General features: G+C 58.5%; 115 protein-coding genes, 3 tRNA genes, 2 pseudogenes and 1 riboswitch (2 of these 121 only partly in view). Of the genes and pseudogenes, 71 read left to right on the forward strand and 49 right to left on the reverse strand.

The genetic code is table 11. The features are described from left to right. Both ACIOWL_RS06225 and ACIOWL_RS06230 read left to right on the forward strand, forming a co-directional pair. Window positions 1-70: the 3' end of an MFS transporter gene (locus tag ACIOWL_RS06225; RefSeq protein WP_400382750.1), read on the forward strand. The gene continues 1118 nt to the left of window position 1, outside the view; 70 of the gene's 1188 nt are visible here — the last part of the coding sequence; its start codon lies beyond the left edge, outside the window; it ends in the stop codon at window positions 68-70. A 46-nt stretch (window positions 71-116) separates the two neighbouring features. Beyond that, on the forward strand, window positions 117-947 hold the full coding sequence (locus tag ACIOWL_RS06230; RefSeq protein WP_400382751.1) for an aldo/keto reductase: 831 nt from the start codon (window positions 117-119) through the stop codon (window positions 945-947). A 63-nt stretch (window positions 948-1010) separates the two neighbouring features. On the opposite strand, the gene ACIOWL_RS06235 is transcribed toward ACIOWL_RS06230, so the two are convergent. After that, on the reverse strand, window positions 1011-1619 hold the full coding sequence (locus ACIOWL_RS06235; protein WP_400382753.1) for a GNAT family N-acetyltransferase: 609 nt from the start codon (window positions 1617-1619) through the stop codon (window positions 1011-1013). 92 nt (window positions 1620-1711) lie between these two features. Further along, on the reverse strand, window positions 1712-2899 hold the full coding sequence (locus ACIOWL_RS06240; protein ID WP_400382755.1) for an MFS transporter: 1188 nt from the start codon (window positions 2897-2899) through the stop codon (window positions 1712-1714). 86 nt (window positions 2900-2985) lie between these two features. Here ACIOWL_RS06240 and ACIOWL_RS06245 point away from each other — a divergent pair, with 86 nt between their 5' ends. After that, window positions 2986-3462: a GNAT family N-acetyltransferase gene (locus ACIOWL_RS06245; RefSeq protein WP_400382757.1), complete on the forward strand. Its 477-nt coding sequence runs from the start codon at window positions 2986-2988 to the stop codon at window positions 3460-3462. 13 nt (window positions 3463-3475) lie between these two features. On the opposite strand, the gene ACIOWL_RS06250 is transcribed toward ACIOWL_RS06245, so the two are convergent. Together ACIOWL_RS06250 and ACIOWL_RS06255 are read right to left on the reverse strand one after the other, a co-directional pair. Continuing rightward, on the reverse strand, window positions 3476-4663 hold the full coding sequence (locus ACIOWL_RS06250) for an SH3 domain-containing protein (protein WP_400382759.1): 1188 nt from the start codon (window positions 4661-4663) through the stop codon (window positions 3476-3478). 203 nt (window positions 4664-4866) lie between these two features. Then, entirely contained in the window at window positions 4867-5772 is a 906-nt protein-coding gene (locus ACIOWL_RS06255) for a LysR family transcriptional regulator (RefSeq protein ID WP_400382761.1), read from the reverse strand. 134 nt (window positions 5773-5906) lie between these two features. On the opposite strand from ACIOWL_RS06255, the gene tdh reads away from it, so the two are divergent. Then, window positions 5907-6959, forward strand: a complete 1053-nt coding sequence (gene tdh / locus ACIOWL_RS06260) for an L-threonine 3-dehydrogenase (protein ID WP_400382764.1) — start codon at window positions 5907-5909, stop codon at window positions 6957-6959. Between the two features lie 32 nt (window positions 6960-6991). Beyond that, window positions 6992-8191, forward strand: a complete 1200-nt coding sequence (locus ACIOWL_RS06265; protein ID WP_400382767.1) for a glycine C-acetyltransferase — start codon at window positions 6992-6994, stop codon at window positions 8189-8191. Between the two features lie 85 nt (window positions 8192-8276). Here ACIOWL_RS06265 and ACIOWL_RS06270 read toward each other — a convergent pair whose 3' ends face one another. After that, entirely contained in the window at window positions 8277-8888 is a 612-nt protein-coding gene (locus ACIOWL_RS06270; RefSeq protein ID WP_400382769.1) for a HutD family protein, read from the reverse strand. 28 nt (window positions 8889-8916) lie between these two features. Between ACIOWL_RS06270 and ACIOWL_RS06275 the strand changes: the two genes are divergently transcribed. From ACIOWL_RS06275 to ACIOWL_RS06285, 3 genes are all read left to right on the forward strand, one after another. Continuing rightward, window positions 8917-9339: a hypothetical protein gene (locus tag ACIOWL_RS06275; RefSeq protein WP_400382771.1), complete on the forward strand. Its 423-nt coding sequence runs from the start codon at window positions 8917-8919 to the stop codon at window positions 9337-9339. 334 nt (window positions 9340-9673) lie between these two features. After that, window positions 9674-10114 (forward strand): IS630 family transposase, encoded by a 441-nt coding sequence (locus ACIOWL_RS06280; RefSeq protein ID WP_400382773.1) that lies wholly within the window; start codon window positions 9674-9676, stop codon window positions 10112-10114. Window positions 10115-10181: 67 nt separating this feature from the next. Next, complete coding sequence (locus tag ACIOWL_RS06285; RefSeq protein ID WP_400382775.1) at window positions 10182-11570, forward strand: IS256 family transposase; 1389 nt, start codon at window positions 10182-10184, stop codon at window positions 11568-11570. Window positions 11571-11633: 63 nt separating this feature from the next. On the opposite strand, the gene ACIOWL_RS06290 is transcribed toward ACIOWL_RS06285, so the two are convergent. Next, window positions 11634-12263: a LysE family translocator gene (locus ACIOWL_RS06290; protein WP_400382776.1), complete on the reverse strand. Its 630-nt coding sequence runs from the start codon at window positions 12261-12263 to the stop codon at window positions 11634-11636. Window positions 12264-12371: 108 nt separating this feature from the next. Here ACIOWL_RS06290 and ACIOWL_RS06295 point away from each other — a divergent pair, with 108 nt between their 5' ends. Together ACIOWL_RS06295 and ACIOWL_RS06300 are read left to right on the forward strand one after the other, a co-directional pair. Continuing rightward, the gene (locus ACIOWL_RS06295) at window positions 12372-12821 is read left to right on the forward strand and encodes an Lrp/AsnC family transcriptional regulator (RefSeq protein WP_400382778.1); all 450 of its coding nucleotides are present in this window, start codon (window positions 12372-12374) and stop codon (window positions 12819-12821) included. Between the two features lie 62 nt (window positions 12822-12883). Then, window positions 12884-13588 (forward strand): RraA family protein, encoded by a 705-nt coding sequence (locus ACIOWL_RS06300; RefSeq protein WP_400382781.1) that lies wholly within the window; start codon window positions 12884-12886, stop codon window positions 13586-13588. Between the two features lie 332 nt (window positions 13589-13920). On the opposite strand, the gene ACIOWL_RS06305 is transcribed toward ACIOWL_RS06300, so the two are convergent. Then, window positions 13921-14760 (reverse strand): lysostaphin resistance A-like protein, encoded by an 840-nt coding sequence (locus tag ACIOWL_RS06305; protein WP_400382783.1) that lies wholly within the window; start codon window positions 14758-14760, stop codon window positions 13921-13923. A 294-nt stretch (window positions 14761-15054) separates the two neighbouring features. Here ACIOWL_RS06305 and ACIOWL_RS06310 point away from each other — a divergent pair, with 294 nt between their 5' ends. Next, window positions 15055-15534, forward strand: a complete 480-nt coding sequence (locus ACIOWL_RS06310; RefSeq protein ID WP_400382785.1) for a helicase associated domain-containing protein — start codon at window positions 15055-15057, stop codon at window positions 15532-15534. Window positions 15535-15708: 174 nt separating this feature from the next. On the opposite strand, the gene ACIOWL_RS06315 is transcribed toward ACIOWL_RS06310, so the two are convergent. The 5 genes and pseudogenes from ACIOWL_RS06315 to ACIOWL_RS06335 form a co-directional block, all read right to left on the reverse strand. Then, entirely contained in the window at window positions 15709-16218 is a 510-nt protein-coding gene (locus tag ACIOWL_RS06315; RefSeq protein ID WP_400382787.1) for a transposase, read from the reverse strand. A 59-nt stretch (window positions 16219-16277) separates the two neighbouring features. After that, window positions 16278-16910: a transposase gene (locus tag ACIOWL_RS06320; RefSeq protein ID WP_400382789.1), complete on the reverse strand. Its 633-nt coding sequence runs from the start codon at window positions 16908-16910 to the stop codon at window positions 16278-16280. Between the two features lie 445 nt (window positions 16911-17355). Further along, window positions 17356-17598: a hypothetical protein gene (locus ACIOWL_RS06325; RefSeq protein WP_400382792.1), complete on the reverse strand. Its 243-nt coding sequence runs from the start codon at window positions 17596-17598 to the stop codon at window positions 17356-17358. A 159-nt stretch (window positions 17599-17757) separates the two neighbouring features. Next, a pseudogene (locus ACIOWL_RS06330) lies at window positions 17758-17859 on the reverse strand (DUF1016 domain-containing protein); the annotation flags it as partial. Between the two features lie 15 nt (window positions 17860-17874). Then, window positions 17875-18042, reverse strand: a complete 168-nt coding sequence (locus tag ACIOWL_RS06335; protein ID WP_400382794.1) for a hypothetical protein — start codon at window positions 18040-18042, stop codon at window positions 17875-17877. 149 nt (window positions 18043-18191) lie between these two features. Between ACIOWL_RS06335 and ACIOWL_RS06340 the strand changes: the two genes are divergently transcribed. From ACIOWL_RS06340 to ACIOWL_RS06385, 10 genes are all read left to right on the forward strand, one after another. Then, the gene (locus ACIOWL_RS06340; protein WP_400382796.1) at window positions 18192-19031 is read left to right on the forward strand and encodes an IclR family transcriptional regulator; all 840 of its coding nucleotides are present in this window, start codon (window positions 18192-18194) and stop codon (window positions 19029-19031) included. 176 nt (window positions 19032-19207) lie between these two features. Further along, window positions 19208-20887, forward strand: a complete 1680-nt coding sequence (hutU, locus tag ACIOWL_RS06345) for a urocanate hydratase (protein WP_400382799.1) — start codon at window positions 19208-19210, stop codon at window positions 20885-20887. Window positions 20888-20891: 4 nt separating this feature from the next. Beyond that, window positions 20892-22241 (forward strand): YjiH family protein, encoded by a 1350-nt coding sequence (locus tag ACIOWL_RS06350; RefSeq protein ID WP_400382802.1) that lies wholly within the window; start codon window positions 20892-20894, stop codon window positions 22239-22241. A 4-nt stretch (window positions 22242-22245) separates the two neighbouring features. Continuing rightward, complete coding sequence (locus tag ACIOWL_RS06355) at window positions 22246-23529, forward strand: allantoate amidohydrolase (RefSeq protein ID WP_400382804.1); 1284 nt, start codon at window positions 22246-22248, stop codon at window positions 23527-23529. Then, window positions 23526-24773: a formimidoylglutamate deiminase gene (locus tag ACIOWL_RS06360; RefSeq protein ID WP_400382806.1), complete on the forward strand. Its 1248-nt coding sequence runs from the start codon at window positions 23526-23528 to the stop codon at window positions 24771-24773. Before ACIOWL_RS06355 ends, ACIOWL_RS06360 begins: the two co-directional genes overlap by 4 nt. After that, window positions 24770-25981, forward strand: coding sequence for an imidazolonepropionase (hutI, locus tag ACIOWL_RS06365; RefSeq protein WP_400382808.1), 1212 nt, complete (start codon window positions 24770-24772; stop codon window positions 25979-25981). The genes ACIOWL_RS06360 and hutI overlap by 4 nt, the downstream gene beginning before the upstream one ends. 33 nt (window positions 25982-26014) lie before the next feature. After that, entirely contained in the window at window positions 26015-26512 is a 498-nt protein-coding gene (gene tpx / locus ACIOWL_RS06370) for a thiol peroxidase (protein WP_400382810.1), read from the forward strand. Between the two features lie 429 nt (window positions 26513-26941). Further along, the gene (locus ACIOWL_RS06375; protein WP_400382812.1) at window positions 26942-27880 is read left to right on the forward strand and encodes an ROK family protein; all 939 of its coding nucleotides are present in this window, start codon (window positions 26942-26944) and stop codon (window positions 27878-27880) included. A 175-nt stretch (window positions 27881-28055) separates the two neighbouring features. Continuing rightward, window positions 28056-28778 carry a copper homeostasis protein CutC gene (locus ACIOWL_RS06380; RefSeq protein WP_400382813.1) on the forward strand — a complete coding sequence of 241 codons (723 nt, stop codon included), beginning with the start codon at window positions 28056-28058 and terminating at the stop codon, window positions 28776-28778. After that, window positions 28775-29554: a DeoR/GlpR family DNA-binding transcription regulator gene (locus tag ACIOWL_RS06385; RefSeq protein ID WP_400382815.1), complete on the forward strand. Its 780-nt coding sequence runs from the start codon at window positions 28775-28777 to the stop codon at window positions 29552-29554. The genes ACIOWL_RS06380 and ACIOWL_RS06385 overlap by 4 nt, the downstream gene beginning before the upstream one ends. 21 nt (window positions 29555-29575) lie before the next feature. On the opposite strand, the gene ACIOWL_RS06390 is transcribed toward ACIOWL_RS06385, so the two are convergent. Then, window positions 29576-30415, reverse strand: coding sequence for an aminoglycoside phosphotransferase family protein (locus ACIOWL_RS06390; RefSeq protein ID WP_400382817.1), 840 nt, complete (start codon window positions 30413-30415; stop codon window positions 29576-29578). A 90-nt stretch (window positions 30416-30505) separates the two neighbouring features. On the opposite strand from ACIOWL_RS06390, the gene ACIOWL_RS06395 reads away from it, so the two are divergent. From ACIOWL_RS06395 to ACIOWL_RS06405, 3 genes are all read left to right on the forward strand, one after another. Further along, window positions 30506-31288: a CPBP family intramembrane glutamic endopeptidase gene (locus tag ACIOWL_RS06395; protein ID WP_400382819.1), complete on the forward strand. Its 783-nt coding sequence runs from the start codon at window positions 30506-30508 to the stop codon at window positions 31286-31288. 20 nt (window positions 31289-31308) lie between these two features. Continuing rightward, window positions 31309-31722: a GNAT family acetyltransferase gene (locus ACIOWL_RS06400; RefSeq protein ID WP_400382820.1), complete on the forward strand. Its 414-nt coding sequence runs from the start codon at window positions 31309-31311 to the stop codon at window positions 31720-31722. A 132-nt stretch (window positions 31723-31854) separates the two neighbouring features. Then, on the forward strand, window positions 31855-33159 hold the full coding sequence (locus tag ACIOWL_RS06405) for a hypothetical protein (protein WP_400382822.1): 1305 nt from the start codon (window positions 31855-31857) through the stop codon (window positions 33157-33159). A 91-nt stretch (window positions 33160-33250) separates the two neighbouring features. On the opposite strand, the gene ACIOWL_RS06410 is transcribed toward ACIOWL_RS06405, so the two are convergent. Then, on the reverse strand, window positions 33251-33895 hold the full coding sequence (locus tag ACIOWL_RS06410) for a VOC family protein (protein ID WP_400382823.1): 645 nt from the start codon (window positions 33893-33895) through the stop codon (window positions 33251-33253). Between the two features lie 173 nt (window positions 33896-34068). Continuing rightward, window positions 34069-34187, forward strand: a riboswitch (SAM riboswitch). 86 nt (window positions 34188-34273) lie between these two features. On the opposite strand from ACIOWL_RS06410, the gene ACIOWL_RS06415 reads away from it, so the two are divergent. Further along, window positions 34274-35617, forward strand: coding sequence for a bifunctional o-acetylhomoserine/o-acetylserine sulfhydrylase (locus tag ACIOWL_RS06415; protein WP_400382825.1), 1344 nt, complete (start codon window positions 34274-34276; stop codon window positions 35615-35617). A 2-nt stretch (window positions 35618-35619) separates the two neighbouring features. Continuing rightward, window positions 35620-36768 (forward strand): homoserine O-acetyltransferase, encoded by a 1149-nt coding sequence (locus ACIOWL_RS06420; protein WP_400382827.1) that lies wholly within the window; start codon window positions 35620-35622, stop codon window positions 36766-36768. A 63-nt stretch (window positions 36769-36831) separates the two neighbouring features. On the opposite strand, the gene ACIOWL_RS06425 is transcribed toward ACIOWL_RS06420, so the two are convergent. Then, the gene (locus ACIOWL_RS06425; protein ID WP_400383255.1) at window positions 36832-37683 is read right to left on the reverse strand and encodes an SGNH/GDSL hydrolase family protein; all 852 of its coding nucleotides are present in this window, start codon (window positions 37681-37683) and stop codon (window positions 36832-36834) included. A 430-nt stretch (window positions 37684-38113) separates the two neighbouring features. On the opposite strand from ACIOWL_RS06425, the gene ACIOWL_RS06430 reads away from it, so the two are divergent. Continuing rightward, window positions 38114-38767, forward strand: coding sequence for an alpha/beta hydrolase (locus ACIOWL_RS06430; RefSeq protein WP_400382829.1), 654 nt, complete (start codon window positions 38114-38116; stop codon window positions 38765-38767). Between the two features lie 28 nt (window positions 38768-38795). Here the strand turns inward: ACIOWL_RS06430 and ACIOWL_RS06435 are convergent, their stop codons facing one another. Both ACIOWL_RS06435 and ACIOWL_RS06440 read right to left on the reverse strand, forming a co-directional pair. Continuing rightward, entirely contained in the window at window positions 38796-39308 is a 513-nt protein-coding gene (locus tag ACIOWL_RS06435) for a hypothetical protein (RefSeq protein WP_400382831.1), read from the reverse strand. A gap of 483 nt (window positions 39309-39791) precedes the next feature. Next, window positions 39792-40022, reverse strand: coding sequence for an RNA-binding S4 domain-containing protein (locus ACIOWL_RS06440; protein WP_400382833.1), 231 nt, complete (start codon window positions 40020-40022; stop codon window positions 39792-39794). Window positions 40023-40203: 181 nt separating this feature from the next. Between ACIOWL_RS06440 and ACIOWL_RS06445 the strand changes: the two genes are divergently transcribed. The 4 genes from ACIOWL_RS06445 to chrA all read left to right on the forward strand — a co-directional run bounded on the left by ACIOWL_RS06445 (window position 40204) and on the right by chrA (window position 44918). Further along, window positions 40204-41589 (forward strand): glycine--tRNA ligase, encoded by a 1386-nt coding sequence (locus ACIOWL_RS06445; RefSeq protein WP_400382835.1) that lies wholly within the window; start codon window positions 40204-40206, stop codon window positions 41587-41589. Window positions 41590-41596: 7 nt separating this feature from the next. After that, window positions 41597-42526, forward strand: a complete 930-nt coding sequence (locus ACIOWL_RS06450) for a GNAT family N-acetyltransferase (protein ID WP_400382837.1) — start codon at window positions 41597-41599, stop codon at window positions 42524-42526. A gap of 97 nt (window positions 42527-42623) precedes the next feature. Then, window positions 42624-43631 (forward strand): DMT family transporter, encoded by a 1008-nt coding sequence (locus tag ACIOWL_RS06455; RefSeq protein WP_400382839.1) that lies wholly within the window; start codon window positions 42624-42626, stop codon window positions 43629-43631. Between the two features lie 63 nt (window positions 43632-43694). Beyond that, on the forward strand, window positions 43695-44918 hold the full coding sequence (gene chrA / locus ACIOWL_RS06460) for a chromate efflux transporter (protein WP_400382841.1): 1224 nt from the start codon (window positions 43695-43697) through the stop codon (window positions 44916-44918). On the opposite strand, the gene ACIOWL_RS06465 is transcribed toward chrA, so the two are convergent. The 5 genes from ACIOWL_RS06465 to ACIOWL_RS06485 all read right to left on the reverse strand — a co-directional run bounded on the left by ACIOWL_RS06465 (window position 44872) and on the right by ACIOWL_RS06485 (window position 48569). Continuing rightward, window positions 44872-45462 (reverse strand): RDD family protein, encoded by a 591-nt coding sequence (locus tag ACIOWL_RS06465; RefSeq protein WP_400382843.1) that lies wholly within the window; start codon window positions 45460-45462, stop codon window positions 44872-44874. The genes chrA and ACIOWL_RS06465 overlap by 47 nt on opposite strands. A gap of 47 nt (window positions 45463-45509) precedes the next feature. Next, window positions 45510-45794 (reverse strand): putative quinol monooxygenase, encoded by a 285-nt coding sequence (locus ACIOWL_RS06470; RefSeq protein WP_400382845.1) that lies wholly within the window; start codon window positions 45792-45794, stop codon window positions 45510-45512. Between the two features lie 74 nt (window positions 45795-45868). Then, window positions 45869-46336 carry a GNAT family N-acetyltransferase gene (locus ACIOWL_RS06475; RefSeq protein ID WP_400382846.1) on the reverse strand — a complete coding sequence of 156 codons (468 nt, stop codon included), beginning with the start codon at window positions 46334-46336 and terminating at the stop codon, window positions 45869-45871. Window positions 46337-46455: 119 nt separating this feature from the next. Continuing rightward, the gene (locus tag ACIOWL_RS06480; RefSeq protein WP_400382848.1) at window positions 46456-48105 is read right to left on the reverse strand and encodes a DUF5671 domain-containing protein; all 1650 of its coding nucleotides are present in this window, start codon (window positions 48103-48105) and stop codon (window positions 46456-46458) included. Window positions 48106-48107: 2 nt separating this feature from the next. Further along, window positions 48108-48569 carry a hypothetical protein gene (locus tag ACIOWL_RS06485; protein ID WP_400382849.1) on the reverse strand — a complete coding sequence of 154 codons (462 nt, stop codon included), beginning with the start codon at window positions 48567-48569 and terminating at the stop codon, window positions 48108-48110. A gap of 85 nt (window positions 48570-48654) precedes the next feature. On the opposite strand from ACIOWL_RS06485, the gene dusB reads away from it, so the two are divergent. The 4 genes from dusB (at window position 48655) to ACIOWL_RS06505 (ending at window position 53213) form a co-directional block, all read left to right on the forward strand. Continuing rightward, window positions 48655-49857, forward strand: a complete 1203-nt coding sequence (gene dusB, locus ACIOWL_RS06490) for a tRNA dihydrouridine synthase DusB (protein ID WP_400382850.1) — start codon at window positions 48655-48657, stop codon at window positions 49855-49857. Between the two features lie 65 nt (window positions 49858-49922). Continuing rightward, window positions 49923-51206 carry a deoxyguanosinetriphosphate triphosphohydrolase gene (locus tag ACIOWL_RS06495; protein ID WP_400382852.1) on the forward strand — a complete coding sequence of 428 codons (1284 nt, stop codon included), beginning with the start codon at window positions 49923-49925 and terminating at the stop codon, window positions 51204-51206. Window positions 51207-51215: 9 nt separating this feature from the next. Continuing rightward, window positions 51216-53087 carry a DNA primase gene (gene dnaG, locus ACIOWL_RS06500; protein ID WP_400382854.1) on the forward strand — a complete coding sequence of 624 codons (1872 nt, stop codon included), beginning with the start codon at window positions 51216-51218 and terminating at the stop codon, window positions 53085-53087. 53 nt (window positions 53088-53140) lie between these two features. After that, window positions 53141-53213: transfer RNA gene (locus tag ACIOWL_RS06505), tRNA-Asn, on the forward strand. Here the strand turns inward: ACIOWL_RS06505 and ACIOWL_RS06510 are convergent. Further along, the gene (locus tag ACIOWL_RS06510) at window positions 53195-53533 is read right to left on the reverse strand and encodes a hypothetical protein (RefSeq protein WP_400382856.1); all 339 of its coding nucleotides are present in this window, start codon (window positions 53531-53533) and stop codon (window positions 53195-53197) included. The two genes, ACIOWL_RS06505 and ACIOWL_RS06510, sit on opposite strands and share 19 nt — an antisense overlap. Before the next feature lie 1182 nt (window positions 53534-54715). Between ACIOWL_RS06510 and ACIOWL_RS06515 the strand changes: the two genes are divergently transcribed. Both ACIOWL_RS06515 and ACIOWL_RS06520 read left to right on the forward strand, forming a co-directional pair. Then, entirely contained in the window at window positions 54716-55873 is a 1158-nt protein-coding gene (locus ACIOWL_RS06515) for a hypothetical protein (protein WP_400382858.1), read from the forward strand. Window positions 55874-55882: 9 nt separating this feature from the next. Continuing rightward, on the forward strand, window positions 55883-56368 hold the full coding sequence (locus tag ACIOWL_RS06520) for a hypothetical protein (RefSeq protein WP_400382860.1): 486 nt from the start codon (window positions 55883-55885) through the stop codon (window positions 56366-56368). A gap of 118 nt (window positions 56369-56486) precedes the next feature. On the opposite strand, the gene ACIOWL_RS06525 is transcribed toward ACIOWL_RS06520, so the two are convergent. From ACIOWL_RS06525 to ACIOWL_RS06540, 4 genes and pseudogenes are all read right to left on the reverse strand, one after another. After that, on the reverse strand, window positions 56487-57560 hold the full coding sequence (locus ACIOWL_RS06525) for an IS630 family transposase (RefSeq protein WP_400382862.1): 1074 nt from the start codon (window positions 57558-57560) through the stop codon (window positions 56487-56489). Between the two features lie 158 nt (window positions 57561-57718). Then, window positions 57719-58423 (reverse strand): annotated as a pseudogene (glpX, locus tag ACIOWL_RS06530) (class II fructose-bisphosphatase); the annotation flags it as partial. A gap of 96 nt (window positions 58424-58519) precedes the next feature. Next, window positions 58520-59797 carry a Na+/H+ antiporter NhaA gene (gene nhaA / locus ACIOWL_RS06535; protein WP_400382864.1) on the reverse strand — a complete coding sequence of 426 codons (1278 nt, stop codon included), beginning with the start codon at window positions 59795-59797 and terminating at the stop codon, window positions 58520-58522. Window positions 59798-59892: 95 nt separating this feature from the next. Then, window positions 59893-60054: a hypothetical protein gene (locus ACIOWL_RS06540; protein ID WP_400382866.1), complete on the reverse strand. Its 162-nt coding sequence runs from the start codon at window positions 60052-60054 to the stop codon at window positions 59893-59895. Window positions 60055-60336: 282 nt separating this feature from the next. Between ACIOWL_RS06540 and ACIOWL_RS06545 the strand changes: the two genes are divergently transcribed. Further along, window positions 60337-61428, forward strand: coding sequence for a DUF4190 domain-containing protein (locus ACIOWL_RS06545; RefSeq protein WP_400382868.1), 1092 nt, complete (start codon window positions 60337-60339; stop codon window positions 61426-61428). A gap of 76 nt (window positions 61429-61504) precedes the next feature. Here the strand turns inward: ACIOWL_RS06545 and ACIOWL_RS06550 are convergent, their stop codons facing one another. The 4 genes from ACIOWL_RS06550 to ACIOWL_RS06565 are packed head-to-tail and all read right to left on the reverse strand — an operon-like array spanning window position 61505 to window position 63752. Then, complete coding sequence (locus ACIOWL_RS06550; protein ID WP_400382870.1) at window positions 61505-62272, reverse strand: ABC transporter permease; 768 nt, start codon at window positions 62270-62272, stop codon at window positions 61505-61507. Beyond that, on the reverse strand, window positions 62269-63039 hold the full coding sequence (locus ACIOWL_RS06555) for an ABC transporter ATP-binding protein (RefSeq protein WP_400382872.1): 771 nt from the start codon (window positions 63037-63039) through the stop codon (window positions 62269-62271). The genes ACIOWL_RS06550 and ACIOWL_RS06555 overlap by 4 nt, the downstream gene beginning before the upstream one ends. A 2-nt stretch (window positions 63040-63041) precedes the next feature. Further along, the gene (locus ACIOWL_RS06560) at window positions 63042-63413 is read right to left on the reverse strand and encodes a DUF1048 domain-containing protein (protein WP_400382874.1); all 372 of its coding nucleotides are present in this window, start codon (window positions 63411-63413) and stop codon (window positions 63042-63044) included. A 3-nt stretch (window positions 63414-63416) separates the two neighbouring features. Beyond that, window positions 63417-63752 (reverse strand): PadR family transcriptional regulator, encoded by a 336-nt coding sequence (locus ACIOWL_RS06565; protein ID WP_400382876.1) that lies wholly within the window; start codon window positions 63750-63752, stop codon window positions 63417-63419. 177 nt (window positions 63753-63929) lie between these two features. On the opposite strand from ACIOWL_RS06565, the gene ACIOWL_RS06570 reads away from it, so the two are divergent. From ACIOWL_RS06570 to ACIOWL_RS06600, 7 genes are all read left to right on the forward strand, one after another. Then, a complete protein-coding gene (locus ACIOWL_RS06570) occupies window positions 63930-64571 on the forward strand; it encodes a maleylpyruvate isomerase family mycothiol-dependent enzyme (RefSeq protein ID WP_400382878.1) in 642 nt (213 codons plus the stop codon). Window positions 64572-64881: 310 nt separating this feature from the next. Further along, the gene (locus tag ACIOWL_RS06575) at window positions 64882-65991 is read left to right on the forward strand and encodes a glycosyltransferase family 4 protein (protein WP_400382880.1); all 1110 of its coding nucleotides are present in this window, start codon (window positions 64882-64884) and stop codon (window positions 65989-65991) included. Between the two features lie 102 nt (window positions 65992-66093). After that, window positions 66094-66166, forward strand: a tRNA-Asn gene (locus ACIOWL_RS06580). A 271-nt stretch (window positions 66167-66437) separates the two neighbouring features. After that, a complete protein-coding gene (locus ACIOWL_RS06585; RefSeq protein ID WP_400382882.1) occupies window positions 66438-67280 on the forward strand; it encodes a phage holin family protein in 843 nt (280 codons plus the stop codon). A 72-nt stretch (window positions 67281-67352) separates the two neighbouring features. Beyond that, entirely contained in the window at window positions 67353-68270 is a 918-nt protein-coding gene (locus ACIOWL_RS06590) for a DMT family transporter (RefSeq protein ID WP_400382884.1), read from the forward strand. A gap of 53 nt (window positions 68271-68323) precedes the next feature. After that, window positions 68324-69511, forward strand: coding sequence for a glycosyltransferase (locus tag ACIOWL_RS06595; RefSeq protein ID WP_400382886.1), 1188 nt, complete (start codon window positions 68324-68326; stop codon window positions 69509-69511). Between the two features lie 99 nt (window positions 69512-69610). Then, window positions 69611-69687: transfer RNA gene (locus tag ACIOWL_RS06600), tRNA-Ile, on the forward strand. Window positions 69688-69785: 98 nt separating this feature from the next. Here the strand turns inward: ACIOWL_RS06600 and ACIOWL_RS06605 are convergent. From ACIOWL_RS06605 to ACIOWL_RS06625, 5 genes are all read right to left on the reverse strand, one after another. Continuing rightward, window positions 69786-71114: a tyrosine-type recombinase/integrase gene (locus ACIOWL_RS06605; protein WP_400382888.1), complete on the reverse strand. Its 1329-nt coding sequence runs from the start codon at window positions 71112-71114 to the stop codon at window positions 69786-69788. Window positions 71115-71191: 77 nt separating this feature from the next. Continuing rightward, on the reverse strand, window positions 71192-71593 hold the full coding sequence (locus ACIOWL_RS06610; RefSeq protein ID WP_400382890.1) for an ImmA/IrrE family metallo-endopeptidase: 402 nt from the start codon (window positions 71591-71593) through the stop codon (window positions 71192-71194). Between the two features lie 72 nt (window positions 71594-71665). After that, window positions 71666-72412, reverse strand: coding sequence for a hypothetical protein (locus tag ACIOWL_RS06615; RefSeq protein WP_400382892.1), 747 nt, complete (start codon window positions 72410-72412; stop codon window positions 71666-71668). Between the two features lie 27 nt (window positions 72413-72439). Next, entirely contained in the window at window positions 72440-73186 is a 747-nt protein-coding gene (locus ACIOWL_RS06620) for a HipA family kinase (protein WP_400382893.1), read from the reverse strand. Next, entirely contained in the window at window positions 73186-73860 is a 675-nt protein-coding gene (locus ACIOWL_RS06625) for a hypothetical protein (RefSeq protein WP_400382895.1), read from the reverse strand. The genes ACIOWL_RS06620 and ACIOWL_RS06625 overlap by 1 nt, the downstream gene beginning before the upstream one ends. Before the next feature lie 226 nt (window positions 73861-74086). On the opposite strand from ACIOWL_RS06625, the gene ACIOWL_RS06630 reads away from it, so the two are divergent. From ACIOWL_RS06630 to ACIOWL_RS06640, 3 genes are all read left to right on the forward strand, one after another. Continuing rightward, a complete protein-coding gene (locus ACIOWL_RS06630; protein ID WP_400382897.1) occupies window positions 74087-74362 on the forward strand; it encodes a helix-turn-helix transcriptional regulator in 276 nt (91 codons plus the stop codon). Window positions 74363-74549: 187 nt separating this feature from the next. After that, window positions 74550-74780 (forward strand): hypothetical protein, encoded by a 231-nt coding sequence (locus ACIOWL_RS06635; RefSeq protein WP_400382898.1) that lies wholly within the window; start codon window positions 74550-74552, stop codon window positions 74778-74780. 114 nt (window positions 74781-74894) lie between these two features. Further along, entirely contained in the window at window positions 74895-75203 is a 309-nt protein-coding gene (locus ACIOWL_RS06640) for a hypothetical protein (RefSeq protein WP_400382899.1), read from the forward strand. Between the two features lie 87 nt (window positions 75204-75290). Here the strand turns inward: ACIOWL_RS06640 and ACIOWL_RS06645 are convergent, their stop codons facing one another. Further along, window positions 75291-76172: an HNH endonuclease signature motif containing protein gene (locus ACIOWL_RS06645; protein ID WP_400382901.1), complete on the reverse strand. Its 882-nt coding sequence runs from the start codon at window positions 76170-76172 to the stop codon at window positions 75291-75293. Between the two features lie 42 nt (window positions 76173-76214). Here ACIOWL_RS06645 and ACIOWL_RS06650 point away from each other — a divergent pair, with 42 nt between their 5' ends. Further along, the gene (locus tag ACIOWL_RS06650; protein ID WP_400382903.1) at window positions 76215-76631 is read left to right on the forward strand and encodes a M15 family metallopeptidase; all 417 of its coding nucleotides are present in this window, start codon (window positions 76215-76217) and stop codon (window positions 76629-76631) included. Between the two features lie 175 nt (window positions 76632-76806). Here the strand turns inward: ACIOWL_RS06650 and ACIOWL_RS06655 are convergent, their stop codons facing one another. The 3 genes from ACIOWL_RS06655 to ACIOWL_RS06665 form a co-directional block, all read right to left on the reverse strand. Beyond that, window positions 76807-77472 carry a DUF6338 family protein gene (locus tag ACIOWL_RS06655; RefSeq protein WP_400382905.1) on the reverse strand — a complete coding sequence of 222 codons (666 nt, stop codon included), beginning with the start codon at window positions 77470-77472 and terminating at the stop codon, window positions 76807-76809. Window positions 77473-77701: 229 nt separating this feature from the next. Continuing rightward, complete coding sequence (locus tag ACIOWL_RS06660; protein WP_400382907.1) at window positions 77702-78097, reverse strand: hypothetical protein; 396 nt, start codon at window positions 78095-78097, stop codon at window positions 77702-77704. Window positions 78098-78254: 157 nt separating this feature from the next. After that, window positions 78255-78869: a TIGR02391 family protein gene (locus ACIOWL_RS06665; protein ID WP_400382909.1), complete on the reverse strand. Its 615-nt coding sequence runs from the start codon at window positions 78867-78869 to the stop codon at window positions 78255-78257. A gap of 439 nt (window positions 78870-79308) precedes the next feature. Between ACIOWL_RS06665 and ACIOWL_RS06670 the strand changes: the two genes are divergently transcribed. Then, window positions 79309-79509, forward strand: coding sequence for a hypothetical protein (locus ACIOWL_RS06670; RefSeq protein ID WP_400382910.1), 201 nt, complete (start codon window positions 79309-79311; stop codon window positions 79507-79509). A gap of 469 nt (window positions 79510-79978) precedes the next feature. Here the strand turns inward: ACIOWL_RS06670 and ACIOWL_RS06675 are convergent, their stop codons facing one another. Then, entirely contained in the window at window positions 79979-80506 is a 528-nt protein-coding gene (locus tag ACIOWL_RS06675; RefSeq protein WP_400382912.1) for a M23 family metallopeptidase, read from the reverse strand. 393 nt (window positions 80507-80899) lie between these two features. Between ACIOWL_RS06675 and rpsB the strand changes: the two genes are divergently transcribed. The 6 genes from rpsB (at window position 80900) to ACIOWL_RS06705 (ending at window position 86251) form a co-directional block, all read left to right on the forward strand. Beyond that, window positions 80900-81718, forward strand: coding sequence for a 30S ribosomal protein S2 (rpsB, locus tag ACIOWL_RS06680; protein ID WP_400382914.1), 819 nt, complete (start codon window positions 80900-80902; stop codon window positions 81716-81718). 139 nt (window positions 81719-81857) lie between these two features. Next, a complete protein-coding gene (gene tsf / locus ACIOWL_RS06685; protein WP_400382916.1) occupies window positions 81858-82694 on the forward strand; it encodes a translation elongation factor Ts in 837 nt (278 codons plus the stop codon). 193 nt (window positions 82695-82887) lie between these two features. After that, window positions 82888-83610: a UMP kinase gene (gene pyrH / locus ACIOWL_RS06690; protein ID WP_400382917.1), complete on the forward strand. Its 723-nt coding sequence runs from the start codon at window positions 82888-82890 to the stop codon at window positions 83608-83610. Between the two features lie 76 nt (window positions 83611-83686). Then, window positions 83687-84244: a ribosome recycling factor gene (frr, locus tag ACIOWL_RS06695; RefSeq protein ID WP_400382919.1), complete on the forward strand. Its 558-nt coding sequence runs from the start codon at window positions 83687-83689 to the stop codon at window positions 84242-84244. A 50-nt stretch (window positions 84245-84294) separates the two neighbouring features. Further along, a complete protein-coding gene (locus ACIOWL_RS06700) occupies window positions 84295-85524 on the forward strand; it encodes a phosphatidate cytidylyltransferase (RefSeq protein WP_400382921.1) in 1230 nt (409 codons plus the stop codon). Between the two features lie 154 nt (window positions 85525-85678). Beyond that, window positions 85679-86251: a DivIVA domain-containing protein gene (locus tag ACIOWL_RS06705; protein WP_400382923.1), complete on the forward strand. Its 573-nt coding sequence runs from the start codon at window positions 85679-85681 to the stop codon at window positions 86249-86251. Window positions 86252-86317: 66 nt separating this feature from the next. On the opposite strand, the gene ACIOWL_RS06710 is transcribed toward ACIOWL_RS06705, so the two are convergent. Beyond that, entirely contained in the window at window positions 86318-87190 is an 873-nt protein-coding gene (locus ACIOWL_RS06710; protein ID WP_400382925.1) for an EamA family transporter, read from the reverse strand. Between the two features lie 68 nt (window positions 87191-87258). On the opposite strand from ACIOWL_RS06710, the gene ACIOWL_RS06715 reads away from it, so the two are divergent. Continuing rightward, window positions 87259-88158 (forward strand): LysR family transcriptional regulator, encoded by a 900-nt coding sequence (locus ACIOWL_RS06715; protein ID WP_400382927.1) that lies wholly within the window; start codon window positions 87259-87261, stop codon window positions 88156-88158. Here the strand turns inward: ACIOWL_RS06715 and ACIOWL_RS06720 are convergent. From ACIOWL_RS06720 to ACIOWL_RS06735, 4 genes are read right to left on the reverse strand one after another with little or no spacing between them, the layout of a single operon-like run. Then, window positions 88155-89630: a cation acetate symporter gene (locus ACIOWL_RS06720; protein WP_400382929.1), complete on the reverse strand. Its 1476-nt coding sequence runs from the start codon at window positions 89628-89630 to the stop codon at window positions 88155-88157. The genes ACIOWL_RS06715 and ACIOWL_RS06720 overlap by 4 nt on opposite strands. Beyond that, on the reverse strand, window positions 89623-90018 hold the full coding sequence (locus tag ACIOWL_RS06725; protein ID WP_400382931.1) for a hypothetical protein: 396 nt from the start codon (window positions 90016-90018) through the stop codon (window positions 89623-89625). The genes ACIOWL_RS06720 and ACIOWL_RS06725 overlap by 8 nt, the downstream gene beginning before the upstream one ends. A 15-nt stretch (window positions 90019-90033) precedes the next feature. After that, complete coding sequence (locus ACIOWL_RS06730) at window positions 90034-90750, reverse strand: LytR/AlgR family response regulator transcription factor (protein WP_400382933.1); 717 nt, start codon at window positions 90748-90750, stop codon at window positions 90034-90036. Between the two features lie 46 nt (window positions 90751-90796). Next, window positions 90797-91981, reverse strand: a complete 1185-nt coding sequence (locus ACIOWL_RS06735) for a sensor histidine kinase (RefSeq protein ID WP_400382934.1) — start codon at window positions 91979-91981, stop codon at window positions 90797-90799. 210 nt (window positions 91982-92191) lie between these two features. Here ACIOWL_RS06735 and ACIOWL_RS06740 point away from each other — a divergent pair, with 210 nt between their 5' ends. After that, window positions 92192-92539 carry a DUF485 domain-containing protein gene (locus ACIOWL_RS06740; protein WP_400382936.1) on the forward strand — a complete coding sequence of 116 codons (348 nt, stop codon included), beginning with the start codon at window positions 92192-92194 and terminating at the stop codon, window positions 92537-92539. 14 nt (window positions 92540-92553) lie between these two features. Beyond that, window positions 92554-94158, forward strand: a complete 1605-nt coding sequence (locus ACIOWL_RS06745) for a cation acetate symporter (protein WP_400383257.1) — start codon at window positions 92554-92556, stop codon at window positions 94156-94158. A gap of 73 nt (window positions 94159-94231) precedes the next feature. Here ACIOWL_RS06745 and ACIOWL_RS06750 read toward each other — a convergent pair whose 3' ends face one another. Then, complete coding sequence (locus ACIOWL_RS06750; RefSeq protein WP_400382938.1) at window positions 94232-94702, reverse strand: Lrp/AsnC family transcriptional regulator; 471 nt, start codon at window positions 94700-94702, stop codon at window positions 94232-94234. A gap of 150 nt (window positions 94703-94852) precedes the next feature. Between ACIOWL_RS06750 and pdhA the strand changes: the two genes are divergently transcribed. From pdhA to ACIOWL_RS06805, 11 genes are all read left to right on the forward strand, one after another. Next, the gene (gene pdhA, locus ACIOWL_RS06755) at window positions 94853-95971 is read left to right on the forward strand and encodes a pyruvate dehydrogenase (acetyl-transferring) E1 component subunit alpha (protein ID WP_400383259.1); all 1119 of its coding nucleotides are present in this window, start codon (window positions 94853-94855) and stop codon (window positions 95969-95971) included. Then, window positions 95971-96972 carry an alpha-ketoacid dehydrogenase subunit beta gene (locus tag ACIOWL_RS06760; protein ID WP_400382940.1) on the forward strand — a complete coding sequence of 334 codons (1002 nt, stop codon included), beginning with the start codon at window positions 95971-95973 and terminating at the stop codon, window positions 96970-96972. Before pdhA ends, ACIOWL_RS06760 begins: the two co-directional genes overlap by 1 nt. Beyond that, window positions 96972-98249 (forward strand): dihydrolipoamide acetyltransferase family protein, encoded by a 1278-nt coding sequence (locus ACIOWL_RS06765; protein ID WP_400382942.1) that lies wholly within the window; start codon window positions 96972-96974, stop codon window positions 98247-98249. Before ACIOWL_RS06760 ends, ACIOWL_RS06765 begins: the two co-directional genes overlap by 1 nt. Before the next feature lie 198 nt (window positions 98250-98447). Then, window positions 98448-100091, forward strand: coding sequence for an ABC transporter substrate-binding protein (locus ACIOWL_RS06770; protein WP_400383261.1), 1644 nt, complete (start codon window positions 98448-98450; stop codon window positions 100089-100091). 190 nt (window positions 100092-100281) lie between these two features. After that, complete coding sequence (locus tag ACIOWL_RS06775; protein WP_400382944.1) at window positions 100282-101208, forward strand: ABC transporter permease; 927 nt, start codon at window positions 100282-100284, stop codon at window positions 101206-101208. Then, the gene (locus ACIOWL_RS06780) at window positions 101201-102211 is read left to right on the forward strand and encodes an ABC transporter permease (protein ID WP_400382946.1); all 1011 of its coding nucleotides are present in this window, start codon (window positions 101201-101203) and stop codon (window positions 102209-102211) included. The genes ACIOWL_RS06775 and ACIOWL_RS06780 overlap by 8 nt, the downstream gene beginning before the upstream one ends. A 3-nt stretch (window positions 102212-102214) precedes the next feature. After that, window positions 102215-103858 carry an ABC transporter ATP-binding protein gene (locus ACIOWL_RS06785; RefSeq protein WP_400382947.1) on the forward strand — a complete coding sequence of 548 codons (1644 nt, stop codon included), beginning with the start codon at window positions 102215-102217 and terminating at the stop codon, window positions 103856-103858. Window positions 103859-104292: 434 nt separating this feature from the next. Beyond that, window positions 104293-106095 (forward strand): ABC transporter family substrate-binding protein, encoded by a 1803-nt coding sequence (locus ACIOWL_RS06790; protein ID WP_400382949.1) that lies wholly within the window; start codon window positions 104293-104295, stop codon window positions 106093-106095. A gap of 137 nt (window positions 106096-106232) precedes the next feature. Beyond that, on the forward strand, window positions 106233-107750 hold the full coding sequence (locus ACIOWL_RS06795; protein WP_400382951.1) for an ABC transporter permease: 1518 nt from the start codon (window positions 106233-106235) through the stop codon (window positions 107748-107750). A 17-nt stretch (window positions 107751-107767) separates the two neighbouring features. Then, complete coding sequence (locus ACIOWL_RS06800; protein ID WP_400382953.1) at window positions 107768-108826, forward strand: ABC transporter permease; 1059 nt, start codon at window positions 107768-107770, stop codon at window positions 108824-108826. Further along, window positions 108823-110514 (forward strand): ABC transporter ATP-binding protein, encoded by a 1692-nt coding sequence (locus ACIOWL_RS06805; protein WP_400382954.1) that lies wholly within the window; start codon window positions 108823-108825, stop codon window positions 110512-110514. Before ACIOWL_RS06800 ends, ACIOWL_RS06805 begins: the two co-directional genes overlap by 4 nt. 71 nt (window positions 110515-110585) lie before the next feature. Here the strand turns inward: ACIOWL_RS06805 and ACIOWL_RS06810 are convergent, their stop codons facing one another. Both ACIOWL_RS06810 and ACIOWL_RS06815 read right to left on the reverse strand, forming a co-directional pair. Then, window positions 110586-111047, reverse strand: coding sequence for a GNAT family N-acetyltransferase (locus ACIOWL_RS06810; RefSeq protein WP_400382956.1), 462 nt, complete (start codon window positions 111045-111047; stop codon window positions 110586-110588). Between the two features lie 68 nt (window positions 111048-111115). Beyond that, on the reverse strand, window positions 111116-111730 hold the full coding sequence (locus ACIOWL_RS06815) for a TetR/AcrR family transcriptional regulator (protein WP_400382958.1): 615 nt from the start codon (window positions 111728-111730) through the stop codon (window positions 111116-111118). A 233-nt stretch (window positions 111731-111963) separates the two neighbouring features. Here ACIOWL_RS06815 and ACIOWL_RS06820 point away from each other — a divergent pair, with 233 nt between their 5' ends. Beyond that, on the forward strand, window positions 111964-112439 hold the start of the coding sequence (locus tag ACIOWL_RS06820) for an acyl-CoA dehydrogenase family protein (protein ID WP_400382960.1). It continues 679 nt past the right edge of the window; only the first 476 of its 1155 coding nucleotides appear in the window; the start codon lies at window positions 111964-111966; its stop codon lies beyond the right edge, outside the window.

A 112439-nucleotide genomic window follows, 5' to 3' on the forward strand; every position in this document is an offset into this window, starting at 1 on the left:
TGCCGCGGCCGCCTCTGCACGGAAGCAGGAACAGAGTGCGGCAATTCCGCAACCGGTGTCGGCCAGCTAGGCCATCAAATTTTCACCCATTTATCAATACTTTTCAGGAGAGCCCAATGTCCACCATGATTCCCACTGTCACCTTGAACAACGGCTTGGAAATGCCGCAGGTCGGCTTCGGAGTTTTCCAAGTCGGCAACGAGGAAACAACCGCTGCCGTAACCGCCGCGCTTGAAGTTGGCTACCGTAGCATCGACACCGCGGCCATCTATGGCAATGAAGAAGGAGTGGGTCGAGCCGTGGCCCAGTCCGCAATCGCCCGCGAAGATCTGTTCATCACCTCAAAATTGTGGATCTCTGAGATGGGCTACGACGCAACGCTTGAAGCCTTTGAAGACAGCCTCGAGCGGCTCGGGTTGGATTACCTGGACCTATATTTGATTCACTGGCCAGCACCGCAGAATGATTTGTACATCCAGTCTTGGAAAGCTTTGGAAAAGCTCTACGCCCAGGGCAAGGTCCGTGCCATTGGAGTTTCGAATTTCCAAGCGGAACACCTCAACAGGCTGATTTCCGCCACGGACATCATCCCGGCAGTAAACCAAGTCGAACTGCACCCTGCATTGCAGAACCGAGAAGTGCAGGCCGCAAACGCAGAGCACGGTGTGATAACCGAAGCGTGGAGCCCCCTGGCGCAGGGCGCTCTGCTCAGTGATGAAACGATTCTAGGTATCGCGAAGGCGCACCAGGTCAGTGCGGCTCAGGTGATCTTGCGGTGGCACCTGCAGGAAGACCGAGTGATCATCCCGAAGTCCGTGACACCCTCCCGAATCTCCGCCAACCTGGAGTTGTTCGGATTTGAACTGACGGCTGGAGAATTGGACTCTATCAACGCGCTTGAACGTGATGGCCGCACCGGACCGAACCCTGATCAATTCAACGGCTAGTCACCGGAAAACATACTGCCCGCCTTCTGCTCGAAGGCGGGCAGTTTCCGTCATTGAATGATCTCAAGAACGAGATGCGATTCGACGGTCCAGCTCGTTGCGAACCTGCGGCCATTCTGCCTTGAGAATCGAGAACACTACGGTGTCGCGCAATGAACCATCAGGCGTGCGCGAATGAGCCCGCAGCACACCGTCTTGTTTAGCGCCCAGCCGGCTAATCGCGGTTCGCGACTGGAAATTCATCCAGTGCGTGGTGAAGACTACCACCTCGCAGTTCAACGTTTCGAAGGCATAACCCAGCAAGAGACGTTTGCTTTGCGCGTTGCTCCCACTGCCTTGGGCGCTCGCCGCATTCCAGGTGTAGCCGATTTCTACCCGTGGCAGATCGAGGTCGATACCGCAGAAGGTGGTCATACCGATGACCTTTCCTGGTTCGCCCGTAACCGGATCATTGAGTCGAGTGGTGAAGGCCAGCATGGACCCTTCTGCCTGCATCCGCAGGCGTTTGCGGATTTCATCACGCATGTTTTCCGGGCGCGGAACCAGTGTGTACCAAAGATTCCACAGTTCACCGTCGCTGGCTGCCAGTACAAGGTCGTCGTGGTGCTCTTCGCTCAGCGGTTCGAGGGTCACGTTTGGGCCGCGGAGTGTGAGTGGTTCGAGGAATTCCATGCGAACACTGTACGGTACGGCATGCCTTGAACGCACCTGCGAAGGGTGGTGTCCTCTTCGAGGAGGTTCGCCGTTCAGTAATCTGTCCGAGCCTACCGTGTGTCCGACGGTTGATCTTTGGCTGAACCATGGCGCGTTAACATTTTTGCTCCGCCTGCAGCTGCAACCGTGCACACGATGGCCAGCGCACCCAGACCCAGTGGCAGGCTGGCCGCGCCAGCAACAAGCCCAACAATGATGGGGCCGCCAGCATCTCCAACCTCTCGCCCCAGCTCTGCGCTACCCATGGTGCGTCCCATCCGTTCGGGCGGTGTGGTGGTTGCCAAACGTGCGAACCCTAGCGGCGTAATCAGGCCGACTCCCAAACCGACAGCCACGGAACTCAGAACGATGATTGGCAAAGACGGCGCAAGAGCGAGCAACGAAACCGCAATGATCAGGAGGGTCGCCCCGGCGAACATGAGTGTATTGACGTGTTGTGGAGCTGCGTCATGCAGCCGACCGACCCGTGGCTGCACTAGCGCCGAGACAACGGCAAGGACACTGACTGCGCCCATTCCTACCAACGGATCCAAACCCAACTGTGCACCGAGCAACGGGATGAAGCCCACCGCCACACCGAGAACACCGGTGGCTACGGCCAATAAAAGAACTGGACCAAGGAAAACGGAGGCCGTGGATTGTTTGAACATTTCAGCCAGGGTTGCCCGATGTTTGGGAAGAACCGGTACCGAGGGCATGGCAATTGCCGTCCAGATTGCTGCGCCGAAGGACAACACGGCCAGGGACAAGAACAGCGCCGGCAGACCTGCCCAGATGATCAGTGCGGCTCCAAGCAGCGGGCCACCGGCATAGCCAAGCCCCTTCCACGATCCGTACTTGCCGAAATAGCGGCCCGCAAGCGACGGCCCCACCAAACGTGCGACCGCAGAAGACGAGGCGGGGGAGAATCCGGCCGCGGCCGCTCCTTGAACCAAACGTGCCACTGCGAGCAACACCGGGGTGGAAGCAAAAACGCCCAGCAGCGAGGCCGCTGCAAAAACCAACAAGCCGCCGACGATCACCGGCTTCACACCGATGCGGTCACTGAGCGCGCCGAATACCGGTTTCAGGATGACCTCGGCAATGTCGTAGGTCGCCAAGATCAAACCAAGCGCGACAAACGACAAGCCGATGTTTTCCGTTTCAGTGCCCAACGCGGCGGCGACACCATGGGCGCCGAACGCGGTCGTGAAACCCGCCAAATACAGCGGACCAAGTCCGCCCCGATATTCATTCACGCTCCCAGCGTAGCGACTGGGGTGTGAGCGAACGAGTTCATATTGCGGGAAATATCCGTGAAATATGGGACTGTTACCTTGTTCCCATGACGTTACGTATCGAGCGAGCGGATTTCCAAGACCCAAGTCTTCGTGCCTTCCTCGCCGCCCACCACGCAGATATGGCACCCCAATCTCCTGCCGAGTCCCAGCACGCCCTGGGCCTGGAAGCCTTGAGACAACCGGGCGTCAGGCTTTGGGTGGGATGGATCGGCGAGCAATTGGTAGCCACCTGCGCGCTGGCCCACTTGGCCCCGGGGCATGAGGAACTCAAAAGTATGCGCACCGACCCGGAACTGCGCGGGCGAGGTATCGCTTCAAAAATGCTGGAGCACACTATCACCGAGGCAGTCTCACGCGGGGTTAAACAAATCTCGCTTGAAACTGGGTCCGTCGAGTTTTTCGCCTCCGCGCGCAGGCTTTATGCCGCGAACGGATTCAGTCCCTGTGAGCCGTTCGGCTCCTATACCCACGACCCATACAGCACCTACATGTCTCTATCGTTGGACTCCTCGGCTTCCTAGGGTCAAAAATTAACTAACACGGCAGTGAATCCGGAAGCATCCGTGGGGTAGTGGCGACGGCTCCGATCTCATTGGTTCCGCGGTAAGCCCGGCAAATTCCCAGCCCGCGTGCTGCGAGGTTGGACTGGATCTGTCGCAACGAATCTGGGGCGAAGCCCTGCCACTGCATGTGCATCAGGACTGTGTCGCCAGCGCGTGCCGCCGAGGCACGAGAGACAATGACCGATTTGTTCTGGACTTCCCAATCTCGGGTGTCAACGGTCCAAGTCCAGATCCTCATTCCGATGCGCCCATAGGCACAGCGGGCCTCCGCGTCCAGGGCGCCGAAGGGTGGACGGCCCCAATTGGTGCGTACTGCTGCGCCAAGCAGTTCGCTTTGCGCAGCAGTGCAACTCAGTGTGCTCAAATCACGGTGGTTGGCTGAATGGTTGATAACCCACTGTCCCTTGGCTCGGGCCCGGGCCGCAATGTCGGTCCCATAGCGGCTGCTGAATGAGGACAGGCAAGCTCCGGTTGGGGCTAGAACCATACCGATATTGTTGGCCGCCGCGAAGTTTACTGCCGCATCAAAAGCGGACAGCGTCAGCGGGCAATCATCGAAGGTCAGGACCACTCGCGATCCAAGATTCGGTCCGCGTGTTTGAGTCGTGGACGGAGCGGTTCGCGCCAAATAGGAACCGCTGGCCCACCCGGTATGCCCCATGTAGGTGACCTTGTACCATCCATTGCTGGCGCGGGCCGAGACATCAACCCTCGCTCCGCGCGGCATTTCGATGATGATGCTGTAAGCCGTGCTGCTTCCGGTGCGAAGGTTTAGTTCATCCTGGGTGTAGAGCTGTGGGGGCAATGACTGCGCGGTGGCCTTGAGATAGGCGCCGTTCGCCCACCCGGTATAAGTTTTGTATACGACCTGATACCAGCCGTTGCTCGCGCGACTGAGTACGGAGACTACCGAGCCCTCGGGCATGGCGGCAACGATTCCATAGGAGACGCTGCTACCCAGCCGGAGATTTAGCTCATCCAGTGTCACCATGACTGTGGGCAAGGAAACTGCGGTGCGCGAGACCTGGGTGGCGGAGATGGGGGCGATCTGCGGCTGTGGTGAGTAGTCTGCGGAAGTCCCTGCGAAGCTCATGCCGAACCCCCACAGCGCACAGCTCAGTGCCGTGGCCAACGCGATGGTGCGGATGCGGAGATTCATGAGAATCGCCCCCAAACAAGTGGCCGCTTCAGCCGAGAATATGATGTTTCATTATGGGCCTGCGCACCCCTGCCCACAAGCTTTGGAAGGTGTTAAAAAGCTGAGAAAAATGGTCCCTGAGCGATGTGCATTGAGCCTAGTCAATGCTGTTATTTCTGATCCTCTCGGCAGTCCTTGAAGCGGATGTTGGCCTGGGTGATCCTCTAGGCCCCCACGAGCGTTTGGATGCTTTGCCGAATGGCTTGAACGACGTCCATCACTGGTTCTCGGTGAAGGTGTTCAGCCCGGATGAGAACGTCGATTTGTCGCCCGGAAACCAATCCCTTGATTGGTCGTAAAGTCACCGTATCGCTCAGTGATTTTCGTGCGGTGTAGCGGGGGAGGATTCCAAGGCACCCGCTGGCCTCGACAAGCGAGCCTGCGGTGGCGTAATCGTTGACACGGTGCTCAATGGTCGGAGCGCTTCCGGCTAGGGCGGCGATGGTTTCCAACACATCGGCGGGGGAGTAGCCCGAACGCGAAACCACCCAACGTTCTCCTATGAGCTGTTTGGGGGAGAGCTCGTCAAACACGGCCAATGGATGGTCCTGGTGAAGTGCAATATCCAGCGGCTCGAAGGCCAACGGAATCACCGCGATATGGTGTTGCGGCCAGGGTGCGGTGTGCGGCATACGGTGTGCCAGTACCAGGTCGTAGGCTGAGGTCAGGGCCGGGAAATCCTGCTGAGACACATCTTCGTCAGAAAACCTCAAGGGAGGCAGCTGACGTTCTCTCCAGTTGAGTAGTGGAGCGAAAACCGTCTGGCCGATGGAGTGGAACCCGGCAATCTTAATCGGTGTTTGCCGGTCTTGATCCTGGGCCTGAATTCTCGCCGAGGCCTCGGCCAGGGTTGACGCGACCTGGGCTGCTGCGGAGGCCAGCATTTTCCCTTCGGTTGTCAGCACCAGTCGACGGCCGTCTTTGGTAGTTAACGGGGCGGTGAATCCACGCTGCAACTGGGCAAGGTGCTGTGAAACGGCCGAAGGGGAGACGTACAGTGCTTTGGCCACCGCGTTGACGCTTCCAAGATCCGCTAGTTCACGCAGGATCTTCAGCTGATGTAATTCCATGAAGTAAATACTAAATCGTCAGATCAGAATTTCGATGATCAACTAAGGTGTCAATCGTGGCGGCTCGGTGCGACACTTGAACTAATCCCACAATTCGTGCGCACAACACAGCTTGTTGATCAAAGGACTCCCTGATGAAAGCCCTATACAAGTCCGGACCCCACGCCGGTTTGGAACTCGTTGAACGTCCTATGCCGGAAATCGGTGTTCACGACGTTTTGATCCGTGTCATGACCACTGGCATCTGCGGAACTGACCTGCATATTGAGGCCTATGACGAAGCCGCCAAGGCCATGATCAATACCCCTCTGGTACCCGGCCACGAGTTCTACGGCGAGGTCGTGGAAGTTGGCGACTACGTGCACAACGTCGCGGTTGGTGAACGTGTGTCCGGTGAAGGCCACGTGGTGTGTGGTTTGTGCCGAAACTGCCGAGCGGGCCGCAAACAGATGTGCATCAACGTCAGCTCGGTCGGTGTGCAACGTGACGGGGCATTCGCCGAGTACGTCTCCATCCCGGAAAGCAATGTGTACGTGCATCGTGACGAACGCATTACCCCGCTGTTGGGTGCGATCTTTGATCCTTTTGGCAATGCGGTGCATACCGCTTTGCAATTCCCCATGGTCGGCGAAGATGTGCTAATTACCGGCGCTGGCCCGATTGGTCTGATGGCAGCCGCGGTGGCCCGTCACATCGGCGCCCGAAAGATCGCCATCACCGATATTTCCGAGCAGCGTTTGGACTTGGCTAAAACCATGGGCATTGACCTGGCGGTCAACGTGGCCCGGCAACGAATCAAGGATGCCCAAAATGAATTGGGCATGATTGAAGGTTTCGATTACGGCATGGAAATGTCTGGTCATAAGACCGCCCTGCCGGAAATGATTGAAAACATGAACCACGGTGGCAAGATCTGCATGCTGGGATTGCCGAGCGAATCCATTGATATCAACTGGGGCAAAGTGGTCACCCACATGTTGACCATGCGCGGTATTTACGGCCGCGAAATGTTTGAAACCTGGTACGCCATGAGCGCCATGCTGACCAGCTCCGAACTGATGCGTGAGCGCATCTCCTCGGTAGTCACCGACTTCCTGCCGGCCACCGAATGGCGACAGGGCTTCGAATCGGCGCGCGGTGGCCACGGCGGCAAGGTTGTACTGGACTGGTCCGTTTTCAACGGCTAAAAATTTCACGGATCAACAAGGAGTAATTGGGAATGTATACCGACCTCAAAAATCAGCTTGCCGGGGAACTGGACGAGTTACGGACAGCTGGACTGTTTAAGGCTGAACGCCACATCGATTCGGCACAGTCCGCCTCGATCCTGGCCGGATCGCTGGGCCAAGATGCGCGCAAGGTACTGAACTTCTGCGCCAACAACTACCTCGGGCTAGCCGATGATCCGCGGATCATCGCGGCCGCCAAGCAGGCCATGGACGAGCGTGGATTCGGAATGGCTTCGGTTCGTTTTATTTGCGGTACCCAAGACCTGCACCTAGAGCTTGAAACCGCGGTGTCCCAGTTTTTGGGTACCGAAGACACCATCTTGTTCTCCAGTTGTTTTGATGCAAATGGGGGTGTTTTTGAATCACTGTTTGGTCCGCAGGACGCCATCATTTCCGATACCTTAAACCACGCGTCAATCATTGACGGCATCCGCCTTTCCAAGGCCGCTCGCTTCCGTTACGCGAACCAAGACATGGCTGATTTGGAAGTGCAGCTGAAAGCCGTTGCCGCACTGAACGATGGGGCCGGTGCGCGCCGCACCATAATCGTCACCGACGGCATCTTTTCCATGGACGGGTACATCGCCCCATTGGAAGCGATCTGCGACCTGGCTGAACAGTACAACGCGCTGGTAATGGTTGATGATTCACATGCCGTGGGGTTCATGGGTGCCACCGGAGCGGGCACCCCTGAGCATGCTGGTGTGTCAGACCGGGTAGACATCTACACGGGCACCTTTGGCAAGGCCTTGGGCGGTGCCTCGGGTGGTTACGTGTCCGGCCGCGGTGAGATCGTTGCAATGCTGCGCCAGAAGGCCCGGCCCTACCTGTTTTCCAATTCTCTGGCACCGGCCATCGTCGCCGCAACGCTGAAGGCATTGGAACTGGTGGAAGCTTCGGGCGAGCTGCGAGAGAAACTCTTCGCCAACGCCGCCCTCTTCCGTCGCCGGATGAGCGAGGAAGGTTTTGACCTGCTGGACGGCGAACACGCCATTGTTCCGGTCATGTTCGGCGATGCTGTGAAGGCCGCAGAAGTCGCGGGCAAGATGCTTGAGCACGGTGTTTACGTGACCGCGTTCAGTTTCCCGGTAGTGCCGAAGGGAGCCGCACGCATTCGTGTTCAGCTCTCCGCCGCGCATTCGGCCGAGGATATTGAGGCCTGCGTGCAGGCATTCGTTGCCAGCCGCTAAAAACCCGGGCTTGGCCCGCATTAACCCGTGCGAGACGGGTTAATGCAGGCCAAGCCTGTTTAACGACGTTGAATGCGCAAGGGGATTAGGGCAGATCCAGTGAGATTAAGGCCATGAAGCCACGACCGCTAATGCGCGGCGAATCGTCTTCTCCGCCAATCACGGTGTCCCGAAGCTCCAGCTCCGACTCTGAATCCTCGCGGAGCACGCTGGCCTTGCCCTGCAGCAACACGCCAAACTGGGAGCCGAACAGGTACTGTTCACGTTTTTTGGACAGCTCCACAATACGAACATTGCCGCGTACCTTGTCACTACGGGTGATCAAGTTCAAGGCCAAGATTTCTCCCGTAGGCAATGAAGCGGAGGTAGAGGCCGCGCCGGCGAACTTGAATGGGCGATAGATCTCTAGCCCGTGCGAGATGCCATCAACGGTTAATTCAAGGAGTTCACCAGCAACGACCGTGAGCGTGCGTTCGCATCCGGGATAGGGGGTGAACTCTCCGGACTTCTCATTGGAAGCCACTGAGATTCTCCACTGCCAGTCCGCATCCGTTGCTGGTGCCAGTGAGCCATCCGCGAGGAGAGAACCCTTGGCAATTTCCCGGATCTGTCCTTGGGCTGCGCCCCACGGTTTTTTGGGGCAGGACGCTAACCGGATCTGGGTTCCGGTAGCCAGCGAGGTGTTGGTTTGGCTCATGAATCGAGCTTATTCGTTTACGGGCCCGATGGCATTAAATGACACTGTCAAGGAAATCGGGAGCCTTTTTGTCCAAGACAGCTTCTGCCACGTAGGTGCGGCGGTGCCGCGACCACGTGAGGTGACGGCGGTCGAGCCGCGCTTGAACTCGCCTCCGGGTGGTTTGACGCGTCGGGATCAAGCTCGGGAAACTGATGAGCTGGTCGGGTGGAAGGTCAATGTGTGGCAGCAGAGCCGCGATGAGCACCGGTATGCCATTTTGGATGCGGTGAGAGTGTTTGTCGTTTCTACCGGACAGATGCCCCATTACAAGACCTTCGCCTCCGTGCATGAACACCGGCTCGGGGTCTGGTTACATCATCAGCATCAAGCTCGCACGGAGAACACTTTGGAGTCCTGGCGGTTGGCTGCGCTGAATGATGCCGTGCCGGGGTGGCATAGACGCAGTTGAGTAGTCGGTGCTCGATCAACCGCTGTCGGCGTCTGCGTCCATTTGCCGGCGGGTTCACCAAGCAATTTTCGAGGTGGTGTCGAGTGGGTTCCTCGTGGTGGATTGAGCCAGCACTAGGTCATCAGCCTCATGCGCGGGAGTCGGGAAAAACCAGTCCGGTGCGTTCTTCTGCCTCAATGATCGTGACTTGGTAGACTCGAAACTCGTCCAAGGCCATAAGCACTCACAGCCGGTCCAGATCCTGCGTGAGTAGGAATGCTCGGGCTGTGAGTTTTTCGTTTTGTTCAAATAGGATGATTTTCCAGTATTCGGCCGGGATTTGGTAGCTGCGGTAGTGCTGGTCTTCGTTTGTGAGGACGGTCCCGGCGAAGTCACTGGCGCGTGTAAGCCCAAGCACCGCAGGCAAGAGTTTCTCGCGTTCTTGCGCCAAGTAGGGCGAGCCTACCCGGATCAAGAGTTGCATTTAGTGATGGACAACTACGCGACTTATAAGACCCAGGAAGTTAAGGAATGGCTGAAGAGTCATCCGAAGGTCAGTGTGCACTTCACTCCGACCAGTGGCTCGTGGCTGAACCTGGTGGAGGTCTGGTTTGGGATTATCGACCGGCAGGCGATTGAGCGTGGGACTTTCACGAGTGTGAAGGATTTGAATGCAAAGATCCGGGCGTTTATTAGTGGGTGGAATCAGCGGAAGCATCCGTTTGTCTGGACGAAGACTGCTGAGCAGGTTTTGGCGAAGGCGAATCCTTTAGGAACTTCAAAAACGGACCACTAGAGCCTGTCAGGTTGATTGTGTAAGACCCCTAGTCAATTCATAGAAAGAAACTAGGAAAAAACACGAAATGACCATCCAGAAAGACCAAGCCGAACAGAGCATGGAAAACGCCGCAGACATCGCCGAGAAGATCGCCACGCTCGGCTCCATGGATGCCGTCAAGGAATCCGGGGCCTTCGACGAACTCATGGGATTCATCGACCGCGGAGAAATCCAGCTCGACGGCAAAGACGGATTCATCCAACAGATCATCCGCGCCGGACTGGAACGGGGTCTGAAATCCGAGCTGAGCAGCCATCTGGGCTACGAACAAGGCGAAAGCCACGGGCGGTTTCTCCCGAACTCCCGCAACGGGTCCTACCCGAAGACCGTGTCCACGATCGCCGGGGACATCGACCTGCAGGTCCCACGGGACCGGGCCGTCACATTCACCCCGACCCTGGTGCCCAAAGGATCACGCCGTACCGGCGGCCTGGATGAAATGATCATTTCCCTCTACGCCGGAGGCATGACGGTGCGGGATATCGCCTACCACTTGGAAACCACGGTCCGCACCCAGCTATCCCACGACACGATTTCCAAGATCACCGACGAAGTGCTCGAGGAAGCCGCGGCCTGGCAGGACCTCCCGCTCGAAGAGTTCTACCCGATCCTTTACCTGGACGCCATCGTCGTGAAAGTCCGCGACGGGCACCAGGTGCGCAACAAGGCCGCGCATATGGCCATCGGCGTCACCGTGGAAGGCATCAAGCACGTGTTGGGCCTGTGGGTCACCGAGAATGAGGGCGCGAAGTTCTGGGCCCAGGTCTGCGCCCAACTGGCCAACCGCGGAGTGAAAGACGTGCTGATTGCCTGCTGCGATGGCCTGACTGGTTTCCCCGAGGCGATCGAAGCAACGTGGGCGAAGGCGACCGTGCAGACCTGCGTAGTGCACCTGATCCGCGCGGCGAACCGGTTCGTCTCCTATGGGGACCGCAAGACGGTCAGTGCGCAGTTGAAGACGATTTATACCGCGCCGAGCATCGAATCCGCAGCCCAGGCCCTGGACGATTTCGAAGCGTCCGAGCTGGGGCGGAAGTATCCGTCAGCGGTGGCAACGTGGCGCAACGTGAGGGAACGATTTACCCCGTTCCTCGCGTTTCCCCCGGAGCTGAGGAAGGTCATTTACACGACCAATGCGATTGAGTCGATGAACTACCAGCTGCGCAAAGTCACCAAGTCCCGGGGCCTTTTCCCCTCGGACACGGCGGCGGTGAAGATGCTATGGCTAGCGATCTGCAATATCGAGGACAAACGGGCCCGGGAGCGGGTCAAGGATGCGCAGAAGAAGGGCCGCACCCCGCGTGCCGGCGCCGGAGCGCATCTGATGGAAGGGGCCGGGACGAACGGCTGGAAGCAAGCATTGCAGCAGCTGGCGATGGCGTGCCCGGAACGCATTGAACCGTATTTGAAGTAAGTACTACGACCCCTGAATAACGGAGTTGACTAGTGGTTTACACAAACGAACTGACAGGCTCAATCAACCTATTGCCAACATTATTTTCTCCACGAGCAACAAAGTACCCAGCGCTATCATCACCACTCCGCTAGTGATGGTGACCCATCGAGCTGCACGAGGCTTTCGGCTCAACACCGTATTGGCCCCGTAACCAACGGCAAAATAGACCAAAGCACAATTGGCCACGTGCACTGCCCCAAGCGAAACGATTTGCAGGCCTATCGACCACGAAGCATCAGTGCTCGTGAACTGTGGCAGCAGGGCAAGAAACAGGAGCATAACTTTCGGGTTCAACAAGCTAATGCCTATCCCCTTAGCAAACAGCCTGTTTCCCCCAGACAGTGTTCCTTCGGCATTGATCGGAGATGCTGCGAGATTCCTCAAGGCCTGGATGCCCAGCACAATCAAATACATCGCCCCAATCAAAGTCAAGCAGGTCATCGCTAGATCCGAGGCAACAACGACTGCCGCCACGCCTGCAGCTACCACCAATACTGCGCAAATATGACCTATCAGCATGCCGGACACCGCGGGAAAAACAGTCGTTCGTTGCCTAACTCCTGACGAAATGGCATATGCCCAGTCAGCCCCCGGAGTCAGGACGAACAACATTGAAACGCCCCAGAATGCCCACGCTAACCCTATTTCCATCTGATGCCTTCCATCGCAATCTTGTCTTGTTGCAAGAATATTCGAATTTTGACGCAATATGTTTCGAAAATTTTGCGAATCTTGGATACAGAGAGGATACTTTTCTGAATGGATGAACTTGACCGGGAGATTCTCTCTCAACTGCAAATTGATGGTCGAGCCACGATGACAGATGTGGCGCAAAAAGTAGGCTTAAGCCTGTCCGCCTGCCACCGACGCTTCCGCGACCTCGAAGCATCGGGAGTGATTCAAGGATTCAGCGTCGACCTAGACCTCGACCTGCTGGGTCTGCCCTTCGAAGCCTTAGTGTTCGTCACCATGCGTGCTGGTGATGGTAACGCTGTAGCGGCTTTTGAAGCCGCGGTCGCGAAAATACCAAATGTTGTCCAAGCGCATCGCCTTTTCGGAGAACCGGATTACCAGCTTTTTGTCGCCGTCGAGTCGAAACAGCACTATCAAACCCTTTATGACCAGCAACTTTCACTCCTACCAGGAGCGCAGCGACTGACCTCCACCTTAGTGATGAAAACTGTCGTCGACCATCATGCGCCGGTCTAACCCACCTCTTTGCAAGTGAAGCTAACCCCAAAGCCACCTGCCAAACGAAAGGCAAACCACCAATGGATTCACGCGAATTGCAGCGTCTCTACCTGGATCTGACAACACCGCATGTCGCAGATGCAGTCATGCGCTTAGGCATCCCCGTACGCCAGGCGCCCGCTGGGTTGAACGCACTTTGGTCAGAAACCCACATCGTTGGCCGAGTTCTTCCAGCTCAACACGCTGGAAGCGTTGATGTATTCCTGGAAGCTATCGACAACTCTTGCCCGGGAGATGTCCTAATCGTCGACAATTCAGGACGCACAGATGAAGCATGCGTTGGAGATCTGGTGACGCTCGAAGCATCCCACGCCGGACTGGCAGGCATTGCCATCTGGGGCTTGCACCGCGATTCCCGTGAACTACGCGCAATTCGCCTTCCGATTTTCAGCATGGGAACTTTGCCTGCGGGTCCGCAGCGTCTGGAACCTCAATCGGAAACCGCAATTGCTCAAGCAAGGTTTGGGGACTTCACGGTAACTCCCGATGACTTCGTGTTGGGCGATGACGACGGACTTCTGGCCATGCCACTAGAACGAGCAGCTGACATTGCAGAGGTTGCCGTGGCCATTCGGGAGACCGAACGCCGCCAGGCTTCCTTCATGCGATCTGGAACCAGTTTGCGCGAGCAAGCCCGATTTGCTGACTTCCTGTCCGCCCGCGAAAGTGAGGGCATCACGTTTCGCCAGCATCTGCGCAGAATCGGCGGCGAAATTGAGGAATAGCAACTGATCGCTTTCCCGGGGCTTTAGCTAGACTCTGCATCTGTGTCTGTAGGTGGACCTCAGGATATTAATACGATCGATTGCGAAATCATGGAGAACTTCGAAACAACGGTAGCCGCGTTGCGGGTGGCTGAAGTTCGTCGGGTCCACGGGGCGCCCGATTATTTTTTCACGGTTCATGTTCCAGATGGGATGCCTACGAGCGCTTTCAAGCGGAGGGGTGTGGCGCAATACCTCGCATCTGACCATGAAGCTCGTCAAAGGGCGTACCTGAATTGCGATCCGCTTTCCCGTAAACGATCGTTTCTGGACCCATCACTCGTTGATCTTGATTATTTCAGTTCAACTGCTGGAGTATCTCTGAATACTCGACCACGAATGAAGATCAACGCCACAACAGCCCCGATGATCGTCAAAAGATTCGCAGGGCCGGCCAACTCAAGAAAAACATTCTGTGTCACACCGGCCTGATCAATGCCGCCAGAGGCAAGCATGAGCGTAGGGTCGGTCAGCCCATGAATGAGCATTGGCCAGATCAAGTACCCGGTCACCCGCAATGTCAGGTACATGAGCATGCCAAACGCAAGCGTGTAGCCAACCGTTCCCAGGACAGTCAAGAGCGACATCCCTGAGAAGAGGTTAGCCGTGTGTAACAACGCAAAAACGAGAGAGGACAACACCGCTACACTCCATTCACCCAAACCGGCCTCGCGTAAGATCTTGACTGCAATACCACGGGTAAGGATTTCTTCGGTGAATCCTACTAACAGACCAGTTGCCAAGGTCAGCATGACGACGCTGGGCAAGTATGTTCCGTAATCAATACCGAATAGCCTCAAGGCAATGGCCAGTACGGGGATCGCGGGGCCTAGCCACATCCACCATCGGCCTTTTACAGGTTGCCGTTTAAAGAGGTCGCCAAACCAGCTGAGTGACGCGACGAACGCACTGAGCAATATCGCACCAATAAGCAACCCGAAGGTCAACCCGAAGAATACGCCCGTCGGTGAATCGAAAATATTATCCAGATTGACTTGGGTTGGAGAGATTATCCCGCTGACCCAACCGGCTCCGAGATATAAGCCAAGGTAAACGATGGCAATCAAAAAGGCTTTCCACCATCTGCCTTTATTCCAAAACTCTTTCCAAGCGCCTGTAGAAATTGATGCCATCGGGTTCATTCTCCTTCGTTTGGCCCGTATACCATGAGTTGATCAACGTTCTGGATACTACAACACTACGTGAAGTGGTTCTGTGAATCTACAGATCAGCGTCGATAAGTAGTGGCAGCAAAGTGAGAGTTCATTTTCGCCGAAACCCAGAAACGGCCGTTTTTGAAATGATCAGGGAACCCCGGTGACGCGCCAGTGTTTTCGTTTCAAAAACGCCTTTCACATCCGGAATGCTCGTGGACTTCCTGCAATTGTTCTATTCAAAGGTTTCAAATAGTGGCGTAGCTTAGTGCCATGACAGGTTGGGACGTCTCGCGGCACCCGGAATGGGATATGATGTATGCCGCCGGCCAGACGGTGCGTGAAATCGCCGACCGATGCCATGCCAACGTGGCGGCCATCCACCTGCATCTACGCGTCAAGGAAAAGCACTCGCCTGGACTATACGCCAACCATGCCGCGGCCTTGGCTGACCTGGATCGAGATCGACCGTCCACTCGGTGGCGGCAACACCTCACCGAAGCGCTGGCCTTCCAAGAAACCCACCATCGGCTGCCCAGCAGCACCGCTGGGGGAGTGGAGTTTTCATTGGCAAAGTGGGTCGGCCTGCAACGCAATGCCTATCGCAAGGGTTCCATGTTGGCGACGAAGATTGTTCTGCTTGACCAGCTGGAGGGCTGGAAGGTGGATGTGCCGCAGCAACGCCGCGATGAGCACTGGAAAGGCATGCTAGCCTCGATGTTTCATGAAGCAGTCCGAAAAGCACCGCATTAACCTACGACATTGGATAAACCCCACTCGGCGGCACCGCGATGAAGGCACAACCAAGGGCCCGGCCCTCAGGTCGGGCCAACAAAATCGTGTTCTTCCACTGAACACCGGGATACGCTTTGTTTGGGGCTTTCAAATTCCAATGAGCGGACCGGGACCAAGCTGCCAGACTCAGGCTTACAACAGCATTCCAACATGACTCCCGTGAACATTGACATGTTTCCGCAAGGCCCTCAGCCGGGTCAATGCCTGTGCAAGCAAACTTGCTTCATGCGTCGTCGCATAAAAACAGATCCTCATCTGATGCGCATTTTTCACCGCTTTCGTCGCGATCGCGAACAGCCTGGCGCGTAGCTTCTTCGGCTCCCACCTGGCCGCCTGAGGCCTCTGAAGGCCAAGTAACTGCTTATACACGGTCACCTGGCCAGCGAGGAACGCGATACGGGTCCACCGCTCATTCTTCACCCACTGCTGATACGGAAGATTACGCGGCCCAATATCCTTCGCGTTACGGCTCCCTTCTTCGCACCTGGTCCTGGCTCGATGCCGCTGATCGAGCACCGCCATGTCCGGGTGGCGCTGATTCGTCAGGAAAAACGTGTACCGGAAACTACCAGCCAGCGCCGGGGCGAACAACGTGTCTTGATTGCGTAGCTGCTTGTGAGTCTGCCGGGCTCCAGGATGCAAAGGCTATCGACGTATGAACAACCTCGCCCCTTGGGGATACCTCTCCAACGCGTCGCCCATCAGCAAGGTATCTCCGCGACGTGACGTTTGGTTTGTTTGCGGCCGTGGTCATCACCGGTCACGTCCCACGCCTTCTTCGGCAAAGCTTCCACCGCGGCCTTGGTTGGTACGGTTTCAGCGTACGTGACCGACAACTGATAGCCACGGCCTGGGGCGGTCAGCCAGGAGAGGTACTCGTAGGTGCAGCCTGCCGTATCGGTACGGAACAGGATCTTCTTACCCCGAGGATGATTTGATGGCAGTGCATTCACTACCATGGCCGAGAGCTGGGTATGGTCTTTCGCAGTGTTCGAACCAGCGGTGCCGGTGCGCTGCAAAAACGCGAGGGGTTCTCCGGTGGCTTTCGCCCCGTAGTCCACGAACACGAGTAACGGGTGGTGCCCGTAGGTGCCTTTCCAGATGCCGGAGGCTCCGTCTTTATCCTCGCTGTGGGCGATGATGACCGTTGCGTCCAGGTCGATGGTCAGCGGATTGCGGTCACTGACCTGGTGTATGGGTGAGCGTTCCCTGGCCAATTCCCATGCCTTGGTGTGGTCGGCTTTGACTGCTGTGGTGAAAGCATTGACTGCGCCTGCTGGTGCCGTACTGGTTAGGGCTTCGACGAGCCTGGCTTCGGTGGGTGCGGAGGCCACCTGTCCGAACAGGGGGGTGCCCGGTAGTGGTGCGCAGCAGGTCAATGTCCTGTGGGCAGTCCCCACCGACGGCGATCATGGTGGCCATGTCGGTGAAGATCTTCGCACCCGGTGGATTGCGGTGTCTGGGGTGTATCGGTTCAAAGTTTGCAGATCCGAATTCAGCTCGAGAAGGTCCAATGTTTCGGTTACGAGGCTGGCTCCAGCAGGGGTGGCCGAAGCCGTGCTGGTGTCGAATGGAAAACGGGTGTAGTTTTCGATACTGTTGATCACCTAGAAGGTGCTCCCTGTTCTTCTGAAGATTTTTGTTTCGCAACTTAATCATTTTAGGTCAGGAGCGCCTTCTGGCTTTTAAACACGCGGGTGCTGAGTATCCGATGAAATACCTAGGCTAGAGGGGCACGGCCCTATGGGGGCGCCCTACATTGGACATCGTGGAACGTGCTTACTGACCCTGAACCGGATAGAGCGGGTTATGACCGGCGATAACCCGCTCCTCCGCGCGGACTTCACCCGGGGCGGTACCGTTGCGGAAAGGTTCGCGTTCGGCTACTTCCCTGGTGAGTCCGAGAAATTCGAGTGCGTAGGGGTCCTTGGCCATTTGTTGGACGAGTTCTGAATCTGGGGAGGAGGAATGCTGTTCGAAGTTGCATGGCGCGGCTCCTGTGCGTTCCAGGGTTTTGTTCATGATTATGTTCATGAGTACGTTGCGGGACCATCCGTGCTGTACTGCTTCGGCGGCGCACCATTCTCGTGCGTTGGGGCTGAGTTTTTTGTCGAGTAGGACTCGGATGTGGCCCCAGAGTCAATGTCTCACAGGCTGTGGGACATTTGGATCCCATTGTGATCAGGTGGCGGCGAAGGATCGCATGTAGTTCAGATTGCTGCCGGAGAAGCCGGTCATTTCGGGGAATTCTCGGTGTAGGTCTTCGGCTAGACGTGTGATTACTGCGCTGCGCCATCCTTAGCGTTCTTGTTCTTCTAGGATGCGGTCGCCGATGCTCCAGTACAGACCCACCAAAGCGGTGTTGAGTACTCGTTTGGCTTGCACTTGCGCGGTGGTGACCCGGGTTTTGAAGTCTGCAAGAAACTGGGCGTAGCCATCTGGTATCTGTGCATCTTTCGAGGACATGAACCTATAGTTCATCGGCCGGGCCTGTTGATCGTTTTTGACGGTGTGGTGCCTTTCCTTCAGGCATGGCAGTGCTATGGGTTCTTATCTTGCTGTGGACGCGAGATTGGCGCGCGGTGAAACACGGAATGTGAACATAGGATCAGCGTATGGGGAATACCACGACGCCGCAGGTGCCAGCGGCGAAAAATGTTCTGTCGGTGCTGCGCTACATTGCGGCGCAGGCAACACCCGTGGGCGCGGGAGCGATCGTCCGGGACGTCGGGTTGCCCCGTTCGACCACCTATCACCTGTTGGCCGCCCTAATTGAGGAAGGGTTTGTGGTTCACCTCCCGGAAGAACGCAAATATGCGCTGGGGGTCACCGCGCATGAGCTCGGGACGGGATATTCCAGGCAGGCACCCTTGCAACGAATCGCCCGGTTTCCCATGCAACAACTGGTTGCACGGACCAAACGTACGGCGCACCTGGCGATCATGCATGGCCGTGACGTCATCTATGTCATTGAGGAGCGGGCTAAAAGACAAGCTGAACTGGTCACCAATCCGGGGGTCCGGTTGCCGGCTCACCTCACGGCAAGTGGACGTGCCATGCTCGCAACGTACTCTGCGGAACAATTGACGGCCTTGTATCCGGGGCCGGAGGCTTTTCCCACTCGGTACGAACGCGGTGTCCACTCAGTAGAGGCACTTAATGAGCTGCTTTCCCAGATTCGTGCAGCGGGATACTCCTGGGAACAGGACGAGGTCACGAAAGGGTTCTCCTCGATTGCGGTCCCGGTGAGGGACCATGCCGGGCACGCGGTAGCCAGTGTCACGTTGACCATTTCCAATCGGTCAAAAACCGGTCCTAATGCCACCCGAGAAGCACCGGGCACCCCAGACGCCTCAGAGCGGACCGTGGAGCTGACCGACCTTGTGGCGCAGTGGCTTCCCGAGGTAGCCAAGACCGCGGCGGAGATCTCCCGGCGGCTGCGGCCCGCCGGCTGAATGATTCTTGCGGCGGACACGGAAAATCTGGCCAGGAACTTGAGTGAATGTCTCGTATCCAAGACTGAATGATGTGCAGCAGAGCACATTCTCCATCGTTTGAATGCTTGGATTAAAGCAAGCACCGAGCCGCAGCCGAGCATCTGCAGCTTTCCAGAGACAAACGGAGGATTGCCATGAGCTTCACCCAGCACGACCCATCACGGGTTATCCGCGCACCACGCGGCACCACCTTGACCGCCAAGTCCTGGGCCGCCGAGGCCCCGCTGCGAATGTTGATGAACAACCTCGATCCGGAGGTCGCCGAGCGTCCCGAAGATCTGGTGGTCTACGGCGGAACCGGTCGCGCGGCCCGCTCCTGGGAAGCCTATGACGCGATTATCAAGACGCTGACCGACCTGGAAGAAGATGAAACCCTGCTGATTCAGTCGGGCAAACCGGTAGGTGTGTTCCGCACTAACAAATGGGCCCCGCGGGTGCTCATTGCCAATTCGAACCTGGTGGGAGACTGGGCCACCTGGCCTGAGTTCCGCAAGCTGGAGGCCGAAGGCCTGATGATGTACGGGCAGATGACCGCGGGTTCCTGGATCTACATCGGCACACAGGGCATCTTGCAGGGCACCTATGAAACCTTTGCCGCCATCGGCGCCAAACGGTTCAATGGAACCCTGGCCGGCACATTAACCCTGACCGGCGGTTGCGGGGGAATGGGCGGCGCCCAACCACTGGCGGTGACACTGAACGGCGGTGCCTGCCTGATTGTTGACGTTTCCGAGGAGCGTTTACGCCGCCGCTTGGGCAAGCGCTACCTCGATGACGTCGAGCTGGATCTGGATGCCGCCATTGCCAAGGTGACCGCCGCCAAGAACGAGCGACGCGGTTTGTCTGTTGGCTACGTCGGCAACGCGGCCGAGGTTTTCCCGGAATTGCTGCGCCGGCAAAAGTCCGGCGACATCAACATCGATATCGTCACCGACCAGACCAGTGCCCACGATCCGCTGTCCTACCTCCCGGTGGAATACACCGTGGAGCAGTGGGATGCCGAGGCCAAGGCCGACGAAATCGGTTTCACCAAAAAGGCGCAGGCAGCCATGGCGGCACACGTCGAAGCCATGGTCGGTTTCCAGGACCTCGGAGCCGAAGTGTTCGACTACGGCAACTCGATCCGCGACGAAGCCCGCAAGGGCGGATACACCCGCGCCTTTGAATTCCCGGGATTTGTTCCCGCCTACATCCGTCCACTGTTTTGCGAAGGCCTGGGACCGTTCCGCTGGGTGGCGTTATCCGGCGATCCCGAGGACATTCGTGTCACCGACGAAGCGCTGAAAGAACTTTTCCCGGAGAACGAGCACCTACACCGGTGGCTGAACGCCGCGCAGGAGCATGTGGAGTACGAGGGGCTCCCCGCTCGGATTTGCTGGTTGGGATATGGAGACCGGGCCAAGGCCGGCCTGCTGTTCAACCAGCTGGTAGCCGAAGGCAAGGTTTCGGCGCCGATTGTGATCGGCCGCGACCACCTGGACTCCGGATCGGTGGCCTCCCCGTACCGCGAGACCGAAGCGATGAAGGACGGCTCCGACGCTATTGCCGATTGGCCGCTGCTCAACGCGCTGACCGCCACCTCCTCGGGGGCCAGCTGGGTATCCATCCACCATGGCGGTGGCGTCGGCATCGGCCGCTCCATCCATGCCGGACAGGTCTCGTTGGCGGACGGAAGCCAGATGGCGGCCGACAAACTTGAAGCGCTGCTCACCAACGATCCGGGCATGGGAGTGATCCGCCACGTGGACGCCGGGTACGAGCGCGCCATTGAGGTCGCCAACGAGCGCGGCGTGCGCGTTCCGATGGCGGAATAAGCCCATGGCAAATGACCCTACAGCTGGACGGCTTGAAGCAGACGCTCCCGAACACAGCACTCCACAGGGTATCTGGAGATTCTTTGTCTACTCCCTGCTGGGGATCTTCATGTTCTTCATTCCCGTGAACCTCGCCGGTAAGGAGACCATCCCGCTAGATCATCTGGTGGGCTGGATCACCGCCCTGCTGGGACCAAGCGTGAAGTACCTGATTCTTGGCATGATCCTTGCCGGGACCATCTACCCATTTGCTTCCGGGCGATGGAAGGCATCACGGCTCAAAACCCTTTTTGCATTTTTGAACGTGTTGGGTTTGGCAACAGGGACCGCCCTGGTTTTTAACGTGGGACCAGCATGGCTCTTCGACGCAGATCTTGGACCATTCCTGTTTGACAAGTTGGTAGTCCCGGTAGGGATGGTTGTCCCCATTGGCGCCGTTTTCCTGGCGTTACTGGTGGGTTATGGTCTCATGGAATATGTTGGTGTGTTGGTCCAGCCGGTGATGCGTCCAGTCTGGCGCACTCCTGGACGTTCTGCAGTGGACGCGGTGGCCTCATTTGTGGGGAGCTACTCGCTGGGTCTGCTGATCACCGACCGGATGTATCAGGCCGGAAAATATACCGGACGCGAGGCGGCTATCATTGCTACCGGGTTTTCAACGGTTTCGGTGACATTTATGCTGATCGTTGCCAAGACCCTCGACATTATGCACCTCTGGTTGCCGTACTTTTTCCTCACCTTCGGTGTCACTTTTCTGGTGACCGCAATCGCCGTGCGACTGCCACCATTGAGCCGTATCCCGGACGATTATTTTCCTGAAGCCGCTGCGCAGCCGGAAGTAAAGGTCACCAGCCGGCGTTTTGCCACGGCATGGAATGAAGCCATGCAGATGCTGCGGACCGCACCGAAACTAGGGGCGAACATCCGTGAGAATTTCAAGGATGGCTTGTTGATGGCCATGGCCATCCTGCCATCGATCCTTTCGGTGGGGCTGCTGGGAATGATGCTGGCACGATTCACCCCGGTCTTTGACTGGCTGGGATACATTTTTTATCCGCTGACCTGGATTCTGGGACTCCCGGACCCGCTCTTGGCGGCCAAGGCCTCGGCGGTAGGCATCGCGGAGATGTTCTTGCCTGCAACCGTGGTGGCCGGACATGAATCGGATGCACTACGTTTGGTGATTGGGGTGGTATGTGTTTCGGCAATTATCTTCTTCTCTGCACTGGTACCGTGCATCCTAGCTACCCGTATCCCTCTGAAGGTATGGCACCTACTGGTGATCTGGTTCCAGCGTGTTGCCCTGAGCTTGCTGATCACCACCCCAATCGCTTACCTGATGGTAGGCAGATAGGAACATGACGATGCCGACACTCGGCGTAAATTCCCTGCTGGCGGCCATCAGCGACGAAGGCCGCGACCCCAGACGCGGTGGGTATTCCCGCCCCGTCTACTCGGATGCAGAAATCACCTTGCGCGAATGGTTTATCACCGAGGCCCAAACCCGCGGGCTGGAGGTCTCAACCGACGCCAACGGCATCATCTGGGCTTGGTGGGACCTGCCCGGATCAGCCAAGGATGACGCGTCCCGGGCGGGCTCGCTGGTCACCGGATCCCACCTTGACTCGGTACCCGGCGGCGGGGCCTTTGACGGCCCGCTGGGGGTGGCCAGCGCGCTGGCGGCCTACGACATCCTTGCCGCCCGGGAAGCCGCCGGGGACTTGCTGCGCAACCGGGCGCTGGCGCTGGCAGTTTTCCCGGAAGAGGAAGGATCGCGGTTCGGGGTGGCCTGTTTGGGCTCCCGGCTGCTCAGCGGGGCCATCGACCCGGTCAAGGCGCTGAACCTTCGCGACGCGCAGGGAAACAGTTTTGCCGATGTCGCCACGGCCAACGGGCTGAACCCGGCCCGCATGGGCCGGGACGAGGCGGCGCTGGGGCTCATCGGAGACTTTGTCGAATTGCACGTTGAGCAGGGCCGCGGGCTGAACACCGAAGAATTCACCGACGCCGCCGGGCGCGGGCCGGCCGTCGCCATTGGCTCCTCCATCCTCGGCCACGGCCGCTGGCGGCTGAGCTTCAGCGGCCAGGGAAACCACGCCGGCACCACCTTGATGATCGACCGGGCCGACCCCATGGTGGCCGCGGCCCAACTGGTGCTCAAGGTCCGTGAGATTGCGGGCCAACAAGCCGATGCCCGCGCCACTGTGGGCCGGCTGGAGCCCGTGCCCGGGGGAACCAACGTCATCGCCTCGCGGGTGGAGCTCTGGCTGGATGTCCGCCATCCGGAGGATGCCGTCACCGCCATGCTGGTAGAGAAGATCCACGGACAGGCGCAGAAAATCGCGGCCTTTGAAGGCTGCACGGTGAGCCTGAGCGAGGAATCGCTGTCCGGAACCGTGCATTTTGACACCGCGCTGAGCGCTTCGCTTGAACGCTCCGTGCACCGGCTGATCCCCGGAGCCCCGGCGCTGCCCACCGGGGCGGGGCACGACGCGGGAGTGCTGGCGGCCTATGTGCCCACCGGCATGCTGTATGTGCGCAACCCCTCGGGGATCAGCCACTCTCCGGAGGAATACGTGGAAGCGGCAGACGCCCAGGCCGGGGTGCTGGCCCTGGCCGATGCCTTGGAGGATCTGTTGTGAGTACCGCCAAACAATCCGCCCCGTCGCTGGTTCGGGTTCCCGCCCCGGTTAATGCGCATTCGCATGCCTTCCACCGGATCCTGCGCGGCCGCACCCATGAAGGGGCGAACGGCGGGGCAGGGAACTTCTGGACCTGGCGCGAGCAAATGTACCAGGCGGCCGCCGGCCTGACACCCCAAGCCTATGAGCAGTTGGCCACCGCGGTGTTCGCAGAGATGGTGGTGTCCGGGTATAGCGCCGTGGGGGAGTTCCACTACCTGCACCACGGCGCCAACGGCGAACCCTATGCCGGCGCGGAGCAGCACTCGATGGAACTGGCCCTGGCCCGCGCGGCCCAGGCCGCCGGCATCCGCCTGGTCCTGCTGGATACCTGTTACCTGCAAGGTGGCCTGGATGCCCAAGGCCAGCCGACCCAGCTCAACCCGACCCAGCTGCGCTTCACCGACGGGGACGCGGCGAGCTGGCTGGAACGCCATGGCAGGCTGCGCACGGCGCTGAGCGAGCTGGATGCCGGCGAAGGGCTGGTGAGCCTGGGTGCGGCAATCCATTCGGTTCGTGCGGTGCCGCCTCAGCAGCTTGGAATAATCGCCGCCAGGCTGGATGCCGACCTGCCGTTGCATGTGCACCTCTCCGAGCAACCGGCAGAAAACGAGGCCTGCCAGGCGGCCTTTGGGCTGAGCCCCACCGGGCTCCTCGAGCGCCAGGGCCTGCTCGGACCCCGGCTGTCCGCGGTGCACGCCACCCACCTGAGCGACTGGGACATCAGTGCGCTCGGGAAGGCCGGGGCGGGAATCGTCATGTGCCCCACCACGGAGGCAGACCTGGGAGACGGGATCGGCCCGGCCCGTGAACTGGCAGATGCCGGAGCGGTCATTTCATTAGGCAGCGACCAGCACGCGGTGCTGGACCCCTACCTGGAACAGCGTGCCCTGGAACACGGGGAACGGCTGCGCAGCGGGCAGCGCGGCAGGTTCTCCCCGGCGCAGATTTCCGCCGCGGCCCGTGAGGGAGGTTTGCGAGCCCTGGGACTGAAGCCAAACGACGATCATTTGCTGGTGCGCACCGACTCCATGCGCACCCACGGCTCGCGCCCCGCCCAACTTCCGCTGACCGCCACCGCCGCGGACATCGCACAGGTGAGCATCAACGGGAAACTCGTCGCCAGCAACGGGGTGCACACCACGCTGGGGGACCCCGCGCAGTTGTACACAGCATTCTTCGAAAAGTATCCGGAGTTTTTATGAGCACCACACTGATCACCAACCTCTCCGAGGCCTTCACAGCGGATGCCGCGCACACCGTGGTGGAGCACGCCGCGATCCTCATCGAGGGTGAAAATATCGCCTGGATCGGAGATGCCGGGCAGGCGCCGCAAGCAGATGCCGTCATCGATGCCGCAGGGCGCGCCGCATTGCCAGGCTGGGTGGATTCGCACAGCCACCTGGTGTTCGCCGGGGACCGCAGCCGCGAGTTTGTGGCACGTATGGCAGGGCAGGACTACGCGGCCGGCGGGATCGCCGTGACCACCCAGGCAACCCGCGCCGCTTCGGATGAACAGCTGGCCAAGCTGGTGCAGGCCCGGGCCGCCGAAGCGCTGGCCGGGGGTACCACCTACCTGGAAACCAAAACCGGGTACGGGCTGACCGTCCAGGAGGAGGCGCGCCACGCGCGTATTGCTGCAACGGTGGTCGACCAGGTGACCTTCCTCGGCGCCCACCTGGTCCCTGCGGGCATGGACCCGCAGGAGTACACGGATCTGGTGTGTGGGGACATGCTGGAACGGGTCAGGCCGTACGTTCAGTCCGCGGACGTGTTCTGCGAGCGCGGAGCCTTCAACGAATCCCAGTCGCGCCAGGTGTTGGCCGCGGCCCAGGCCGCTGGGCTCGGGTTGCGTGTCCACGGCAATCAGCTGGGTCCGGGCCCCGGGACCCAATTGGCGGTGGAATTCGGCGCCGCCAGCGTCGATCACGTGAACTTCCTCGACGCGTCGGATGTGGCTGCGCTCGCCGAGTCCTGGGCTGGCTGGGATCCGCAGGGTCGAACTGGTTTGGCTGGAACCGTTGCCACCTGCCTGCCGGCGTGCGACCTGTCCACCCGTATGCCATTCGCCCCGGCACGCGAGTTGATTGACGCCGGGGTCCAGGTGGCGTTGGCGTCTAACTGCAATCCGGGAACTTCCTACACTTCCTCCATGGCGTTTTGTGTCAGTACGGCGGTGTTGCAAATGCACCTGAGCATCGAGGAAGCAATCGTGGCCGCCACCTACGGCGGCGCGCTGGCGTTGGGTGTCCAGGAACGTGTTGGAAGTTTGGAAGTCGGCAAACGGGCGGATATCCAGCTGCTGAATGCGCCTTCCGTGGCGCACCTTGCCTACCGCCCGGGCATGAACCTGTCCGGTCCGGTCTTCCGTGCGGGGAGGCTGGCCGCCGGGCAGTTTGAGCGAGCCAAGTAGTGATGCGAGGCACCTTCGTGGTAAACAAGAACTATGGCTAATACTGCATTCAAAGGTACCCCTGTCCAGACTATTGGCGATCTGCCAGCCGTAGGCTCGCAGGCACCTGCTTTCACCCTGACCGACACCGGCCTGGCCGACGTCACCAGCGAATCGCTGGCCGGACGTCGCGTAGTGCTGAACATCTTCCCATCGGTTGACACCGGTGTGTGCGCAGCGAGCGTTCGCCGCTTTAACGAACTGGTTGCCGGCTTGGAGAACACCACCGTGGTGTGCGTTTCCGCCGATCTGCCATTCGCCCTGGGCCGCTTCTGCGGTGCCGAAGGCATCGAGAACGTTGTGGCGGCTTCCGTGTTCCGTTCGGACTTCGGTTCCGACTACGGTGTCACCCAGATCGACGGCCCGCTGGCCGGCCTGCTGGCACGCTCCGTTGTCGTTCTGGATGAGTCGGGCAAGGTTGTGTACACCCAGGTTGTCCCGGAGATCACCACCGAGCCTGACTACGATGCTGCGGTTGCAGTCCTGAACTAGGTTTCGAACAGCGGTCAGGTGCCGCGTGAAATAAACCTCATAATGGCGTCGTGTGCCGACCTGTGGTCGGTGAACGGCGCCATTGGTTTGTGGGCGGCCCGGCCTGCCGCAAAGCTCTTCCGTTCCCCAGCCTCATGCGGAAAGCGTCGGGGCGCAGAACTTTCACCAAACGCCGATTAGATCGATTATGATTGCTATGGACAATAAATAATCATAAAACGTCACGATTGTTTCACTGGTTGGTCAGATGCCGGCCTTGTGACCACAAAGCGAGAGGCCCACGATGAGCTCACGATCTGCCCTGGGTGCGCGTCCGGCCAGCGGGCCGGTTGCCCGTGCGGATCAGCGCCGAGAGGTTACCGCGCGCCTGCTCACGTCGAAAAGCCTGCGCAACCACACACGATCGGTCGTTCTGGAAGGCTGCAGGCCATGAGCGAACATTTTCTGCTGTTTGACGTCGGAGGCACCGACATCAAGGCGGGGCTGGCTAATGCAAACGGTGAGATCCTGCAGGTGCTGCGCGAACCAACACACAAAGTCGGCCCCGAACACGCGGCCGCTGAACTTGTTGGTCAGCTCTCAGCCCTGTCACGCAGGCTCACTTCTCAGTCCGCAATCACCCCGGTGGCCGCTGGCCTGGCCGTCTGCGGTCTGGTTGATGCTGAAAGCGGGACAGGGATCTTTTCCGCAAACCTCGGGTGGCGCAACGCACCGCTACGAGCCATGGCCAGCGCCGAGCTTGGCCTGCCCGTGGGATTCGGCCATGACGTCGCCATGGCGGCGCGGGCGGAATTGGAACTAGGCAGCGGAGCCAAGGACGCCGCGCTGCGCCGCAACGCGGTGGTCATGGTGATCGGCACCGGCATCGCCACGGCACTGATGGTTGACGGGCGGCTCATCAGTGCCGGAGGATATGCCGGAGAACTTGGCCATGCCCAGGTCCCCGGCGGGCTGCCTTGTGCCTGCGGGGCTACCGGCTGCCTGGAAACATTGGGATCGGCCGGAGCCATTTCCAAACGGTACCAGCAAGCCACCGGAAAAGCCGGCGGGGCCAAAGAAGTATTTGCCGCCAGGGCCGCCGGTGATGAAATTGCCGCCGGGATCATCCATGAGGCCATCGAGGCGTTGACCTTCACCATGGCGCAGCTGTGCTCCTCGGTAGCACCCGAGGGGATTGTGCTTGGCGGTGGACTGGCCCAGGCCGGGGACTCGTTCATCGAAGAGCTGCAGGTTTCGTTGCGCCGCAGGCTCTCATTCCACCGTGAACCCCGGTTGATTCCCGCGCATTTGGGGGCCGACGCAGGGTTGCAAGGCGCCATGATTCTCGCTCGGGACATTGCCGCTCAACGATCTCACCTGGCCCTATGATCCCCAGGTTTGCTCCCGCCCCGGCACTCGATGAAATCCGCGCGGACGTGCAGCCTGCTGCCTTGGGGCGGCAAGCGTTCAGGAACTCCACGAATTCCGATGTTCACCGGCTCAACCCCGAGCCACCGTGCAACAGCCTGCGGAGTGAAGCGATGCTGGGTAGGAAGGAAAGCTAATGGCGCGCACGGCAGTTTTAGAAATTGTGGCCACCAGCGCACAGTGCGCCCAGCGAGCAACGGCCGCCGGCGCAGACCGGCTCGAAGCCTGCGAGGTGTTGGAACTCGGCGGGATCACCCCGGGCCCGGAGGTGCTAGACGGTATTTTGGGACACCGTCCCGCACTCGGTGTCCATGCGCTGCTACGTAGTCGCCCCGGGGACTTTGTTTACTCCGAAGAAGAGCTGCGGGTGATGGAACGCCAGGCGCGCCGTCTGGCCCGGGCAGGCGTGGACGGGCTAGTCCTCGGTACCTTGGATAACAGCGCGAGTGTTGATCTCGTGGCGGTGTCTCGGCTGGCCTACGCCGGTCTTGAGGTTAACCCGCACCTGGAAATCACCCTGCACCGGGCCATTGACGCCAGCGCGGATCCGGTGGCTTGCCTGGCCCAGATACTGGGTCTTGGTGTCCACCGTGTATTGACCAGCGGAGGACGGGAAACTGCTGGAGAAGGCCTTCGCGCCATCACGCAGATGGTGCAGGTGGCCAACGGCGGAATCCAGATCATGGCCGGTGGCGGCCTGCGCGCTGCGGACATTAAACCGATGCTTCAGGCAGGGGTTTCGGCCGTGCATTTCTCTGCGAAAAAACATCACGCCGGCACCCTGAAGGTGTCGCGAACACAGGTGCAACAGCTGCGGAGCGCGTTGGACACACTGAACGAGCAGGGACAGGATTTATGAAACGTGAAGAACGGCTGAACCACATTCTCGACCTGCTGGCCAACCGCGGCCAGATCGAGATCGACGAGCTGGTGCAGCAACTGGATACAAGCCCGGCAACGGCCCGACGGGACCTGGACTCACTGGCAGCAGCCTCGCTGCTCACCCGCACCCACGGCGGGGCGGTCTCCAACTCGGTGGCTTACGACCTGCCCTCGCGGTTCCAACGCGACGAACACGATGAAGAGAAACTTCAGATCGCCAAGGCCGCCGTGGCCCTGGTGCGCAAGGACATGGTGGTTGGTCTTTCCGGCGGCACCACCACCAAGGCGATTGCCACGGAACTTGGATTGTGCCAGGAACTGGCCGGGGAGCCTGGACGGGTCACGCTTACCGTGGTGACCAACGCGGTCAACATCGCGTCACTGCTGGCAGTTCGACCGCACATTCGGGTCATGGTCACCGGCGGTGTCCTCAACGACCGTTCCTATGAGCTGGTCGGCCCCATGGCCCAGTCTTCATTGGCCCGGATCACCCTGGACCTGAGTTTTGTGGGAGCGAACGGACTGATTGCGGAAACCGGGCCGATGCTCCGTGATGAAATGGAGGCCGCGGTCAACGAACAACTGGTTCGGCAGTCAGCACGAAGTTTCGTGGTGGCTGATTCCTCCAAGATCGGCCAGCGTTCCTTCGTGATCCTGGATAAAGAGCATCTGACCGGAGTCATCACCGATACCAAGGTCACCCAGGCGCAACGGGCCGCGCTGGCCGCTGGCGGCATGCCGATCTACGAGTAGCGCGGTGTTCGCCTTCAGGGCCTAAATTACTGCGGCGGCGCCGTGCAGCCGCGGAGCGATTTTGCGCATCAGCTTATCCACCCGGGGGTTGTCGCTGCGCAACAAGGTATCGGCAAGCCGTTCCAAACCCATCAAACCCAGCCAAATCCGCGCCCGCCGGGCCTGTTCGGCATCCGGGGCGATCTGCTCGATGAGATCTTGACCGTGCCATAAGGCGAGGTAGGTGGTATTCAGGGCCGGATCCCACGCACTGGCCAGGTCCCAATCGAGAATTCCGACCGGCTTTTCCCCGTCCCAGTGCATGTTTTCCCCGGCGAGGTCGCCATGAACCAAGGACGGCGGCACCGCTTCGAGCTGCGGAAGCTGCGCGAAAACGGATTTCGCGGCGGTGCGCAGGTCATGTGGCAGATATTCCAGGCAGCGTTCCTGCGCGGCCGGATTCCACCGGCCAGCAAAGGCGAAGGGTTCGGCCAGATCTGCCAGCAAGAAACTGATATCCACCGCGGCCAGGTCGCGCACGATCTTTTGCAACGTGGCCGGATCCCCGCGGTGCGGTTCGTGGGCCCGACCGGGGATGAAACTCATCGCGACGGCGTTGCGCCCATTGAACTGTGCAATCCCGCTGCACGCGGTGGGTACCAGATAGGGAAGTTGGGTGGCGAGCTGGTCATGGAGCCGGACGCTGCGCGGCATGTTGGCACTGGATACCTCGGTGCGTGCCATGCGGATGACCGCCTGCGTATTGGCCAACAAGACGGTGTGGGACTGGCCTGCCTCATTAACCGTTCCGTTGTCCCAGGACAGGTCGGGACAAAGCTGTTGTCCTAACCGAATTTCGGCATCGGTCGCGGGACGGGACACAAGCAACTCACTTCACACAGAACTGGCAACGGCTTCTACAGGCTACCGCACCACACTCGGTGCAGGGCGCCTACACAGGTTGCACGGTCTATGATCAACAACGTGAAGACACAGACCAGCGCCCAGGGTGTAGACCGGCGCACACTGAAGTTCGAGATTGTTTTGGTGATGGCGCTGAGCCTGGGACAGAGCGCGGTGTATTCGCTGGTCAGCTTCGCGGATAAGGTCACCCGCGCCCCGCTGGGTGAACAAACCACCACGATGAACAATCCGCTGAACACCCGCGAGTATTTTGACCTCACGTATCAGCTGCTGGATATTCTTTTCGCGCTGGTCCCGGTGGTGCTGGCACTGTACTTGATGCGGCGCAGCACCGGAACCAGCCTGCCGATGATCGGTTTCGATTTCCGGAAACCCGGACGGGATGCGCTGTGGGGCGCGGGCCTCTTTGCGGCCATGGGACTGGGCACCCTGGGGGTTTACGCGGCGGGGCGGGCGCTGGGGATTACCACGGCGCTGTCCACCGCAAACCTGGGGGATTATTGGTGGAGCATTCCGGTACTGATGCTCTCGGCCGCGAGGCACGCGGTGCTGGAGGAAGTCATCATGCTCGGGTTTCTTTTCACCTATGCCGGCAAGCTCAAAGTCGGCCTCTGGACAACCATCCTGGCCTCGGCACTGATCCGCGGCAGCTACCACCTGTACCAAGGAATAGGCCCGATGATCGGCAACGTCATCATGGGTGTCATTTTCGGTTGGTTCTACCACCGCTACGGCCGCGTCATGCCGCTGGTGATCGCGCACTTCCTGCTGGATGCCATCGGTTTTGTCGGTTATTTGGTGCTCGGCCCAGCGATTGGCATAGGCGCGTAAGCTACCCGTACCCTTGGAGCATGGATCTTATTGAGCTCTCCGAGGCCTGGGTGGATCGGGCCGCGGACCTGTGGGAACGCACCGGTTTGACCCGGCCGTGGAATGACCCGCACGCCGATGCCCGCAAGGCCCTGGTGAGCGAAACGTCCACCATTCTGGCATTTGTCCAGGGGGAGCGGCTGATCGCCACGGCGATGGCCGGAGACGACGGACACCGTGGCTGGCTGTACTACGTAGCAGTAGAACCCACCGCGCAATCCCAGGGAATTGGGAACCGCATCGTTCAGGAGGCAACAGCCTGGCTGCGTCGCAGGGGCAGCGTCAAGGTGCAGCTGATGGTGCGCACGGAAAATGATGGGGTCATCAATTTTTATGAAAAGTCGGGATTCGAGCACCAGGAAGTTGCGGTGTTGGGCAAAAGACTGAGTCCCTAGACCCCTTCATGGCACGCCGAATGGCGCATTGATCAGGAAAAGCGGATAGAGTTGCTCCGGTACAAATAATCCGCCAAACGGATGAAATCGTGGCTGACACAAGATTTTCCGGTCGAGATCTGAAGGGATGACATGCCATTCGCCGAGCTCTGGAGCTCCTCGCGTGCCAGCCTGGCATTAACGACGATGCTCATTGGCACCGAACTGCTGGCGCTGCTGATCACCGTAGAGACTGAAAGCATCAGCCCGGAAGGGCTGAGTGTCGCTTCCTCGGCCGGAGTACTTTTTGCCGGGGTGATCCTGGGAACCTACGCGGCCTGGGTGGGGAGCCGGTTTGGCCGTCCCGCGCTGAGCCGGGCCAGCGGCGCCCGCGAGGTGGTTGTGACATCCGTGAGGTTGCTCGCCCCGGCGTTGGTGATAGGCGCCGGCGCCTATCTATTGGGATATATCACCGTCATGTACCGGATGTACGAGTTTTTTGTCCCCGACCTCGCCCTGTCGTTGCTCGCCCTGCTCATGATTCTTGGTTTGTGCCTCGGCGGACTGGGGCTGGGATTGCTCTTGCCGCGCTGGCTGGCGCTTGGTTCAAGCATGGTGCTGTTCGCCGGGCTTCAGCTGTTTTCCCTCGTGGCGCCTGGGCCGGTGCTGAGCAACATGGCCGGACTCACCGGATGCTGCAGCCAGGACTCGGGTCCGAATCCCGGTGTCGTCCAGGCGGTAGTCCTGTGCTATCTTGGCTGGTCGCTGCTCGGGGCGCTGGCCATTTGCATCAAATCCAAGGGCACGCCTCGGCTCGCGCGCCGGGTGCTGTGCGTGGGCGGAGTTGTGTCGCTGGCGGTGTTGTGGGGCGGTGGAGCCCTCGCGGCGCAGAGCGCCGGGGCCGAACAAGAAGTCAGCCGCACTTCCCAACTCAGGTGCGAGCAGCCCGGAGACGGCCACGAGTACTGTTTCTGGCCTGCCGAAGCCAGCGAATGGGAGCTGGGCGGTCACAATATTGTCGCGGGCATCAAACGCCTGGAAACAGCTACCGGGATCAGCCAGCCGGCGGTGATCACCAGCAGCAGACGGCATGCCGAGGCAACGGGCGGCCTTCGTTTTGATTTCGAGGACCGCTATTCTCCCGAATCGGTGGTGTGGGATCTGGCGATGTCCCTGTCGATTAATCCCAGCGAGCAGTGCCTGAACACCTTGGAGCCAGAAGACGGCTCGACCGCTTCGGAACAGGTATATCCCTCGGCGCAGGATTCGATGTGGGAGCAGGCCAATCTGATGTATCAATGGTGGACAACCAAGGCAGACCGCGAATTTTTCGATTCGGACCAAGGCGAGAGTCTAGCTGCCCTGCTGGCACTGGATGAGCAGTCCCAACGTGCGTGGGTGCAGCGGGCGGCCGAGGGCATCAAATCCTGCCACGTGGTTGAACTGCCCGGGATCTAGGATCAGGATTCAGCGGCGGCAAGGGAAAAACCAAAGGTAGGTGGGGACGCCATTGTCCCCGCCTACCTTGGTGCTAGTGCATTTTCCGGTCCTACAGCACTACCAGGCCCTTGGCCGTAGCGAAGGTTACCGAAAGGATCCCCGGAGTTCCGTTGGGGGCCTGGTACTTGGTGGTGACCGGGCCCAGATTCACATTCTCGGGCTGGCCCAACCATTCGAGCACACGGTCGCGGGACCCGGCAATGCTGATCTCGCTAATTTCACCGGTTGGTTCCAGAGCTCGTGAGGGGTGCAGCTCTTCGGTTCCGTCATCCCAGCGCAGCAGGTAGGGGACCTGCGGGTCTGCGATCAGGCCCTTGATTCCAATCTGCTGCCAGGTGAGTTCGCGGCCGTCGGGGAACTTGCGATTCCCCGGAACAGCCTTGCGCCCCAGGCGTTCCTCCGCGCCGCTGAGGTCGTCCAATGAGACACACCAACCCATCCAACCGCCGCCCAGTTCGGAGCGGGCGCGCACGGCCTGGCCGAAAGGCGCCTTGAGGCTGGCTGGATGATTGAGCACCTCGACGACTTCAAGGTACTGGTTGTGCTTGAGTGGGAAAATTACATTGCGAGTTCCAAATCGTGGATGCACGCCTCCCTTGACGAATTCCAAGCCCAGAGACTCTGCAATTCTTTCAGCGGTTGGCAAGAGCCCATCTGGGCCGCATGCGTACGTAACGTGATCTAGCCTCATCATGTGCCAATCATGACAATATTGTGATCCCAGTCTCCACTTAGGTGATCCTAAGAATTATTCGCTCATCGAATTCTGTGCGACGGGTGGGGTATCTGCTGTGAATATGACCGATTGAGTCTCCAAAGCCCGCGTCAACTTGTCAAAATATTCGATTTTCAGGCACACTTGAGGCAGGTCATGAGTCCCAGTAACAAGCCCCGGCTTACTGGGCGGCAACCCTCCAACCGCGGTGGGGTGCCCCGGGTGAAGACCTGGCCCTTGAGTCATTCGGCTTAAAGGACAAGCGCGGGTTACCCCTCTGGCAAAACCTCATCGAGGTTCTGCTTGGTGGAGTGTCAGTGGTGTACCCCCATAGTTACAGAACTTTTGGAGGCTGCCATGAGCAACAACTGGTCGTTTGAAACCCGTCAGATCCATGCGGGCCAGAGCCCTGATCCGGTCACCGGGGCACGTGCCCTGCCGATTTTCCAGACCACATCATTTGTGTTCCCTACCGCTGAAAGCGCGGCCGCGCGGTTTGCCCTGCAGGAATTGGAACCGATCTACACCCGCATCGGCAACCCGACCACCGAGGCCGTGGAAAACCGCATTGCCGACCTTGAAGGTGGGGTGGGAGCGTTGCTGCTGTCCTCCGGGCAAGCGGCGACCACCTTCGCGATCTTGAACATCGCCGAGGCCGGCGACCACCTGGTTGCCAGCCCGAGCTTGTACGGTGGAACGCAGAATCTGCTGAAGCACACCCTGAAGAAGCTGGGAGTCGAGGTCACCTTCGTTGCCGACCCGGATAACCTGCAAGAGTGGCGTGACGCGGTCAAGCCGAACACCAAGGCATTCTTCGGAGAGACCATCTCCAACCCCCGCCAGGACGTCCTGGACATCGAGGGGATCTCCGCCATCGCCCATGAGGTTGGCGTGCCGTTGCTGGTGGACAGCACCCTGGCGACCCCGTACCTGATCCGCCCCATCGAGTGGGGTGCGGATATCGTGATCCATTCGGCCACCAAGTTCCTCGGCGGCCATGGCAACGCGATTGCCGGTGTCATTGTTGACTCGGGCAACTTCGACTTCGCCAAGGACCCAGAACGTTTCCCAAGCTTCAACACCCCGGATGAGTCCTACAACGGTTTGGTATTCGCCCGCGACCTAGGTGTTAACGGCATCCTGGGAGCGAACCTGGCTTACATTCTTAAGGCTCGGGTGCAGTTGCTCCGCGACCTTGGCTCCGCGCCGGCTCCGTTCAACGCATTCCTGATTGCCCAGGGGCTGGAAACCCTCTCGCTGCGTATCGAACGCCACGTGGAAAACGCCACCAAGGTGGCGAACTGGTTGGAAGCTCGTGCGGACGTGGAAACGGTCGCCTACGCAGGTCTGGAATCTTCGCCGTGGTTTGAGCGTGGCCGCAAGTACGGACCTCGCGGCGCCGGCTCGGTGCTGGCCTTCGAACTGCCTGGTGGGGTAGAAGCAGGAAAGGCGTTTGTCGACGCGCTGCAGCTGCACTCCCATGTGGCGAACCTGGGTGATGTCCGATCCTTGGTGATCCACCCGGCCTCCACCACCCACGCGCAGCTCTCCGAAGAGGAACGCCAGGCCGCCGGTGTGCGCCCGGGTCTGGTTCGACTCAGTGTTGGACTGGAAAACATCAACGATATTTTGGCTGATCTTGAGCTTGGTTTCCAGGCTGTGGCAGCACTCGAAGGCAAGGAATTGCAGGAATCCCGCTAGGTATGGCATCCATTGTGACTACAGAAGATACCCTCCACACCGAAGAACTCACCCACGGAACACATGGCATTTTGCGTCATGCGTCCGTGGGGGAGTACTCCTTTGAATTTGGCGGTTATCTGCCGCAAGTGACCCTGGCCTATGAAACCTGGGGCACCCTGAACGCCGACGGCAGCAACGCGGTACTCGTGATGCATGCCCTGACCGGAGACGCCCACGTCTCCCAGGGGGATTCGCAGACCGCCGGCTGGTGGGAAGATTTTGTTGGTCCCGGTCGCACTGTGGACACCAACCGATTTTATGTGGTCTCCATCAACATGGTTGGTGGTTGCAATGGATCCACGGGGCCTGCCTCGCTAGATGAGGATGGAGTTGCGTGGGGATCACGGTTCCCCTTTGTCACCATCAAGGATTCGGTGCGCCTTGAGCAACGACTGGCCACACAGCTAGGTGTTACTCGTTGGCACACCGTGCTCGGTGGATCGATGGGCGGGGCGCGTGCCCTGGAGTATGCGGTGGAGTTCCCGCAGCAGGTGGCGAACCTGGTGGTTATGGCTTCCACCGGGCAAGCCAGCGCCGAACAGATTGCGTTCGCGCAGGTGCAGACCCAGGCGATCCGCTTGGATCCGCATTTCGCCGGGGGAGACTACTACCAGAACCAGTCGCGCCCGGATGAAGGCCTCGGGTTGGCCCGACGTCTGGCGCACCTGACCTACCGTTCCGAGGCCGAGCTGGAATTCAGGTTCGGCCGCAAGGCGCAAGAAGGCGAAGTGCCGGACGGCCCCTTCGAAGGGCAACGCGGACGCTACCAGGTGGAAAGCTACCTCGATCATCAGGCAAACAAGCTGGTGAATCGTTTTGACGCGAACAGCTACCTGATTTTGACCGAAGCGCTGATGAGCCACGACGTGGCTCGCGGGTACGAATCCTTTGACCACGCGCTGGCCCGGCTGGAAGCGGTTAACGTCCTGGTGGCAGCGGTGAGCTCGGACCGTTTGTACTTCCCGGAGCAGTCGGTGAAACTTGCCGCGTCGCTGGCCGTCCCCAAACCGGTGCACTACATTGAGTCGCCCATCGGGCATGACGGCTTCTTGACCGATGCCGCACAGCTTGAAGGGGTGCTGCGCACCCTCGTTTTCAACGAGGACTAACAGCCGGATAAAGCATAGGGCCGCGCCACCAGTTATCGGTGGCGCGGCCCTGTGCTTGCGTTCTCAGAGGGTGCTGTCACCGGCACCCAGCGAGTCGTTCGGGGCGCTGTCGGCAAACGGCATCGGGGTGGGGCGTTTGGCGGTGATTCCATCGCCCGAAGACTGGTGGCGCAGGCGACGCAGCACCCAGGGGGCTAGGTGCTCACGGGCCCAGTTCAGGTCCTCAATGCGAGCCTCTTTCCAGCTGCGGTGATCTTCAACCGGATCAATGCTGGCGTCCAGCGTATGCGGGACGTTTAGCGCATCCAGTGCCATCGCCGCAATCCGCTGATGGCCAAGCGGTGAGAAATGCAGCCGGTCGGCAGCCCACATGGCCGGTTGGTGCAATTCCCGCAGGGCCCACATATCCGCCACGATGGCGTCGTACCGTGCCGCGACGGTGCGTACGTTTTCGTTGTAGATCGCCACGCGACCGCGAATGCTTCCGAGCACCGGGGTGTCCCGAATATCCGGCCCGGTGAACAGCAAGATTGTGGCACCGGTGGAATTCAGCCGAGAAATCGTGGAGTCGAGTTGGTCGGCAATGTTGTCAGGATCTCCTCCCGGACGTAAGACGTCGTTGCCGCCAGCGCAGATTGAAATCAAATCCGGTTTCAGATTAATGGTCGGCTGGATTTGCTCCTCGATGATCTGGCCGATCAGCCGGCCCCGGATCGCCAAGTTGGCGTAGGCGAAATCGGGGGCTCCGCGGCTTAGCTCCTGAGCCAGACGGTCAGCCCAACCGCGAAACGACTGGGGTGATTGCGGGTCGGGGTCTCCCACACCTTCGGTGAACGAATCACCTATTGCTACGTAGCGGCGCCAAGGGTGCACCGTGGGATTCTCGGAGTCAGGGGTGTTTGAACTTGAAGAAATAGCCACAAGCTAAATTGTTACTCGTTGGTAACCTTATGTCAACGATTCGAAAAAACTGCGCGACCGGATGCGATGCCTGGATAATAACAGTTTGCCGCGCCGAATACGTGCATCGGGATGAGGCTTCATGTTCGCTCCGTTGACCAACCCATGAGAGATGGTGGGGCTGTTGAACGACCGTGGACGTCATTCCAGCAAAGCTGGAGTGTCGCGCAAGATGGATACGACGGGCGCATTTGCCGGTTTGTCCGTGAGGAATCACCTGAGGCTGATCAAAAAACCTGATCAAGGAGAACCCCCGCCACCGGGAATGCGTGAACACATTGCATGACGAGCAGTATTCAAACTCGTCGGTGGGCGGCGGTAATCAGGATTTGTGGCGTCACTTGATGCACTGCCGGGAGACGGAGGTCGCTACGCTTGAACTACTATGACTATTCCTGAAGCTGCTCCGGTTGCGTTGATTTCCCGCAACGATGAATCCCGACTCGGCACTCCACTGTTGGTGTTCCTTCATGGCTACGGTTCGAATGAAGAAGACCTCATGGGTTTGTCGCGCTACTTGCCGCAGGATTTCACCTATCTCTCGGTGCGCGCGCCGTTGCAAGCCGGGCCCGGGTTCAGTTGGTTCCCGCTGACTCAGGAAATCGATTACTCCGTCGAATCCGTTGCCCAGAGCGTCAAATCCCTCTGGGAATTCCTGGAGCCGCTGGCGGCCCAGCACTCGTCTCTGACGCTGCTTGGATTCTCGCAGGGCATGGCCATGGCCACCTCGCTGGCTCGCTACCAACGCGAAGCGGTATCCGCCGTGGTTGGGCTGTCTGGTTTCGCTGTCGAGGCCCCGGAATTGGAGATTTTTGACGACGCAAAACTCAAGGCAGATCCACTGCCGCTGTTTTGGGGGCGTGACCTGGCTGACCCGGTCATCACCCGCGACAAGATTGAATACACCCTAGGCTGGGTTCCTGCGCACACCGAACTGACCAGTGAGACTTACCCGCAAATCGCGCATTCGGTCAGTATGGAGGAGCTGCAAGATGTTGATGCCTTCCTCAAGCGGGAAGTCTTGAAGCAGGATTCCTAAGCCGGTACCCACGGCCTGACTACTTGGTTCAGGCCGTGGCGGAGGCGTCGGCAGCAAGTGCCGAATCTTCCACTGAAAACATCACCACGCTGTCCCGGCGGTTAAACAGATGCGTAGTGATCGTCCGGCCGTTGCATTCCCAGATGCAGGGAGGGGATTCTTCGTCGTCCCACGGGTGGGAAGGTTTACCGAAGAGTTTGGTGAGCTCGATTCGTAGTTCAGTGAATCCATGTTGAGCAATTGGGGCGCCTGGTTCCTGGCTGCCATAGAGAAAAAATGTTATGCCGAGTAACTGTTCCTTGTAGGTGCTCCAAGAACCGTGCGGTTGTCCATCGAGATTGGTCTCCAGCTCAATCAGCTGATGGGGCGATTTTCCGGTTTCCAGTTGATCTCGGTGTCTTGATTGGAATCCAAGGCGCGTGAATAGTTCTCGTCGCTCGCCATCCGACCGTGGCCAGGGCCCAACAACCAATTTCCCAGCGAGTTCCGCGACAGTACTAGGCGCAGGAATCAATTCCAAGGCAGCGGCGATATCGAACATGCTTTGAGCTTACCTGGGATGGGTACCCGACTTTTTGGGCCCTTGGACGTGGCGCCGTGACGGGAGGTTATGCACGTTTCAACCAACTTTGAAGCTGCCTTTGCTTTCCAGCAGGCAGTTTCTAGGTAGAAGCTTCGAACCGATGGGGCGGCCGGACTAGCAGCGAAGCTGGGTGGCTTGCTTTTAGCAGTTTGCATCTTCCAGCGTCTGCGGTCGACGAATTTGTGTCGATGGGCATGGGGAAGTGTCTCGTTTGCGCCTTGACCTGAGGTGAAACTTGTCAACCGACGCCTACGCAGTTTTCTAGGCGAGCGGTCATAGGTGAATACCTATCTGCGAAAACGCCTTAAGTCGATGGACGAATGCAAGCGAATCCCAGGAGAGTTCAGGAGCCGCTGCTGATGCCGCGCTGAAAGGCAACGACCCAGCCAGCTGACTCACCACGAAACGCGAAATTCGTCGACGGAGCCGAGCTCCCCGGCACTAGGCGCGGCTGGAAACCCTCACGCATTCACCGTTGGCGCACACCACGTCGCCCTGACGGATCTGTGCTCCGCGTCGGGTTTCGACCTGTCCATTGACGGTGACTACGCCCTCGGAAATCAGCTCCTTGGCATGGATTCCATCCTCGGCCAGGCTGGCCAGCTTCAGCAGCTGCCCCAGGCGGATGGACTCGTCGCGGATTTCAAGATCAAAAGCATCGGAAGCACTCATAGACTCCATTCTTCCCCATGAGGCGGGAGCTTTTGCCCTGCGGCGGGAAAAGAGCGGGGAAGTTCACCTGCTGATTACTTTCAGCGACTTAGTTTCAGGGGCCTTGAAACGATACGCTTGGAAGGTATGTATTTTTCTACGGACCGCAACCAGCGGCCTCGTAATTTCCTATGGAGTTGATATGGCGCCACAGTCCAAGCTTGATCAGGTCATTTCCCTCGCGAAACGTCGCGGGTTCGTCTTCCAGGCTGGTGAAATTTACGGCGGTTCCCGCTCCGCATGGGACTACGGGCCCCTGGGGACCGAGCTGAAGGAAAACATCAAGCGCGAGTGGTGGCAGAACTTCGTCCGCGGCCGTGAAGACATGGTGGGCCTGGACTCCTCGATCATCCTGCCGAAGGCCGTCTGGGAAGCTTCCGGCCACGTGGCCACCTTCACCGACCCTCTGGTTGAGTGCGTGCAGTGCCACAAGCGCCACCGCCAGGATCACCTGATTGAGGCCTTCGAGGCCAAGAAGGGCCGCAAGGCGCAGGACGGCATGAGCGAGATCGCCTGCCCCGACTGCGGCACCAAGGGCCAGTTCACCGAGCCGCAGATGTTCTCCGGCCTGATGAAGACCTTCCTGGGCCCGGTAGACACCGAGGCCGGCCTGGCCTACATGCGCCCGGAGACCGCACAGGGCATCTTCGTGAACTTCGCCAACGTGCTCACCGCCAGCCGCAAAAAGCCGCCATTCGGCATCGGACAGGTCGGCAAGGCATTCCGTAACGAAATCACCCCGGGCAACTTCATCTTCCGTACCCGTGAGTTCGAACAGATGGAAATCGAGTTCTTTACCGCACCTGAAGATGCGCCGAAGTTCTTTGATCAGTGGGTTAAGGACTGCTGGGCCTGGTTCCTGGACTTGGGCATCAAGGAAGAGAATCTGCGCCAGTTCGATGTGCCGGAGGATGAGCGTGCTCACTACTCGGCGGGCACCATCGACTTCGAGTACCGTTTTGGTTTCCAGGGTTCGGAGTGGGGCGAGCTGATGGGTGTCGCCAACCGCACCGACTACGACCTGTCCAGCCACGCCAAGGCATCGGGCGCCGAGCTGAGCTACTTCAACCAGGCCACCGGCGAACGTTACACCCCGTACGTGATCGAGCCGTCCTTCGGCCTGACCCGATCGATGATGGCATTCCTGGTTGACGCCTACACCGAGGACGAAGCCCCGAACACCAAGGGCGGCGTGGACAAGCGCACCGTGCTCAAGCTCGACCCGCGGTTGGCACCGGTCAAGGCCGCCGTGTTGCCGCTCTCACGCAACGAGAACCTTTCGCCAAAGGCCAAGGACCTTGCCAACGAGCTGCGCAAGCGCTGGAACATCGACTTCGACGACGCCGGAGCTATTGGCCGTCGGTACCGCCGCCAGGATGAGATCGGTACCCCGTTCTGCATCACCGTGGACTTCGACACCCTTGAGGACCAGGCCGTGACCATTCGTGAGCGTGACACCATGGCGCAGGAACGCGTCGCCCTGGATCAGGTGGCGAGCTACCTCTCCGAGCGTCTGAACGGAGCCTAAAGCCCCGATGAATGTACTGGAATTCCGCCCCTGGCGTTCCGGGGACGACCTCGCGTTGCTGCAGATCTTCGGGGATCCGCGATCCCCGCAAGCGCACCAGGACCGCACCATGCTGCGGGAGAACAGCGACGCGCCGTTCTCCCGCACCCTGGTAGCTGCGGTCGATTCGGTCGCGGTGGGAGCAGGCGTGGTGTTTGCCTCCTCGCTGCATCCGCAGCGGCTGTGGCTGTATGTCGAGGTTGCCCCCGAGATGCGCCGTCAAGGTGTGGGCAGGGAACTGGTCGCGCGTTTGCGTGAGCTGATTCCTGCCGGGACCACCATCGAGCTCAAGTCCCGCTACACCGTGACCGCAGGAGACAGCGCGCAGGCCGCGGCGGCGTTCTGCGCCGCCTTGGGCTTGGGCGAGATCCAGGTTTCCCGGGATGTCATCCTGGAACCAGGAGCCCTGGCGGAACCGGTGTTCGACACCAATGACCGCGTCATTGAGGAACTGTCTACCGGCAGCGTGGAGCTGACCAAACTGGTGATGGACTTCTACAATGCGGTGCACGCCGACTGGGATCCGGCGGCCATGACCGTGGGCTCGGCCCAGCGGATGCTGCTCGATGAGAACACCGGGGCCCAAGGGGCACTGGTGCTGCGCGACAAACCCAAATCCGAGGGCGGGGTGCCGCTGGCTTTTGCCGTCAGCTACATTCCGGCGCGCGAGAACGCACCCTCGGACGTTTTGGTTGGCCACAACCCGGCCTTCAGCGACGACGAGGTAGCCGAAGCGGTGCGCGACATGGTCGCCATGCTGGTGTACCAATACCCGGTGAAACTCGAGGTCGATTCCTCGATGTTTGTGTTGTCCTCGCTGGTTGACGCGTTAGCCAGCGTGGAGCAGGCAACGGTCATCTCAACAACCCACGTGATGGCCAGCGACGCCGCACGCTAGCCGGAGAACACCGCAACGGGACCTATCATGCAGGTCCCGTTGCGGTTTTTCCATTCCCGAAAACTTCTTCCAAAATTTTCTGTACGAAAGCTGTCTTTTGACCTCCCGCACCACGGTGTCTCCGGTTCGCACCGGCGGCACATTTTTCCTGATCATGCTCAGCGTCGTTTCCGGCCTGCTGCTGTCCATCCAGTCGCGTATCAACGGGGCACTGGCCTCACAGCTGGGGGACCCGATCGCCGCGTCGACCTTCAGCTTCGGGATCGGCATGATTGCCTTGATCCTCACCGCGCTGCTGGCGCCAAACGCGCGCCGCAGCGTACGGCGGGTCCCTGCAGTTCTGCGCGAACGGCGGTTTCCACGCTGGTATTTGGCGGCCGGGGCCGTTGGCGCGCTGATTGTTTTCAGCCAGTCAGCGACGGTGCCGTTGATCGGGGTGGCCCTGTTTACCGTTTGCCTGGTGACCGGGCAGTCAATCGGTTCCATGGTCATGGACCGGGTGGGATTTGGCGGGGCCGTGCCGCGCAAGATCAACCTGATGCGAGTGATCGGCGTGGTGCTGACCATCGTCGGGGTGGTGTGGGCGGTCAACCCAGGCGCCGCCGGGACGGATATTTCCGGTGAACTTCTGCCCATGGGTTTTGCCATCGTGGTGGGTATGCTGATGGGATTCCAAGGAGCCGCCAACGGCGCGCAATCCGCGGCCTACGGATCTGTGGTTGCCGCGACCCTGGTGAATTTTGTGGTGGGTTTTGTGGTGTTGGCCGCGGTCATGGTGGTCCGCTTGTCCCAAGGGACCGTGCTTGAACACCTGCCCACCGAACCCTGGTACTACATTGGCGGGCTGCTGGGGTGCATTTTTGTGGGCCTGACCGCGACGGTGATCAAGCATCTTGGGGTGCTGATTACGAGTTTGGCCGCGGTGGGCGGGCAGCTGGTTGGCTCCCTGGTCTTGGACATCGTGGTCCCGGCCGCCGGCAGTCACGTAAGCGCCGCAACGGTGCTGGGAACCACCCTGACACTCGTGGCGGTGGCGTTGGCCTCGGTCTCCGGTGCGCGCGGAACCACTGCCGCCATGGAGACCCGGCAGAAGATCCACCGCTAATCCCTTAGGCGCCGGCAAAACCCTGTTTACCTGGCATTTGCCTTCGCTGCGTAGGCTGAGTTCATGGCCGCTGAGCAACACCATCACCGGGGAACTGCCCGGGAAGTCTTCTCCGTTTTTCTCAAGCTGGGGTTGATGTCTTTTGGCGGGCCCATAGCGCACCTGGCTTACTTCCGCAGTGAACTCAGTGAACGCCGGCGCTGGGTCACCGACCGGCAGTTCGCGCAATTGGTGGCACTGTGCCAATTCCTGCCGGGGCCGGCCTCCAGCCAGGTTGGATTCGCATTGGGGCTGCACAGTGCAGGGCTGCGCGGGGCCCTGGCGGCCTTCGCCGCCTTCACCCTGCCCTCAGCGGTATTAATGGTGCTTTTCGCTTATGGCACCACACTCTTTGACGGAACCGTTGGCCAGGGGTTGATCTCCGGCCTAAAGATTGTGGCGGTCGCAATCATTGCCCAGGCAGTACTGGGTATGGCCAGAAACCTGACTCCAGATGCCACCCGTGCGTCGATTGCGGTGATTGCCGCACTCTGCGCACTGTTGCTGAGCGGAACCCCTGGCCAGCTGCTGGCCATCGTCCTAGGCCTGGTCGCAGGCTATTTCCTCTGCCGGGAACCTCGCTCCATCACCGCTGAAAAGTTCGAGCAGCCGCTGGTTTTCGGTATCAGCCGGCGCACCGGAATCCTCTGCCTGGGAATTTTTGCCCTGCTGTTTCTCGGGCTGCCAATCCTTGCCAGGTCCCTGGGGCATGGCGAACTTCTGCTGTTCGACGCGTTCTACCGGGCCGGGGCGCTGGTTTTCGGTGGAGGCCACGTGATTCTGCCCCTGCTGCAGGACGCAGTGGTGACTTCCGGATGGGTCTCAGAGTCGCAATTTTTGGCTGGTTACGGAGCCACCCAGGCGGTACCCGGACCGATGTTCACCTTCGCCGCCTATCTGGGAACCATTTCTACCGTAGGCCCGGGAGGTGTTTTTGGCGCCGCCATAGCACTGGCAGGGATTTTCCTTCCCGGGCTGCTGTTGCTTCTGGGGGTGTTGCCGTTGTGGAATATGCTTTTACAACGAGCCTGGGCGCAAGCGGTGATCCGCGGGGCCAACGCCGCGGTGGTGGGTATCTTGGCCGCCGCGTTATACAGCCCGGTATTCACCAGCGCAGTGCACGGACCTGAAGACTTTTCCCTAGGTTTGTTGTGTTTTGTGTTGCTGGTGTCCTGGAAATGTCCACCGTGGTGTGTGGTGCTTATCGGTTCTCTTGGTGGGGTGGCGTTGGCGTTACTCGGAACCTGATCACCGTGGTGCCAGCGACTAGATCATGGGGTCCACGCCCCTGGGGATGAATGGCCATGGTGAGCAGGTAAATCAGTGGCAAAATATCGGCAATAACTGCCGTCAGCAAGAGCCAGAGTGGAAAATCGGTACTTCCGGTGGACGCGATATTAACAAAGTTCCAAACCGCGAAGTGGGCGATTTCCCAGGGCAAGAGCTTGATAACAGTGCGCAACAGGATTTTTTGTTTTGGAACTCGGCCAGCTGATTGTGCATCAACGACCCGCAGCCCCAAACAGCGTTTGCCAACCGTGGCCTGAGCTGTGGAAGTCTCCGTGGAGTAGAGATAGATTCCCACCGGAAGCACCAGCACCATAAATCCCAGCAGCTGTGCTCCCGCGGTTCCTAACTCAAGCCAGTTGTATAGCCGACCGGTTGACAGCCACAGCAGACCGGTTGCCAGTGCAAGCACGAGCATCCACCCGAGGATCAAAAGGTAATCCACGAGTGACGCTAGAACCCGGCTCCAGAAGGAGGCCCTGAGTGGCTCTTGCACAACGGCCATACCCGTAAGGTAGCACGTGCTTCTGGCATCCGGGGTGTGAGACGAGCTTAGTTCTCCAGACCAGTTACTTCGTAGTCTCGGATGATCTCACGGGTTACCCGGCCCCACAGGCTACCGGCGACACGCGCTTGATGATTCCTAAAGGCCTCTGCGTTGGTGAAACGCTCTTCAACCAACCACACCAGCGGGTTATCGGAGGGGGCCACCTCAAAAGAGATGCACCCTGGCTCGGCCCGCGTCAGCTCGGTATGTAGTGGCAGGTGTTCGGCAACCAGCCCGGATTCGGACGAGTTCTGACAGATCAGGCGGCCACTCAAACATACTTCGCTCATTTAGATATCGTAGCCCGGATACAGCTACGGCGCCCTTGAGCGTGAAGCACCGGCACGGGAGGCAACGCGTTGATTTAGGCCAGGGTTTTTCGCATTTTGATGCTGGTGGTTTCGTACCCGAGGGACTCATAGAGCGAGTGGGCTGAGTGATTAAAACCGAATACACTCAGCCCCAGTGTAGCTGCACCTTGAGATTTGGCGTAGTCCTCGGCCAGCCGCATACCCTGCTTGCCGTACCCCTTGCCCCGATGCTCGGCTTCAATCAGGAGGTCCCAAACCCACCACGAGGTGGGATCATCGGACGTGTCGCGGCCAACCCACACATAACCAACCACCACGGAATCTGCCACGAGGTCAAAAACGGCGTTATCGGCCGTTGGCTGACCGGTGGGAAAACTGTCATAAATGCTTCGCCGGGCCTGCTCTCGTGCATGCTCGGGAGTGTTTCCCAAGGTCACCAGGTCTGCGGCGTATTCGGCGGCACTTCGTTCCAGCCACTGCGGAAACAAACTGGGATTGAGTGCTGAAGCGCTAAGAGTCATCAACAAATTTTATACCCCAGTAGGTTCCGAAACGTCATAGCTGCATCGGCGTAGCTTGGTGTAGGCAATCGCGGTGCGGCGGCGTCGAGACCCCGCAGATGGTTTCTGATCGGCAAGTCCTAGTTGGACAACGCGGTAAAACTCACCTGGCCCTCAGTATCGGCCACTGCCAGCAGCGAGGTGGCGCTGGTGGCTACAGTCGCGGTGATGTGAGAGGCAAGCTGGTCCAGGACGGTTTCGGGCAATTGCGGGCCGCTGGAGGCAATCCACCGCACGTCCAGCTCGGAGTTACTACTCAGCGCGGAGAGCAGGCGGTCGCTGCCTTGAGGAACAACCACAATGACCGTGCGCGGTGCTGTCACCTCGGCGTGGGGGAGCTGCGAAACCTTTGCTCGCTCTGCGGCTAATTGATCCCGATCGGATTTCCACAAGACAAAGTGGTAGGCGCAGACCCCGGCGGTCGCGACCAGCCAACCCAAGGGGCCGCGGATGTAGTCCAGCAAGCCTACCGTCGAAGTCGTTGCACCCACCAAGATTTCGAACACACGATAGCCGACAATCAGCAAGGAGACCAGCGCTACGACGGCACTGACCCCGAAAAAGAGCACCAGGTAAACGCGGCGGGAGCCGGGAGCTGCGGGAGCACCGGGCCGGAAGTAGCGAACCCAGGTGAGTCCTCCAACGAGTGTGAGGGCAATGCCGGTGCGTAGAACCGATTCGGCGGTGCCGGTGCTCATTTGGGTGGAAAGGGCGGCCAAGAGTGCGTTGATAACCATTCCCAGGCCGCTGGCGAGCAATGCGAGTGAAATTCCGCTGATCATTTGGCGGGCAACGGATTTCAGTTGGTCCCCGCGGTCCTTCAGCTGCCAATCATGGTAGATCCACATCAGCGCGCCGGTCAGCAGCGTGGCCACCGCGAACGGGCCGAAGGGGGCAAACCGGTCAGCCATGTCCGTGAAGTCCCAGGGCAGGGGGATCAAAATGTTGAGCGTGGCCGTGGCGGCCAGGAGCGTGGCCAGTGCCGCAAGGCAGACTCCCACCAGCATCACCACGATGGAACTGAAAGGATCCCGTAGCTGCTGAACACCCTGCAGCTTCCAATGCCAGAACCACAGCACTGCTGCGCCAAGCAACCAAATGACCGCTTCCAGCAGAATCGGAAGCTGGCTGGGGCCCACCAGCGTATCGGCGGGTACAAACATGAGTTCCAGAGCTGTGCGCAGCGCGACGACCAGGGAAAACCCGGTCAGCCCCACTGCGTACGCGTTGCCCACCGTCGCCGCGAGGTGGGGCAGCTCCTGCGGAGCGTACTTGGTTGACTTCAACATGGTGAACTGCCAACCGGCGATGAGACCCCAGCCAACAGCGGTGCCTGCATGGTCTTGCCAGGTGTCATGTGCTGTTCCGAGGACCACCGTTGAGAGCAGCTGCAGTAACGCGGTGGAAGCCATGATCAGTGCGATCAGGTAGAGCACAGCACCTTGCACGGACCAGACCGCGGCATCTGTGGGACTGGTATTGATGAGTTTTTTGCGAATCCATACCCACAACGCCCAGGCCAATGGCCCGGGGATGACGGTGAGAGCTAGAGCCATGGCCAGGACCAATTGGCGGTCGTCGGTTACGGTGAATCCGCGCAACAATATGCTGAGCAATAGGGAGAGTCCCGTACCGAGCAATATCAAAAGAATCAGCAGCAAACCATGCAGAATCAGGCTTCGCAGGGTATTGACGGTGTAACCGGTGGCGGTGGTTGCCGATGAGCTCATGGCTACAGCCCCAATTCTTCCGCGGTGCACAGACCAATTTGCCACGGTGCGGTGGTAATCAGCCAGGTGCCGTTGATCTGTTCCAGTTCGAAAATATCTTGCGATTCGTAGGAGTCGATACCTAGCAGTCCGTCCTCGCTGTAGGTCATGGAAACGGTGATGGTGGACAACTGATCCGACGTAACTTCACGGATCAAGGCGACCTGTGTGGAGTTTTCGCTCGAAGTATAGGTATCGCACACCTGTTTGTCGTGCCCGTTCTCGACATACGTCTGCGCCGTGGCCAGATCCGAAGATTGGAAGGCCAGTAGGTAGCGCTGGACAACACCGGATGGGGTGTCTGCCTCATGCATGGGTGGGGTTGGGCGCAGTGAAACAACAATCAGGGCGGCTATTATCAAACCCACACTGACTGCCAGCAAAGCGATCAAAGCTCGCTTAGGTGACGCAGAAATACTTGTCATCTGCTAAGTTTCTACTACTTCTGATTGATAAACCAGTATTGTGACGTTGCGGTTTGATCAAGATCTCACCACAGAATTTGACCATATGGGCGATAATGGATTGGTGACGATCCTGACTGATACTCAAAGCGAAACACCGACCCTCAAGCTGCCGCCGTTGCAGCTGGGCAAACTCACCATCCAAACCCCGGTGGTCCTTGCCCCGATGGCCGGCGTCACCAACCGCGCCTTCCGACGGTTGTGCCGCGAATACGGCGGGGGACTGTACGTCACGGAGATGGTCACCGCCCGCGCGCTGGTTGAACGCAATCCCGAGTCGATGCGCATCATTTCCCATGATGATGATGAAGAGATCCGTTCAATCCAGATCTACGGCGTTGACCCGGCAACGGTCGGTGCGGCAGTGCGGCTGGTTGTGGAGGAAAACCGCGCGGATCATATCGACCTCAATTTTGGCTGCCCGGTTCCCAAAGTCACCCGCAAGGGCGGCGGCTCCGCCCTGCCGTGGAAGTCCGACCTGTTCACCTCCATCATCGCGGCGGCCACCAGCGAGGCCGCCAAGGGTGATGTCCCGCTGACCGTGAAGATTCGCACCGGCATCGACAACGACCACCTCACCTACCTGGAGTCAGCCAAAATTTCGCGCGACCACGGCGCCGCCGCGGTGACCCTGCACGCGCGCACCGCGGGGCAGTACTACGCGGGCCATTCCGACTGGTCCGCCATCACCACCCTGCGTGAAGCCATGGACGACATGCCGGTACTGGGCAACGGCGATATTTTCAGCGCCGAGGACGCCATTGAGATGGTGGAGCAGACCGGGGCCGCCGGAGTCATGGTCGGCCGCGGCTGCCAGGGGCGTCCATGGATTTTCGGCGACCTGCAAGCCGCCTTCGAGGGGCGGGCGGACCGTATCCGTCCCGGGGTGCGCCAAGTTGCGGACACCGTGTACCGCCACGGCGAGCTGCTCACCGATTTTTTCGAGGACGAAGGCAAAGGCATGCGCGATATCCGCAAGCACATTGCCTGGTACTTCAAGGGATATCCGGTGGGCGGGGAAATCCGCTCGCAGCTGGCCCAGGTGCCCTCCCTCTCCCGGTTGCGCGAACTCTTGGACCAGCTGGACCTGGAGCTGCCCTACCCGGGGGACGCGGCCGAAGGAACTCGTGGCCGTGCCGGTCACCCCAAAAAAACCCATGTGCCGGATGGGTGGCTGAATTCGCGCACCATGACCGAGGCGCACCGGGAAATGATCAAGGCCGCCGAGCTGGATATTTCCGGAGGGTAGACGCGGGGCTACGCCGATGGTGGATAACCCCGGTGGTCCGCCATTGAGTCACTAGACTTGGAGTTATGACTCAGATCCCGGGATATACCGATGCCGATGCGGAGCGATGGGTGCCGGAGCCGGCCAAAAAATCGTATCGCACCGCTTTTGAGCGGGACCGCGCCCGGGTGCTGCACTCCTCGGCCCTGCGCCGGCTGAGTGCTAAAACCCAGGTTGTCGCCCCAACCCAGGACGACTTTGTGCGCAACCGCCTGACCCACTCCCTGGAAGTCGCGCAGGTTGGCCGTGAGCTGGGCGCTGCCCTGGGCTGCGACCCGGACGTGGTGGACACCGCCTGCTTGGCCCACGACCTGGGGCATCCGCCCTTCGGCCACAACGGTGAAAAGGCGCTGAACAAGCTGGCGGCAGATATCGGCGGTTTTGAAGGCAACGCGCAGACCTTGCGGCTGCTGACCCGTTTGGAGACCAAAACCTTCAGGCACAATGGCCACTCGGCCGGGCTGAACTTGTCCCGCGCCTCGCTGGACGCGGCCTGCAAGTACCCGTGGTTGCGTGCGGATGCACCTGAAATCGACGGGAAAACTACCCGCAAGTTCGGTGTCTACACCGACGATTCCCCGGTTTTCGACTGGCTGCGTTCGGTGCCCGACGCACAGGCAGGTGTGGTGTGCATGGAAGGCCAGGTCATGGACCTGGCCGATGACATCTCCTATTCGGTGCATGACGTGGAAGACGCGATCGTCGGCGGGAACCTGCAACTGCGCTGGCTGAAAAATGACACGTCGCGTGCCCGGGCCCTGCAGGTCACCAAGGACTGGTACCTGCCCAACACCGCGGAGCAGGACATCGAAGCGGCGCTTCGCCGGCTGGAACAGAGCCAAGAATGGGTTGCACACTTTGACGGATCGCGGCGTTCGATGGCCGGGTTGAAGGACATGACCAGCCAGTTCATCGGGCGTTTCGCCGCCGCCGCATTGAACGCCACCCGTTCACGCTACGGAACCGGCCACCTGACCCGTTACAACGCAAGCCTGATTGTTCCTCAGGCGACCGCTCACGAAATCGCGGTGATGAAGGGGATCGCCGCCAGCTACGTGATGACCTCGGAAGGACGCCAGCCGCTGTATGAAGAGCAGCGCACGCTGCTTCACGAACTGGTCCACCTGCTGCTGGAAACCGGCAAGGACAACCTGGAGCCCATCTTCGCGGCGGACTGGGAGGACGCGGCGGATGCCGATGCGCAGCTGCGGGTGGTGATCGACCAGGTCGCCTCGCTCACCGACGTTTCAGCCACCGCGTGGCATTCATATCTGGTCAGGGGCGAGGCTCCTGATGCAACGTTGTTTTAGAAGGGAATCATGGCAGGGCTGATCAAGCGTGAAGACATCGACGAGGTGCGCAACCGCACCGACCTGCGCGAGGTAGTCGAATCCTATGTCACGCTCAAATCCGCGGGCATCGGCTCCTACAAAGGCTTGTGCCCGTTCCACGACGAGCGCAGCCCCTCCTTCCACATCCGCCCGCAGCTAGGCACCTTCCACTGCTTCGGGTGCGGGGAGTCTGGTGACGTGATCGCGTTCATCCAGAAAATGGACCACTCCTCGTTCACCGAAACCGTGGAGTTGCTGGCCTCGCGCATCAACTATGAATTGCACTATGAAGATGGCGGCCCCGGCCCGCGCCGTGAGGACTACGGCAAACGTCAACGCCTGGTTGATGCCCACAAGGTGGCCGAGGAGTTTTTCCGCGCCCAGCTTGAAACCCAAGAGGGTGCTGCGGCCCGTGAGTTCCTGACCGGCCGCGGCTTCGACGAGCAGGCCGTTGCGACCTTTTCCGTGGGGTACGCGCCCAAGGGCTGGGATGCACTGCTCAAACACCTGCGCAGCCGGGGATTCGTGGATGACGAACTAAAACTCACCGGGATGTTCTCGGAAGGCAACCGCGGCATCTACGACCGGTTCCGCGGCCGTGTCATGTGGCCGATCCGCGACCTGTCCGGAGCCACCATCGGTTTCGGCGCGCGCAAACTGTATGACGACGACCAGGGGCCCAAATACCTCAACACTCCTGAAACCCAGCTCTACAAGAAGTCCCAGGTGCTCTACGGACTGGATCTGGCCAAAAAACAGATTTCCAAGGGACGCCAGATTGTGGTGGTCGAAGGCTACACCGATGTCATGGCCTGCCACCTGGCCGGTATCACCACCGCCGTGGCAACCTGCGGCACCGCCTTCGGAACCGACCACATTAAGATTTCTCGCAGGCTCTTGCAAGACGACGGGACCGGCGGAGAAGTCATCTTTACCTTCGACGGGGACGAGGCCGGCCAAAAGGCTGCGCTGCGCGCGTTCGAAGAAGACCAGCGGTTTATTGCCCAGACCTACGTGTGTGTGGAGCCTACCGGAGCTGATCCCTGCGATCTTCGCCTTCATCGCGGGGATGAGGCGGTGCGTGAGCTCATTGAAAACAAACGTCCGCTGTTCGAGTTCGCCATTCGGGCGGAGCTGAAGAAGTTTAACCTGAATACCGTCGAGGGTCGTGTCCAGGCACTGCGCCAGACCGCTCCGATTGTCGCAGCGATTCGTGACTCGGCGATCCGTCCGGCCTATGCCCGCGAGCTGGCCGGTTGGCTCGGCATGAACAACGAAGACGTCAACCGTTCGGTGGCCGCTTCCATCAAACGTGCAAAGCTGCCCCGCAATGCCCCCGCCGCCCCGAATGAACCACAAGCCCAGGGGACGCCGGTCGCGCCCGCCTTTGAACGTCCTGACCAGCGCGACCCGGTGATGCGTTTGGAACGCCAAGCCCTGGAAGTTGTGATCCAGCAACCGCAACGACTGGCCGACGAACAGTGGCAGGCGTTTTACGAGGCGCGTTTTATGGCTCCGGCCCACGCAGCGGTGCATGACGGAATTGTTGCCGCTTCAACGGCAGGGGCATCGGCTGCCTCGTGGGTGGAAGTGATCCGCGAGGAGGTTCCCGAGCAGTTGCGCAGCTTCGTCTCCGAGTTGGCCGTCACCATCATTCCCGCGTTGGATGAGCACAACCTGAATCGATACTGCTCGGACATCATCAACGGATTGATTGAGCTTCAAATCACACATCGCAAAGCTGAACTCATTGGCCGCCTGCAACGTGCCGAGATGGACCCTGAGGGTGATGAATATTCCCAGATCAACAAGGAATTGATGGAGTTGGAGATGCGTCGAAGGATTCTGCGCGGAACCTAACGGGCCGATTTTGCATTCGGGAAATCCTCGGGTAAAGTTATATCTCGTTGCATTCCTCCATAGCTCAATTGGCAGAGCATTCGACTGTTAATCGAAGGGTTACTGGTTCAAGTCCAGTTGGAGGAGCTCATAGGGGCCCTGATCTGCATTTCGCGGATCGGGGCCTTTTCAATTAACATGTCATGCCTAGAGACATCGGGGGCTATTGGAAACAAGTGCCCCCGCTTCAACGCGGTGTTCATCGATGAGTACGCTTTACGCAACCGGTCGTGAGTGAACCACCAGGTGCGTTGCGCGCTGATCCCCGCAGGCAGGGTCCCGGAGTAGTTCTTCGCGTGCGCCCGCTCATTGAGATAGTCCTGATACAGGCTCTGCCACGCCGCGAGCTGCTGTATCCACTGCACTGCTTCGTCCTGGCTTTTGATCCGCGTCAGCTTCAGGCTCAAGGCGTGTCTCATAACATCATGACAGCTGTGAAGGCAAGGATACTCGGACGAGCAATTGCACAGCAGTGTGCTGATGTTGTCGATGGGATTGGCGAAGCTTTTCTCGCTTGGAGTGGATGAAACTGCACGCAAACAGGGCGTTGGAAAATCTCTGACAGAGGCAGGTTTATCTCTCTTTGAAACTGGTGGTTACGGCATCGTTAGGGGCCAGTGCCCTTCATCAGCTCAGGGGTTCTACAAGAATTTAGGGATTGAGGTTCTACCTATTGGGCAGCCTTTAGAAATGAAGCGCGAGTCCGTTCACTGGGATGCCATCTGTCAAGGGCCATTTCATTCTGCCCATAGACGGCCACGAAAACTACCCGCTGATGGCCACGAAAAGTGCCCACCGGCGGCCATGAATCCTGCCCACTGATCAGTTCACAGTTTTTCATGTCCGCTTTTCATGTCCGCTTACAGCCATCTCATCACCACACCGTGAGCACATGATCAGCATGAAGTTCAGGGAACGAACGAATACTGACTTAGGGATGCTGGCGATTAACCGGAGATACCCGGTTCCTAGTGGCGACGAGGCTGATATTCAGTGGGCGCAGTATTTGATGGAGAGCTATTCAGGCTGATGGTTGCCCCAACTATTGAGGCATGGGCGCACGTCGGTATGTCTGGTACCGTGCCTTGGCCGGTGGTGTCAGCTTTGGAAGTCCAGATCGATTTCAGAAACGGTCAGGTTCGAAATGGAGGGACTGATAGTGGAGTTCAGTCTGGTTCTTTCCAAACTGATCCGGCAGATTTCAAGTGTATGCGCAGTATGGTTCAGGCTGGTAACTGCCGTTTGATGACCACTGAGCAAGTTTCACCTGATGCTCTTTCCCAACGGAAGCTCACAGCGACTGTATCGATTCGGTCGATTTAGATTGCTGATTTCTGAGTAAGACTCCTCGTTTTGGTTAGTCTGTCTCAGATTGATCGATATCATATTGAGACCTATTTCAGTGGATAATTTCCAACTTTGCTAGATAGACTGAATCTATTCGACAAATGGGAGGAATTTTGCGTAAAAAACTCGTATCTGCGTTCTCGGCTGCGGCTCTGTCAGCCTCCGTGATGCTGGTCGTCCCTAGTAGTGCATGGGCAGGCTCGTCTGAGTCTGAACCCCGTGTCTCTGAAAAAGAAGGAGGCATGAGTACTGAAGTATGGGAAAACCAAGACAAACTTTTCTCGTATGGTGATTGGCTTGCGGAGCAGATCGAACCGACGGATTTGGGCTTTATCGCTACGGTAAACGATGCAAACAACCTTTCGGTCAAGTTGCTTTGGGAAGAGGATCGACTCGATGCAGCTGGCTTCTACAAAGAAGAAGCCGAGGCTCGGGGGATCAACGTCTCTGTGATTCCAAGGAAATACTCTCTCCATGAGCTCGAATCAACAACTGAACGACTCATGGACGATGCCGCCGCTTTGAAAGGTAGCGGGTTCCAGATCGACACGGTGACGGGTCTGCAGGAGGACGTAGACGGTGTCGAACTGAACTTGATTCCGAATGATGCTTCAGTCTCAGCGAGGACGCTGACTTCTTCAGTGCAAAAGATGGCGAATAGCTTGGCCGACAAGTTCCCCGTTGATGTAAAAATTTCAGTGGCTGGCGAGGAAGAAGCAACTATTCCAGCAGCAGGTCGAAATTCAGACTCAGCTCCATTTTATGCAGGTGGCGTGATGAGCTCTTCGGCCGGAATGTGCTCGTCCGGATTCGCCATGAAATATTCTGGAGTAAATAGGATCACTACGGCCCGCCACTGTAACAAGTCGTACAAAACTTTGAACGGGAAATCTTATGGGTCAACCGTGAAGACAAACCACGCAGGCCAAGCGCGGATTCTGAGCGGGACAGGTGCCGGTCGCACTTGGGATGGTGCATGGAACAATTCCACGGGTTTCAACAAGCGAGTTACCGGATATCGTGATGTATCGCTCGGTGACTTCGTATGCACGAATGGCGCGAACTCTGGCGTCCACTGCAATGTGAAGGTTACAGCGATGAAAGTTGCCTTCGACGACGGGTATGGAGGGGGAGCCGCCAACAACATCAAGGCTGTTCAGCAGTCTTCAAAGAATATTGCTGCAATTCAAGGTGACAGTGGAGGGCCAGTGATCTACCCGAACGGCACTGGGACAGTTGGTGCTGTGGGAATGATCCAAGCCATTAGTGGGACAGCATTGACCGGTTCCGCGTGTGGTAGCGTCAGGTCTCTTGGCAAAAATAAGTGCTCCAAGACCGTTCTGTTCACCTCGACTCGTACTTTCGCAAACTCTGCGGGTGCGTCGTTGGTCACCGGATAAGGGGTAACTATGCGCTGGGCACTCAGAGCAACGTCTCTAACACTCACGCCGTTTGTTCTTCTTCTTGCAGGTTGTTCTGCTCCAGGAACTGAGAATCAACCCAGTAGTACGTCGGCTGACAAGCCAACTGCTAGTTCGCAGGTGCCCTCTCAAACTAGTGACAACAAGTCCTACAAAGTCGTGTCGTTGGAGGCGAATGAGAAGAAGGACTTGCTCGCGAAAGGGTTAGAAATCACTCTTCCTGAGCCGCCCGCCGGAGGCGTGATTCATGCACTTGGCTTCTGCTCGTCACCGGCCTTTCAAGTCGAAAGTGTAAATGGCGATGAATGGACCGTCTCCCGTACACCGATTTATGCCGGTTCAGGTTGTACTGGTAGTTATACGGAACTGACTGAGCATCTAGACGAATTGTTCTCAGGCAAAGTGGCGGTTGCGACTACGGGATCTAAGATCACATTTTCAAAGTCCAATTATCGACTAGTACTTGAAAAGTAACCTGACGTTGAAGTAGACACGATGGTGTGCCGTTCGATTCTGTGCTGTCCAAGGAGGTCATGCCCTATCGGGCAGAGACTCCTTGGCTTGCTTCAGCAGGTGATATTGATTTATTGAGCTAGTGGTCCGTTTTTGAAGTTCCTAAAGGATTCGCCTTCGCCAAAACCTGCTCAGCAGTCTTCGTCCAGACAAACGGATGCTTCCGCTGATTCCACCCACTAATAAACGCCCGGATCTTTGCATTCAAATCCTTCACACTCGTGAAAGTCCCACGCTTAATCGCCTGCCGGTCGATAATCCCAAACCAGACCTCCACCAGGTTCAGCCACGAGCCGCTGGTCGGAGTGAAGTGCACACTGATCTTCGGATGACTCTTCAGCCAGTCCTTAACTTCCTGGGTCTTATGAGTCGCGTAGTTGTCCATCACTAAATGCAGTTCTTGATCCGGGTAGGCTCGGTCTACTTGGCGCAGGAACGCGAGAAACTCTTGCCTGCGGTGCTTGGGCTTACACGCGCCAGTGACTTCGCCGGTGGCGACGTTCAACGCAGCGAACAGGGTGCTGGTGCCATGGCGAACATAGTCATGGGTTCGTTTTTCAGCATCACCCATCCTCATCGGCAGCAACGGCGCGGTACGGTCCAGGGCTTGGATCTGGGACTTTTCGTCAATGCAAAGAACTACAGCGTTCTCTGGCGGGTTCAAATACAGGCCGATCACGTCGGTGACTTTGCCGACCAGTTCGGGGTCTGTCGAGAATTTGAAGGTTTCACTGCGCCAGGGCTGGATGCCGTACTCTCTCCAAGCCTTGGCTACAGTGGCGTTGCCGATGCCCAGATGAGTGCCGAGTAGTCGTGAAGACCAGTGGGTGACACCGTATTTCTTTGGTGGTGCGGCTAGGGTTGCGGCAACGATGTCGGCGTGGTCGATCTGTCGTGGACGCCCGGCACGTGGTGCGTCGAGCAGCCCCTCGATCCCGGCGTAGTCGAATCGATGGCGCCATTTGATGACCGTTGAGGCGGTGGTGCCGAGTTGGTGGGCGATTACTGTGTTGGCAGTCCCTTCGGAAGCCATCAGAATAATGCGTGCCCGCAGCACCAGCGCTGCTTTCGCGGTGGTTGAACGAGTCCATTTGAGCAGTGTTTGCTGCGTGGTTTCGTCCAGGGTGAGTGCTGGTGCTGGGTAATTGGGCATGTTTCTAGTTTTGCAGAGAATGAACCATTGAAGAACTTTCAACACGCGACACTAGAGCCACAATCCTTAATGGATTGTGGCTCTAGCTGGTTAAGAAGCCTGAGAATCCAGAGCCGGAGCTTTCTTCGGCTCACGAGCTAATTTGATCACAATGGTGACGACATAATCGCGCAGGCCGTGACAACACCTTCCGGCGAGCCGCCGATGCCCATCAGCGCATCGATGTCGGTGCCTTCTCGCACCGCAGCGATCGTCGCCGCCACATCTCCATCTATTAATGCTTGGGTACGCGCGCCTGCTGCGTGGATTTCCTGCACATGATTCTGATGGCGTGGCCTGTCCAGCACGCTCACAGTGAGCTGGCTGATAGGCACCCCCTTGGCTTTGGCGATCAGACGCAAATTTTCTTTTACCGATAGTTGAAGATCCACTAAGTCTGCGGCTTCTGGTCCGGTGACGAGCTTGTCCATGTAGAAGACGCTGGAAGCATCAAGCATGCTCCCAGCTTCAGCGACAGCCAATACCGAGATCGCGTTGTTTAGCCCCAAAGCAGTGAGCCTGGTTCCATCGATGGGATCAACGGCTACGTCATGGGCTGTGCCATGTCTGGTTCCTACCGATTCGCCGTTGAAAAGCATGGGGGATTCATCTTTTTCACCTTCGCCGATGACAACGCGTCCATCGAATTGAACGGTGGATAATAACGATCTCATCGCGTCCACGGCTGCCCCGTCTGCCCGTATTTTCTGTCCGGCTCAAACCCACGGCGCGGAAGCAATGGCTGCTGCTTCTGTAGCTCGAACGAGCTCAGGGGCGAGGTTGCGGGCAGCCGTGTCAGTACTGTGCAGCGGTGAGTTGTGCATGAGGAAGTGGTCTCTTTCCGTTGAGATGTGCGTCATTGCACGATTTTGGCAGGGATGAAGCTTCGTGAAGATACGTTGTCCGAACAGTTGGATTGCCTAGCGTTGCAACTGTGACTGGTTTTTGTAGGAGCGATTGCGTAAGGCCAGGATCAAGGCACCCAGCACGGCAGCCAGTAGCGAGCCGCACAGGACGCCAACCTTCACGTAGGTAGCTTCGCGGCTCTCCGCCTCGAAGGCCAGCTCTCCCACTAGCAATGAAACGGTGAACCCGATTCCGGCGACGAAAGACATTCCAATCAGATCCACCCACTTGATCGAGCGATCGAGGGCAACCCCCGGCAGACGGGTAATCAAAAAGGTTGAGACACTGATTCCGACGGATTTTCCGGCGACCAGTCCTGTGATGATGCCAAGGGTGATCGGGGTGGTCAGTGCTTCTTGAAGTCCGGCGAGGCCGCCGGTCTGCACTCCGGCGGCGAAGAACGCGAAAATTGGTACAGCGATGACCGAGGACGGCACGCTCCACCGGTCGGCAAAATACGGTGCCAGCCCTTCATAGATGGGCCGGTCATCAGCGCTAGTACCCACACGCACCCTGGCTCGTTTCGTCGCAATGACGGGGACGGCAAAGCCGAGCACAACGCCGGCGACGGTTGCATGGATTCCTGAGGCATGAACCAAAGCCCAGACCGTAATGCCCAAAGGGAGCAGTATCCACCAGGAGCGGATTCCGCGTTGCACGGCCACAGCAAAACCAGCTAGCGGGATGAGGGCGAGGGCGAGGGGCTGCCAGGCCAGGCTTTCAGAGTAGAACAGTGCAATGATCGTGATGGCCAGCAAGTCATCAACGACTGCCAGCGTCAGCAGGAAAGTGCGCAGAGCCGCAGGAAGGAACTTTCCGATGACGGCGATAACGGCCACTGCAAAAGCAATATCTGTGGCGGCGGGGATAGCCCAGCCGTGCAGCGCCTCTGAGCCGTGGGCAAGGTTCACCACAAGGTAGAAGAGAGCAGGCACAGCAACCCCGCCCAGGGCCGCGGTGATGGGTACGATCGCCGTTCGTGGGTTGCGCAGTTTACCGACCACAAATTCTTCTTTAAGCTCCAGGCCAACGACGAAGAAGAAAATGGCGAGTAGGCCGTCGGCTGCCCAGGCACCGACTGAAAGGTTCAGGTGTAATGCTTCGGGGCCGAAGGTGAAGTTTCGGACGCTTTCGTACCAAGACGCGGCCGGAGAGTTGGCCAAAATCAGGGCGGTGATCGTGGCGCATAGTAAAAGCAGTCCACCGACGGAATCTTGTTTGAGGCTTTGACGCAGTTTTCGCCACAAAATGCGCGAAGGCTGCGTGGGTGTGCTGGAGGCAGGGTATGACAAAGGAAGGTGGTCTTTCTAAGCGAGGTACGTCGGGGCGCGAAGGCGCGACAAAGCCAGCTCTTTGCAGAAAGTGAAAATGAGGGGATGCCGCGCGTTCAGGCGCGCGGGGGTGGGCAACCGGCGATTTCGCCGTGCGCGTTGGTACCCCAAGAACTCATCCAGCCGTTGGTACCGCTGGCCCGTTTCGTCAGAAGTTTCGCCTTCGGGAAGTCGGCAGCATCAAGCAGCTGCGGACTAAGCGAAAAAGAAATGGGCATGATCCCATCCTATCGTGCGATGACGCTCCGTTGGTGGCACTGTGACCGACCAGCCTGCCATCTGGATGTTAAGAGAGGGCTTCCACAAAGGCTCTACCCCCTCGGATTCACGGGTCGAGCTAGGCCGTCCGCCTTCGCCAATGCGTGAACCGCCCTGGAAAAGTCGTAACGCGCCCTTCAATGGCTACTGCCTCGTGAGCGGTCAGAAGACGCCCTGACCAGCTGGCTGTCCAAGACCTGTTGTATGCCAGGGCTAAGACCTATGAAGCTGAACAACTCTAGGTGACGCATAGCGCGTTGAGATTTCTGTGGTGTTGGAATCGGCTCTATTCGCTTCCTCAAACGAAACGCAACAATACTTTTATCAGTCCCGCCCAGCATTCGGGGCAAACGATTTCGGCAGGGGGCCTGTCGAGCGGAGCCGAACTGTCGGTTGTGCTTGGCATGATGTATTTCAGGTCTTATCAGACCTCGGTTCCAGAGATCTGCAACATCTGGTCCCGGCGAAATTCGGTGCGTCATACGCGCCAACATCACTCGAGGAATTGTTTTATGTCTGTAGGAAATCAGCTGGGCTCCGGTCGTCAGTCGACGGGGCAGTCTCCCGTTTCGGGTTCGAAATCAACTGCTGGTAAAGGGTTGGGGGTTGCCGCACTGGTCATTGCCATTGTTGCGTTGTGCCTGTGCTGGGTGCCCATCATCAATAACTTCGCCGCAGTCTTGGGTTTTGTCGCTTTGGTGTTTGGCGTTATTTCCCTGATCGTTGCGTCGAAGAAGAACGGCGGCAAGGGGCTGGGAGTTGCCTCGACTATCATCGCGATTGTTTCCATTGTTCTGGTTTTCATCACCCAGGCAGCCTACGTCAAAGCATTGGATGGGCTCTCGGCGGCAATTGAAGATGCGGGTGACGGGGAAGTTGCCGCATCGGATGAAGTCCTTGCGCAGGCTCAGGATCCAGCGCAGGCTCAAACCCTGGGGCAGAGTGCTATCGTCGGCGAGTACTCGGTCAGCATCGATGATGTGAACCTGGAAGCTGACAAGGAAATCGCGGAGGCGAATCCGTTTAATGAGCAGGCCGAGGGCCAGTACGTTGTAGTGGATCTGACGACCGTGTATAACGGTTCCGAGGAAGGCGATCCATGGATCGACTTGACTGTAGAACTTGTTGGTTCAGATGCTCGCATTTACAGCACCGCAAGTACCATGGCTGTCACTAACAACCCTGCCACTGATGTTCCCACCCTAACTGCGGGTGGAGAGGGTTCTTACCAGGTGGCGTTTGACGTACCGACAGCGGCCGTCACAGACGCTAAGGTCCGTGTGACCGAAACGTTGTCGCTCAACAATGACGCCGTTCTTTGGGCTACCAAGTAGCTTCGAACCCGAAAAACAGCCGCAGGGAGTCTTCCCTGCGGCTGTTTGCGAATGGTTGTGTTTTGGCAGAGTGCGATCATCGCTGAGTTTTTCGTTTGAACAGGATCAGTGAGATGCCCCAGGCCGCGGCAAGAAGGCTCAGCAACCAGATGACAGCGAGCCAAATCGAGGAGTCCACCGTTCCCTGGCTGAGCAACGACCGTAGCGCGTTGACGATGGCCGTGACGGGTTGGTGCTCGGCGAACCAGGCTACGGCGCTCGGCATCGAATCGGTGGGGACGAAGGCCGAACTGACAAACGGCAGCAGGATCAAGGGATAACTGAAGGCACTGGCTCCATCGACCGTTTGCGCACTCAACCCGGCGATGACCGCGACCCAGGTCAGGGTCAGTGTGGTCAGCAGCAATAGCGCAGCCACGACAAGCCAGTCAAGGGGTGAAGCCTGGGTGCGGAAACCCACCAGAAATGCCACGCCGATGACCAGCAACAGGGAGATGATGTTGGCCACGAGCGACGTCAGAACATGGCCCCACAACATACTTGACCGCGAGATGGGAAGCGACCGCAGCCGGAGCATCATTCCTTCGGACATGTCCAGGAACAAACGATATGACGTGTAGGCAACCCCGGAGGCAATGGTGATGATCAAGATGCCAGGCAGCATGTAGTTGATGTATGACTGACTGCTGCCGGTGGTGATCGCCCCGCCGAAAACAAAAACGAATAACAGCATCATGGCAATCGGTGTGATGGCGGTGGTGATGATGGTGTCCGGGCTGCGCAGGATATGACGTAGCGATCGTCCGGTGAGGATGCGTGTGTCGATTAGGGCCGAGACGCTCATGACGAGGCTTCTTCCGTGATGCTGGGGGAGCCTACGAGGGAAAGGAAGATATCCTCCAGCGTTGGTTCCTTCAGGATGTGTTCGATTTTGGCCGGGGGCAGCAACTTACGTAGCTCGGCCAGGGTGCCTTCCTGGATGATCCGACCCTCATGGAGGATCGCGATCCGGTCCGCTAGCTGTTCGGCCTCGTCAAGATACTGTGTTGTCAGCATTACGGTGGTTCCAGCGGCGGCCAGGTCGCGGATGATGTTCCAGGTGAGGATCCTAGACTGCGGGTCCAGTCCGGTGGTCGGTTCATCGAGGATGACTATTGGCGTCTTGCCGACAAGTCCCATGGCTAGGTCCAAACGCCGGAGCATGCCTCCGGAATAGGTTGAGGCGCGGCGTGAAGCCGCCTCTGTTAGGTCGAAGCGTTTCAAGAGTTCTTCGGCCACATGCTCCGGTTCTGAGGCCCGGCGCAGCCGGGCGATGAGCAACAGGTTTTCGCGTCCGGTCAGCATCCCGTCGATTGTTGCGAATTGGCCGGTCAGAGTCAGTGATTCACGTACCTGCTGCGGGTGAGTTGCTGGGTTGGAACCATTAACCAGAACCTGTCCAGCGTCAGCACGCAGCAGGGTGCTGAGGATCTGGACCAATGTTGTTTTGCCGGCGCCGTTGGATCCGAGCAGAGCATAGATGCTGCCCGCAGCCACGCTCAGGTCCACCCCGTGCAACACGTGCAGGTCCTTAAAGGACTTATGCAGTCCGTGGACCTCGATAGCGTTCATGGCTAGTGCCTTTCTTCTTTCCGTTCGGCTTGGTCGATTGCCTCGATAAGCCGTGCACGTTCCTTGTCGATCCAGCGTTGCCCGCCATAGGCCGCGGTGAATTCTTCGGCGAACTCCACCGGGTTTTCGCCCACGATCTCACGCAGGGCGGTGCCTGCCTCCGCGGCATCCTCAAAAAGCTCGGCAAGATCTCCGAGCATCGTGACCAGTGTGTCGCCGTCGGTGACGCCACCTTGATAGAGGAAATATCGTTGCAGGGCCGCAGCGGCTTCGGCGTACGGAGGCTTCAGCGACTGGAGACGTGCGACATTATTTTTGTACTGCTTCTTTTGCTCTAGCGGGCCGGTGACCATTTCGATCCATTTGGAGGCCATGAGTTAGGTTCCTTTATTTTCGCGGGGAAGGTCGTTGATGCGGGTGACTAGCTGATTCCAGGTCGCCCAGAATTCGTTGAGTTGGGTTCTACCGGTCTCATTGAGGGTGAAAACTTTGCGCGGGGGGCCCTTGGCCGACGGAACTTTTTCTACGCTGACAAGTTTTTTGGTTTCGATTCTGACCAATAATGCGTAGATCGTGCCTTCGGCAATGTCGGTGAATCCACGTTCCCGAAGTTCTGTGGTGATCTCGTAGCCGTAGGCGGGTCGCTCGGCGAGAATCGATAACACGATGCCTTCGAGGGTGCCTTTCAGCATTTCTGTCATCTGTGATCCCATGGCACCTCCTTACTACTTAGCGATATTAGGTACATGTACATAGTAGAACTAGGTAGCGGTAACTAGCAATACTTAGTAGCGAAGATATTTCCGCTCAGCTTCAATGGCCACATCGACGTGGGCAAAATGTGGCAAATTTTTGTTGAAGTACCGCCAGGGCCCATTAGGCTGGGACTCATGGACGAGGTAACCAGATGGAGGCTGATTGACGAAGAACGCCGACGACTGTGTGTGGTCCTGGCGGCTTTGAAGCCCGAGCAATGGGCGTATTCAACCCTCTGCGGAGCTTGGGACGTACGCCATGTTGTGGCGCACCTGAAAGCCGCGGGGTCCACCGGAACCTTTGCGTGGCTGGTTAATATGGCTCGTTCTGGACTCAATACGGATCGCCACAACGAGGGCCTCATGGCACCGGCGCTGAAGCTGGGCGCGGTGGAACTTCTGAAAAGCTATCAAACTGCCTCAGACGCACGAATTGCTCCGTTTGGATCAAGCCAAGGACTGCTCGGCGAGGTCCTGGTGCACAGTCAAGATATTGCTCAGCCTTTAGGGATTGAGTTGGCGCCCTCCGAGCAAGCACTGCGCGAGGTAGCGGAGTTTTTTGCCTCCAAAAATTTCGCGGTGAATAGCAAAACACTCGTCAAAAAGCTCTCGCTGGTGGCTCTCGATCACGAATTCACTGCGGGAGCCGGTCTGGAAGTACGGGGGAGCCTCGTGGATTTGATCATGGCCATGGCGGGCCGGCAAACCGCTTGCGAGAGGCTGGAAGGTGAAGGCGCTGAGATCCTGACCTCCAGAATTGCCGCACAAAACCATTGAAGCTCGCGCGTTGCCGCGCCGAGTTTTCGGCAAGAGTGGGGAACCCTCACCGGAACCACAGCGATGCCGTGACTGGCTTGTGCACCAGGTTGAAAGCCCGAAGCGGTGAAGCGCTGTCATGTTCTAAGCACCGGCCGCTGGCGTGGGCCCGTCGGGTATAGCTTCGCGTGCGGAATTCGAAGAGCGAGACTTATCTGAATAGCCTCCTAGCTCCCGGCGGGGGACGCAGCCTGTCGATGAGGAAGACTCCCAGGCCCTGAGGATAGGCTTTAACTCCACCCTGCAGTCAACGTCAAAGGCCATTCAGCTCGTGAAAATTGTGATCGATGCCCGGTATACCCGTATTACCCACCACGACGGGATCAGCCGATTCACCGCTGGGCTGATTGAAGCAACTTCCAAGGTGGCTGAGGTCACGATGCTGATCAACGATGACCGGCAACTTCCGCTGCTTCCAGATCTTCCTTATCTCAAGGTGTCTTCGCCAACAAGCGTTCTCGAACCGTTTGTTGCGCTGCAGGTAAACAAGTTGCGTCCTGACGTCGTATTTTCTCCGATGCAAACCATGGGTACCCTTGGCCGGAAGTACCCGGTAATTCTGACCCTGCATGATCTGATTTATTATTCGCACCCCCGGGCACCGAAATTCCTTCCGGCACCCATTCGGTTCGGTTGGTTCCTGTTTCATCAGGTGTATTGGCCGCAGCGGATGCTCCTAAACCGGGCAGACGCGGTGGCAACGGTTTCACACACCACCGCGGCCTTGATGAAAAAACACCGGTTGACCCGCAAGCACATCGGGATCGTTTCGAATGCCCCGAGTGGCGCGTTTGCGCGGCGATCCGAAACCCGTGCGCCCAAAAAGACCCTGCTATATATGGGCTCGTTCATGGAATACAAAAATGTTGAAACACTATTGGCCGGCATGGAATTTTTGCCCGACTTCGAGCTGCACCTGCTCAGCGGCATTTCGCCCGAGCGTCGCGGTGAACTTGCAGAGCGGATTCCCAAGGGTGCGAAGGTAGTCTTCCACAACGGAGTCAGTGATGAGGAGTATGAGGAACTGCTCAGCGAATGCACTGCGTTGGTCACGCTCTCGCGAGAAGAAGGCTACGGACTCCCACTGGTTGAAGCAATGAGCATGGGGACACCGGTAGTCGCCACAGATATGCCAATCTTTCGGGAAGTCGCAGATCAGGCGGCCCATTATGCCTCGGCTGATGATCCGAAAGGATTCGCGCAACAGGTGCTGCAATTGGCTGATCAGGAAACCTGGATTCACTTCTCCCGCTTATCGATACAACGAGCACAGACCTATTCCTGGGAACGCTCTGCGCAACAGTTGTTGGAACTCGCGGAATATGCTGCAAATCACAGATCTTCGCCGAGGCCTGAGGCTGGCAAAGTGCCACCCAAGTAGGGGTGAAACCCGCAAAATCGCGGTGAAATCAGACCCTTTGCAGCAGCTAACCGTCGATTTGAAAACCGGGACTGGCCAGTGATAAGGTATATCTCGTTGCAATCCTCCATAGCTCAATTGGCAGAGCATTCGACTGTTAATCGAAGGGTTACTGGTTCAAGTCCAGTTGGAGGAGCAAAATGAGCCCCTCAATCACGCAAAGTGATTGAGGGGCTTTCCTTATTTGCGGCGGGATAACCGCTGCCTATGCTTGGGACTAGCTCATATTTTCTGTATTGCTTATAGGCCTGTTGCTTTCAAGCGATAGACTTTCGAACGAGAACAGATACACCCGTGGCATGAGATCGAGCTGTGGGTTTTACGCCTGAAGACTGAGTCGACTGCGATAACTGGAGTGCTAGCGTGAGTACTACCGGTTATCCGGCGATCAAGAATATGGAGAAACCATGTCCGAAGCTGAATCGACCCAGGCTGACGAGAGCCTGAAGTCGAGCGTCAAGAGTGCCAAGGCGCAAGTCGAGGGGCTCAGAGAGCTTGTTCCGCAACAGATCTCGGACGAACTTAAACTTGCGACCACACTGCTCAAAAGCAAAGGCATCAGCCTGGGCATGGCTGGCGCCCTGGCCGGCGCGGCCTTGGTCTTGGTCCTCCTGTTTGGCATCGCTGTTGTTGTCACGTTGATCAACGTTTTGGCAATTTGGCTTCCCGGTTGGGCGGCCGCCCTGATCTTTGCCGGGTTTTTCCTGATTCTTGCCGCTATTCTGGCGCTGATCGGGTTCAGGAAGATCAAGAAGGCTATGCCGCTCAAGCCAGAAGCGGCAATCCGCGGTATCCGTCACGATATCGGTGTGCTCAGGGAAGGTAGCAACTTCGATGTCAGCACCTTGGACGAACCGTTGAAGAAGAAGTCCGAAGAAGCGGAAGCCAAGGACGCCAAGCCCAGCGAGCCCAAGCCTCCAGCACCGAGTGCCGATGAGCTTATCCTGCGGACCAAGAGGCGTCGCCGCCAGATCCAGGCCCTGCGCGACAATTTGGGTGAGAGCATCCAGACTCCGCTGGCCAAGATCGACAAGGTGCGTCATTTCGCTGAAAGTACCGGCGAACGTGTCAGCAATGCAGCCGCCAAGGCCCGTAACTTCGTTCGACCGTCGTCTTCGGCCAGCGAAGACCAATCGGAGGCCGACAGAGCCAGCGCCGAACGGATGGAACAAGCCAAACCCTTCATCGTAGCTGCCGGTTCTGCGACGGCCTTAGCCGTCATCATCCGCAAGCTTCTTAAGCGCTCCTAGAGGTTGATCACCACAAGTGGTCGGGGCCGAACGCACACACTTTAAGAATTACTAGGCCAGAAAGGCACTGACATGGTTTGGATCGCTATTACAGCGGCACTATGCAGTGCCTTTTGCCTTGCCTTCGGCGCGCATTACCAGGCGATGGCGGTGCGCAACTCCGTTCACGGGCTCGACCTGAAGTTCGGAAACATTGGCAAACTCGTATCCAACGGTCGTTGGATGGGTGGTCTGCTCCTGATGATTCTGGGGATGGCGCTGAATGTTTTTGCTTTGGCTAATGCGCCACTAACCGTTGTACAGCCTATTGGTGCCATTGCACTGGTGATCACGGCTCTGGTTAATGCTAAAGAATCTGATCTGACATTGAATAGGCCAACGGTCTTGGCTATCGCCAGCTGCATGGTGGGTTCTGTGGGATTCGTGTTGATGGCCATCATGGTCACCAATACCAACCAGAGTATGACGCAGGCGGAAGCCCATCTGGTCGAACTGATTCTTGCCTGTGTTGTCGTAGCGGTCGGCCTCAGCGCAATCCTGTTTCACAAAAAACTCGGTGCGTTTTTCTACATCGTTACCGCTGGTGTTTTGTTCGGTTTCGTTGCTGTGCTAGTCCGGATGATTGCCGTGGCGGTCCTGGAGTTGGGCGACGCCAGCGTGTTCAACTTACCGTGGCTCGCGGGACTGTCGGTGGCGGTCGCGGGGCTTCTGGGATCGTATTTTGTTCAGAAGGCCTATGCCAAGGGCCCTCCGGACTTAGTTATCGCCGGCTTGACGGTCATCGATCCGATTGTAGGCATTGCGATTGGTGTGTTTATCCTGGGCGAACTGCGCCCGGATGTGCCGATTTTGGTCTCCCTGGCCATGGTGGTTGCCGGCATCTTGGCGATCGTTGGTGTCGTCGCCCTTTCGCGGCACCATCCGGATGTTATCGAACGGCGTGCTAAACACCTCGCCAAAACCAAACCGACTTTGCAGGATCAAGAATAGTAATCGTGCGTCGCCGCACACATTGAAAACTAGTACACGTTGAACGACAAAGGATGCTTGTGGCCGAGGATAAACCGCTGACCATCGTCATCGCTGCTGATACTTACCCGCCGGATGTAAACGGTGCTGCCATGTTTTGTTTCCGCCTGGCAACGGCCATGCACGAGCGTGGACATCGTGTGCACGTTCTCGCCGCACGAGGTGAGGCGGGCCGGACCTATTCCGAGGTCCGTGATGAGGCAATCGTTCACCGGCTCAAGTCCCACGCGGTGCCAACCCACGACTATTTCCGCATTGTTTTCCCCTGGGAAGTCAACGGACAGATCGAGAAGTTGCTGACGGAGATCAACCCCGACGTGGTCCATGCCCAGAGCCACTACATGATTGGCCAGCACACCATTGCTTGGGCGAGGAAAAACAAGGTTCGTTCCATCGCGACCAATCACTTCATGCCTGAAAACCTGGACCCGTTTCTTCCCTTTCCGACCTGGTTCAAGAAGATTGTCGCCAATAATTCGTGGCGGGATATGGGAAAGATCTTTGGCCGGGCTGAGGCAGTGACCACCCCGACACCGCTAGCCGCCAAGGCGATGCGTGAACGCGCACGGTTGAAAGACGTCTTGCCGTTGTCCAACGGAATTGAAGTCGGGAACTACGAGCTGGCAGACGGCGAAACAGTTCTCAAGAACGCTGAGCCGACGATCCTCTTCGCCGGCCGATTGGCGGTAGAAAAAAACATCAACGAACTCATTGAGGCTCTGCCGCTGATGAGTGCGGTGCCCAATGCAATCGTTGAAATTGTGGGTGGCGGTGAGCAGCTTAAGCACCTGCAAAAAATTGCCTGCGAGCAAAAAGTCAGTGACAGGGTTCGTTTCCTAGGCCATGTCACCGACGAAGAACTACGTCAGGCCTATCTGCGATGCGACGTTTTCTGCCAGCCTGGTACCGCAGAATTGCAGTCTTTGGTGACGCTGGAAGCGCTGTCGGCTTCCAAGCCAGTTGTCCTGGCCAATGCGATGGCGTTGCCGCATCTGGTGGACGAAGGCATCAATGGGTATATGTTCACTCCGGGGGACAGGCATGATCTGGCGAAGAAATTGGATCGTGTTCTGGAGCTCGATGAGGCTGGTCGCGCCAAATTGGGCCATGCAGGTCACCGAAAGGTGTTGAACCACGCGCAACGCAAGACCATGGACGCATTTGAGGCGCTCTATCGAGGGCAAAAGGTAAACATCCACTAATTGGGTTGTGTTCCCGTGCGCCGAATCGGTGTTTAGGCTGTTGATGCCCTAGAATATTTCGAGTGTGCTTCGCCTGAAACGCCAGGAAAGTTCACGGATGGGGAGTTAGCTCAGTTGGTTAGAGCAGGGGACTCATAATCCCTTGGTCATGGGTTCAAGTCCCATACTCCCTACCAAGCAATTCGCCCGTTGACCTGTGTAAACAGATCGCCGGGCGATTCTTGGTTTAAGGCCGATTGGGTGTTTGAACCACATTCTTACCACAGTTTATTTTTCAAGCACCGTAGTTCCCGCGGTTCCGGAAGCGGTCCTGAAGCGAAATTACGTTGTCCGGATGCGGCTTTGGTTCTGGTTCGGGCTCGGCCCAGTGCGCGGCCAATTTGTCTGCGACGTCCTGGTGCATCTCGTCGAGTACATGCTGGTAGCGCTGCAGCATGGAAATCTGCGACCAGCCGAGGATCTCCAACACCACGCGCTGTGGGACACCGAGCAGGAGCATGGTCGTGGCGGCCGTCGTGGATGCGCCTTGCAGGTACCTTCGCTTCGGCGAGCAGCTCCCGCCATGCCGTCTAGTCCGCCTTCGAATACAGAGGCATCCCGCCCGGCCGACAGAACACCAGATCCCGCTCCACCCCTCCTGGTCCTTCCACACCGTCCGCGGTTCGTACGCGCGTATCGCTTTCCGGGCCTCAGCATGCCTCAGGAGCGCCTGACGCAGTGGACCGGGCATAGTTACGCTTCGAACACCTGCGGCGCCCTTAGGTGCGCCTGTGAAGTGTCCGCCGCCCCTCCGCATCGGACATTGCCGGCCGAACTTCCGCCCGCACTTCGGCGCCAGCGGATCATCCGGGTTGCATCCGTGCTCCCACGGCAGCACGAACAGCTCGCGTTCGATGCGGATCTTCCCGTTCTCGAAGTCAATATCCGACCAGGTAAGCCCCAGCGCTTCGCCTTGGCGTGGACCCAGCATCAGATTCAGCAGCCACCGTGCCTCATCATCCTGGTTCTTGGTCGCCGCGATCATCCGCCGCACCTCCTCGGTCGAATACACCTGCGGCTCAAACGGCTCTGGCGACGGCGCATCCAAGAGCAATATCGGGTTCTTCCCGAGGACTCCGCGCTTCACCGCCATATTCAGCGCTCGCCGGAGGATGGCGTGGAGCCCGAGGAGGCTGGTTTCGGATAGCCCGGCTTCGCGCATCGCCGCGTAGATCACCTCGAAGTCGGAGGGCGTGAGCTTGTCCAGGCGTTTGCCGGCCAGCCGGTGGGGCCGGATGTGGCTGTTGATCTTGTTACTGTAGCCCTTGCGCGTCTGGGGGCTCTTGGCGGTGGCTGGGGCGATGTTGGCGAGCCAGTAGTCGAGCCATTCGATCAGTCGAGGCTTGAGCCCTACAGACGATTGGCCAGCGTGGACTTCGCGCAGCGCTTCACGGAGCTTGCGTGTGTATTCCGCTTTGGTCTTGCCATAGGCCGATTTGAGGATGGCGTGGCCGCTGGGCTTGTAGCCAGCGACGTAGTTGGCTTGCCACCGGCCGTCGGCTCGCAGCCTCGGTTCGGAGCCTTCCTGGTTGCCCCGCTTGGCCCGGGGTTCTGAAGTCGTCATGATTCCCTCCTTGGGGAAAATAGGCGCGCCGAATAGACCCCGCTAACGGGGTTACTGGCGAGTTGTGGAAAACAGGATTAGGCGATGTGCTCTGAGGCTGGCCAGAGCTGCTGGATCTGATCGCCGTCCAAGGTCTGCAGGCGATCAATGACGACCTGCTCGGTGACACCGAGTTCATCGGCCATCACCCAGGGGCTACGCGACCACCCGGCCACTCGCTGCAGGTCTTCGAAGCTCACTAGGAAACGAGCGGTCTCCAAGCAGATCTGACGCTCGACGGACGGCGACTGACAGCCGCTGTGGCCGTGCTTGATGTGGAAGGCCTCGTGGGCGAGGAAGCACCGCCGCTCGGCCGTCGTGAGTGCTGGGTCAACCCAGATGCGGCGGCCGTCGGTGGTCGCCACCAGTTCAGGGTGGGGTCGATTCCAAATGATTATTACTTGGGCAAGCGTGCACAACATGCCCCAAACATTCTGCATGATTCGAATGTATATTCGAATGATGGTGTGTGCCTAATGCAAGAGGGGACTTGCAATGTTGCTTTTTAGTAGTTAGGACACCATTGCCTGCAGTTCATTTGCGGCGTTTGACGCGTCTAGGTCGAGTATGCCAGCATGCTGTTCGACTGGTCGCAGTAGGTCATCCAGGAGGTCCCTATCGGCTCTGTTGAGCGGAAGCATGGCTATGATTCTAGGAGCTTTTCCGACGCGCTCCACGGCATCGATTCGAGTTCGAAGGTGAGATATCGCTAATGGATTTGGGCTTAGTGCTTCGAGGGTTACGCGGTGGTCTTCGCCTAGTCCAAAATCAAAAGGAATCGGTACCTCGGGAGTATCGAGGTCCCAGCGTCCGGGTAGCAGAATTCGCTCGTGAACCTCGATTTGAGCCTCAGCAAGGACATGCCTCGCGAGATCTAAAGGAGCTTGGATTGGCTTCTCGGGAAGTGTCACCATTTCGCTGAAAAGTCTATCGGCGAGAAAGCGAGGTTCGCCGGCCACTTCCATGATTGTTCCGCCGTGGATGGCGCTAAAGTTCGACGGTCGCTTCTCTGGTATCGATAGTGCCTCGCTCCATCGGCCGGTATGTGCTTTACGTGCAAAGTACTCTATCCAGGACTGATAGGTCGATTTAGATACGCCGATACCGCGTAAAAGACGGCCGTTGATTTTACCGCTGCGGTCCACACCGCGAAATCGCAGAATCCACTGTTCGCCCACATTCAGAACGACGCCAATGTTGCGAGGTTCATGTCTCCGCAAATCAGCGGTAATTTGGACGAGGTACCAGTCTGCGTGCATGAGATCCTCCTTCTGTGAGTGGTCGAGTCAGTCCGCGCGGGAACCTGGGATATTCTGGCCAAAGAGATCTGAGACCTCAAGGTTATATGTGTGTGCCGACAGAAACACTATATTTAAGGTTCTGTGGTGCAGGAAACGACGGTACTGATCGATATGCGCTTTGCTGGCCAGTTTACGTTGGTACGCGGCATCGCAAGCTGCTTCTACCCACCGTTTTCCCTGGCTGAATATGAGGCCTGTCCACCAGCCCATGAGTTCTGCTGATGGAGCGACTTCTCGGTAGACCTGCGATCGATGAGTTGAGTTTTCAACTCCCCGCAAAGCATTCGGATGTCGGGGGTCCACTCCGTTGAAACACTGCTCATGATCGATTGCCCACAACCCCACATCGGGCGTCCAAATCAGATTTGCGTCTGTACGGTCGATGTTGAGCAGCCACACGTCAAAAGCAGCTATACCTGAGTATATGTGAGGCTCCACTACTGCAGCCTCTTGTGGGTTCGGTGGCGCGGATACTTCGCCATCGATGCCAACTATCGCGGTTGCCCAGGCGCGGGCATTGTGCTGGACGGCAGCAAGCTCGCCGAAGGGGACAGGGATGCCCATGGAGTGCGCGAGTCTTGCGGCTAGGTATTCGTGGAGAACGACTGGGTGTTCTGAATCTTCGTCTGATTTCACGAAGACTCGCGCAATGCCTTGCTGTAAGTCTTTTGAACCTAAATCGCTAGCCACGAGTTCGGATACAGCTAGCCCAGGAAGTCCGCGGAATGCCACTAGTGATCGTCCCTCGAATTAGTCTCGTCCCCGCCGGTTTGTTCGTCGAGCTGCTCGCGCCTGGTCTTCACCTTGGGATGCGCTGCCAACTGTTCTATCGGCGGGGCGGGGTACTTAGCCGCCTCGGCTCCGTGGATCTCGGTGATCCCGAAACTTTCCGAGCCTTTCGCGGCATGCGCCTTCTTTAGTCGAAGTTTCTCAATTGCTTCTTCGGGTGAGTCTGGAAACTCGATCTTCTGTCCAGGGCCAGAGTCACGCGTGGGCGCCACAGCTCGCAGCTGTGTTGGGGCGTCGTTAGAGTCTGGAGTGCGTTGCGCATTGCTACCTGTTTCGAGGTCGACGAGGACCCGAACCATCTCTACGACTGCTTTCCGCGATTTAGGCGAGAGGTTGTCTGCGCCTGGTGGGAGTTCGTCTGCGAGTGGCGGGCCCGGGACTGGTTGTCCCGCTGCTGTGAACGCCACAGAATCTTCGACGCCGGCAAGCCAAGCGATCGCACGAAGGGTTTGTTCGCCTGGAACAGACTTGTACGTGTTGCTCCGAATTTGGTTCAAAGTCGTGTAGGTGATTTTGAGACCAGCCTCTTGAGCCTTGAAGGCCAGTTGTCGGGCAGACGTTTGGTGTCGCTCGACCGCCATCTCTATGAGGCCCTTGAGGGAATCTGTATCGTTCACAACCACGACTTTCCTAGATGAACTTTCGCTTGCTCAATTCCCTGAACGTCGCAGGTGAAAAGTAACAAGTTCATCATCCCAATACTTTCGCGGGTAAATCCACTTTTCGAATTGACAACTTGGTGATTAGTGAATGATAGTTAACTTGTCAGAATGAAAAGTGGAAGGAATACTGGTTATGCGTGGAACGCGTCGTCATCTCAATCTCGTTCGAAAGGAGAGCTGGATGCGTGTTATCGATCCCGCTGCACTGAGGCGCAAGCGGATAAATCAGCGATTCAGCCAGCGTGATCTGGCTGGCCTTGTTCGCCGCTCGCAGGCCACGATTTACCAGCTGGAGACCGGCAAGATGAAGACCCTCACCGAGGATCTTGCGCTGCTCATTGCCGCGCGCCTATTCGTTGACTGGGAGGAGTTGTTCATCCCTTCGGAGCATGAAATTCCGCCCAAGCTGACGAGTGATGAGTGCTCAACTAGGAATCGAACGGGCGCTGCCGCATGAGTGGCAAGTACGACCACATGAGCCCGAACCGGCGCTCCGTCGTATCGGAAAATCTCCGATACACGCTCAGCTTCGCAAACCGGCTCGACGCCCCAGTCCGGCTACGCGAAGTAATCTACCGAGACAGCGGACTAGAAAACGAATTCAACGGCGACCAGATCGTCCGAACTCGGAAGGCACGAGCAACGTGAGTAACCAGCAAATGAACCCTCAGGCGCTCGCCGAGTTCACCCGTCGCGTTGCGCGGGAAGGCCAGGAATTTGACGAAGTTTCAGAGGCTCGTCGCGAGGATCTTGCTATTCGTGCTGGTGCGGCTATTGCCATCGCGGAGAGGGCTCACAGCGGAATGACCATGACGCAGGAGGGGCGCGGCAATCACGATGTACGCGGGCATCCTCGTTTCACTGCACATCACTGAGACGGGCAACCGCATCCCACAACTCGTTTTCGAGCTCATCGGCCTGCTCCACTTCGTGAACAGGTATTGGCGGATCAAACGGACTCATATGAACCCGGCAATTAGGAGGCCTTTATGGACTGGTCTCAGATTTGGCCCGTTATTGCTGTAGCTGTCGGAGGCTCAGGTTTCCTCACGGTCGGGGTTCGGGAATTCGGTAAGTGGCGGTCCGGGCGGGAATCGGAGGAACAGCAAGAGAATCTGACGCTTGCTCAACGCATAGATCTTGCCGAGGCGTGGAGGGAATACGAAGCAACCTACCGCCGCCTGATCTCCGAGCACTGCTCACATGCTCGCCGTATCGCCATTGAGCACGGAGCGCCGTTGGACGCTATCGGGTCATGGCCGAAACCGCCTGACAAACCTAAATCACACAAGGACTAGCAATTGCTGGTCATTTCTTTATGCCCTGTCACGGTTTGCGGCGGGGCATCGTCATACCTATGAGCAAATCATGGCGCTAATTCGCCTCTAGAGCAGCAACTTCCGTCCTCGGGCAGTGTTACAAGTTAAGTGAGCCAACGCCAGATTTGAAAAGTCGTCCTTTCCGCCATGAAACACCGGGACGACATGATCTACCGATCCGGCAAACCGATTAGGCCAATACAAGGTTCTGTCTACGGGTTCTTTACAGAGATGGCATACCCAACCATTGGCCCTTCCAAGAGCTTCAACAGTTCGTCGTTTCTGAACCCCCATGCTGGTTCTTGTTGGACGGCAATTTCTGCCACAGTATTTTCTAACTGCGGAGTTTCCAGGATCGAACATTTCGCCACACGTGGCACATGCTCGCGGGGGTTGCGGCTGAAGTTTCGGCTTGGACCGGATCGGAGTGGCCTCTGGGTCGCCAAATGTTCTTAGTCGGTAGTAGTGCGGATCACATAAACCACGAGCATTGGTTACTCGGTCACACCCACTTATCGAGCAACTCTTATTAGCCTCCGGTGGAGAGAACTCGGCGTCACCAAATCTGCGCAAGCGCTGATAATGCGCACCGCACAAACCGCGAACCTTTGCGTTGGATGGGCATCCTTCTACAGCGCATGGCTTACGAAGATCTGGACGCCAAGCGTTCGATTTACTCTGGTCAATTGAATAGGTTTGCGGGCCGAAAGCTAACGCTTCTCCTTTGGCGATCAGCATTCGCCGATTCCGATTGGCGTAGTAGTGGGTCTTGCATTGCCCCTTGGCCACAGGTTGCATATCGCAGTCAGGAACTAGGCAGAGCTTTCCAGCGTCTGCTTTCCCTGACGCGTTCGGTGTTCCGTGGAATCTGAAGCGAGAGTAGTGCATCTCACACCAGCCCCGTTTTCTACGCGGTTTTTCGCAACCTTCAATCTCACAAATACCCATATACAAATTATACCGAAAACACCACGCGAAAGGACTATTCACATGACTATTTATCGCAACGGCTGGGACGTGTATTCGTCCGGCTCAAATCAGAATCTCGTCAATTTCCCATGGGTCACAGGCAAGGTTCGAGGCGGTGACCACTGGGTAGTCTTTGACTACATCGCCAAACGCTGGAACGCCGAAGTCAAAACCATCCGAAAGGACTGGTCATGGGGATACACGAACCGTTCAGTGCGCGGCGCATCGGTTATCTCCGAGCATGCCACTGGCACCGCCGTGGATTTCAACGCGCCACTTCACCCGCTCGGCAAGAAGAACACCTTCAGTGCTGCGGATCAGGCGAAGATTCGACAGATCATGAAGGACGTGTCACATGCCGCCCGCTGGGGTGGTAGATGGTCGCGCCCTGATGACATGCACGTGGAACTGCGCCAAGCGTCACTGACCTTCGGGTAGCGGTACAGCGCGTGGTTGGCTGAGGCTATTCGGCGTCCAAGGTCGTGGTGGATCTGAATAATGTTGAGCGAGTATGAATACGCAGCCAACGGAATGAATTAAACGGGGCTAAGCACCATTGCATATCTCGTTCTCATAACTCGAAAATAGACCTGCAAAGCAGACTTATCGAAGCTTACTGACGTACATGGCGCACTGTAATATAATCAATCTCTGCAGACTTGAACAATGCAAATTCTTCGTTCGACTCTTCGAACTGTCCGCTTTCAGCGCCGCGTAGATAAATAGGTCGCTGCAACATTAGCTCGCGAGAATCTGGCTCGTCCACGTCGGGGTTATGACCACGATACCTGCCTTTGACAACCGTGCCACTCTGTAGAACCACGGTTACGTAGACATCTGTTGCGTCGGGCTCCGCTAAGAGCCGACTCCATGCCGACTCCCGCCGTTCAATTCTTCCGCTACCGCCAATCGATACCACACCGTCCCATACTTTGTTGGTTCCTGCGTATGTAGCCAGTAAGCATGAGCCTGTGAATAGGTAAAAGAGCACCCAGACCGATTCAATCGGCCACTTCTTAAATACTTCTTCGGGCATTGTAAGTGCGCCACGTACAAAGTCGAGAACAGGCGGGACAAACGAGCCCAGGATCATCGCCAAGACTATGGAAATCGCCAGTAGAATTAGGTGGGTGCTCGCGCTCGCAAGAACGATGGTTGCAGTTTCCCTAAATGCCGACCGGCGGGTTCTGGGCGAGTTCTTTTCTCGTTGATGCAAGAAAAGCACCCCCGGGAGCAGTAAAGCCACGTAAACTAGCGCCATGATGGGGTCAGTGGGCAAGCCACCCTCCTAAACTATTTTGCCTCATCTTAGCGTCGCTATCCCTACAAATGGAGAGAAAATGACCGACCGCAAAGATATCGATCCACAATTCACTGAACCGGTCAGTGAGACTAAACTATCCGAGGCATGGGTAGAGTCCGAGCAAGATCGCATGATCGTCGTTTACAATAAGTACGACCCGAATGACTAAATACACGCGCCACGTTCACCTAGGCATCAACCATAACTAGCACCCGTCGGACAGCTGAAGACTCGGCTGCAGATAGCGCACCAGCTGGCCGGAGAGCGGGCCGTTCTTCGCGGGGAACTCGATCTTCTCCAGCTTGAGGTTGGCCTTCACCTTGCCAGACTCGGAGGCGCCGAAACAATTGGCCAACTCGTTTTCGGCGTTGTCGCGGGCGAGGTCCTGGGCCACGCTCCACGAGCCAGGCTGGAACTCGAAGATGCCGAGATCCTCGTGGTCGGCGATGCGGAAGAACACCTCGGTCGGCGGCTCGGCGCCGGCACCTTCGCTGGCTTTCGCCCTGCGCTCCTGGAAGGTCAGCTCCGAGCCCGGGTCCGTGGTGCCAACGGATAGGGTTTCGCAGTGCGACTTGTTCGTCAACGCGGGCCCCGACACCATAGAAGCATGCGCTGACGTAGGGCGTTCTCGCCTTCTAAAATGATCGCCAATTCAGATTTAGCCAAAAGCCTTTTCAGCGCAAGCTCAATTGTCGGGTTCCACGTTGCGTATTCCCAACGGCCCATGCGACCGTGTAAGCGGAGAGCTGGCGGCAAATTCAGCCATCTTGGGAGGCTCGTTGCACCTCGCACTCGTCTATCCAACGGGCGACGACGGAAAAAACGGCCAGAAGCTCAAGCGCTTGCTGCTCGTCCATATCCGAGTTGTCGGTGTGGGCCAGAGGGTTACGTATCGCCGTAAATGCTCCCTTAGATAATTCGAGGGCTCCCTGCTGTCGCGCCTTCCAGCTTTCAGTGCCGCGGTCACCAGGGAAACGAAGTCGCGCGCCCTGCGGTTTGGCATCGGTCAGCGAGAATGCCTCAGCGCACAATCGGGAATCGCTGATGTCACGCCGGCCTACCTTGTTCTGCAGGCGAGCGTTGACGAGTTTCGCTGCGCCCAGGACTGCGTCGGCAAAATGCCCACTATCCCACAGCGATCGAGCCCCGTCCCACACCCAGGGGTGCAAATGATTAGCAGACAATCTCGGTGCATTTGGTTGTAGATTCAGCTCGATCTCCTCGCCCCATTTAAGTTGGCCCGCGATCCGCTCTATCACCCGAGACCACGCTGTGTATGATGTCGCCGACGGCCACTGCTCTACTACGTCTAGCTCTCCGGCGATTGCTTTCACTGGAACTAAGAGACCCTCCAACTGGGCGCTAAGCTGCATGACTAGTCGATGGCTACCCGCTCGGTCCGCGCGCTCAATGTTCTCGACTACTTTTTTAGCCGCTTCTAGCCGCCTCTTACACCACAAAATGTTCACATCTACATCTTAGGAGTACCCGCCAAGCTAGGGATATCGGGGGAATTTGAGCGTGCAGTGACCTTTCTAAGCGACTCAAGCCAGCGGAGCACGCTCGACGGCACGGCGGCAAAGACTGTCAGGAACCAATACATCTATTCATAGTTTCTCGACGAACTGGTCCGGATACACCTCGGGCCGCAACGGCTGGAACAACCCGCACGGCTACCTCACCAAGATGTACATCAACAACCTCAAGGAAGTAGGTGCATGGTAATCATGTTCGAAACTGCTGCAGCCCTCTAGGTGTTCCATCGTCCACACCATCGTCCTCCTGAGTGTCGGCGGTGTTCTGTCGCTGGTTGTGGCGATCAACGTTCCACTGGAACCAGAGTTTGAGAAGCTGCTCACCGTTCCGCTCACCGCAGCACTGACCGCCCTATACTACGTGTTGGGGCGCCTGTTCGATACGTACATCAGACCGAAGCTCGGATGGCTGCACGGTCTGGCCAAGTCCCCGGATTCGTACTCGAAGGATAAGCCAAGTTCCCACATAGGCGACTAGTTGGGAATTCAGGATTGGTGGATTCCCGCCAGACAGAAAACTGCCCCACCCTCATACGAGGGTGGGGCCTTTTCGAATATCCATGAAGAAGCGCTTCTATTTCAAGCACAGAAACGATTAGGGGATTTACGCCAAAGAACATTCGTTGCCTGGATGCCGATGCCGTAGAGGAATCCGAACAGGGGGCAGCGCAAAGATTTGTACCATAATTTGGACCATAATTTTCCCGGAATCACTCGGAAATGTTGAGCGCTCTGATAGCTGGAATCGTTGGAATCACGCGGAAAAATTTGGAGAGGGAAACGGTCGGAATTGGATGTTGGCAGCTCATAATCCCTTGGTCATCGGTTCAAGTTCGTCACTCCCTACATCTCGGGTCGCCCGGTGACCTGCGCAAGCAGATCGCCGGGCGATTTTCGGTTTCAACGCGTCATCGAAGTGCCTGCAGCCGTGTTGAATCGGCGCAAGCCTAATACAAAGGCAACAGAATCGATGGCCGCAGATCCCTGATGAGCAGAGCCGGATCAATGTATTTGCCATCGAATCGGACACCCCAGTGCAGGCAACGCTTCGAGCAATGCGCTCCGGTGGCCACGGCTCCGACGTTGTCTCCCGCTTCGATCCAGGTGCCGACCGCGAGCTCGCTGCTGACCGGTTCCAGGCTGGAAACGAAACCAGAACCGTGGTCGATCACGAGCACGGGTCGGTCCACCACCGTGGAACGGAACGCGACCTTTCCCCGTTGAGGTGCCAGCACGCTGGCTCCCTCCGATGCCTGCAGGTCCACACCGCGGTGCCCGGCGAGCCATTTCTGTTCGGGCTTGTCGAACGGGATCAGAATTGCGGGCTCGCCGGCCAGCGGCCATTGCCATCCCGGCCGGGCGGCGGTTGTCGGCAAGGGAGCTTGTGCAGCCGTGCTGCGAGGTGTGCCCGCGGCAGTCAGCATGATGCCGAAAATCAGCAGTTGGATCAGTGCGAAAACTCGAAGTGGTTTCATGGAACCACCCTGCGATGCCCGGTGCCGACCAGCGCCGGATTCACCGCTGATTGTGGGTATCCCAGTGGGCGCTAGATCACCTTGTCTTGCGCAGAAGCGGACCCGGTGGGTGTAGTACACTGAAAAGTGCAGTTTTCTGTCATAGGTGTGTCCAAAATCGGATGTGCCGGGCGGGGAATTGACTTCGCGTATGAAGTCCATACCCATAATTCGGGTGTGCCGACCGTTCCAGTGGTCCGAGAGAATCGGTGGACGGCGTGCGGAATGCCAAGCATTCCGGAGTTCATGCCAGGGCCGATGTTCACAATGTACATCTGCAACAACCCAAACAACTAGGGCAGTTACCGCGGGCGCTTGTGCGCCCGGACCGCTACTGCTGAAAGGAGTTGCGACATGCCAGTCGTAACCATGCGAGAGCTGCTGAACAGCGGCGTCCACTTCGGCCACCAGACCCGTCGCTGGAACCCAAAGATGAAGCGCTTCATTTTGACCGAGCGCAACGGCATCTACATCATCGACCTGCAGCAGTCGCTGTCGTTCATCGACCGCGCCTACGAATTCGTGAAGCAGACCGTTGCACACGGTGGCTCGGTACTGTTCGTCGGTACCAAGAAGCAGGCTCAGGAATCGATTGCCGAGCAGGCTAACCGCGTTGGCCAGCCATACGTGAACCAGCGCTGGCTCGGCGGTATGCTGACCAACTTCCAGACCGTCTCCAAGCGTGTTCAGCGCATGAAGGAACTGGAAGAGATCAACTTCGAGGACGTCGCCGGTTCGGGCCACACCAAGAAGGAACTGCTGCTGCTCAAGCGCGAGCTGACCAAGCTGCAGAACAACCTCGGTGGTATCCGCAACCTGACCCGCACCCCGTCGGCTATCTGGATCGTTGACACCAAGAAGGAACACCTGGCAATCGACGAGGCTCAGAAGCTGGGCATCCCTGTTGTCGCCATCTTGGACACCAACTGCGATCCTGACGAAGTCACCTACCCGATCCCGGGTAACGACGACGCCATCCGCTCCGTCAACCTGCTGACCCGCGTTGTTGCCGACGCAGTGGCAGAGGGCCTGATTGCCAAGAACAACAAGGCTGCAGGCAAGACCGAGGGTGCCGCTGAGCCACTGGCTGAGTGGGAGCGCGAGCTGCTCGAGGGCGAGAAGGCCAAGGCTGAAGCCGTTGAGGCTGCAACCGAGGCTCCAGAAGCCAAGTAGTCACTTTTCTGACTCTCGGAGTTTCCCTTCGGGCACTAGTGTGCGAAGGGAAACTCCACACTCTCGTGGGACGGGTTGGGTTTCCGACCCGTCCCACGGGCAAACTAACTTGAAAACTCCTAGCTGAATGGGATTGCACGTGGCAAACTACACCGCTGCTGATATCAAGGCACTGCGCGAGCGCACCGGCGCCGGCATGATGGACGTTAAGAAGGCTCTGGACGAGGCCAACGGCGACGCCGAGAAGGCCATCGAGATCATCCGCGTCAAGGGCCTGAAGGGCGCTACCAAGCGCGAAGGCCGTTCGACCGCTGAGGGCCTGGTTGCCGCCAAGGTCGAGGGCAACGTCGGCGTCATGGTCGAGATCAACTGCGAGACCGACTTCGTCGCAAAGAACGAGAAGTTCATCGCTCTGGCTGCCAAGGTCCTGGATGCCGCTGTGGCTTCCGGCGCTGCAGATGCAGAAGCACTGCTGGCTTTCGAGCTGGACGGCAAGACCATTGGCGACACCGTGATCGAAGAGGGCGCAATCCTCGGCGAGAAGATCGTTGTCCGCCGCGTTGCACGCATCGAGGGTGCACACGTCGCCGCGTACCTGCACAAGACCAGCAAGGACCTGCCGGCTCAGGTTGGCGTGCTGCTGGCCGTTGACTCCGACTCGGAAGCTGCAGCCGCTGTAGCCCACGACGTTGCAGTCCACACCGCTGCACTGGCACCGACCTACCTGACCCGCGACGAGGTTCCAGCAGACAAGGTTGCCGACGAGCGCCGCATCGCTGACGAAACCGCTCGCGCCGAGGGCAAGCCAGAGGCCGCCCTGACCAAGATCGTTGAAGGCCGCCTGACTGGCTTCTTCAAGGAGCTTGTCCTGGTTGACCAGGCTTTCGCCAAGGATGCCAAGAAGTCCGTTGGTTCGGTTCTCGACGAGGCCGGCACCAAGGCTGTGGCCTTCGCTCGTTTCCGCGTTGGCGCCTAAGCTTTTAGAGCCCAAGGCAAAAAACACACAACGTGTTCGCGGTCGCTAGCGCGCCGCACTAGAGAAAAGGGAGGTGGGCACCGAGCATAAACTCGGTGACTCGCCTCCCTTTTCTCGAGCCCGAATCACAGGTAGTTTGGGATTCGGGATGATCCCCTCACCACAGATTTACCAACTGCAGGAGTTAGACCCCATGTCAACCAGCCCAGAAACCAAACGTCGCCGCGTACTGCTCAAGCTTTCAGGAGAAGTTTTTGGTGGCGGCAAGGTGGGCGTCGACCCGAAAACCGTGCGCGGCATCGCCGAGCAGATCGCAGCGACCGTAGGCGAGGTGGAGGTAGCGATCGTCGTGGGCGGCGGCAACTTCTTCCGCGGCGCCGAGCTGTCGGCCTCGGGCATGGACCGCTCCCGCGCAGACTACATGGGTATGCTCGGCACCGTGATGAACTGCCTGGCCCTGCAGGACTTCCTGGAGCAGTGCGGTGTTGAAACCCGTGTCCAGTCGGCCATCGCGATGGCCCAGGTTGCAGAAAACTACATTCCGCGCCGCGCCATCCGCCACATGGAAAAGGACCGCGTGGTGATCTTCGGCGCCGGGGCCGGCCTGCCGTACTTCTCCACCGATACCGTCGCCGCGCAGCGTGCCCTGGAAGTCGACGCCGACGAGGTGCTGATGGCCAAGTCGGGTGTGGACGGCGTGTACACCGCCGATCCGAAAACCGACCCTACCGCCACCAAGCTGGACACCCTGACCTACTCCGACGCGCTGGTGAAAAACATCCGCGTGATGGACCAGACCGCCATGACCATGTGCCAGGACAACAATTTGGGCATGCTTGTTTTCGGCATGGAAGGCGATGGAAACGTGACCCGTGCCATCCGCGGCGAGCGAATCGGAACCACCGTCACCGCATAAGTGGTGATCGTGGCATAGGATTGATCTAGATTTATTTTCCCTTGGTGGAAACAGCAAAAGTACTTGAGGAGTACCGGTGATTGACGAAACTCTGGCGGAGACCGCCGAAAAGATGGACCGCACCATTGAGGCCGCGAAGGAAGACTTCGCCACGATCCGTACCGGCCGTGCACACCCGGGTATGTACTCGAAGGTCATGGTCGACTACTACGGTTCGCCAACCCCGTTGCAGCAGCTTGCATCCTTCGCCGTGCCTGAGGCCCGCACCATCACCATCACCCCGTTTGACGTGACCGCGATGCGCGAGATCGAAAAGGCACTGGGCGATCCCGAGGTTGGGGCGAACCCCTCAAGCGACGGCAAGATGATTCGGGTGACCCTGCCGGTGCTGACCGAGGAACGCCGCAAGGAATACGTGAAGCTTGCTCGTTCCAAGGGCGAAGATGCGAAGGTCGCCCTGCGTAACCAGCGCCGCAAGGCCAAGGACGCCATCGACAAGTTCGTCAAGGACGGCGAGATCGGCGAGGACGACGGCAACCGCGCCGAAAAGGACCTGGACGCGCTGACCAAAAAGCACGTTGAGGCTGTTGACGAGATTCTGAAAAACAAAGAAGCCGAGCTGCTGGACGTCTAATGCCAGGCTCGACAGATCACACTGAGGGCACGGCTTCGGCGGTGCCCTCAGTGGCATCCGGTGAAGCCAAACCCCTGACGCGCCGCGAGGCGCGTGCGCTGTATGAGGCGCAGCAGAAGGACGCCAAACGTCGTGGCAAGAGCGCCGTCGCTCCTGAAGCTGGCACTGAGACTACGCAAGCGCCGGTTGAGCCGATGCAGGCGGCCCCGAGCGCCCCGGTGGACTCGAAACAGGCCAAGGAGCGTGCCAAGGCTGCCTTCACCGCCCAGGACCGTTCACCCGTACCGGTGCCAGTGCCAACGCCCGCACCGGTGCCAGCCCAGGAGCTCAAGGTGGAAGGGCCCGCCGAACACCCGCCGGTGAGCGACTCGGATGACCTTGCCGAAAGCGGCGAGCCGGACGCGCAGCGCGCCTCGGTGCCCACCGAGTTGCTGGTTGGTGCCCCGGCTGAGCCCAAAAAGTCGCGTGCCGGACGCAACCTGCCGGCTGCGATCGGTGTTGGCGTGCTGATGCTTGGACTGGTCCTGGTGGGGCTGTTCCTTTTCGAGCCGCTGCTGGTAGGCATCATCATCGTGTTATCCGGGATCGGCTGCTGGGAAATTGCCCGGGCAACCACCCACGCGAAAACCTCGGTGCCGTTGGTACCGTTGTTCCTGGCCTCTGCGATGCTGCCCATCAGCGCGATCTGGGGCGGCCTGGAGGCCTTGGGCTTCACCTATATGATCTGTCTGATCATTGCCTTGCTGGTCAGGCTGACCGAGGGGCTGAAGGGCGCGGCGGCGTCGGTGATGAGCAGCGTGTTCATCATCAGCTGGGTTCCGTTGTTGCTCTCCTTCGCGTTGCTGATCCTCGACGAGCACAACGGGCAATGGCTGATCGCCACAATCCTGCTGCTTGCCGTCAGCAATGACACCTTCGGATACATCGTCGGCGTTTTGTTCGGCAAACATCCCATGGCCCCGAAGATTTCGCCCAAAAAATCATGGGAGGGTTTCGCCGGTTCGATGCTCGGCTCCATGGCCGTCGGCGCCTTGGCGATGTATTTCTGGCTTGACATGCCATGGTGGACCGGGGTGATCCTGGCATTCTTCACTACGATTGCCGCGACCACCGGAGACTTCTCGGAGTCCATGATCAAACGCGAGCTGGGCATCAAGGACATGAGTAATTTGTTGCCCGGGCACGGCGGCATCATGGACCGACTGGATTCGATTGTTTTTGTTGTCCCGTTGGGTTACCTGATTTCCCACCTTTTGACATGGAGCGTTTCCCTATCCTGAAACACCGGCACCGGTGCGGTGTGATCCTGTCCCGGGACAACACCGCACCGGTGTGGCTTTTAACTCAAGCCTGAACTGAACCCATAGAATAACTAGGGGCCATGGATCACCAGCGATCGGCCCGCCAGCTTTACCAAGAGAAGAAGGAACAGTCGTGTCGCAGCAGCAAGATGCTCCGTTTTCCCGGGTCCCGGATTCGGAATTCGGCTACAACGTCAAGCAGGTTGATGCGTTTCTCAGCCGTGCCCGTGCCACCTTTAACGGCGGAGGCAATGACGACAGCGTGGTGACCAGCCACCTGATCCGCCGCACGACCTTTGCCCCGCAGAAGGGCGGGTACCAGGCTCGCGAAGTCGACGGTGCACTTGACCGGCTGGAAGATGTTTTCGCCAAGCGGGAACGCGATGACCTGATTGCCCATCAGGGCGAAGAGGTCTGGCTGCAGCAGGTTGGCCGTTTGGCGGCGATCCTGCGCGGCCGCCTGCACCGTTCCAAGGGTGAGCGTTTCCGTCGCCCCTCACGCACCAACGCGTCGAGCTACAACGTTGAAGACGTGGACCGGCTGTGTGATCAGCTGATCGAGTACTTCGAGAAAGACGTTCCGATGTCCGTGGACACGGTGCGGCGTGTGGAGTTCCGCTCGTCCACCGGTACCGACGGATATGAAGAGTCGCAGGTTGATGCGTTTTTGGATCGCGTGGTCGAACTGATGGCATCGATCGACTGACAACCCTGATCACTAAACCGCCGTGCGCCACCCCAATCCGGGCAGCCAGCACGGCGGTTTTGTGTATTAGATTTCTGGTTTCAGTGCGGCAGTGACCACGCTGGCGGTGACGACGGCCAGCATGCCCGCCAACTGACCGAATTCAAGAAGTTCACCGAGCATCAACCAGCCCAACCCCGCGGCCCAGACCGGATTCAGGCTAGCAAGCACCCCAAAAAGATTTGCCGAGATGCGACGCAACGCGAGCATGTCGGACATGTAGGGGAACACCGAGGCCAACAAGGCGCACCCGACGGCGAGCAGCACCGGTTCAAGGGGCAACTCGTGATGCGAGAACCAAAAGATTGCCAGGGGAATCCAACACACCCCGCTGACCAAACTCGCCGCCGCGGTTCCCGTCAAGGCCGGTAACGAGCATCCCAGCGAGCGGTTGAGCAGAATATAGCTCGCCCACGCGGCGGCGGCCAGCAGGGCTAACAAGATGCCGGGCACATCACTGCTAGGCCCAGGCGCGCAGAGCAACACCACACCGGCGGCCGCAACCAGCGCGCAGATCCGTGACGCAGCCGAACGTGCGGCGCACAGCGCTACGGCGAGCGGACCGAGGAATTCAAGGGTCACCGCGAGCCCTAACCCAATTCGATCGATGGCCAGGTAGAGGCTAAGGTTCATGACCCCAAAAATCGTACCGAGGGCGCAAATCTGGACCCACTGGCCGGCGCTGATAGTGCGCAGGTTCGGGCGGATCACCAGCATCAAGATCAGCCCGGTGAAAATCTGGCGAATAGCTACCACTCCAACCGGCCCGATTCCGTCGAAGGCCTTGGTACCTAGCGCGGCACCGGTTTGATTTGAGAGGGAACTGGCCAGGACCAGGGATGCGCCGGCCCGGGTGCGGTGTTCGGCAGTGGGCCCGTGGGTTGTGGAGATGTTGCTCATGGTTTGAATTTATGACGTGAACCGGTCTACACCTAGTGCTCAAAATGCGGATGCCATACGCTTTGGTTATGGACTTTTCGCTGCGTGAGGTGCGCTATTTTGTGGCCTGTGCCCGGACCGGCTCGTTTACCGCGGCCGCGCAAGAGCTGTATGTGTCCCAAGCCGCTGTCTCCCGGACCATTGCGTCGCTGGAACGTACCGCGCAGCGGCAGCTGCTTCGCCGGGTACCCTCTGGCTGCGTGCTCACCGAAGCCGGTGAACAGCTGCTGGGTGCGGCCCAACAGCTGTTGACCGAAGCCGCTGCCTTTGAAGCCGAGCTCAGGGGTGATTCGCGCTCGTTGCGTGTTGCCTATGCCTGGGCGGCCCTGGGCAAACGAACCGTGCAGCTGCAGCGGAGCTGGGCCGCGGCACACCCCGGAATCATCTTGGAGCTGCAACGGGTGAACTCGCCGCGTACCGCCCTGGCCGAAGGGACCTGCGAGGTGATGATCGCCCGTGGATCCTCGGCCAGCGAGGGCTTGCACGCGGTGCAAGTCGGCATCGAGCCACGGATAGCCACCTTTGCCGCCGACGACCCGGAGTGGAGAAGGCGGCGCAGCCTCTATATGCGGGAGATTGCGCAACGCACGGTAGCCATTGATCCGCTGGTCGGGACCACCGACGCGACGTTGTGGCCGCAAGGCGCGGGGCCCCAGAAATTTGTGCGGACCTATGATGTTGATTCCTGGCTGGATCTGATTGGCAGCGGGCAAGCGGTGGGAACCACGGCGCAGGCCACAGCATTTCACCATCAGCGGCACGGGATTCGCTACCTGCCGATCACCGATGGTCCGCAGATCCCGGTGTACCTGTGCTGGCAGCGCAGCCGGTCGCCGCTGGGGCTGCAGGAACTCATTGAGCAGGTGCGCACCTCATATGGTTACCGTCCGGAAGACCGCACCGGGACACCCGGTGGCGTCCCGGGCTAGTGCGCCGAGTCCCGGTCCGGGACATGCAGCCTGGCCAGGATCCGATCCGCATTGCCCGGGATGCTGCGCGAGGTTGCCCGTGAGACCACAATCATCACCACAAAGGCCAGCGGCACGCTCCAAGCCGCTGGTTGGCGCAGCATATGGAACCACAGGGCATCGGTGTGGGGTAATACACCGGAGATGATCAGGGAGAACCCGCAACAAATCGCTCCGGTGAGCATTCCGGCAATAGCCCCGCGGGCGGTCAGCGAACGCCACCAGATCCCCAGCAAAAGCAGCGGGCAAATGGTCGACGCGGTGAACGCAAATACGTTGCCAATGGCCCCAGCCAGCGCCAACGAACTGGTAAGTACGGCGATAAGGACCGGCAATGCGGTGGCCAAGATGGTCGAGATGCGAAAACCCCGCACGGTTCCGGCGAAGAACTCTTGGGAGATGGCGCCGGCCAGGGACACCACCAGCCCGGAGGTGGTGGACAGGAACGCGGCGAACGCTCCGCCAACCACGATGGCGGTCAGCGCATCGCCGAGGAAGCCGTCCAAGACCGCCGAGGGCAGCAGGAGTACCGTTGCGTCGGTTTCGATTCCTGCACCCAGCTGATCGCTGTAGAGCAGCCCCAGCACGCCTAGGGTGGTGGGCAGCAGATAAAACACCGAGAGCAGCCCCAGCACGATGACGGTGGTCGACCGCGCAGCCTGCCCCGTGGGGTTGGTATAAAAACGCACCAGTACATGCGGCAGCCCGAGGGTGCCGAAGAGCAGCGCCAAGATGATGGAAATGGTTTCATACAAGTTCAGTCCGGCGACTGATTCGAGCTGGGTCGCGATATTTTTGTACCGGGCGCCGCTGGCCTGTTCGGGGATCACCTGAATGAGCAGGAATATGGTGGGGATGACCAGGGCTGCCAATTTGAACCAGTATTGGAAGGCCTGGACGAAAGTCACCGAACGCATCCCGCCGGAGACCACCGTCAAACACACAATCGCGGCCACAATGAGCGGGCCGACCCAGCCCGGCAACCCGGTGGCGATGGACAAGGTCAGCGCCGCTCCGTGCATTTGCGGCACGATATACAGCCAGCAGATGACAACTACCAGGTAGGTGGTGATCTTGCGTAGCGCCCGGGAGTCTTCAAAGCGGATCTGGGCGAAATCGGGAATCGTGTAGGCCTGCGAGCGGCGCAGCGGCGCGGCGACAAAAAGCAGCAGCATCAGATATCCGGCCGTGTAGCCGATGGGGAACCAGAGCCCGGACTGCCCGGAGAGGACTATCAACCCGGCCACACCCAAGAAGGAGGCCGCGGACAAATACTCACCACCGATGGCCGACGCGTTCCACCAGGGGCGTACGGTGCGGCTCGCCACATAAAAATCACTGGTGGTGCGCGAAAGCCTCAGGCCGTGAAAGGCAATGAGCATCGTGGTCACACAGACCGCAACCAAGGCTAAGGAAGAAAGCAGATTAGTCACGGCTGATGCTCCGATAGCGTTTTTCGTTACGCGCCGCGGCGCCGTTAAACAGGAGCCCGGCCACGATGATCAGGGGATAGATTCCAATCCCCAAAATCCACCATGGCAAGGGAATATGCCACAGCGCGAATTCATAAACAGTTGGCCAGAGAGCTAGTAGCGCACTGATTCCCACCAGCATCGTCAACAGGCCGGCCGCCACCGAGCACGCCAGGCGAAGCTGGGAACGGATCAGCTGCTGGATGTAAAACTCCTGAGCAGTGTGCTCCTCTTGAGAGGTGGCAAAACTCAGCGAAGCATCTTGGGGTGCCTGGACCCGCACCCGTTGCGGGCGTTGCTGGGCGAATCGCCCGGGAGGCGCAGGTTCCTGGGAAGGCTCGGGGTTCACTGGTTTCTGCCCGCTCTACAGTGGACGTACCCGGTTTGCCGCGAGGCGTTCGCGCAGGTAGGGCAGTGCACGGCGGGAAATGGGCAACTCGGTGCCGTTGACCAGCACGGCGGCCTTGCCGGTCTGCAATCTGACGTTCTCAATTTTGTCCATGCTGACCAGATACGAACGGTGTATCCGAATGTAACCGGATTGCGCCCACTGTTGTTCGAGATCATTGAGCGGAACGCGGATCAAATAACTTGAATCCTTGGTGTGCAGGCGGGCATAGTCGCCCTGGGCCTGGACGTAGGCGATATCGCTACGCGGAATGAGTTTGGTGATACCGCCTTGATCAACGGTGATCATCTCGGGTTTGGCCGGTGCCTCGTCAACCAGTTCGCACAGTCGCCGCACTGATTCGGCCAGTCGCTGCGGACGGATTGGTTTGAGCACGTAGTCCACGGCTGCCAGCTCGAAGGCCTCCAGCGCCTGATCTTCATCAGCGGTGACAAAAACTACCAACGGAGGGTTGGCAAACCGGGAGATGACCCGGGCGATATCCAACCCGGACAGCGCGGGCATATGGATATCGAGGAAAAGCGCATCAACCTCGTTTTCCTCTAACGCCTTCAGCGCGGTGGCACCGGAAGTTGCACGGTGGATTTTTCCAATGCGGGAATCCTGGCTGAGCAGAAAAGCAATTTCTTCCACAGCCGGAAGTTCATCATCGGCGACAACCACATTGATCATGAGTAGAGTCTATCGGTTCCGCTGGCAATGGTTCGGGGCGCAAGGCTCAATGTTCTGTGCTGGAATTCGAGCCTGGTGCATGGAATTTAGGGATGCGCAGGGTGATCTGTGTTCCAGCTCCGGGGGCGGTGTCGATGACCAGGCCTTGCGAGTTCCCGTAGAGCTGGCGAAGGCGTACATCCACGTTGCGCAAGCCCACATGCATGTTGACGGTGTTTCCTGCCAGCACACTTGCCAGCTGCTCCGGATCCATGCCGACACCGTCGTCTTCCACGCTGATCACCGCATAGGCTCCGTCCTCGGTGGCGCAAATGGAGATCACACCGCCATCCGGCCGGGCCTCCAGCCCGTGACGAACCGCGTTTTCCACCAGCGGTTGCAGGCTGAGGAAAGGAATTTTGGTGGGCAGCACCTCGGGGGCGATCTGCAAGGACACCTTGATGCGATCCCCGAACCGGGCTTTCTCCAACAGCAGGTAACGGTCAATAGCTTCAAGTTCTTCGGCCAAGGTGGTGAATTCACCGCGGCGACGGAAGGAATAGCGGGTGAAATCGGCGAACTCGATCACCAGCTCGCGGGCCCGGGCAGGATCCGTGTTGATGAAGGACGCGATGGCGTTCAAGGAGTTGTAGATGAAGTGCGGTGAGATCTGCGCCCGCAGGGCTCGCATTTGGGCTTCCATCAGCATGGCCTTGTTCGCATCGAGCTGGGCGCTGGAGACCTGGGCCGAGACGAAAACAGCCACCTCGGAGACTGCACGGACAAAACCGGCCCCGGCACGGGTAGTCAACGCGGTCACGGTTCCCACCGGCTGGTCACCCACCATCAGCGGAGCGGCAACAAAGTCGAGCCCGGAGAGGCGTTTGACCTGCACTTTACCGGTGGACAGGGCGCTGGTGTAGGCTTCGGTCGCCTGTTCTTCCAGAGCTGCGGTGAAGTCGATCCCTGCATCGGTGGCAAGAATGCTGCGGGTGTCCGTGATCAATAGCACCGGGCAATTGAGCAGTTTTCGCAGGGCCTTGGCACTTTTGGAAGCCCCTTCAACATTCAACCCACGCTCCAGGTGAGGCACCGCGACCGACATGTGATGCAGGGTCGTGAACGTTGCTTCTTCAGCATCCGTGCCCATCTCCTTGGTCGAACGGGAGATCTTGAAACCGAAGTACCCGATGGCGGCCATGCCGACGGCCACGATGGTGACAATGAGGGTGATCTGCAGGGCTGAAGACATAAAACAATCCTAGGCTCACTTGCCGGCCGCTGACCGCTCGTCGTTCGGCGGTGTGCCGTTGGGCGCAGGTTTTGCCCCGTTGAGCCACGGCGGCCTGAAAAGCACTGGTAGGGCTCGAATCTTTCGCAGATAGTGAACTTAGTCACAGTCACGATGTGCCTTGCATCACAGCACTTCTCAACCGTTCAATCACCGCACAAGGAGGGCATCATGAGTGCCAACCCCCACCACAGTGTCGAGGGAGACATTGATTTTGTGGCGGAAAGCCAGTCGGAGGAATTCCAAGAGCTGCGCAAAACTCACCGCAGTTTCGTTTTCCCCATGGCGATCTTTTTCCTCGTTTGGTATTTCGCCTACGTCCTATTGGCCGATTACTTCCATGAATTCATGTCCATCAAGGTCCTTGGAAACATCAACATGGGTATTGTCCTAGGCCTGCTTCAGTTTGTTTCCACCTTCGCCATTACCGCGGCCTACGTCAGCTTCTCCAACAAAAAGCTTGATCCCAAGGCCACCAAGATCCGTGAGCGCCTGGAGAACCAAGGAGCCGAGCAGTGAACAACCTCAACCTTCTGGCGGCCGCCGCAGAGAAAACCACCGTCGGAAATCCGTTGGTGAATATCGCGATCTTCGTCGCTTTCGTGGGGGTCACCCTGGTGATCGTGTTGCGAGCAAGCAAAAACAACAAAACCGCGGCCGATTACTACGCCGGGGGCCGCTCCTTCACGGGAACCCAAAACGGCACGGCCATTGCCGGCGACTACCTCTCGGCGGCCTCCTTCCTGGGTATTGTCGGCGCCATTGCGATCAATGGGTATGACGGATTCCTGTATTCCATCGGCTTCCTCGTCGCTTGGCTGGTTGCCCTGCTCCTGGTGGCAGAACTGTTGCGCAACACCGGCAAATTCACCATGGCCGACGTGCTGTCCTTCCGACTCAAGCAACGGCCGGTGCGAATCGCCGCGGCCGTCTCGACTCTTGCCGTGTGCGTCTTCTACCTGTTGGCGCAGATGGCCGGTGCCGGAGCCTTGGTGTCATTGCTCCTTGGCATCGACAGCCGTGCCGGGCAGTCCCTGGTGATTGTCATTGTCGGCGCGTTGATGATCCTCTATGTACTGATCGGCGGCATGAAGGGCACTACCTGGGTGCAGATCATCAAGGCTTGCCTGCTGATTGCCGGTGCGTTGATCATGACCGTCTGGACCCTGGCCATGTTCGGGTTCAACTTCTCCGAGCTGCTGGGCAAGGCCGCCGAAGTGGCGGGCAACCCGGAGATCCTCAACCCGGGAATGCAGTACGGCAAGTCTGAGACCTCAAAGCTGGACTTCATCTCCCTGGCATTGGCCCTGGTGCTCGGCACCGCCGGCCTGCCTCACGTGCTGATGCGTTTCTACACCGTGCCAACCGCTAAGGAAGCACGCAAATCCGTGGTCTGGGCAATCTGGCTCATTGGCGCTTTCTACCTGTTCACCCTGGTGCTGGGCTTCGGTGCCGGTGCGCTGATTGGTCCGGACAAGATCAAGGCCGCTCCGGGAGGCGTGAACTCCGCGGCCCCGTTGCTGGCCTATGAACTCGGTGGCACCCTGTTGCTGGGATTGATTTCAGCCGTCGCCTTCGCCACCATCCTGGCCGTGGTGGCCGGCCTGACCATCACCGCCGCCGCATCCTTCGCTCACGATGTGTACGCCTCGGTGATCGCCAAGGGCAAGAGCACCCCGGAGAAGGAAATGAAGGTCGCCCGCCGCACCGTATTGGTCATCGGTGTCTTCGCGATTGCCGGTGGCATTGGTGCACAGGGGCAGAACGTTGCGTTCCTGGTAGCGCTGGCCTTCGCGGTCGCGGCGTCGGCCAACCTGCCAACCATCCTTTACTCATTGTTCTGGAAGGGTTTCAAAACCCGCGGCGCAGTCTGGTCGATGTATGGCGGTCTAGGCTCTGCAATCCTGCTGATTATCTTCTCCCCGGTCTTCTCCGGAAGTGAAACATCGATGATTCCAAGCATCGACATCTCCATCTTCCCGTTGGCCAACCCCGGTCTGGTGTCCATCCCGCTCGCGTTCCTGCTGGGCTGGTTGGGGTCGATCACCGACCCGGGAACCGAGGACCCGGAGAAAGCGGCGGAAATGGAAGTTCGTTCGCTGACCGGAGTCGGTGCAGAGAAGGCGGTTGATCACTAAAAACCACCTCCCATCTCAAGACAGCTGAGGAGCGATTCCCTGGGAATCGCTCCTCAGCTTTTTAACCCGCAACTTAGGGGTTGCGCAGTGAATGCTCCAGCAAGCGGGTGGTGCGGTAGGGGACCAGCTCCGCCATGGACAAAGCCGAATCGGCTCGATTGACCCCTTCGATATGAAGCAATTGCCCGTGGACCCGAAAAAGTTCATCGGCATCTTGGGCCGCAACCCGAACCAAGATATCCGCCGAGCCGGTAAGGCCGTGAGCCTCCAGGACTTCGGGAATCTGCTCCAGTCTGGCGGTGATATCTTCCAGGTGGCGTTGGTCTACATGGAGTTCCACGAAGGACAGCAGTCCGTAACCCAATGATTTTGCTGGAATGCGGCGATCCAGCGAATCAAGGACTTCGGTTTCTAAGCGGGTGATTCTGGACTGCACCGTATTGCGTCCAAGCCCCAGCGTGCTTGCCACGGCCGAAGCGGTCCGCTTGGCGGCGGTGGACAAGGCAAGGAGGATGCGTCGGTCCGTCTGGTCAAGTAGCAACATAATGTGCAGGTTAGCACCCAAACTGAGCGGACAACAGTGCGTTTTGCCCCAATTGGAATCAAGCCATTGTGCAATCTGCGTTGCGTGAGTAGCATCACATTATGCCTAAGATATCCAACAAGACCGGGTATCGACTTCGTGAGAGTAAGGATGCTGATCGTGTCCACCAAACACATTGATGTAGCCGCTGAGAGCATACCAACACACCAGCTGCTGAACGTCGCCGGAGAACGAGTTCCGGATCGAGAACTGGACCACTACGTCGCCAAACTGACCGAATCCCAGCTTGCGGATTTCCTCCGGGACATGGTGGTTCTTCGAAGGTTGGATAATGAAGCAACCGCCCTGCAGCGCCAAGGGGAACTGGGGCTATGGGCCCCGTTGCTCGGCCAGGAAGCGGCCCAGATCGGTTCGGTGCGAGCCACCCGGGATTCAGATTTCATCTTTCCCTCCTACCGCGAGCACGGGGTCGCCTGGGCTCGGGGCGTTCAAGCCGAAGACCTGCTGAGCGTTTGGCGTGGGGCGCAATCCAGCGGGTGGAACCCCCACGAGGTCAACATCGCCTGTCAGCAAATTGTGATTGGTGCCCAGTCCCTGCATGCCGCCGGCTACGGGATGGGCATCAAATTCGATGGAACCGATGACGTGGCCATTACCTACTTTGGGGATGGTGCCACCAGCCAGGGGGACGTCAGCGAGGCCATGGTTTTCGCCGCCAGCTACCAGGCCCCGGTGCTGTTTTTCTGCCAGAACAACCAATGGGCGATTTCGGAACCGGTAGCTCTGCAAAGCCGCACCCAGATTGCGGATCGCGCCCATGGTTTTGGCCTGAAGACCTGGCGGGTCGACGGAAATGACATCCTGGCCGTGTACGCCGCGACCCAAGCGGCGCTCGCGCATTGCCGCCACGGTCTGGGGCCGACGTTTATCGAGGCCGTCACCTACCGCATGGGTGCACACACCACCGCTGATGACCCAACACGCTATCGCACGCCAGAGCAGGTCGAGCAGTGGCGCGCCAAAGATCCCATTGATCGCCTGGTTAAATACCTGCACGTCATCGGCGCCGACGTGCAATCCTACGAGCAGCGTGCGCAGAATGCCGCCGACGAACTGGCCGCGCAATTGCGTGAGGCCATTACCTCCATGCCGGATCCCTCGGTGGACGAACTGTTTGACAATGTATATTCCGAACCGCATGAACCAAGCCGGCGGGAACGCGAGGGCTATCTCGGGTACCTGACCGCATTCGAGGGGGAGGCGCACTGATGGCCACCACGATGCTCAAGGCGTTGAATCAGTCCCTGCGTGATGCGCTCGCCGACGATGACAAGGTAGTTCTGTTGGGTGAGGATATCGGAACGCTGGGTGGCGTTTTCCGCGTCACCGACGGGCTGAAAAAAGAATTCGGCGAGCACCGGGTGGTGGATACCCCGCTGGCCGAGTCGGGCATTGTCGGAACGGCTATTGGCCTGGCCTACCGCGGCTACCGGCCGGTGGTGGAGATCCAGTTTGACGGGTTCACCTATCCTGCTTTTGATCAGCTCGTCTCACAGCTGGCCAAATTGCATTACCGGTCGCGTGGCCGGGTGAAAATGCCGGTGACCGTCCGGATTCCCTATGGTGGCGGCATCGGTTCCCCGGAACACCATTCTGAATCTCCGGAGGCCTATTTCGCGCACACCGCAGGACTGCGAGTTTTTGCACCGTCCAGCGTGCAGGATGCCTACACAATGCTGCGCCAGGCAATCTCCAGTGATGACCCGGTGATCTATTTTGAACCCAAACGTCGTTACCACGAGAAAGCCGATGTTCAACTGAGCGCCCCGGAGAACAATTCTTCACCCCGGGCCAAGGTGCTCCGCCAAGGAAGTGATGTCACGGTTCTGGGATACGGTCCAACCACCTATACCCTGATGGACGCCGCCCAGGCCGCAGAAGACGAGGGCATTAGCCTAGAAGTCGTTGATTTACGAAGTCTAGATCCGTTGGATTTGGATACCGTGGCTGATTCGGTCAAGCGCACCGGGAAGCTGGTGGTGGTCCACGAGGCAAGCCGGACCAGCGGACTGGGCGCCGAAATCTGTGCGCAAATCACCGAAAGCTGTTTCGACTATTTGGAACATGCACCGTTGCGGGTTACCGGATTTGATGTTCCGTACCCGCCGTCCCGGCTGGAACGCCACCACCTGCCAGATCTCGACAGGGTGATGCATGCGGTGGATACCGTGATGCGCCACCACGAGGCAACCGAAGGAGCTGCCAAGTGATGACCGCGCAAACTTTTACATTGCCCGATCTGGGGGAGGGGCTAACTGAGTCAGAGGTCCTGAACTGGAAAATCAAGGTCGGTGAACATGTCGCTCTGAACCAAATCATCGCCGAAGTTGAAACGGCCAAGGCAGTGGTTGAATTGCCCTCTCCATACGCTGGCATCGTCCAGAAGCTGCACGCCAATGAAGGCCAGGTGGTTCCTGTCGGCGGCCCGCTGGTGACTTTTGACGACCACTCGGCGGCAACGCAGGCAGGGGATGCCGAGCGTACCCCCACCTTGGTTGGATATGGCGCCCCGGCTGCTACCGGCAGCCGTCCCGTGCGGCGCGAGCGGCGTGAAAAGGGTGCCGGCGCACGTGTGGGTACACCTGCCGCGCAGAGACGTGAGAGTGTCGCGCGTAGTACGCCACCGGTGCGCAAGCTGGCACGCGATCATGGAATAGATTTATCGCAGGTGGTTGGCAGCGGGAACGATGGCCTGGTTTTGCGCCGAGATGTTCAAGCCCTGCTAGATGCTGTCCCGGAAGCCTCGATGGCGCCTCGGGCGGTGGCAGGTGGTGAGCCAGCGGCAGACGGGCAGACGCGCATCAAGATCAGTGCCGTGCGCCGGGCCACGGCCAACGCCATGGTGCAATCTGCATTCTCAGCACCACATGCAACCGAATTCCTCACGGTAGATGTCACAAACTCACTCCAGTTGATCGAAAACCTTCGAGAACGCAAGGAGTTTGAAGGAGTTAAGCTGAACATCACCTCGTTGACGACCTTGATCGTTTCGCGGTTGCTCCTGAAGTTCCCGAGTTTAAACTCCCGGTGGGATGGCGAGCATGATGAAATCATCCAATTCTCGAACGTGAATCTGGGAATGGCGGTTGCCAGCGAACGTGGATTACTGGTTCCCGTGCTGCAAGGGGCTCAGGCAAAATCGTTAACTGCGCTGAGCCTGGACTTGATGGAACTAATATCGTTGGCGCGCTCTGGCCGTTTGACAGCGGCCCAACTCTCGGGCGGGACGTTTTCAATCACCAACGTTGGGGTGTTCGGTATTGACGCCGGTACACCTATTCTCCCTCCGGGCCAGGCAGGAATTCTCGCTTTAGGGCAAGTCAAACCCAGGCCATGGGAGTACCAAGGGGAAGTAGCGCTTCGGCATACCTCAACCCTGGCGTTGTCGTTTGATCACAGGGTGGCGGACGGCAAAGAAGCAAGTGAGTTACTAGCCGGTATCGGTTCGGTCCTCGAGGACCCGGGAATGATGAACTTTTTTCTGTGAGTTCAAGGAACTATTGACATGAACATATATTGTGCGTTTGAATGATCAAAAGATTATCAAGCACTACTTTCATGAATATTCATTGGTTGTTTCGCAATCTTTGATGTAATCTCATTCACTAAGTGCTATAGCTCACGCTAGATGAAGCACGGCTCCGCGAAATGCGGAAGCAGCAACGAACTGTTGAGGAGAAGAATGATGCGATTCTCGCACGCATCGAAGGCCGTGGCTCTGACCGCAGCCCTTGCATTGACCCTGTCTGCATGCGGTGGCGGCTCGGCCGAAACCCCTGAAGGTGAAGGCTCGGAGGCCGGCGATACTTCATACGTCGTCACCGCCAACACCACCGAACCACAGAATGGCCTGCTGCCGGCTAACACCAACGAAGTTGGTGGCGGCCGCGTCATGGATCTGCTTTTCACTGGCCTGGTGAGCTACACCGCCGATGGCAAAACCCAGAATGAGCTGGCCGAGTCGATTGAAACCACCGACTCCCAGAACTACACCATCAAGATCAAGTCCGGCCAGACCTTCTCCGACGGTTCGCCGGTCACCGCTGCTTCCTTTGTTGACGCTTGGAACTTCGGCGCAGCAGCAAAGAACGCTCAGCTGAACTCCTACTTCTTCGAATCCATCAAGGGCTTCGACAAGGTCAGCGCCGAGAAGTCCACCGAGGACAAGATGGAAGGCCTGAAGGTCGTGGATGACACCACCTTCACCGTCGAGCTGAACCAGCCGGAGTCTGACTTCCCGCTGCGCCTGGGCTACACCGCCTTCATGCCACTGCCAGAAGCTGCATTCGCAGATCCAAAGGCATTCGGCGAGACCCCAATCGGTAACGGCCCATACAAGCTGACCGAGTGGAACCACGACACCAACCTCAAGTTGGATGTCAACGAGAGCTACGACGGTCCGCGCAAGGCGCAGAACGGCGGCATCGACTTCAAGGTGTACCAGTCCACTGACTCGGCATACCAGGATCTCGTCTCGAACAACCTCGACGTTCTGGACCAGATCCCTCCAAGCCAGCTTGCTTCTTTCCAGAGTGACTTGGGTGACCGTTGGGTTAACTCGCCATACGCGGGCAACGCCACCATCACCATCCCGGGTTACCTGGATCATTTCAAGCAGGGTGAAGAAGGAAACCTGCGTCGTGCAGCTATTTCCCAGGCGATCGACCGCCAGCTGATCATCGACAAGGTGTACCAGGGCGGCAAGGTCATTGCCAAGGAATTCACCGCACCGGTCATCGAGGGCTACTCCGACAGCATTCCGGGCAGCGAAGTTCTCGCCTTCAATGCAGAGGCAGCCAAGAAGGCTTGGGCTGATGCAGATGCAATCTCCGCTTGGGACTCCAGCGCCGAGCTTTCCATCGGCTACAACGTCGACGGTGCCGGCAACAAGGAATATGTCGAAGCAGTGGTGAACCAGCTCAAGAACAACCTGGGCATCAACGCTGTGGCCAAGCCGTTCAGCTCCTTCAAGGAACTGCGCGAGCAGGTTGTCAACCGCTCCATGACCGGCGGTTTCCGTACCGGTTGGCAGGCCGACTACCCATCGCTGTACAACTTCCTCGGTGCACTCTACGGCACCGGTGCAGGCTCCAACGATGGCGACTACTCGAACGCCGACTTCGATGCCAAGCTGAAGGAAGGCCTGGCGGCAACCGACCCGGCCTCCGGTGCGACGCTGTTCAACGAAGCACAGGAGATCCTGATGAAGGATCTGCCTGCTATCCCGCTGTGGTACCAGGCTGTGCAGGGTGGCTGGAGCGACAACGTCTCGAACGTTGAGTTCGGCTGGAACGGTGTTCCGCTGTACAACGAGATCAGCGGCAAGTAGTATTCGCTAGTGATTCGGCCTAATCAAAGCCGAAACTAGCTGAGAAACGCGTCAAGGGAGACCCGCAACAAACAGGGTCTCCCTTTGGCGCGTCCGTCCTACCTCGCAAAAAGTAACGTCGGATAATCTCCGACGGAAAGAGGAAAATAATGGCCAAGCGCCCTCTGGTGTCTCGAGGTGAGATGCAAGCATGTTAAGTTTTACCCTCAAGCGAATCGCACAGCTGGTACCGGTGTTTATCGGTGCTACATTGCTGGTCTACTTCTTGGTTTTCGCAACCCCGGGCGACCCGATTGCGGCCCTCTCCGGCGGCAAACCAATGACCCCGGCCACCGAAGCAGCGTTGCGCGCCCAATACAACCTGGACCAACCATTCTGGATTCAGTACGGCCTGTACCTGAAAAACCTGGTGACCTTCGATCTTGGTACCTCGTTCTCCGGCCAGCCAGTGTCTGAACTGCTTGGTCGCGCGTTCCCGGTGACCGCCCGACTGGCAATCCTCGCCCTGCTGATCGAAGGCATTTTCGGCATTATCTTTGGTGTAATCGCCGGTATGCGTAAGGGCAAGGCCTTCGACTCGACCATCTTGGTCGCCTCACTTGTTGTCATCGCAGTTCCGACCTTCGTGCTGGGCTTTGTGCTGCAGTTCGTGATTGGCGTGAAACTCGAATGGGCCAAACCTACGGTTTCCGGCGCGGCGACCTGGAGCGAACTGATCCTGCCAGCGATGGTGCTCGGACTTGTTTCGCTGGCGTACGTTATCCGCCTGACTCGCACGTCCGTGATTGAAAACAAGACCGCGGACTATGTTCGCACGGCAACGGCCAAGGGCTTGAGCCGTAATCGTGTGGTTACCGTGCACGTGCTGCGTAACTCACTGATCCCGGTGGTCACCTTCCTCGGCGCCGACCTTGGTTCGTTGATGGGTGGCGCAATCGTTACAGAGGGTATCTTCAACGTCCCCGGCGTTGGCAACCTGTTGTATAAAGCAATCCTCAAGGGAGAAACGCCAACTGTTGTCGCAGTGGTTGGTGTGCTGGTGATCGTCTTTGTGCTCGCCAACCTGATCGTGGATATGCTGTACGCCCTGCTTGACCCGAGGATCCGTTATGCCTGAGAACCAGAACATTAATTCCGAGGCCGGCCTGCCAGTCAACCGCCGTGCGGGCAAGGTCTCCAAATACCACATTGAGCACTACGTGGCTCCGCTGGATGAGACTCCTTTGCAGGCGGTCGACTCCGTCAAGGAAACCGGTAAGCCGCTATCCATGTGGGCGGAAGCGTGGCGTTCGCTGCGCAAGCGCCCGCTGTTTATCATCTCCGCGATTTTGATTCTTGCAGTGATCATCGTTGCGGCGTTCCCGCAGCTGTTCACCTCGCAGGACCCTGCCTACTGTGCGCTGGAAAACTCGAATGAACCGGCGCGCGCGGGTCACCTCATGGGGTTCAACCTTCAGGGCTGTGACATCTACTCACGTGTTATCTACGGAACACGTGCCTCGCTGCTGGTGGGTATCTTCACCACGCTGATCGTGATTATCGTGGGTGGAACCATTGGCGCGCTGGCTGGGTTCTACGGTGGCTGGATTGATACCGTGCTGGCCCGCCTGGGTGACATCTTCTTCGCCCTGCCGCTGATCCTCGGCGCAATCATCGTGATGCAGCTACCTGCATTCCGAGACAACAAAAGTGTGTGGACAGTCATCATCACGCTTGCGGTCTTCGGCTGGCCTCAGCTGGCTCGAATCACCCGTGGTGCCGTGATTGAAGCTCGAAATGCTGACTTCGTGAAGGCCTCGCGCTCACTGGGACTTTCCAAGTTCAAGTCGTTGGTCAAGCACGTGATTCCAAACTCGCTGGCCCCGATCATCGTGGTCGCGACCGTGAATCTTGGTGTGTACATCGTGGCTGAGGCGACGCTGTCATTCCTAGGTGTCGGTCTCCCGCCGGACATCATGAGCTGGGGCAACGACATTTCCTCGGCGCAGACCCAGCTTCGAAACAACCCGATGATGCTGATGTGGCCTGCATTGTTCCTGTCGGTCACGGTTTTGAGCTTCATCATGCTCGGCGATGCAGTGCGCGACGCACTGGATCCCAAGGCCCGGAAGGGAGCCTAGCCCGTGAGCGAAAATACAACTCCCAAGCCGCTTCTGGAAATCAAGGATCTGGCGATCACCTTCTCCACTCCTGATGGCCCGGTGCATGCGGTGCGCGATGCCAACTTCACCGTGATGCCCGGCGAAACCGTGGCAATTGTTGGTGAATCCGGCTCAGGCAAGTCAACCTCGGCCCTGGCCGCCATCGGCCTCTTGGCTGGCAACGGGCGGGTTTCATCCGGCCAGATCCTTTTTGACGGTGAAGACATTGCCCACGCGAGTGAAAAACGATTTGTTGAGCTTCGCGGAAACCACATTGGCATGGTGCCGCAGGATCCAATGTCCAACCTCAACCCGGTATGGAAGATCGGTTTCCAGGTCAAGGAAACCCTGAAGGCCAACGGCTTAGCGGGGGACAACCCCAAAAAGCGGGTTGCCCAGGTACTGGCCGACGCGGGTCTGCCGGATCCGGAGGCCCGTGCGGGGCAATACCCACACGAGTTCTCCGGCGGTATGCGCCAGCGTGCACTGATCGCCATTGGTCTGGCCTGCCGGCCGCGTTTGCTGATTGCCGACGAGCCAACCAGTGCGTTGGACGTGACGGTGCAGCAGCAGATCCTCGATCATCTGGACACCATGACCACCGAACTGGGCACCGCGGTGCTGCTGATTACCCACGACCTGGGTCTGGCAGCTGAGCGTGCCGAAAAGGTTGTCGTGATGTACAAGGGGCGGGTTGTTGAATACGGCCCGGCCCTGGAGATCTTGCGCAACCCGAAACACCCCTACACCCAGCGTTTGATCAACTCGGCTCCGTCCTTGTCCGCCCAGCGTGGCGACAAGCATGAGGCAGCCGTGGCGGAAGCCTCGCCGGCCAAGGCGGAGCCGCTGCTGACGGTCAGCAATCTGACCAAGGTTTTCGACATTCGCAAGGGTTTTGGCAAGAAGGAAAAGTTCACCGCCGTGGACAACGTTTCCTTTGAGATTCCCAAGGGGACAACAACCGCCGTGGTGGGCGAATCGGGCTCGGGCAAGTCGACCATCGCCCAGATGGTGCTGAACCTGCTGGATTCGACCAGCGGTGAGATCACCTTTGACGGCGCGCAGATCGGTAACCTGAACGAGAAGCAGCTGTTCAAATACCGTCGACGGGTTCAGCCAATCTTCCAGGATCCCTATGGTTCGCTGGATCCGATGTACTCCATCTACCGCACCATTGAAGAGCCATTGCGTATCCACGGCATTGGGGATTCGGCTTCGCGGCAGAAAAAGGTCAAGGAGCTGTTGGACCAGGTTTCAATGCCTGCGGCAACCATGCACCGTTTCCCCAACGAGCTCTCCGGTGGCCAGCGCCAGCGTATCGCGATTGCGCGTGCCTTGGCTCTGCAGCCGGAAATGATCGTGTGCGACGAGGCAGTCTCTGCCTTGGACGTCTTGGTGCAGGCCCAGGTGCTGGAGCTGCTGGATGAGCTTCAGCGCGAGATGGGACTGACTTACTTGTTCATCACCCACGACCTTGCCGTCGTGCGCCAGATCGCGGACAACGTCTGTGTGATGGAACGTGGCAAGATCGTTGAGCAGGGCTCAGTTGATGAAATTTTCGAGTCGCCGAAGAGTGATTACACCCGTAATCTGCTTGCTGCTATTCCTGGGGCAACCCTGATCTAGCCTCGGCGCGCTCCACCAAGAGAGGGTCACGCAACCAGCGGGTTGCGTGGCCCTCTCTTGTTTGAGTTAAGGGCCGAAGAGGATATTCAGGATTTGCTTTAGATTATGACGGGGAAAGTCAGTCGTTACGAAAATGTTATAAATCGATTCTGAGGCCCGCTTGGCATCAGCTGTGCATCTGGTTGGATTTTCCCAATCTGAAAGAAACCCTTGAAATCTTGCGGATGTGAGCCAACTCGCATTAACTGACCGGTAACATACGAAATCTCACGGAAACTTTCCGTGGCCGACTCGTGACTATGTGAAGCGAGTTTTTCTATATCCAAGACCGGAAATTCCAGTTAGTCTATTGGTCATTGGATCACGTGTGACTTGATCCACACTGATTTGGATGTTTCAGAACTCGTATCAATCGAAGATCACAAGGAGGCGAAATGCGGTTTCAACGCGTTTCGAAGGCAGTTGCTGTAGGCGCTGCGATGGCACTGGCGCTGTCTGCATGTGCGCCGGGCGGCAGTGAAACCAGCCCAACGGCCAGTGAATCCACCGGATCCGGCAACGCAGGAACGGAAGCGACCACCACCGGCCTGGCGGACTTGGGCGATGTCACGACCAACGAAGACACCATCAAGGTCTCCGTTGGCGCCCCCGAGTTCATCAGCTACAACGGATTCACCCCGCAGACGTACTCCACCTACAACTCCGCAATCACCGATCGTCTCTTCCCGGGTTTTGTCTACTTTGGAACCGACGGCAAGGTTTACCCGAACAACGAACTGGGTAGCTACGAGAAGATCAGCGACGACCCGCTGACCATCAAGTACACCATCGCCGAGAACGCCAAATGGTCCGACGGCACCGACATCACCACCGCTGACGCAGTCCTTGCCTGGGCCGTGCAGAACCTCAACCTGAACACCGGCTCGAAGGACAAGCCGCTGTTCTCCTCGGTGTCCACCGATCTTGGAGACACCGTGCCTGAGGGTCCGCAGGGGGATCCAGCAAGCAAGGAATTCACAGTTGAATTCGCGGCTCCGGACCCAGACTGGCAGATCCAGACCTGGATGCTGCACCCGGCCCACGTTGTGGCCAAGAAGGGTGATCTGAGCACCGAAGAGTTTGTTGAAGCCGTCCGCGCAGGGGACTCCAAGAAGCTGGAGAAGGCCGCCAAGTTCTGGAACGAAGGGTGGACCACCAAACCAGGCACGTTGCCGGCCGAGGAAGACATGCCGGTCTCGGGCCAGTACAAGTTGGATTCCTGGAAAGCCGGTGAATCTGTCACACTGACCGCCAATGAGAATTACTACGGCACCCCGGCGGCAACCAAGAACCTCGACTTCCGCTTCATTGCCGACTCGGCCATGGTCCAGGCTCTGCAGAACAAAGACCTCGACGTGATGTCACCGCAGCCGACGGTTGATACGTTGGAACAGCTCAAGGGGCTGGGCAGCGCGGTGAACATCCAACAGGGCGATACCCTTACCTGGGAGCACCTTGACTTCAACTTCGTCAAGGGCAACGTGATGACAAATCTTGAACTGCGCAAGGCCTTCGCCATGTGTGTTCCACGCCAGGAGATTGTCGACAACCTCATCAAGCCGCTGAACCCCGAGGCCCAGGTCATGAACCTGCGCGAGGTCTTCCCGTTCCAGGAGAACTACCAGGAGACCGTGGATGCCGCCTATGACGGCCGCTACGACCAAGTTGACATCGAGGGTGCCAAAAAGATCCTGGAAGACCAGGACGCGGTAGGAACCAAGGTTCGTATTGGTTACTCCGCACCGAACGAACGCCGCACCAACCAGGTTGCCCAGATCAAGTCCTCATGCGACAAGGCAGGCTTCGAAGTTGTTGACGCCGGAGATGCGAAGTTCTTCGCACCGGGCGGTACCCAGGAACGTGGCGACTACGAAGTAGCACTGTTCGCGTGGGCCGGTTCGGGCCAGATTTCTTCGGGCCAGAACATTTACGCCACCGGCAAACCGCAGAACTACGGCAAGTACTCCAATGCCCAGGTAGACGCTGAATGGAACACGCTGGCAACGTCTCTGGATCCTGCGGTCCATGCCGAGCAGACCAAAAAGATCGAGAAGCTGCTGTGGGATGACCTGTTCGGTATCCCGCTGTTTGCCCATCCGGGTCTGAGCGCCTCGGGCTCCGACATCCAGAATGTCCGCCACACGGCAACCCAGAGCGGCATCGTCTGGAACGCCGAGCAGTGGGTGCGTGCCGAGTAGACCTTCGGTCTGATCAAACGCATACACCAGCTGTGAGCGCCCGCGGGGCCCGATCATCATCGGGCCCCGCGGTGTGTCCGCCTCCGTCATCACGCAGGTGGTAGCGCCAAGGCGAGAAGAAAGAGGACGTTAGTACCGTGTTGAAATTCATCCTGAAAAGGCTAGGCTCGGCCGCGGGGGTGCTGCTTGCAGCCTCACTGCTGCTCTATGTCTTGGTCATCAATGCTGGTGACCCGCTAGCCGACCTGCGCGAAAGCAACGCAGAAAATCGCGAGTATTTGATGCAGCAACGCACCGAATACATGAACCTGAACCAACCGTGGTACCTGCGGTACCTCACCTGGTTAGGCGGAGTATCCAAATGTTTTGTGGGTTCCTGTGATCTCGGCCGAAATATCAATGGCATTGAGGTCACCGACCTGTTAGCCAACGCAGCATCCTCAACCCTGCGCCTGGTCTTGCTGGCGACCGTGATTGCCGCCGTTTTAGGTATCGGAATCGGTGTTTTGACGGCCGTACGCCAGTATTCTGGCCTTGACTACATTGTCACCTTCCTGACGTTCTTGTTTTTCTCCCTACCCGTATTCTGGGCAGCGGTGCTGCTCAAGGAGTACATGGCCATCGGCTACAACAACTGGTTGGAGAACCCGCAGATATCGCTGGGGACCAGCATCCTCATCGGCGTCGTCGTGGCGCTGATCCTGCAAATGCTGCTGGCCGGTTCAATCAAGCGCCGAGGCATCACCTTTTTAGTCGCAGCGGTTTTTGTGCCGCTGATGCTGCAGTACAGCGTGTGGCTAAACTTCTACCGCTTCCCGCAAATGGGGCCCGCCGTTATCGTGGTACTCACCGCACTGCTCGCGCTCTCCGCCACCTCGATGAGCGTGGGGTTGAAGGAAAAACGAGTGCTCTACCCGGCGCTGATTACCGTTGTCCTGGTTCTGGGTATGTACTACGCGTCGTTCTGGCTGCTCCAAGAGCCCAACGGGTGGATGCTCCTGGGTGGGCTGATCCTGGCGGTCGTCGTTCCTGGGCTGATCGGCAAGCTCATGGGTGGACGCCTGGCAAAAACCGCCCTGAGTGTCTCAATTCTTGTGGGTGTAGTCGGCGCCGGGCTGACGGTGCTGGATCATATTTTCCGCGCCTGGCCAGGTTTCCTGAGCCTCAAGGGCCGTCCCATCGCCACCATCGGTTCCTCTACGGCCAACTTCCAAGGTGGATTCTGGGATCACTTCCTGGACAACGCCACCCAGCTGCTGCTTCCAACCATTGTGCTGGCCATCATTTCGCTCGCCAGCTACTCGCGGTACACCCGTTCGTCAATGCTCGAAGTGCAGCAGCAGGACTACATCCGCACGGCTCGCTCCAAAGGCCTGAGCGAACGCACCGTGATTTTCCGGCATGCCTTCCGCAATGCGCTGATCCCGATTGCCACCATCGCGGCCTTCGACTTCGCCGGGTTGATCGGCGGCGCGGTGGTCACCGAGACGGTCTTCGGATGGAAAGGCATGGGGGATATGTTTATCACCGGCTTGCATGCGATTGACCCGGCACCCGTGATGGCATTCTTCTTGGTCACCGGCACCGCCGCGGTACTGTTCAATCTTCTGGCAGACATTGTGTACGCGCTACTTGATCCGCGGATCCGGGTTTAGGCAACAAAGGACAACTGATGAGTAACACGAATAATCAGATGCCAGAGAACCTGACATCAATTGCAGAAGTTGAAGATGCGCAGCTTGCGGCCTCAACAGAGACCTCCAAGAGCCAATCACGTATTGTTTTCGAGCGCTTCCTACGTCACAAGCCTGCCATGATCTCAGCAATCATCCTTGTGGTGATCACGGTGATTGCGTTCACCTCCATCGGCTACGGCCCGATTCCGGGCTGGTGGAAACAGAGCTACCTTGACGCGGGCGCGGTTGTTAACGGTGGCAAACCGACTATGTCATTGCTTCCGACGTGGTTGGGTGGTTCGGGCATACACCTCGGAGAACACCCGTTTGGACAGGATTCAATCGGCAAAGACTACTTTGCCTTGGTCATGAACGGCACCCAGAAGTCGCTCATCATCGGTGTTGTCGTGGGACTGGTGGGAACCGTCATCGGCGCGGTCATCGGAGCCGTTGCCGGATACTTCCGTGGCTGGGTCGATGAAGTGCTGATGCGCATCACCGACCTGTTTATCGTGATTCCGCTGCTGGTGTTGGCTGCCGTGCTCGGCCAGATGGCCGGCCGCGGCTCGAACTCCATCCTCATTCTTGCGCTGGTTCTTGGACTGGTCACGTGGACGGGCCTGGCGCGATTGGTGCGTGGAGAGATTTTGTCTCTACGAGAACGCGAGTACGTGTCCGCCGCCCAAGCGATGGGATCGAAAACCTCACGGGTGATTTTTAAGCATCTGTTGCCGAATACCATCGGCGTGATCGTGGTCAACGCGACGTTTGCGATTGCTGGGGCGATCCTGTTGGAATCTTCCCTCTCCTTCCTCGGATTCGGTGTCCAACCGCCGGAATCGTCGTTGGGTTTGCTGATCAGCCAGTACCAAAATGCGTTCACCACCCGGCCCTGGCTGTTCTGGTGGCCGGGCATGATCATCGTGGTCATCGCCCTGTCCGTAAACTTCTTGGGCGACGGCTTACGTGATGCTTTCGACCCACGCCACAGTGGCAAACGCCGGCGCCGCCGCGCCGGACTGTTTGCCATGCCAACCCGCAAGGAGAAGCCATGAGCCACGCTGCACCCACGAATGACGCCGCCGAAGACTATGCGCTGAGCTTCACCGATCTGCAGGTCACCTTCGAGACCGCCGGGCCGGATGTCCACGCGGTGAAAGGCCTGTCGCTGGCGGTGAGGCCGGGTGAAGTGGTGGCGCTGGTCGGAGAATCCGGTTCCGGGAAGTCCGTGACTTCCACCGCCGCCATGGGACTGCTGCCGTCAAACGCCAATGTCACCGGTGTTGCCAAGGTTGGCAACGTCAATGTGGTGGGCCTGGATGCCGGCAAAATGCGCAAGATGCGCGCCACAGACATCGCCATGGTCTTCCAGGAACCGATGACCGCGTTGAACCCGGTACTGACCATCGAGCGTCAGCTCACCGAAGCACTGGAACTGCACGGTATCGCGTACGGGAAGGAAGCCACTGCTCGCGCCGTGGAATTGCTGACCTTGGTCGGCATTCCCGAACCGGACAAACGAATCAAGCAATATCCGCACCAGTTCTCCGGCGGTCAGCGCCAACGTATCGTGATCGCCATGGCCATTTCGTGCGACCCCAAGGTGATCATTGCCGATGAACCGACCACCGCACTGGATGTGACGGTTCAGGCAGAGATCCTTGATCTTCTGCGTGAGTTGAAGGATCGTTTGAACACCGGCATCCTGCTGATCACTCACAACATGGGTGTTGTCGCGGATATGGCGGATCAGGTGGCGGTGATGTTCCAGGGAAACCTGGTGGAGACCGGCACGGTAGACCAGGTGCTGCTGCACCCGCAACACGAATACACCCAGCGCCTTTTGGCCGCCGTGCCCAAGCTGTCTCCGGTGGTTATCGACGCCAACGCCGCCCACGCCGAACAGACGGCATCGGCCGGGCGCGAGCTGGTGCTCGAAGCCAAGGATCTGGTCTTGGAATACGATATGCGCGGAACGAAGTTCCGCGCGGTGCAAGGAGTGAGCTTCGACGTGGCCAAGGGTGAAGTCCTGGGTATCGTGGGCGAATCGGGCTCCGGCAAGTCAACCATCGCCAAGGCGGTAATTGGTTTGCTGCCCGTGGCCGAAGGAAGCCTCGCGGTGAAAGGACATGACCTTCCCAAGCTTTCACCACGCGAAGCGCGCACGGTTCGCCGCTCGATTGGTGTGATTTTCCAGGATCCGGCTGCTTCGTTGAACCCGAGATTCCCAATTGGCGAGTGTATTACCGAACCGATGGTGGTGCACAAGGAAGGAACCAAAAGCAGCCGTACCAAACGCGCCATGGAACTGCTGGACGCGGTGAAGCTGCCGCGCAACGTAGTGAACCGCTATCCCCACGAGCTGTCCGGTGGGCAACGACAACGTGTCTGTATTGCCCGCGCGTTGACGCTGAACCCTGAACTGCTCATTGCCGACGAACCGACCAGCGCCTTGGACGTGTCGGTGCAGGCGGTGGTGCTGGAGATGCTTCAGGAACTGCAACGCGACTTTAATTTCGCGTGCCTTTTTGTGAGCCACGATTTGGCCGTGGTGGATATGCTGGCCGATTACGTGGTGGTGATGCAGGCTGGGCGGGCGGTTGAACAAGGCAAGGTCAAAACCGTGCTGCACGCCCCGCAGCACGACTACACACGACGACTGCTGGCCGCGGCCCCGGTCCCGGATCCGCATGAGCAAGCGGTGCGTCGGGAAGCATGGCGCACCCTGAACGCCACCAAATAGGCGAATATAAGCATCGGACCGGTTTCCCCGCCATGGCGGGGAAACCGGTCCGATGTTTATGGTGTGGGCTGCTAGTCCAGCTGCATCACGTTTTCGGTGACAACCTCTGCCCGGGCGTTGGAGAAGATCTGCTCGGTGCCGACGGTTTTGAAACCACGGCGCTCAAGAACCTTGATGGATCCGAGGTTGTCCTGGACCACGTGGGCCATCAGGGGGCGCTTGGTGTAATCGGCTAGGAACGCATCCACCGCGCTGGTGGTGATGCCCTTGCCCCAGAACTTGGTTGAGGTCCAGAAATTGATTTCTGGAACTTCGCCGTCGAAAACCAGAATTGAGCCGGCGACTTCACCTTCGTGCTCAATGGTGCGCACCAGCACGGAGTTGTCGTTGAGGATCTGGTTCCAGTGGTGGTCAAACACCGAACGGTCCGAAGGATTGCGCGCCTGATAAGCGGCCATCAGATTTGCTTCGGGTTCCTGCTGGTGAGCGAAGAATGCGTCCAAATCGGAAGCGCGGACCTCACGTAGCTGCACGGCAAAGGCCTTTCGATCGTGTGGGAAGCATGCCGGTCGGCAAGCCTCAAAAGAGCAAGGGCTTAGAACTAGGTTACCGGTGATCTCAGCGCGGCAAGCGCCATATTGGACAGCAACGGTTTTAATCCCGATTTTTTAGTGCGTGGATTGTGTGCCGAGTGAGCCGTTGAGTTCAATAGCCCAAACACCGCATGGGCGCGGAACCGGTGGGACTGGACCGTATCCTTGGGGTGAAGCTTGGCCAATTGATCGGTCCACAAGGAGATGTAGGAGTTCTGAAGTTTACGGACCAAGGCCAATTCGGTCTTGGGAAGCGATTTCAGATCCCGATCCTGCACCTGGAGGATATCCGGGCGGGAGAGCGAAAAATCGGTGTGGAAATCGACCAAACGAGAAAGCACCTCGATCGGTTCGCCACCGGAGTCTGCCGCCAACTGCCCGCCGGCGTAGATGTCCTTGGACATATCCACCAACAGTGCAATCAGCACCGCCTGCTTGCCTGCGAAGTGACGGTAGACCGCCGGTCCGGAAATCCCGCAGGCGGCGCCCAGATCTTCCAGCGATACCCCGGCATAACCATGCTGCGCGAACAGGCGGGTAGCCTCGCGCAACAAGGCTTCGCGACGTTCGGCCTTGGCGCGCTCGCGGTCCGTTGGTTCGTTCAGTGGCTGGTACCTTGCCACAGGCATCATCTCCTTGCGAATACCGACCCCGACTATGGACAACTTAGATGCCTGCCACTAGTGTCACAAATGTGGCTGATACTAAAATGTATCGGCAATCAGTTAATGAAAATTAACCATACGCGCCTTGGGTGTGACCGGCCAAGTAATGCTGACCTCATGGCGACATGACCCGTCATCCGGAACGGAAATATCCAGTTGCGGATGGGGATACTCAAGGGAGAGTGAACCTCATGCTTGATTTGGAACTCGACGAGCAATACCAAGACCTGGTGCACCTCGTCCGTGACTTCGCCCAGCAAGTGGTGGCCCCGCAAAGCGCGGCCAACGACGCACAAAAATCCTTCCCCTACGACATCATCAAACAAATGGGGGAACTGGGCCTCTTCGGCCTGCCGATCTCCGAAGAATACGGGGGCTCAGGCGGAGACTACTTCCATCTGGCGCTTGCACTGGAAGAACTGGGCAAGGTTGATCAGTCCGTGGCCATCACCTTGGAAGCAGGAGTTTCCCTTGGGGCTATGCCGCTGTTTCGTTTTGGCAGCCAAGAACAAAAACTCACCTGGCTCCCGGAACTAGCCACAGGAGAAAAACTGGCAGGTTTTGGGCTGACCGAGCCCGGGGCAGGATCTGACGCTTCGGCCACCCTGACACGGGCCAGGCTAGATGAGGGCCAATGGGTGATCGATGGAGCCAAGGAATTTATTAC

Source organism: Glutamicibacter sp. NPDC087344 (genome assembly GCF_044744225.1).
In the GTDB taxonomy this organism is placed as follows: domain Bacteria; phylum Actinomycetota; class Actinomycetes; order Actinomycetales; family Micrococcaceae; genus Glutamicibacter.

Coding starts and splice junctions, on each gene's coding strand:
- ACIOWL_RS06610 (WP_400382890.1), bottom strand. CDS start 71,593: ATGCAGAATGTTTGGGGCATGTTGTGCACGCTTGCCCAAGTAATAATC.
- dnaG (WP_400382854.1), top strand. CDS start 51,216: ATGGCAGGGCTGATCAAGCGTGAAGACATCGACGAGGTGCGCAACCGC.
- ACIOWL_RS06710 (WP_400382925.1), bottom strand. CDS start 87,190: ATGAGCAACATCTCCACAACCCACGGGCCCACTGCCGAACACCGCACC.
- tpx (WP_400382810.1), top strand. CDS start 26,015: ATGGCTAATACTGCATTCAAAGGTACCCCTGTCCAGACTATTGGCGAT.
- ACIOWL_RS06730 (WP_400382933.1), bottom strand. CDS start 90,750: ATGATCAATGTGGTTGTCGCCGATGATGAACTTCCGGCTGTGGAAGAA.
- ACIOWL_RS06590 (WP_400382884.1), top strand. CDS start 67,353: ATGGTTTGGATCGCTATTACAGCGGCACTATGCAGTGCCTTTTGCCTT.
- ACIOWL_RS06270 (WP_400382769.1), bottom strand. CDS start 8,888: ATGAGCCAAACCAACACCTCGCTGGCTACCGGAACCCAGATCCGGTTA.
- ACIOWL_RS06770 (WP_400383261.1), top strand. CDS start 98,448: ATGCGATTCTCGCACGCATCGAAGGCCGTGGCTCTGACCGCAGCCCTT.
- ACIOWL_RS06305 (WP_400382783.1), bottom strand. CDS start 14,760: ATGGCATCAATTTCTACAGGCGCTTGGAAAGAGTTTTGGAATAAAGGC.
- ACIOWL_RS06555 (WP_400382872.1), bottom strand. CDS start 63,039: ATGAACGCTATCGAGGTCCACGGACTGCATAAGTCCTTTAAGGACCTG.
- chrA (WP_400382841.1), top strand. CDS start 43,695: ATGGCCGCTGAGCAACACCATCACCGGGGAACTGCCCGGGAAGTCTTC.
- ACIOWL_RS06715 (WP_400382927.1), top strand. CDS start 87,259: ATGGACTTTTCGCTGCGTGAGGTGCGCTATTTTGTGGCCTGTGCCCGG.
- ACIOWL_RS06645 (WP_400382901.1), bottom strand. CDS start 76,172: ATGGGTATTTGTGAGATTGAAGGTTGCGAAAAACCGCGTAGAAAACGG.
- ACIOWL_RS06540 (WP_400382866.1), bottom strand. CDS start 60,054: ATGCCCATTTCTTTTTCGCTTAGTCCGCAGCTGCTTGATGCTGCCGAC.
- dusB (WP_400382850.1), top strand. CDS start 48,655: ATGGGCGATAATGGATTGGTGACGATCCTGACTGATACTCAAAGCGAA.
- ACIOWL_RS06565 (WP_400382876.1), bottom strand. CDS start 63,752: ATGGGATCACAGATGACAGAAATGCTGAAAGGCACCCTCGAAGGCATC.
- ACIOWL_RS06265 (WP_400382767.1), top strand. CDS start 6,992: ATGTATACCGACCTCAAAAATCAGCTTGCCGGGGAACTGGACGAGTTA.
- ACIOWL_RS06355 (WP_400382804.1), top strand. CDS start 22,246: ATGACGATGCCGACACTCGGCGTAAATTCCCTGCTGGCGGCCATCAGC.
- hutU (WP_400382799.1), top strand. CDS start 19,208: ATGAGCTTCACCCAGCACGACCCATCACGGGTTATCCGCGCACCACGC.
- ACIOWL_RS06245 (WP_400382757.1), top strand. CDS start 2,986: ATGACGTTACGTATCGAGCGAGCGGATTTCCAAGACCCAAGTCTTCGT.
- ACIOWL_RS06380 (WP_400382813.1), top strand. CDS start 28,056: ATGGCGCGCACGGCAGTTTTAGAAATTGTGGCCACCAGCGCACAGTGC.
- ACIOWL_RS06465 (WP_400382843.1), bottom strand. CDS start 45,462: ATGGCCGTTGTGCAAGAGCCACTCAGGGCCTCCTTCTGGAGCCGGGTT.
- ACIOWL_RS06735 (WP_400382934.1), bottom strand. CDS start 91,981: ATGTCTTCAGCCCTGCAGATCACCCTCATTGTCACCATCGTGGCCGTC.
- ACIOWL_RS06375 (WP_400382812.1), top strand. CDS start 26,942: ATGAGCGAACATTTTCTGCTGTTTGACGTCGGAGGCACCGACATCAAG.
- tdh (WP_400382764.1), top strand. CDS start 5,907: ATGAAAGCCCTATACAAGTCCGGACCCCACGCCGGTTTGGAACTCGTT.
- ACIOWL_RS06450 (WP_400382837.1), top strand. CDS start 41,597: ATGAATGTACTGGAATTCCGCCCCTGGCGTTCCGGGGACGACCTCGCG.
- ACIOWL_RS06495 (WP_400382852.1), top strand. CDS start 49,923: ATGACTCAGATCCCGGGATATACCGATGCCGATGCGGAGCGATGGGTG.
- ACIOWL_RS06780 (WP_400382946.1), top strand. CDS start 101,201: ATGCCTGAGAACCAGAACATTAATTCCGAGGCCGGCCTGCCAGTCAAC.
- ACIOWL_RS06385 (WP_400382815.1), top strand. CDS start 28,775: ATGAAACGTGAAGAACGGCTGAACCACATTCTCGACCTGCTGGCCAAC.
- ACIOWL_RS06235 (WP_400382753.1), bottom strand. CDS start 1,619: ATGGAATTCCTCGAACCACTCACACTCCGCGGCCCAAACGTGACCCTC.
- ACIOWL_RS06480 (WP_400382848.1), bottom strand. CDS start 48,105: ATGAGCTCATCGGCAACCACCGCCACCGGTTACACCGTCAATACCCTG.
- ACIOWL_RS06805 (WP_400382954.1), top strand. CDS start 108,823: ATGAGCCACGCTGCACCCACGAATGACGCCGCCGAAGACTATGCGCTG.
- ACIOWL_RS06585 (WP_400382882.1), top strand. CDS start 66,438: ATGTCCGAAGCTGAATCGACCCAGGCTGACGAGAGCCTGAAGTCGAGC.
- ACIOWL_RS06350 (WP_400382802.1), top strand. CDS start 20,892: ATGGCAAATGACCCTACAGCTGGACGGCTTGAAGCAGACGCTCCCGAA.
- ACIOWL_RS06420 (WP_400382827.1), top strand. CDS start 35,620: ATGGCATCCATTGTGACTACAGAAGATACCCTCCACACCGAAGAACTC.
- pyrH (WP_400382917.1), top strand. CDS start 82,888: ATGTCAACCAGCCCAGAAACCAAACGTCGCCGCGTACTGCTCAAGCTT.
- ACIOWL_RS06340 (WP_400382796.1), top strand. CDS start 18,192: ATGGGGAATACCACGACGCCGCAGGTGCCAGCGGCGAAAAATGTTCTG.
- ACIOWL_RS06630 (WP_400382897.1), top strand. CDS start 74,087: ATGCGTGTTATCGATCCCGCTGCACTGAGGCGCAAGCGGATAAATCAG.
- ACIOWL_RS06485 (WP_400382849.1), bottom strand. CDS start 48,569: ATGACAAGTATTTCTGCGTCACCTAAGCGAGCTTTGATCGCTTTGCTG.
- ACIOWL_RS06520 (WP_400382860.1), top strand. CDS start 55,883: ATGCGCTGGGCACTCAGAGCAACGTCTCTAACACTCACGCCGTTTGTT.
- ACIOWL_RS06230 (WP_400382751.1), top strand. CDS start 117: ATGTCCACCATGATTCCCACTGTCACCTTGAACAACGGCTTGGAAATG.
- ACIOWL_RS06560 (WP_400382874.1), bottom strand. CDS start 63,413: ATGGCCTCCAAATGGATCGAAATGGTCACCGGCCCGCTAGAGCAAAAG.
- ACIOWL_RS06285 (WP_400382775.1), top strand. CDS start 10,182: ATGACCATCCAGAAAGACCAAGCCGAACAGAGCATGGAAAACGCCGCA.
- ACIOWL_RS06475 (WP_400382846.1), bottom strand. CDS start 46,336: ATGACTCTTAGCGCTTCAGCACTCAATCCCAGTTTGTTTCCGCAGTGG.
- ACIOWL_RS06445 (WP_400382835.1), top strand. CDS start 40,204: ATGGCGCCACAGTCCAAGCTTGATCAGGTCATTTCCCTCGCGAAACGT.
- ACIOWL_RS06290 (WP_400382776.1), bottom strand. CDS start 12,263: ATGGAAATAGGGTTAGCGTGGGCATTCTGGGGCGTTTCAATGTTGTTC.
- ACIOWL_RS06760 (WP_400382940.1), top strand. CDS start 95,971: ATGGCCACCACGATGCTCAAGGCGTTGAATCAGTCCCTGCGTGATGCG.
- ACIOWL_RS06740 (WP_400382936.1), top strand. CDS start 92,192: ATGAGTGCCAACCCCCACCACAGTGTCGAGGGAGACATTGATTTTGTG.
- hutI (WP_400382808.1), top strand. CDS start 24,770: ATGAGCACCACACTGATCACCAACCTCTCCGAGGCCTTCACAGCGGAT.
- ACIOWL_RS06250 (WP_400382759.1), bottom strand. CDS start 4,663: ATGAATCTCCGCATCCGCACCATCGCGTTGGCCACGGCACTGAGCTGT.
- ACIOWL_RS06515 (WP_400382858.1), top strand. CDS start 54,716: ATGAGTACTGAAGTATGGGAAAACCAAGACAAACTTTTCTCGTATGGT.
- ACIOWL_RS06430 (WP_400382829.1), top strand. CDS start 38,114: ATGACTATTCCTGAAGCTGCTCCGGTTGCGTTGATTTCCCGCAACGAT.
- ACIOWL_RS06570 (WP_400382878.1), top strand. CDS start 63,930: ATGGACGAGGTAACCAGATGGAGGCTGATTGACGAAGAACGCCGACGA.
- ACIOWL_RS06775 (WP_400382944.1), top strand. CDS start 100,282: ATGTTAAGTTTTACCCTCAAGCGAATCGCACAGCTGGTACCGGTGTTT.
- ACIOWL_RS06400 (WP_400382820.1), top strand. CDS start 31,309: ATGGATCTTATTGAGCTCTCCGAGGCCTGGGTGGATCGGGCCGCGGAC.
- ACIOWL_RS06650 (WP_400382903.1), top strand. CDS start 76,215: ATGACTATTTATCGCAACGGCTGGGACGTGTATTCGTCCGGCTCAAAT.
- ACIOWL_RS06660 (WP_400382907.1), bottom strand. CDS start 78,097: ATGGTGTCGGGGCCCGCGTTGACGAACAAGTCGCACTGCGAAACCCTA.
- ACIOWL_RS06790 (WP_400382949.1), top strand. CDS start 104,293: ATGCGGTTTCAACGCGTTTCGAAGGCAGTTGCTGTAGGCGCTGCGATG.
- ACIOWL_RS06595 (WP_400382886.1), top strand. CDS start 68,324: ATGCTTGTGGCCGAGGATAAACCGCTGACCATCGTCATCGCTGCTGAT.
- ACIOWL_RS06405 (WP_400382822.1), top strand. CDS start 31,855: ATGCCATTCGCCGAGCTCTGGAGCTCCTCGCGTGCCAGCCTGGCATTA.
- ACIOWL_RS06765 (WP_400382942.1), top strand. CDS start 96,972: ATGACCGCGCAAACTTTTACATTGCCCGATCTGGGGGAGGGGCTAACT.
- ACIOWL_RS06675 (WP_400382912.1), bottom strand. CDS start 80,506: ATGAAACCACTTCGAGTTTTCGCACTGATCCAACTGCTGATTTTCGGC.
- ACIOWL_RS06440 (WP_400382833.1), bottom strand. CDS start 40,022: ATGAGTGCTTCCGATGCTTTTGATCTTGAAATCCGCGACGAGTCCATC.
- ACIOWL_RS06470 (WP_400382845.1), bottom strand. CDS start 45,794: ATGAGCGAAGTATGTTTGAGTGGCCGCCTGATCTGTCAGAACTCGTCC.
- ACIOWL_RS06605 (WP_400382888.1), bottom strand. CDS start 71,114: ATGACGACTTCAGAACCCCGGGCCAAGCGGGGCAACCAGGAAGGCTCC.
- ACIOWL_RS06640 (WP_400382899.1), top strand. CDS start 74,895: ATGGACTGGTCTCAGATTTGGCCCGTTATTGCTGTAGCTGTCGGAGGC.
- ACIOWL_RS06435 (WP_400382831.1), bottom strand. CDS start 39,308: ATGTTCGATATCGCCGCTGCCTTGGAATTGATTCCTGCGCCTAGTACT.
- ACIOWL_RS06415 (WP_400382825.1), top strand. CDS start 34,274: ATGAGCAACAACTGGTCGTTTGAAACCCGTCAGATCCATGCGGGCCAG.
- ACIOWL_RS06525 (WP_400382862.1), bottom strand. CDS start 57,560: ATGCCCAATTACCCAGCACCAGCACTCACCCTGGACGAAACCACGCAG.
- ACIOWL_RS06615 (WP_400382892.1), bottom strand. CDS start 72,412: ATGCACGCAGACTGGTACCTCGTCCAAATTACCGCTGATTTGCGGAGA.
- ACIOWL_RS06275 (WP_400382771.1), top strand. CDS start 8,917: ATGGCATTAAATGACACTGTCAAGGAAATCGGGAGCCTTTTTGTCCAA.
- ACIOWL_RS06800 (WP_400382953.1), top strand. CDS start 107,768: ATGAGTAACACGAATAATCAGATGCCAGAGAACCTGACATCAATTGCA.
- pdhA (WP_400383259.1), top strand. CDS start 94,853: ATGCTGATCGTGTCCACCAAACACATTGATGTAGCCGCTGAGAGCATA.
- ACIOWL_RS06335 (WP_400382794.1), bottom strand. CDS start 18,042: ATGTCCTCGAAAGATGCACAGATACCAGATGGCTACGCCCAGTTTCTT.
- ACIOWL_RS06310 (WP_400382785.1), top strand. CDS start 15,055: ATGACAGGTTGGGACGTCTCGCGGCACCCGGAATGGGATATGATGTAT.
- ACIOWL_RS06665 (WP_400382909.1), bottom strand. CDS start 78,869: ATGCAGCTTAGCGCCCAGTTGGAGGGTCTCTTAGTTCCAGTGAAAGCA.
- ACIOWL_RS06300 (WP_400382781.1), top strand. CDS start 12,884: ATGGATTCACGCGAATTGCAGCGTCTCTACCTGGATCTGACAACACCG.
- ACIOWL_RS06750 (WP_400382938.1), bottom strand. CDS start 94,702: ATGTTGCTACTTGACCAGACGGACCGACGCATCCTCCTTGCCTTGTCC.
- ACIOWL_RS06255 (WP_400382761.1), bottom strand. CDS start 5,772: ATGGAATTACATCAGCTGAAGATCCTGCGTGAACTAGCGGATCTTGGA.
- ACIOWL_RS06550 (WP_400382870.1), bottom strand. CDS start 62,272: ATGAGCGTCTCGGCCCTAATCGACACACGCATCCTCACCGGACGATCG.
- ACIOWL_RS06395 (WP_400382819.1), top strand. CDS start 30,506: ATGATCAACAACGTGAAGACACAGACCAGCGCCCAGGGTGTAGACCGG.
- ACIOWL_RS06295 (WP_400382778.1), top strand. CDS start 12,372: ATGGATGAACTTGACCGGGAGATTCTCTCTCAACTGCAAATTGATGGT.
- rpsB (WP_400382914.1), top strand. CDS start 80,900: ATGCCAGTCGTAACCATGCGAGAGCTGCTGAACAGCGGCGTCCACTTC.
- ACIOWL_RS06325 (WP_400382792.1), bottom strand. CDS start 17,598: ATGAACAAAACCCTGGAACGCACAGGAGCCGCGCCATGCAACTTCGAA.
- ACIOWL_RS06410 (WP_400382823.1), bottom strand. CDS start 33,895: ATGATGAGGCTAGATCACGTTACGTACGCATGCGGCCCAGATGGGCTC.